The organism is Fibrobacter sp. (assembly GCF_045112255.1).
Classification (GTDB): Bacteria; Fibrobacterota; Fibrobacteria; order Fibrobacterales; family Fibrobacteraceae; genus Fibrobacter.
In genome coordinates this window covers 1-82610 of record NZ_JBGUHR010000043.1, presented here as the reverse complement: position 1 = coordinate 82610, position 82610 = coordinate 1, and the positions used below count along the sequence as shown (strand labels likewise).

Here is an 82610-nt window from a genome sequence, read left to right as displayed (position 1 = left end):
TCTTGTCGAACTCGCCGTAAGTACCGAAGTAGGCGGGATACGCCTTCTTGATGTGGAACACCACGGAATCGCGCACGTCTTCTGGCCTTGCCACGTCAATCTTGTCGAGTTCCTCTATCGCGAACTTGATGAAGTCCTTGTCGGGCATGCGCCACATGTCGTCGCCCTCGGTAGCGAAGTACTCTAGGCCAATCCACACCTTCTCGGGGTCGGCCACCAGGTAGGGGCTCCAGTTGTTAAAGATCTGGATGCGGCCGAGCTTCACGTCGGATTCCTGCACGTAGATCCAGTTGTCGGCCACGAACTTGAGCTTGCTTTCGGGAGTGCCGGGCTTCGCCGGATTCTTGATGAGCAGCTTGTCCAGGAGCAGGCCCACGGTGATGAAGTCACGGTACACGAGGCCATCGGCGACGCGCTTGACCTCGGCGGGCACGGGAGTCTTCTCGTTGTCCATCGCAGAGATCAGTTCCTTGACCGGCATGGTGCTGAGGAAGTAGTCGCAGGGGACCTTTTCGCGCAAGACAACGCCCGTAGAATCCATGCTCTCGACGACAGCGCTCTCGATGCGCATGCCATCGGCAGAACGGTTCACGCCCACGACCTTCGCATTCATGTTGATTTCACCGCCAAGTTCCTGCACCTTCTCGGCGACAGTTTCCCAGAGCTGGCCCGGGCCGAATTTCGGGTAGAGGAACTGCCCGATAAGGCTCGTCTCGGTATCCTTCTGGCGGATGTCCGCACCGTTCGCGGCACCAGCCTCGGCCTTCTTCTTGCCTGCAAAAATCTGCTTGAGCGCATGGATCACCGTCTTGGTAATCGACAATCCCTTGATGCGCTGTCCGCCCCAGTCGGGGCTGATCTTGCTGCACGGCACTCCCCACACCTTCTCGGTATAGTCGCGGAAGAACGTGCGGTAAAGCTCCACGCCAAAGCGGTTGATCATGAAATCTTCAAGACTATTTTCCTTGCGTGCAGGCAGCAACTGCACCTTGAGATAGCTGAGGCCGATTTTCATCATGCGCCAGAGTCCGAGATTGCGGATCGTGTCGCCATTCAGGCTCACCGGATAATCAAACAACTTGCGCAAGAAAAGGATTCGGGAAAGGCGGCTGCGGCAAAGCATCACGTAGTCCGTCAGCTCAGGATCAGGCCCCCCTTCTACAAGAGGAACCGTACGGCCAATCGCTATATCATCCTTGCTTGCAGATCCTTGCAGCGGGAGAATCCCCTGCCACCAGTCCATTACTGTATCGCTCTTGCTAAAAAAGCGGTGGCCACCAATATCCATTCGGTTGCCGTTGTATCGTGCCGTCCGCGAAATACCGCCAACAACATCTTCCGCTTCAAAAATCACAGGTTTCACATCTGTCGTACGCAAAAGTTCAAGCGCCGCAGTCAAACCCGCAGGGCCAGCACCAGCAATTACAGCAATTTTCGTAAAATTACGTTCTGTCATTATTTTATCCTTCCTACAATCCTAAAACTTTTAAACGGCTTTCCGTTCTCGAAAAAGCACCATCTTTCGGACTCCAAAATTCCACATCAAAACCAAGATGGCTGCTACAATTTTCGATTTCATCTCATTTGCATCCAGCATCCCCACCATCAAGAGCATCAGCAATTCATTGATTCCAACTCCAATAATTCCAACTATCGCAAATACACCAAATTCAACAGTTTTTCGGTCTTCAAGAACACGTTTGCATTCCGAAAAGACCCAAGCCACGCTCATGACGTAATTGATGATAAGCCCAGCAACCAGTCCAACCAAATTCGCAACCAAGTAATGCCAATTAAACTCGTAAAGGCAAAAAGCATATAGCAAGAAATCGACCACAAAGGCAAACCCGCCTGTCACCAAGTATCGCACGAACTGTCCAATCAAGGACGAACGTGGCATTTTTTTCCAGAGTTGTTCAATAAATGTTTCGTTTTGCATGGGTGCAATAATAACAATTGTTCTAAAACAAAGTTTTTATGTCTCATTTAAAAAGCTGCAATACAGTACTTTCATCAATCAACAAAGCAAGATCTTAATTATTCAGGCTCAATTTTTTAGAGCACCGCTCTCGTTCATGTTTATTTTTATTTACACATAAAGCAAACAACAATCTCAAACAAGTTCTTACATGTAAAGTATCATTTTACACAAATAATCAAAGCGTTTAAGATAATTTGTTGTTAAATTTATAAGCACAGCAGAACAACATGAAACCATTCAGACTTTTGCATCAAAAGAGGCAAAAACAACCAAGTCTTTAAATTCAGTCAAAAATGTCCCAGGACATTGATTAAAAAACAACTTACAAACTCCACACTCAATGCCAGGACATTCCGTCTTGGCATTTCTGTTGATATACGCGGAAATAATTAAACGGCTTCATGATTTTCACGGGAAAAGTCTATATTTTCACAAGTTACCTTCACAAAGATCCGCTATGAAGCCTAAAAGAATTGAATACATCGATGTCGCAAAATTTTTAGCCATGATCTTGGTCGTATTCGCGCATGGGACCAAAGAAAGCAACCTTGTCGCGTTTGCATTCGCGTTCCACCTGCCAGTGTTCTTCATCCTGAACGGAATGACGCTGAGGATTGAAAATCAAAAATTTGGCGATTTTCTCACGACCAAGCTTAGGCGTTACATCATCCCGATGTTCGGGCTTGGAATTTTGTGCGTCCTAGCGGATCTGTTCGTCAAATGGCTTCTGAACAACCCCATCCCGGATCATTTTCTGCTTATCGGCATCGCAAATGTCATCAATCAAATTCGATTGTTCGCCATCTGGTTCTTGCCGGCATTGTTTTTCACGGATATCATACTGTTCGGCTTTCACCGTTTAGCCAAGGGCAGGCTTTGGCTCATGGGAGTCTTGTCGCTATTACTTCTTGGCATCGGAATCATCTTCAACCAGTTTCACAACGTTCCTTTAGTCTGGAATTTTGACGCAGCACTCTTCGGGACAATTTTCACTTACATTGGCTTTGCGTTCCACCACCAAAAACTTTCGGGACTGTACAATTTCTTGACAAAGGTGCGGTTGCGGGCTCTTATCATGGGCATAGCCTTACTGACGGCGACTTACTTTATCAGTCAGTACAGTTATGAGTTAAACCACAAGCATCTCGAAATGTTCCATCGCGTGTACGTTCCATATTACATCACGCTTCCCAACGCAATTATCGGTTCTTTAGGATTTATCCTCATCTGCCGAGGAATCACAAATCCGATTTTGGCAAAACCGGTCGAGATGAACCTCGCGCTTCTGGCATTCCATCAAATACTCGCATTCCCCATCTTTAGGGTCAAGATATGTCCAGAATGGTGGGCAAGCGTTAGCAAGCTGCCCGCAAACGACCTGAAATACACTCTGTTCACCAGCGCGTTGACTCTGTTCTCTATAGCGCTGATCGCAGTCATTTACCTTGCAATAAAGTACTCCCCGCTAAGCGCCATTGTAAACCAGCCATTAGCGGGGTTCTACCGCAGAAACGCTAGCGGTAAAGAGCTTCCACGAGCTTAATCATATCGGCGTGGTCGCTTGCGGCCATCATCTCGCGGATGCTGTGCATGCTGAGCATGGGTTCGCCAATATCGACCGTCGGAATCCCGAGACTTGCAGAAACCGTCGGGCCGACCGTTGAACCGCATGGCATGTCGTTTCGCATGATGAACACCTGCAATGGGATTTTCGCCTTTTCACAAAGCAAGCGGAGCTGCGCAGAACTCATCAAATCGCTTGCATAACGTTTTTGTGAGTTTGTCTTAAGTACAATTCCCTTACCCAACAGAGGCGCGTGATTCGGTTCGTGTTTTTCCACGTAATTCGGATGCTCAGCATGCGCCATGTCAATGGAGAGGGCGATACTAGACGAAAGACGAGAGGCGAGAGACGAGTGTGACTCGTCATTCTGAGCGGAGCGGAGCGAAGTCGAAGAATCCAATACGCTCTTCAAGAAGTTGCTCGCGGCACCTTCGCGCGTGGTAGAGCCGACCTCTTCGTTATTGAAGAAGCATGCGACAAGGCAATCGCTTTCTGCCGACTTTGCACCAACAATCGCTTCAGCAATCGCATGGCAGCTGCTCAAGTTATCGAGCCTTCCCGAATAAATCCATTCGTCGTTAAAGCCGCCGCGATTTGCAGGCTGAGCATCAAATAATTGCACGTCAAAATCAATCAGGCGCGCTCCTTCCGGGAGTTCCTTTTCAAGAGCCTTCACAAACAAGTTCTTGCGATTTCCAGATGCGTTACTTTCCAAGGCGCCCGACCATAATGCATTAAAATCGATCTGCGGATTGACCTTGAGGCCGTCCTGGTTCACGCCACGGTTCAAGTGGACTGCCAACTGCGGAATCCTGAAAAGTTTATCACCGCAGAACAGTTTCGTCTTGAGCGTATTCGACTCGTCCGCATCTACGTACGCAAGCGCCCCCGCATAACCAAGGTCACGGTCAAGCCAGCTCGTGTAAAGCGGAGAACCGTAAACCTCCGTATGGAGCGTACACACGCCCGCATTCACGACATCTGGATTCGGGGAAATCTTGAGCGTCGGGAAGTCCGTATGCGCAAGTGCAATCCTAAATCGAGACGAATCGTTCCACGTCTTCGGCGTACGGAACGCAATCACAGAAGCTTCGCGGCACACGAAATAGGCTTTTGCAGGCTCAAGATTCACGCCCAGCTCAATTTCTGTAAAGGAATTGGCCTTAAAAAACGACTTCAAAGCGTCTACAGTATGGTACGGCGTCACGGCAGTATTCAAAAATTCAAAAAAATCCATATTTCCTCGAAAAAAAACAATTAAATTCAATTTGACAATATAATCTATTTATATTTCACGAAAGCAATGGCATTTCAAAAGATAAAACAGATTAACTGGATGGAGATGTCCGGCCTTTTGGTCGGCGTTATTAGCACTGTCGCCATCATGATTTTTTCGCTGGTGCTTTACCACTATCTTTACGACAAGACCAACGGTATCATCAAGGACGAGTACAAGCTTTACAGTACATTCGAAAAGGCGCTGGGCCTTAAAAAAGGAACGAACGTACAAATTAGCGGTGTCGATGTCGGACGAGTAACCAACGTGTCCATCAAGCAAGACGCTACGGGAGCCATATCCGATAGCGCACTAATGGAATTTACCATCGAGAAGAAATACCAGAACCTCATCACCGACAGCGCAAAAGCATTTGCCATCCGAGACCAGAACCTGATTTCGGCCCGCGTCATCAACATCGATATCAAAAAAAATAGAGGCCGCGTACTAGAAGACAGAGACACATTATCGGCAGGCAAGGCACAGGATATCGAAACCGTCATTGAAACGGCAAACGAGCTTTTGGGCCGCGTGAACCGCCTCGTGGACGCCGCCGACGAACTCGTGACAATGGCTCTTGATACAGGCACAACCATGGGTGCATTGTTCGGCTCCCGCGCCCTTTACGACAACCTGAACCGACAGCTTTACCGACTTGACGAAATCACGTACCTCGGCAAGAACGTGCTGAAGAAGACATCATTCCTGCTTGATACGATGAAGACCAACGTTCCGACGCTCATTAGCCGCGCAAACGAAGTCACAAACAACGTAGGCAATCTGCTCGAAGACTTCAAGCCGCTGCCGGGCCAGGTCACCTCGCTTTTGAACTCCATGGATTCTACCGTCGGACGAGTCGATAATCTTGTCACCGATTTCGGTACAGTCACGACCGGCCTGCAAGACTTCATGAACACGACAGAAAACACATTGCAGAGCGCTGACGACTTGATTAACGGCATGTCCAAGATGTGGCTTTTCAGAAGCAATATTCCAAAGCATGATTCCGTTCCCTTTGTCGTGGAGACTCTATGGTAACGAAATCTTTGAAAATCGCCCTTTGCATAGCGCTTAGCGGAATTTCCGCATTTGCCTCAGAATCGGCAACGCTCGCCGCCCGCGCACAGAAGTCGTTGAAGGCAGGCAAATTCGCCAAAGGGTACTCGCAGCTGGAACGTGCCCTTGTCGCAAGCCGCAAAGAAGCGGACGTACGATCCGAAGGCCGCATATTCATCGCCATGGGGCAAGTCCGCACCATGAGCCTGGACTTCGAACTTGCAGATTCATTGCTGTATTACGTACAAGCCGAAGATTTGGACCGTTCGACAAAAATCATGCTCGTGAAGGCGAAGGCCGCCTTAAAAAACGCAACCGAAAAGTACAGCGAAGCTGTTTCGCTTTGCGAGAGCGTTAGTGAAGATGAACTGGACAGACTCGACGACGAGCTGCAAGGTTCGTTCTATTCGGAATGCGCCATCGCCTACGCAGGTGTGCGCAACGAAAAGAAGGCCAAACAGGCCCTCAAGATGGTCGACAAACGCCTTGATGACGACACGGGAATCTACTACTGGACCGATGCCCGCCTGACCGACATGCTGAACCTGGGCGATGCAGACAAGATCTACCTCAAGGCGGAAAAAGAATCCGTCAAATCGAATACGCCCTACACAACAGCAAATATTCTCTACCACCGCGGCAAATACTTAAGCAAGTCCAACCCATCTGAATCACGCAAGCTGCTCGACCGCTGCAAAACAGCATTCGAGCTGATGGGATTGCCCAAGAATTCCAAAAGGTGCGGGGAATAATTTCTCGTCATCTTGAAGCTGGAAATCCACGAATAAAAGTCATCCTCGACCGTCAGGGAGGGGATCCATTATTTTTAATTACAAGATTTGACTGAACCCTTCGCGGAATTTATCCCGGACTCTGTTCCGGGACTCAGTGTGACGAATAAGCCGTTGTATCAGCTGCGGCAGTGGAGTCCGCAGGAGCAGGTTCTTCGACTTTTTTCATGGCGAGAAGGCGGTTGTAAACGACAACCGGCGGGATGCGGCCTTCAAGCATGCCATCGACAAGGTATTTGACTTTTTGATAATTTTCGTCCTTGTCGTAATTGGCAATCAAGCCCTTGTAACCGAGGAGCTTGAGGATTTTCGCATAAAAGCTTGCACGGAATTTCTTGAAACGTGGCTGCATCACGTCATTCAAAATTGTTTCAAGCGCAGTCTCGGTCTGCATGGAATCAAGTTCAAAGCTGCGGTAAATCGTGCGAACGTGATCGGGAATCGTTGTATCCGGGCTATCGAAATACTTGCGCATCACGTTGGCGGCTTCGGTCTTGTTGGGGAACGGGCCACGTGCGAGGCGGAGTGCAAAATAAAGCGAAAGGCGCCAGTTCTCGGGATAAACGCGAGTCGCACGGCGAAGTACAGAAAAATCAGAAGTGTCGGGAGCATCTACGGGAGTCACGCCACCGACAAAATAATACGGCGTGTAGAATAGCGAATCCAGGCTCGTCGAGAGTTCGGCGACGTGACCGAGATACGCATATTCCTTGCCGGTGAGGTAGCTTTCACCAAGTTCGGTGAGGCCCTTGATCCAGAAGAGTCCCGCTACCGATGCGTCATGCCCTGCAGCTACATAGCGAACAGACGAAGCCTTCGGCAAGAAGGACTCGTCAAAGTTCGTGCCAGGCAACGGCTTTGCGTAATGAAACGCAACCGCGATCACCGCAACGGCAACTATGAAGCTAAGGATATAACGCATAAATTAATTCGGAAAGCGGAATTCGGAGTTCGGAATTAGAAGATTCAATTCCTAATTCCGACTTCCTAATTCATAATTAAATTTGGCAGGCCTCTGCGAGCTTTTCGAGTGCATCGACGCAATCGTTCGCGTAGTTTGCCGGCGTATCGTTACGCTGCCATGCAAAGTTAAGGCCACTGCTCGAGTTGAGCACATGGAACTTGCGCTTGCCGCCACCGTTTTGGATAGCCTTGAGAACCGTCTTGGCATCGCCGCCCTGACCGCCCGGTACGCCCGGAATGGACACGCCCGGAATAAGGAACGGGATTTCGTACTTTTTCTCTTGAGACATGTAACGCGTGATGTTTTCGAGTTCGCCCGGATTGGTCGCACCGACAACAGCACCGAGGTAACCCTTGCCTGCGTCCCATTCCACAATCTTGTCTGCAACGGAGTAGAAAGCTTCTGCGGCGTCGCGAATCGGCAGATCCTGGAAGTCGTGAGCACCCTTGTTGCTTGTGCGGAGGAGAACGTAAGCACCGTTTTCGCTCTGTTCGCGAATGAACGGACCGACGGAATCGGCACCCATCCACGGAGAGACGGTCACGGCATCTGCACGGTAAACATCGTAAGCGGCGTTCGCGTAGGCGGCACTGGACTTGCCAATGTCACCGCGCTTTGCATCCAAGATAACCGGGATGCCTGCGCTTCTGTAATCGGCAATGAGCTGCTGCAAAACGAGCATCGACTGCACGCTCACGCATTCGTAATAAGCGCTGTTCGGCTTTACGACGGCGGGCTGCACATTACGCTTGAGGCAGCATTCCAGAATGTCGGAATAGAAGCGCTTGATGCGGTCTTCGGGAGTGCCTTCGAGCGGGATAAGCTTGAGCACAGGGTCCATGCCCATGCACACCGGGTTGCCGCACTTTGCAATACGCTGTTCAAGGCGATCGTAAAAGCACGTCATTACTTCAATTCCTCCTGAATCTGGGCGGCTTCGTAAGAGAGAATGCCGTGTGCGACAGCCACATTCAGAGATTCAAGTTCACTGCTCATCGGGATCTTCACCGTTTCGTCGGCGAGTTCGATGAAGTACGGGTTCGTGCCAGCACCTTCGTTACCCACGAGGAATGCCATCTTGCGGAGCTTGTGCGGAGCGATTTCGCGGAGGGACTGCTTAGCGTGCAAATCCGTTGCGATGATGGTATAGCCCTTGCTGCGCAAGAAGTTGATCTGGTCCACGAGATCCACGTCAAATTCAAACGGAACGCGGAGGAACGTACCCGAGGAACCGCGCACAACCTTCGGGTTGAACGGGCTCACGGTACCACGACCGAGAATCATGCCCGAAGAATTGAAACCGAGGCTCGTGCGGAAGAGCGTACCAAGGTTACCCGGATCCTGCACGGCGTCCACAAGCGTAAGTACGCTGCGGCTTGTTTCATAGACCGGCTTCTTGCTTGCGATGTTGCAGTAAGCGATAATGCCCTGCGTCGTCATCGTCGAAGAGAGGCGCTTCATCTGGTCTTCAGTAAGAGTGTGGAGCGTAATTTCAGCTTCGTTAATAGCTTCGATGAGTTCTTCGTTTTCGAAGCCTTCGACAACGTAAACAGAAATCACGAGTTCGCGGTGGTGCTTCACGAGTTCTTCGACAACGTGAACGCCTTCGCCAAGGAACTTGCCTTCGCGTTCGCGACCCTTTTCGGTCGTGCAAGCGATGAGGCGCTTGAACCACGGCGGTGTAGAGCCAGCATCTTCAACGGCTTCAATCTGAGCGGCGCGAGCTTCGAGTGCGGCTTCGTCCAAGTTCTCGTCAACGGCTTCCTTCTGTTCCGGACGCTGGCGGTAGACCGGGGCGTTCATAGCACCGCGCGGTCCGCGGTTGAACGGCTTGTCGCCAAAGCGGCGCGGACGACGGTCACGGTCAAAGCGGCCACCACGGCGTTCTTCACGGTTGAACGGACGGCCTTCGCGGTTTTCATCGCGGTTGTCGCGGTCGAAACGGCGTTCACCACGATCAAAGCGGCGGTCGCCGCGGTCACGGTCAAAACGACGGTCGCCACGATCCCCACGGAACGAGGGCTTGTCGCCAAAGGAACCGCGTTCGTCGTCGTTACGACGAGGGCGGCGTTCAGGAGCTTCACTGACTCCGAATTTACGATCCAGCGTGATTCTTACAGTACGCTTCGGTTTGTTTTCTTCTTCACTCATAGTTTTTCCATCAACTGTTTGGCGACGGATTCCCCGTCAATTTCTAAGATCTTGTAGAGAGCCTTGATTTCTCCCTGTTCAACGAATCTGTCCGGAAGACCAAACCGGTACAGCTTCTTGTCCGTATAGCCGAGATCGGACAAAAGTTCCGCAATGGCTGAACCATAGCCACCCACCTTCGTATTGTCTTCGAGCGTCACAATGACATTGTGGCTGTCAAACAGCGAACGGTAGCATTCCTGGTCGAGCGGCTTAATAAAACGGGCATCCACAAGCGTCGGGTTGTATCCGTTTTCACGAAGCACGGCGGCTGTTTTCTTGAGTTCATTTGTCATGAAGCCGGCGCCCAGAAGGAGTATGCCGGAGCCCTTCTCAAGAATCTTGGGGCTTTTATAGTCGAACGGTCCTTCCGAGGGGACGAGTTCTGCAGCAAGTGCAGTGCCTCTCGGGTAGCGGATTGCCACGACACCTTCCATATCGATCGCGGCAGTCAACATGTCGCGCAGTTCATTTTCGTTGGAGGGTGCCAAAATGGTCATTCCGGGAACAGTCCGCAAGAACGACAAGTCAAAGGCGCCATGATGCGTCGGACCGTCTGCACCGACAAGGCCGGCACGGTCGAGCACAAGCACCACATGCAAGTTCTGGAGTGCAATGTCGTGGATAATCTGGTCGTAGGCGCGCTGCATGAACGACGAGTAAATTGCGACCACAGGCACAACGCCATCGCAAGCCATGCCCGCCGCAAACGTCACGGCATGCTCTTCGGCAATGCCCACGTCAATCACGCGGTCCGGGAGTTCCTTCGCAACGATATCCATGCCGCAGCCCGTAGGCATTGCAGCCGTGATACCCATGATGCGCTTATCCTTGCGGGCAAGCTGCAAAAGCGTATTGCCAAACACGCTCGTAAGAGACGGGTTCGGATTGCCCGGAGCAAGCGGAAGCCCGCTTTCAGGGTCGAACGCCCCGCAACCGTGATACTTAGTCGGATTCTTTTCGGCAGCGTCAAAACCGCGGCCCTTTTCGGTCAGCACGTGAACAAGGCACGGGCCCTGCTGCTGCTTGACGCGTTCAAGAATCATCACAAGCTCATCGATGTCGTGACCATCAATCGGACCAAAGTAGCGGATGCCGAGGTCTTCAAAGAAGCGACCAGGCTTCACGGCGTTCTTCGCCGCATTCTCGACCTGCAAGAAGAGATCACGGAAACGAGAACCCAGAATGCCCGGCAAACGATTCATCAGGCGATCCAGGTCGGTACGCATCTTGTTGTAAACCGGGTCCGAAATCACGCGGTTCAGGTACTTGCTAAAGCCGCCGATATTCGGTGCGATACTCATCTTGTTATCGTTCAAGATGATGGTCATGTTCTGCTTGGAGGCGCCAACGTTATTGATCGCCTCGTAAGCCATACCGCCCGTCATGGAGCCATCCCCAATGACAGCGACCACGTTGTTTTTGCGGTTGAAATGGTCGCGGGCAACGGCAAAGCCAAGAGCCGCAGAAATAGACGTCGTGGCGTGGCCCGCCCCGAAGCAGTCGTAAACGCTTTCGTTCCTCTTGAGGAATCCGGAAATGCCTCCCTGCTGGCGCAAGGTATCGAATCGGTCATAGCGGCCGGTCAATAGCTTGTGCACGTACGCCTGGTGCCCCACGTCCCACACGATCTTGTCGTCAGGTGCGTTGAACACGTAGTGCAGCGCAAGAGTCAGTTCAACAACGCCAAGGCTCGATGCCAAGTGACCACCGTGCTTAGCCACTTGACCAATGATGGTCTCGCGGATCTGCGTAGCGAGGTGGTTCAGTTCCTCGACGGAACAGTGCTTCAAGTCCTGAGGCGACTTAACGTCTTTCAGTTCCATTTATTTCACTCGCGTGATGATGTATGCCGCTATAGAACGGAGGATGGAGGTATCACACTTGAGGCCATCCAGAGCCTTGATGGATTCCTCGTAGAGTTCCCTAGCGCGTTCCCTAGACTTTTCCAGTCCGACGATGGACGGGTAAGTAGCCTTGCCCTTTTCGATGTCAGAACCGGCGTCCTTGCCAAGCTCTTCGGTCGTAGAGACAATGTCCAGAATGTCATCCACAATCTGGAAGGCAAGCCCGATGGAGCGGCCATAGCTGCGGATGATTTCCATATCCTTTTCGCTTGCATCTGCAAGCATAGCACCCACGAGGAGGGCCGCTTCGATGAGGGCTGCCGTCTTGTGGTAGTGAATGTAATCGACAATTTCGAGATCGACCGTCTTGCCTTCGCATTCGATGTCGGTCATTTCGCCACCGATCATGCCGTAAGTGCCAAGCAAGTGAGCAAGGACTTCGATCGCCTTTGCGTTACCGGTCTTGCCCATCATCTCGAAGGCGTGGATGCAGAGGGCGTCGCCAGCCATCACGGCTGTAGCTTCGCCAAACTTCTTGTGGCTCGTGAGCTTTCCACGACGGTAGTCGTCGTTATCGACACACGGAAGGTCATCGTGGATAAGGCTGAACGTGTGGAGCATTTCGAGAGCGCTCGTTGCAAGCCAAATCTTGTCTCCCTTGCCGCCAAACATGTCGAACGTGGCCTTTGCAAGTCCCGGGCGCAAGCGCTTGCCGCCTGCAAACATGGAATAACGCATAGCCTCGTGCAAACGGCACGGACGGTCCTTTACTGGGGGGAGATGTTCATCAAACTTCGCCTCGGCATCCTTTGCGATGCGGGCGAGATATTCCTGAGCAATTTTTGCTTCTGATTCAATAGACTGCATGTGCACAAAGATACTTAATTCGAGGCGCACATAAAAGGGCTAATTTTTAGAAAAGAGCGCCATAGAGCACTATATCGTCCAGATAGAATTCTGTTCCATTTCTTACGAAGAAATGCAGCTGGCGGACATCGTCCTTGAGCGTATTCCATGCGATATAGCAGTTGCTTACATCCTGGGCGGTATAGCACAGGTCATCGAATTTCACGACGTAATGCGTCCACTTTTGCGAATTCAGGTCCTTCCATTCCGAGGCAGCCTTGAGCGAAAGCCCTGCGACTTCGGATTCACGGGTCCAGTTTTCAAGAGACACGCGAATCTGGCCCGAACCCTTGGCATCGAACGCAATGGAATCAAGCGTAGAGAGATTCCAGCCTTCATCGCGGAGGAACATGCCCGTCACGACCCAAGCGTAATAATTGTTCGAACCAATCAAGCTGTACTTGCCGTGGAACACTTTGGACTTGCGGTCCTTATCAGTTTCAAAGGACTTAGAGACAACCTTGGAACCAATGGAATCCACGCTAAAGTACCAGTTTGCAGTATCCTTTTCAAAATTCTGCAACACCATGGAGGGGTAGTCAAAGTCGGCAGAACCCTTTGAAGGAGCAATGCGCTTTGTTACATACAAGCTATCTTTAGTCGTAACAACATAGATATCGAGCGAATCGTTCGTCGGGAGCGTCGGGAGCGTAAACGTCCCTTCTTCGTTCGTCTTCGTCAAGACGTCGAGACCATAGACACCCACCCATGCATACTTTTCGCCAGCATGGAGCGTCACACGGCTCATGTAGTTCGCCGTTTCCTGGAGCTTGACCGTATCAAGCGCTGCAATCTGCTTTGCAGTAAGCACCTTAGAATAGGCAGCCCCCGACTGCATCACAGTGAGACGGTAATCGCCAGACTTCAAGGAATCAATGACAAAGAGGCCATCCTTGTCGGCATAAGCATCCGCTTCAGCAATGACGTTACTCACATGCAGAGAATCGACACGAGAATCCGCCTTGCGGATTGCAAGCGATGCAAACGGAACAACCTTGCCATCTGCCACAGCCACAAACTTAACCTTCCCGGCGTACGGATCCGGCTTTTCCGGCTGGAGATCAATCATTTCCGTTTCATTCGGCTTGAGCTTTATAGACAAGTTATCATAAACTGTATTGTCGTCACCGCGCAAGAAGTACACTTGCAACGAGTCGTTCGACGGCAGCTGCGAGAGCATAAAGTGTCCCGTCGAATCCGAGCGCACGAGCACGTCCATGCCACGCACACCGACCCAGACAAAGTCACAATCCTTCGGCATGTCAGCCAAGCCGCCAAGTACCGCAGTCGGCTCCAACTTCAAAGAATCTAAGTCCGCATCGTCATCCGAGGAATAAAGTCCAGTATAGGCAGAACCGCCATATACAATCGTCAAGCGGTAATCGCCCTTTGGCGCTTCAAATTCAAAATATCCATTAGCATCGGCATAGAAATCGGCGTTAACAATTTCATTTGTCGCACTGTCAACGGATGTCGTGTGGTCCACATTTCGAATAGCAATTCTTGCATACGAAGCCACACGGCCATCGCCAATGTAGGCGAATCCGCAAATGCCGTTCGTCGTCTCGCTGCCAGGGCCTCCCGTGCAGCTCCAAAGCATAAGAGCTGAAAATATGCAGGCTAGCCATTTCATTTTGACTTCTCCTGCAACTTCTTGATAAACGCCAACGGGAACAGCTGGACGTTGAGCTGGAATACCGTATCGTCACCCGCGCCATCCTGCGACATGCGCAGCAAGTCCGAACGGAACTCCTTGATTTTTTCGCGGATGAGCTGGATGTCGTTCATGTTGAACGTCATGGTGACGGTGCTAATGTCGCGGAGAGGAGGCGCATGTCTTTCAAGCGATTCACCCGCTAGGCGAATCGTCTCCTTCTGGAATGTCCGAACCGCTTCGGATCTCCAGTTGCCACCTGTACTCACAAACATGTCATTCACTTTCCAGTACCCGTCTTTACCCTCAGAGATCATATTCAGGTCATGCAAAAGCTTAATGGCATCCTTAGCCTGCTCAACCGTAATAGCCGGAGTGCAGCTTTCGGCAAGACCCTCATAATCATCTTTAAAATTACAAATACCGATTACAGAACGGATAGCGTTGTAGTACCAATGACGGTAAAATTCAAGCTCTTTTTTGGCAAGACGCTTCAAAGGGATGCCCTTTAGCGCCTGCATCTTTTCATAATGGTTCAAAGCTTCCTGGTCGCTCTTGGCGCGACCGAAATAAACAAGCTCCGACCAGTAGGCGGCTTCCTTTTCATCCAGCTCGAAGAATTCCGCCATCGGCTTGATGAAGTTCACGGCAAGGTGGATCTTGCCCTGAGAAATGCGAAGAAGGTTTCCTGGATCTGCACCGAGTTTCATTGCCATGTATCGCCAGGATATGACGGTCTTACGCTTCTTGAAATCTTCAAAAGCATCCCTAATCCATTCGCGATAATCAGTGTATTCAAATATCGGCTTCACAGAAAATCCTTACGTCAGACGGTTCCTCGCGCACTATGCGAATAACATATTAAACCCAATCCTCATTCCTTCACAAGACAGTGCGGGCGGTCTGAACCACTATAAAGATATCTATATACAGTTCAATAGGTTAGGGCAATCCGCTATCGTTCGTTGTGGAATTTTACAACGGATGCCGAACCATCAGTGCAAGTCGTCTGCCAGGAACATTCGGGTAAATCGCTAAAGCGCGTGTCGCCACAGAGGCCATTAAACACGAGAGCGCCCTTTTCATCTAGCTGGTAAAAGACTTCGTAAGAGATTTCGACGAGCTTGGAGGCAAGCACCACTGGATCGCGCATGACCTTCGACGTGATGTCAATCACACACTTGTCCTTATGTTCCGACGATTCTGCGGCTTCGTCTACAGGATTCCAATGGAGCTGGATCTGCTTGAAGCTATCCTCTTCCGGATGCTTGGAACAGGAGACAAGCCACAAGACCGAAGATACAAGAATAAGGCAAACGCGAACCATCGACGCCCCTAATGGCTACGCCTGAACGTCGCGACCGTCACGCGGTTTCGCCCGTTTTCCTTCGAAGAATAGAGAGCCTTGTCGGCACGGGCAATGAGGGACTTCGGGTCTTCACCCGGGACCATTTCGGTCACACCAAAGGAGCAAGTTACCTGCTGCTGCGTGATAAGCGTCGAAGCCTCGATCGCCTTGCGCAACTTCTCGGCGAGGAACGCCGCGTTCTGGATGCTAGTGTCATCGCTCAGGATTACAAATTCTTCGCCGCCCCAGCGCACGAGCGAGTCCGTATTGCGGATCATGCCCTGCACAAGCTTTGCGAGGTTCACGAGGACTTCGTCACCGACAAGATGTCCGTAAGTGTCGTTCACGTTCTTGAAATGGTCGATGTCGAAAATCATGAACGAGACAGGAGTTCCCGTACGGTTCAGCTTTTCCTGTTCACGGAGAAGCACACCGCTAAAGCCCGCACGGTTCAGGCAACCGGTCAGCGGATCTTCCTTGCTGGACTTTTCGTATTCGCTCTTTTCAATTTCGAGAGCGCGGAGGTTCCTCTTCAGCTCTTCCTGCTTCTTCCTATTGATAGCGCGTTCGCGGCTGTAGTCAAAGAACCTAATAATCAAGATGATAAGGAACGTGACAAACCAGAGAGCGACAAGCGTCGTCACGAGGTCCACCTGCGAAATCTTCTTGCCTTTAAAGCGAAGGCCCCTGATTTCCCAGCCGCCATAGCCAAGCGGAGCGTTCGTACCCGTCTGGATTTCAATAAGCGGGATGTTCGAAAGATCTACACGAGCCTTATGGACATTGATTTCGTTCTGGGAGACCCACCAGCCCGCCACACGGAATTCCTGCGGAACAAACACGGCCGGATACGGTTCCTTCGTCGGGGTAAATTCAATCTCGTTGAACTTGAGGGACGTTTCGTCGTTCTTGCGGTAAAGAGACTTGTCGTAACCGCGCATGTAAAGACGGATTGAGCCTTCATTGCGCGGCTTCAGCCACACGAAAACGCTATCGTAATTGGAGAGGTCGCGGCCCATGGTCTTGCCGTCACCAAGATAAATCTTGATCCCCACATACGGGTAGGCATAGCCTTCGCGGAGTTCATACTCGATAATGACGGAGCTATCGGTACGGGTCATCGAAATTGCCGAGGTTCCACCGTCAACGGAATCTGCACTCGCAACCACGTAGGGATACTCGCCGAGATTTATCTCCATGACATCGTCTAAGAAATGCCTATACGCAAACATGGCCACGGCAGTAATCACCAGAAGCACAATAATCAGGAAATTCATCCTGAAAAGGGCATAAACTTTTCTCATAACCTTTGAAGACATAATCACATATCCATTTTAGGCATCAGCTCGTTTCAAATATACAAAAAAGGTTTTTAATGACAGAGAATTATCTCGAAAGCCATCGTCCAAGCCGAGCTATTATGGGTCTCAAAGTGTTAGCGAGTTCTTCCTGGGAATGGGTGTCAGGGTGGCCGTGCAGGCCGACATTCGACGTAAGTACATGTTTGTATTCCAAGTCTTTGTGTCCAGCTGCAATTTGGTCATCGTAAATTGACTTTATGGTCGGGGCAAGGTCATCGTTGGGCCAGACTTTCGTGGAAACAAGCAGGAATTTTACACCGGGGTGTGCCTTGCGGAGCTTATCGAGCAATTTAGCATATGCTTTCTTGAATTTTCCTTTATCTGCATACGGCGGATTCCCCTGAAAATCGTTAATTCCTTCAAAAATCACGACAACCTGCGGGTGGAACTTTTCAAAATTCCATCGTTCCGGCTTCGGATACGAGGTCACAGACCCCATGACCGTGTAATCATAGAGGCGTTCGTACGTCCATTCGGGTACCATATTGTCGTAGTTGCGCACAAGACCGCGTCCGCTGAAGGCATTCACCTGGTAGTCGGCATTGAAACCGCTTGCGAGGAGATAGGCATAGCTCTTGGAGGCGTTCGTCTTGTCGTACTCGGGGGCGTCCTCGGCGGAGGAACCTTCGCAGCCATAGCCCGCGGTAAAGGAATCGCCGATGAACTCGATGCGGCGACTGGACATCTTGGGGGCTTCGCCAAATTCACCTTCGACGGAGATGCCGTAGAACTTGATTTCGGGAACGCCGCTTTCGCTAATCTTGATGAAGCGGTACTTATGGAAATTGCCATCGTCCTCTACCTTGATCGCGCGTTCTTCCTTGGAATCGACTTCGAACTGTTCAACGGGCTTGCCGTCGCGGTCTAGGCGCCAGCGGGAATGACCTTCGACTGTGAACGTAATCTTTGAAGCCTTGGCATTAAACGTGATGGATGCGGCGGGTGCACTCGCGCGACTAACGCCGTTATCATGAGCCCAGCGGCCGTTAAACAGAAGGTTTTCCATAGAAGAGGATGCTCCGAAAGAGTACGCGGCAAGCGCACTCAGCAAAAGGAAAATGCGGACGAGATTCATTGAGGGAATGATAGAAAATAAAAGGAGATGCCGGCTCAGAGGCCGGCATGACAACTCTCCAAAACGGGGATGACAAAATACAATGCGAAATGTCGCGAGAATCGCTATGCCTGGGGGGCGGAAGCTTTCTTGCTCAGGACCTTGATTTCCTGAATAAACGAAAGGTCGAGCGAGAACTTCTCTTCCTTGCCACTTTCCTGGATTTCGACCATCGACGGGGATTTCGCGAGGTGGAGCGCATGCACGTAGAACATCTTTTCTTCGAGCTTTGCGTTTCGCTTGGACTTGTCCATGATCTTCGCAGCAAGCGGAGTGCCCACGGTCTTTGCGTAACGGAGGACCTTCACGAGGTCGAACGTGCTCAGCTTCTGGTAAACGCTACCGTACTTGGTAGAATCCATCGTCGCCTGGGCAGAGGCTTCGTCAGCTTCATCGCGCAGCTCGTAGTCAATCTTCTTTGCTTCGGGCCATGCAATCGAGAATTCAGCCTTCCATTCTTCCTGGGCGGCTGGTGTACGATTTTCGGTCGATTCGCCAGCATACGGGAAGAAGCCGTAGTTCTCGAGGATTTCGAAAGCACGGGATTCCAGTTCCGGATTCAAGATGAAGCCGTAACCCGGGATGTATTCTTCGGTGCAATCCATGAACTGCGGGAAGCGAGAAAGTTCGCTAAGGACTTCCTTGCTTTCGACCTTGAGGAGTCGAGCCGTGCGCACCTTGGCGCCGTAGAACGAGGCATTCCATTCGGCAAGTGTCGAGGAGACGTTCTCAGGCGGCTTGAGCCAGTTACGGAGATTTTCGACTTCGGATTCGGGGAAGCCGCTCTTGAGGCCAGCGACATACGTTTCTTTTTCGAGCGTGAAGCAGAGGAACGTTTCGTCGTTCTTGACCTTCGCAAGGCATGCGAGGGAGTAGAGCACACGCGGGGCCATGCCGGTCGAGACGACCAAGTCAAAGTTCGGGAGCGCGGTGAGGTTCGCTTCGGGAATCGAGGCGATAGAAGTATCGAGCCAGTCCTTGCCGGACTTGCTAACGACTACGGACGTTACCTTGCCCTGAGCCATGCGGAAATCGACAAGGCCCAAAATCCAGAGTTCGCAAAGCGGGCGCGGCAAAAATTCCCACGGCAACACCTTGTTCTTTTCTTGCAGGCGGTAAGACGGATCCATCACCCAGAAAAGCTGTGCGGCGTCAGCAGCGGAGAGACCCTCGCCAATGCCAGAAAGCAGGCGGGCGCAAAGGTCGCGGTCGCCATGGAAGCGTTCCTTGATCCACCAGGAAATTACGTCTTGATGGAGGCGGAAACCGTTCTTGTGGATAAAGTCAATCGCAGATGCGGACGGGAGCAAGAAGGTGTTTTCGCGTTCGAGCCAGCCATTCTGCACGAGGAAGCTGAAAATGAGCGAGATTTCCTGTTCGCAAGCCTTTTCAGATGCGTGGCGGGAAGCGGTAAACACTTCGGCGCAGATCTGGCGGCCACGGCGATGGAGCGTTCCGTTCGTGTTGATACGGAGCTGCTTCTTTTTGGCGTTCGCGAGCACGACACAAACATGCCAGTCCAAGAGGTTCTGGTAAGAAATCAGCGGAGAAACCGTGTCGATTTCACCTTCGGGCTTGATGTCAAAACAACCGATAAAATCGCTAAAGCCCATGTAAATCGGTGTGCCACCCACAAAGGAGCGGTAAAGCACGTATTCGCGGCACATCGTGAGGAGGAACGTCTGGAGTTCGCGGTTCTTGCTTACAGGAACCGTCAGTCGAAGTTCATTAAACGCAAGGCCCCTGGAGCCGCTATTGTAAATCAAGTTCAGGCAGCGGCGCTGCCACAATTCCATCTTGGAAAAGAGTCCTGCAACGCGTTCCTTGTCGGAATAGTAAGAGAGCGTTTCGGACTGGATGAGAGCATTATTCAAAAGGCCCTTTTTGCCGAACGCCTTAGCATGGGCGTTACGAAGCAAGGGCTTGGACATTCCATCAAAAAAAGCACTTAAATCAAACATTATGCACCTTAAAGCAGGGTGCCAAATATAATAAAAATCACGCGGTTAGTTAAGGGGCTACTCACGTGAACAGGTATGAGAAATGTGGAATTAGGCTTTGTCTAGAACGAAATGTCTGTCTTTTGTGTGCAGACGGAGCTATTTGTATAACTAAAAGGACCCATTACATACCTTGAAACGTCCATCTCCAATGGGCAGTCTTTACACCATTCTTTTTTTTCTACATAAAAGAACATCTTTACTTCTTTATTCAATCCATTCAGAACTATAAGAGAGTCGGTAACTGAAATTTCATATGAAGTTCCCCATTGCGAATGTTTTCCCTCAAAATCTTTCGATATATTCAGGCTGTCGTAGCGCATTTGGGTATAATATTTAGAATTGCAGAAGGATACCTGAAATACATTATTTTCCTTCAGATATATATCTGGTTTGACTATGCATTTCCCATCAGAATCACACAGCTTCGCATCGGACGGGTTCTGTAATGAATAAGACGCGGTGTCAGGCTTGCCTGTTAACAATGAAGTACATCGTTTATCCGTTTTAGCGTACCTATGCCATTCTGACTCAGGTATGTTTTGAGATACTAACCATCCCATTTTAGATACTAGATCTGAACAAGCGTCTGATGTAGTTTGCATGTCGGCTGTAGATCCATCAATAAAAATGACTTTATTTACAAAATACCGGTAGCCGTGATTTGGAACGGGACTACCATTTTCGCGATTAGAACAACCGACAAGGATTAAAAGAAGAGATATTATAAAGAAATATTTTGACATGATTCTAATACCCGTATGCATTTTGGGAAACTACATTGGCCAGCCGGCAGCCTTTATTTCTTTTGTTTCATAATTATATTGGTAAATCGGGCCACCATCGGTATGGATTTCAAATATCATATCGCAGCTTTGGTTGTTTTTCGATCTGCAATAATGATGGTAAATTTCATCATCTTGTACAATATCTCTAGTAAAAGAACTATAACTATAGCTAATATCGTTTACCCAATAAGGTCCCACTTCCGTGGGTTCTGAAGATGGCCGGGCAGTTCCAACCGTTCCCCCGCCAGCCCATTTTCCGTCAAAGACATCAAGGATTTCTTTGTAAATTAAGGAATCTAAACATGGGGTGCCAATTTTCTGGTTGTTACCACCCTTTATCTCGCAATAATCAAAGAAATTGTACTCCAAGCAAAATACACCTTCTGCCTGCATTTGCCTACAAAATTGTTCTGTCTCTTTATGGGATCTACATGAATCAGTCATGCATTCGCTAGAAGAATGTATTGCACATCCGGTGAAGAAAACTGCAAATATAAAGAAAGATAATATCTTCATTAGTACCCCAAATTTTCATAATATTTTAACATTCTGGATTTGTTGTTTTTTAACAGCGAGTATAATAACAAATATATTCCTTAGTACGGAAAATAATACTTAGAATGAATAGGCAATGGAGCATTCTCAACACGGTAATATTCCAAGTAACGTTCATTTTGACCCGTTTCATCATAGACTTTCACATATTTATCATTTTCATCATAATAAGTCCAACTATCTACAAACTTGTCAAGAGGGGGATAACGTTGCTCTTCTATTGAACCTTTCTGCAAATCAATTCTATACGATTCTATATAATGTTTCTCATTCTCTATCCAAAAAAAGCCCTCTTTACATTTGACTTCATCATCTGAACGGCATATATGCTTTGAGATTATAGCATCTGAAATTATGTCATACATCCAATATGGTCCAGAACTTATCATCAGCAATTTTCCACCTTTAACCGAAGATACATGTTTGTCAATAAGAGCTTTCGTTTCTGGTTCCAAATGACACGGAATTGAACGTCCGCCTTCTTGCCAGCACAATTCATACGGTATATCACCTGAATCTAATTTTCCCCATCCACGGGCTTCAGCAATGTAGTCAACCAGCATTTTTCTCGAGAAAACTGATTCAAATGTTGTATCTAGAAAAACATCATATAGTTGCATTAAATGAATGCTGTCTGTCAGTTTTTTAGACACCTGGATTTCGGCAAAAAGATAGCTGCATTTCACACTGTCAGCCGATGCGCAGTAAGACTCCATCGTGCCATCGTTTCTGACTCTAACGCCACTATTCCTTGGTGTAATCCTGAAGATGAGTGGAGTTGTATCGGGAAGGCTAGCAAGACCCTTATTGTAATACAAATATTTGTAGTCTTCAACATGCGATGCATAATATAGCGACTGTACTGATATCTTCAAGCCCGTCACCGAATCATAGGAATACACTTTTTCTTTGATTCGCGATATATATGCAGAATCCAAATCACACGGATGACGAAAAATTATGTCGTCATCTTTTTCTTCACAGAAAGCATAAGTTATCAGCTTTTGCTTTTCGTTTCTAAAAAGGTACTCGCTCTCATTCGCTTCTTTTACATCGTCAAAGAGTTTCTCAGTCCAAGTCTTTCGTACCCATTCGTGGGAGACGCATGACGATAGAACTAAAAGCAAACATCCAAACCAAAAGAACATTCTAGTACAAAATACCATAATTCCATCCACTAATCTGTTTTTCCCTCAACTCCTTACCCCAATAATTGCTAAACCAATGACTTAATAACCTGTCGCGAACAAGAGCTTCGAACCAGCGAAATCAATGTACCCAAAGGTTCATCTTGATTATTTTCCATCCCGAAGAATCCTTTGTAATTTCATATGAACTTCCATGAGAAACAAACCCTTTATCTATATTGGTAGTCATTACTTTTAATGTATCACAGCCATTCCTTTTATTATTGGACAATCTCATCTACTACAGTTGTATCCATAATGCAATGATATTTTACATCTTTGTAAAGACACATCTCATAGCGATAACATTCTCCACGGGCATCATATAAAGATTCAACTTTAGGCTTATCGCGGTTTTCATTCAAGCTACATCTCAACAAGAGTAAAGACAACAAACTAATATAGAGCATCAAAGGGCGCATCATAAAAATTCCAACAGCGAATAAAATTTGTGAGGCATCAAATAATTGGCAACGGGAACATTCTCTAACTTTATAATCGTTATTACGGAATATACAAAAAATTCGTTTGTTCCGATACAAAAAGGAGATGCCCGCACGGTGGCGGGCATGACAATGCTGAGAGAATGGAGATGGCGACCCCGTCCCCATTCGCGGATCATGACCACGTAAGAGCTAAAGCTCTAAGTGGTCAAAGAGAACAAGTCCGGGGTGACAACGTCGCAGGTTACTTCACAAAGCGTTCGATGTCGGAGACGGAGCCTGCGATGCGCTGTTTGAAGTTCCAAATGCGGGAGAAGGTCTTGCCGTAGCGTTCGAGGATAATGCGGTTATCCAAGATAAGGACCTTGCCAGAATCGGAATCGGAGCGCAAGAGGCGACCCATGCCCTGACGGAGTTCGATGTAAGCTTCCGGGATAAAGTAATCCTTGAAGAAGTTCTTGTTCGCAGCCTTCATCTCGTTCGTGAGGCCGGCGACAAGCGGATCGCTCGGATTCGGGAACGGTAGCTTCGTGATGACGAGCAGCTTGAGCGCATCACCCGGGAAGTCCACGCCTTCCCAGAGGCTCTGGCAACCGAGCAAGCAAGCGCCACGTTCCTTGCGGAACATCGCGACAAGGCCATCGAGCGAGCCATCAACATGCTGGCAGAGCAAAAGCTTGTTGCGTTCGGCAAATGCCGGGGCAAGAGCGGCCTGGGCCTTCATCATTGTTGCAACACTCGTGAAGAGCACCATCGTGTTTTCTTCGACATTCGGGAGCACCTTCAAAAGCGTATCGTTCAAGGCATCGCCAAATTCCGGAGCCGAAGGCTTCGGGAGGAACTTTGCGACCATCACGGAACGGCGATCGTTCACATCGGACTGTTCCGTATAAACGCGCACGAACGGCTGCTTGCCCAAGCGCAGATTGTCCATGCCCATCTTCTGCAAGAAGTACGTGAGGTCGGCCTGCACAGAAAGCGTTGCCGACGTAAACGTTGCAGACTTGATCCACGGATAGAACTTTTCTCTCCAGACATTGCCGGAGTGGAGCGGGAGCGCATGCAGCTTGATGGTATGCGGGTTGAACGGTTCTTCCATGTAGAAGACCCAATCACTGCGGCCCGCCTTTGTGACAAATTCAAAGTCCGAAATGAAGTGGCTGATTTCGGTCATGCGGCTATCAAGATCGCTCACGACTCCCTTGAGGCCATCCATGTTCGCAGTCGCTGCAATGAGCTTTTCGGCAAAGCCACGTGCATTGTTGTACTGTTCGAGGAACGTCGCCGGGTCGGCTTCGTATTCCGCGAGAATACTGTTCGTGTACGTAAAGCCGCTGCGGCCATTCTTCTGCTTGGCAAGCTTCTTGCCGATCTTCATGAAGAAGCGGTGCAGAGCCTTTTCGGCTTCGCCCAAGGCTTCGGAAAGCTTGTCGCAGAGTTCATGGAGTTCCGGCTGTTCTGCCGGGATGCGGCTTGCAATTTCTGCAATGAGGCCATCGCCACCCGCCTTGGAAGGTTCAAGCGTCTTCGCGATGTTTCTGAATCCGAAGAACGAGATGGAGCGGCCAAACACCTGGTTGCTGATTTCGGGCAGGCGGTGCGCTTCGTCAAACACGATGTGTTCATAAGACGGGAGCAATGCAAAGTCGAGCTGCAAGTCCGAAAGGAAAAGCGAATGGTTCACAAGCACCATGTTTGCATTCATGGCCTTGCGCTTTGCGATGAGCGCCGGGCAGTTTTCGTGATGCGAGTGGTTTTCGCCGCTGCAGCAAGAGGCGCTGCAAGAAAGCTTGGACCAAAGCACACGATTGCGGCTCTGGCTAAAGGAATTGCATTCGTTGATGTCGCCCGTCTCGGTCGTGAGCACCCACGGAATCAAAGCCATGAAGGAATCGCGTTCTTCAGCGGAGAGGAGCGTTTGCGGGTGCATCAGCAGTTCTTCGAACTTGCGGAGGCAAAGGTAGTTGTCGCGGCCCTTCAAAATCGCCGGACGAAGTTCGCCATTGTAGATCTTCGCGATCTGCGGGATCGCTTCTGTCCAGAGCTGTTCCTGCAAGGTGCGCGTTGCCGTACTGATGAGCACACGTTCACCCGTGATAGCCTTGTTTGCGGCAGTGATGAGGTAAGACAGCGTCTTTCCAGAACCGGTCGGAGCTTCGAGCACACAGAGGCCGCCCTTGTACATGTTGCGTTCCATGACCGAGGCAAAATCCTGCTGATTGTGGCGCGGCTTGTAATCATCGACGACAAACGAGATGAATCCGCCTTCCTTGAAGAACTCGCTTACGCGCGGAGCCTTGGACTTGGGCAAAGCTTCTACGGCAGGAGCTGCGGGCAACTTGTACTTCGGAGGAGAGAGCTTTTCGACTTTCGAAGTGAAAAGAGTCTCGTAGCCGGAACCCTTGGCCACCTTGGAAAGGGCATCGTAGATCCACGGGTCCATCGTAGAGATCTTTTCGAGAGCCTTCACGAACAAGCGTCCGCAGGCATCGGCATCGGGCAAGGCGCGGTGGGCGCGGCTACGTTCAATGTCCAATTCCTGCACGAGCGTATCGAGGCGGTGGTTCGGCACATCCTGGAAAGCAATACGCGAGAGCGTGAGCGAATCCCAGAACACATGGGAATCGTAAGAAATCCCGACCTTCGTAAAGGTCTGCTTCAAAAACTTGGAATCAAAAACAGCGTTGTGCGCGACAATCGGGAGGTCTCCGACGAAAGAGCAAATCTGGCCTGCAATCGTCGCAAAATCCGAAGCGTTTTCCAGGTCGGCCTTGTTAATTCCAGTAAGTGTCTCGATAAAGGGGCGGAGTTCCGCAGAAGACGGCTTCACTAGGAAATCGAGATTTTCCTTCGGTTCGCCATTTTCAAAGCGAACGAGTGCGACCTCGATTATTTCATCCTTTTCGAAATCGAGACCTGTCGTTTCCAAATCAAGCGCTACAAATGCTGGAATCTTTACCATCTTAATCCATCCTTTAAGGCAATGCCGGAAGGTTCGGCATCAGTTGTTCTAAATCGTTTGGGCCACTCTTGATCTTTAACGTATCAATCGGGGTTCGCCAAGCTGAGCCAAACCTGAAGGGATTCAAAGACCCGCCACTTGGCAAATCTGTCCCTTCGTCAGCATAATAATAGTCAATAATGTAACCGCCCTCAAGGAGGTCGTTAAAAGAAAACACCCCATAAGGGGAACACTTCGCGTATTCGAACTTTCCAGTTTCTACAGATTTTAGACGAACTAGCGCACCGGACTTCGCACCAGGAATCTTACCCACAAGCGAAGCTAACTTTAACTTGGATACAGTTTCAAACTGGAGCTTATTTTCGTACTTTGTTTTAATTACGGTATCACGGACGCCATTGCTATCGGCCTTAGCCAGTGTCGTATCAGTATATCCACGCAACAAGTTGAACTTAGAATCCGTCGGCCAGGGTTCTCCACGGACAACGACAAAGCGAACAGGGTCCAGTTTTTTCACGGGTACCTGAGTCGTATCTTTACCTTCTACGATAAAGAACATATCCTTCAAGGAATCGAGGACAGGCTTGTTGTAAATCACAATCAGCGAGTCATCTGGGAACGCATTTTTCGCCTTGCCCATGACCTTCACAGACTGGATCTTTGGAGCAAGCGTATCCGCCGCCATTTCTTTCCATTCAATTTCCGCATAATTCCTGGCAGAATCAAGCACTCTAGACAAAGAGTCCTTGCCATTGCGGCAGACAAATTTATATAGCACATCATCTTTCGGCTTCGGTTCAAAATAGAACCTTGGAGCGCTTTCTGTACCAAGATACACAAGCTGCGGATAAAGCGTATCGGCAGACGATGAAGCCAAATAACAGTTTGACGTATCCGCAAAAGCAGAATCGAAATAGACATGGCGCGAGAACTTTGCCTCAAGAACATTCGCAAACGGCTGCGAAACCGATTCCAGCTCCACATGCGAAGTGTCCAGGTCTGCAAGCGGAATCCAGAGCGTGTCCTGAGTCGTTTCCGAGAGAGCCAAGTCCGAAATCCAGACGCCAGCAAGTTCCGACGACGGTTCAATCTTGTGGTTGCCATTTCCATCGACAAAAGCGACAACACGGTAACGCCCAGCCTTAAGTCCCGTAAACGAGAAGTTTCCAATACTATCCGCAGCCGTGAGGTAAAGCGGTTCTTCCTTTGTAAGCATCGGCAAGGAATCCAGGACCTTCGTGACCGTGTCGCGGTACTTTTCGAGATAGCGCTTAGACTCACGCTCCGGCCCCATCAAATAAAGCCCTACGCTCGGATAAGATTTTTTGCGGACAAGGGAATCGCCAACCATCACACGTCCATGCAGCGTGAGCGAATCGATTATAGCACCTGTCGAGAACACGACCTGGAAGGGCTTTGCAAGAGCGTTTCCGCGCAAATCCTTGATGCCTCCCGCAAAAGTCACCGTATAAGTCGTACCCGTATCGAGTTCCGCGCGCGAATAAACTTCGAGCGTCTTTCCGTGAACCTCATACCTCAACTTCTTTTCAATCGGAGGCGAAATCGTAATGGCGCCACGCGGAATTGACGCATTGATCCATTCGTCAAATTCCAGTTTCACATAAAGTTCATTCGGATGATTCGCAGTCTTTGGCGCCGGAGACACTCCAGCCACACGCGGCGGGAGCTTGTCTTCAGGACCGCCTGTCGGAGCCACCTGCGTTGCGCAAGCAGCGATCATCAGGCATGACGCCAAGAAATATGCCACACTCGAAAATTTCATTTACTTAATCAGATCAATAATTTTGCCAATGCGGGTATAACGGATACGGAACGGAATACGCCACCATGTGAGCGGGTTTCCGAGAGCAAACTTACCATCATCATTTTCAAACGAGAAATAGATGACAAAAGCCTTGGCGCGGATGTTGCGGAGCGAGACCAGCCCCCAATAACGGCTATCGGCGGAATTGTCACGGTTGTCGCCCATCATGAAGAACTGCGGGTACTTCACGACATAGCGGTCAATCTTTTCGGAACCAAGGTAAAGGCTGCGCTTGATTTCAAAATGGTTCTTTTCAGGCACTTCAGCAGAATCTACAGATTCCGTAGCCGGAGCAACCGCATTTAAACGGTTCACATTGCCTTCGAGATCCTGAAGAATCGAGCCTTCAAAAGACACGTAGCTTACCGGGCGCGTAAAGCCGCTATTCAACTGCGGATCGCGCGGATCAAGCATCGGCAAGAAACCAATCTTTGCTAGTTCCCTGAAATAGCTGAACGGCATTGCACCGGACAACGTATCGCCAAGCGTAAGGCGCTGCTGGATCATGGTCTGGTTTCTGGAAAGCATCGCATTCAATAAGAGGCCACGATCATTTTCCACCGGGAACCTGAAATCTGTGAAAATGTAATTATTGTTCTCACGGCCATCGCGCAACAGGGACAGTTCCAGGTTCACAGAGGAATCCGGATTTTCCTGGGCCACAAGTGAACGCAGCCACCAGAGTTTTACCATCGGGAGAGAATCGACATACAGCGTATCGCCCGCGGAAGGCACCACGAACTCTTCGACTTCGTCTCGCGGGGAAAGCGTACGCACACTCGCCGTCCACTTTCCAAAAGCCGGGAGCAAGTCCTGGCGTTTGCCGTTCAGGAAAAGCTTGCCGCCATGCACGGCAACAGTATCGCCACTCACGGCCACACAGCGCTTGATGTAATCCTTCGGGCCATCGGCGTAATGCACAATATGCGGCTGGCCGTTTTCAGGAGCGTGGTCCCAGTAATAATTCCCGAGCATGAGCGCATTGAACAAGTGCGTGTAGCGCTTGGGATTGTTGTCAGGGTATTCAGGTTCGCCCGGATAGCGGAAAATGACGACATCGCCGTGTTTCGGCTCTGCATATCCCGGGAATTTCTGATTCGAGAACGGGATCGGTGAACCGTAAGTGAACTTGAGGCCAAGCAAGAAGTCGCCGGTCTTGAGAGAATCCTCCATCGAGCCGCTCGGAATCTGGAACGCCTGAATGACGTACTGGATAACGATCAGCGCAAGGAAAACAGGGACAACAATTTCACGCGTAAAAGATTTAAGAAATGTCTTTGCAGACTTTTTCTGAGGTGTCGGTTCCATCAAAACTCCAAATTACAGACTCTTAACAGTCTTAACAAAATTACGGCTCACGGCAATCTGCGTCCTGTTCTTGTCGCGAAGCACAACACAGAGATGCCCACTATCCGTCTTCCGGATTTCAGAGATATAGTCAATAGCGACGAGATGCGCACGGTGAACGCGGACAAACTGGCGCGGATCAAGACGCTTTTCCAGCTCCACAAGGGTAAGGTCAATCACGTACTGCGACGTGGTCGTGTAAGCCGTCGTGTACTTTTCCTCGCTCTGGAAACGGATCACCTCGTCCATATTGATAAGCAAGATACGGTCCGATTGCTTCACCTGCAAACGCTGCATGTAAAGCCCGCTCACGCTCATCATTTCCTTGAACTTTTCCCAGGAGAAATCGGCAGGAACGCCCTGTCCACTTTCAAGAGGCATGCGCTTGCGCAGCTTTGCCATAGTCGCCTGCAAGCGTTCCGGGTCGATCGGCTTCAAGAGGTAATCAACGACATTTTCCTCGTAAGCGCGGAGAGCAAAGTTGTCGTACGCCGTTGTAAACACAATCAGCGGAATATCGTCTTCATTGAGCGTCTTCAGAACTTCAAACGCATCCATGTCCGGCATCTGGATGTCCAGAAAAACGACATCGGGATCGAGTTCGTGGATTTTATCGATCGTCTGCGTTCCAGAGGACGCTTCGCCCAAAATTTCTATTTCGCCCGAATACGCTTCGAGCAAGGAGCGCATGCGTACACGATCTAACGGTTCATCATCGGCAATTAGGGCTGTAAACATATACTCTCACTTACTTTTTGATCTTTTTATAAAAACGAACCATCACAGCTTTCATACCATCCGCATCGCGGAAAACATCACCCTGTTTCATATAGGCCAGGTTGCCGACCTTGTCGCGCTTAAATGCCCAATGGACCTTTTTATCGGAAAGATCCATTTTCACAATGCTATCGGCATATACAAATGTTCCGCGAAGCGTATCGACTTGGGCAGTTCCCTTCAAAGTCGTTTGCACGGCCAAAACCGTTCCATCGTTAAACAAATCCATATCCACAACGCGACGGTCACAGTCATCACAGGGCATCTGGCCCGAATAAAAGCCATAAACATCCGCAGGTATTTCTACGGGGGGCAAATCAGGAAGCGGCTCTGATTTCTGTTCAGAGCAGCCCACAAAAAATCCGCAAAGCATTGCAGTCAGCGCATAGGCATACTTCATGCGCTATAATCTAAAAATTTTCAAGAAAGGCTAACGGGCGTGAACTTTAAAAACCGGTAGAATAGACCAGTCTAAACCCAACCGTCACCTTGGACTGGGCAGGAGCCAGCTTTTCGCGTTCTTTCGGAGCCAACGCCGTTACCTTGTCCGACCAGCCGCCACCGCGAACTATGCGGTATTCGCCTGTTTTAGGGCCTGCGTAGTTGTCGCTCTCTTTTTTCGGATAATCGCCATACCAGTCATTTACCCATTCGGCGACATTTCCAGCCATATCATAAAGCCCATAGGCGTTAGGCGTTTTTTGAGCCACCTCATCAGGACCGGAATTTTGTCCGTAATAGGCGTACTTGGAAGCCACATCCTTGTCCCAGTAATAGGTTGTAGTCGTTTTGCCACGGGCCGCAATTTCCCATTCATTTTCAGTCGGAAGCCTCATGGACGCCACGGAATACCTGATGCTCAGATCCTTCAAAACAGAATCAGCGGTAATGGACTTGTAGACATAAGCCGTATCAAGCCCGGCAAGTTTCGAAATTTCATTGCAGAAAAGCGCCGCACGATACCAATTCACATCAGAAACGGCCCTTTCGTCACCGACCTTTGACTGCTTGGGCACTCCACCCATGACAAATTCATAAACCTTTTGCGTAACCTCGGTCGTTGCTATGCTGAACGAATTTACACCAAATGAATTTACGCCACGAGTAATCGTCGACTTGGGAATTTTCACCCAGTCAAACAAGCCGAAAATCGTAGGGTCGATATCTGGAGCCTTGACGCTCGAAGATGATTTTGAATCCGAGCTAGACTTGCTACCACTATCTGTGTCTATGGGAAACACCTGCTTCCCTTCAACAGCGTCACCGCTGGCCGTACATGCCACAAACGTCATGAATGCAAACGGCATGCAAAGCGATATCAGATGTTTCAAACGCATAACTAGCTCCATGTTCAAGAATTAACGGACAACGCCCACGCGATAAAGCTTCTGCTTCGTCTTGCCACTTTCGAACTTGACTTTAAGCCTTGCCGTATAAACGTCACTGCCGAGACTGCGCAGATCCAGATTAGCCTGGTTCTTGCCAGCAATGCCATCCGGGATGTTCGTCTTGAACACGCACAAGCCAGTGATATCGTACAGTTCAAGCTTAATCGATTGCGGTTTCGCGCCAAGTTCCATGCGGACCTTCGCATCGCCACCACGCACCGGGTTCGGGAAAATGAAGAAGTCCTTGATTTCGTCCTTTGCCTTTACCGCATCGACGTCGGGAAGCTTGGATGCATCGAAGAATCCAGTGCGTTCGTTGCCGCCCGCCGGGAGCGCCCATGCAGCCGCAGCCTTTTCAGCACCGTCAGATGCCTTGTCCAGGCGGTACGCCGTTACATTATTTCTGTGGAACGCATAGATTTCAGGACCTTTGGATTCCTTGACACCATCAGCAACAAAGATACTCATCGGTATGTTCTGTTGCAGGGAATCCGTCATTTCAAAGCTGCCAGCCGCAATCGGGAAGCGCTCAGAAATGCGCTTGCCCTTGCCCGTGTACGCATAAACAAGCCCATCGCTCGACGGCACGAGAATCTCAGGAATCTTATCGCCCGAGACATCGACAAGCAACGGATCGCTATGGAATGCAGCAACAGGGGTACCACGGTTGATCGTCACCGGGAATCCGTCTACAGGAATGCCAAAACGGTCGAGCGCGTAAACGAGATTGTCGCCGAGGAACACGATTTCAGGATAGCCGTCATCATTGATATCGCCAAGAGCGATGCCGGAGAGTTCATCCTTGAGGCCACTCTTGCCGGCAGAACCGCGCCTATAGACGTATGTCCATGCAACAGGCTGTTCGCCACCTTCGCCAAGCGTGACACTTGCAACCGTCCCGCGGCTGCCAAGCACAACCGCTTCGACCGTTCCATCGCGGTCCAGGTCCGTACAGGCAACACGGAACACTTCGCCTTTCGCAGCCTTCACCTGCGCCGTGCCCGCCTTATGATTGCTAAAGCTTGGCTTCACTTCAGGCTTATTCTCAAGCGTAAACTTGCGCATGAAGATTTTGTCATCTTCACCGACAACAACGCCATAGAAATCTTTCTTGTCCACCTTGCAAAGAGCCAAATCCTGCGGATGCAAGCCCTCTGTCGATGTAAACGAGCGCGACATGTCATCGGCCAGATTCACCGTCCAGAATCCCGAATCCGAAGCAAAGAAGAGATGAGAATTTGCAACAACCGGGCCAGCCTCAACGGACTTGATGGCCGGAGCGCCCGAAACAGACTTCTTCAGATTCATCACATCCGACATCGGGACGCCGGCATTGAACGAGGTTCGTACAAGCTTGTCCTTATGCAACGAATATACGCGTTCTCCATCGCCCGCGATCCCGACGAGCGGACCATATCCAGCCCCCACGCGATACAGCGGGATTTCCCGTTTTGCACTGTTTCTCGAAAGAGTCTTTTGCGTCACCACCGTATCTGCCGTGAAGAGCGTATCGCCAAGAGCGTTCATCGCCTGGAGCGTTCCGTCTTCGGAAGCAAACACAATCGCCTTGCCCGTCTTGTCGTCTTCGTAATTGACAAACACTGCACCGCGCACCGCATTTACAAGCCCGACATTTTTCGGGAACTTCGATTTCTCGATGCTGCCGTCATCGATGCTGATCGTCACGCGAATTATGGGAGCCGCAAAATTCAGGACGCTATCGCCCATGAATGCATTCGCCGTCTTTTCGACACGAGCCTTCTTCGGAACCTCCACAGAAATCTTGATACCTGTATAACCGCCTTGCGTTGTCGCCGTATTGGCATAGCCATCCGGGGAGATCGTCGTCACCGTATCCGTAGGCTTCTTCGTTTTCGAATAGCGCACATGCGGAAGCAAGTCCGAACCGCTACCGAAATCGTAGGCATCCTCGCCAATCGCGTTCTTGAAGGTCTTACCAATGCTCAGGACCCCGTCGGATTCCACAAGCGAAAGCCCATACTGATGATCACGAAGGTCTTCACCCAGCCAGAGGTTTGCAGCCCCAGCTGGCAACGATTCGCGCAAGAACCAGTCATTCACCTTCCACACGGCAATTCCGCTTGCAGGGAGTGCGGCATCAAAATTGCTCACGCCAAGCACAAGGCCCTTCGCCTTTTTCTTGTTCGGTACGCATTTGCCCTTTGTGCAAACGCTATCCTCAAAAACCGTATTCAAACTATCGACAAGAATAGAGCGCAAATCCGTCGTATCGTTGTTCTGCTCCGCTTTGCCGAGATAGACCTCCACATTGCCATCCTTATCCCAGGAACGCTGACGGTTTTCTATCAGGATGTATTCACTAGCGCTCAAGGCGACCTTCACGATTTCAGTCCCAAGGCCGCTACCCGCAGCCGCAATGTCCACCGTCACCGGATGGCCCGCCGTGGGACGCACTTCCTTGACCTGCGACCAACCCATATAAGCGCGTTCCCATGCCGCAGGAAGCACCGGGAAGAACCCGTTGCCCGCATTGTAACCCGCAAAGTCCATCATATCGAAATAACCCAAACGGGATATTCCCTTGACGGCATCATACGTATTGGGCATGCCGATTTCGCGGCCAATCTGGTTCACCACGATACCGTTGATACCCCAGTTGAGTCCATCCTGAGATGCCGTTTCGCTCACGACCATAACCGTCCGGAGCGTGTCAATAGAGGCTCCCTTCAGCACAAGCCCATTGTCTACAGAATCTTTTGCGATGACAACTCCCGGAAGCGTATCCTGCAAGAAGGACCAGAAAGCCCTGGAAATATAGGCGTCAAACATGTCACCAGGAGTATTGGCCCCCTTCGTCCCCATGCTGCCACCATCAAGAAGGCTGCTTGCGCCCGCATGGGCAATCATAAACGCACGCTTTGTATTCGGGTTTTTCGAAAGCGGAACCTTAAACGGAGATTTACCAGAGTTATGGGCAGCCATTACAGCATCGTACACAAAACGCAAGTAGTCGCGGCTGCGGGCCTCGTCAAACTCAGCCGTCTTTTCACCTTTCAACTTCTGGGTACGGTTGTAGTCAATCATCGGCTTTTCAAGCTCGTAGGCCGTCCCCTCCTCAGGGAAGATCGTCGAACGGATGACAAGCTCACCACCGCTTGCCGCCTGATAATAGGAGTTTGCAAAATCTAGATGCTTTCTCCAATAATGCTTACTCCCTCGGCTACCGGAAGGATCCAGATTGTATGTGGCCGTATCGGTGTCAAAAGGCCCCGTACCCGTCGTAAGCGAGTTGTCAGGAGACTCCTTTTTAAACTGCACACGCAGCACAAAAACTTCAAGCGTATCCACCGCATGCGCGAATGACGCAAAACAGAGGATCCCCAAAAACAATGCGAAAAACTTGGCATTTAACTTCATGATTATAATTTACTAAAATAGAACTTAAAACTTAGAACTTAGAACTTAGTTTTTTAGAGTTTATGGTCAACTTAGTAGTAGGAAGTAGGACAACTGCGTAAGGCGAGTGAAGCGCCTATGCTTGCATAGGCATTTCCGAGCCTAGCAGTTGGTACTTGAGCGAAGCGAAAGTACAAGTAGGAAGTAAAAAAGAGTAGGAAATTGGAAGGAAAAAAATTATTGGTTACTAGTTATTAGTCATTAGTCAATAGTTATTGCCCGCCGATGCGTTGGTAGCTTCTGGGGATATTGAGGCGCCAAGTTCCCGAGCCAAATGACTTGCCACGGGATACACGCCTAACACGCAGTTCGAGGAATGCTTCCGATTCACGGACAAACAAAATATTCGAGGGCGTCTTCACTCCAGAGAATTCTTTGTACTCTTCAATGTTCAACCTTTCTGTTTTGCCATCACGGCCAAGCGTTTCAAGCCAGAGAATTTCCCCATTTTTTTCGGCATAGATGTAATGGCGAGTCATAACATCACGAGCTTCGTGAATTTTTATAACAGCGGAATCAGAACTCACGGAATCGTGCACAGAAATTTCTTCGAGACCTTCGGGCAGCACCTTCCCGTCAAAAAGCCCTGCCACCTGATGAATATGCACCAGCGGGAGCGACGGATCATTAAAGAGTCCAACCATGTATCCCGCGCCTTCCATGAACATTTTCTCCGTCGGGAAAACCATCTGCCAGCCAGATTCGAGCCACAGAAGCGAGGCAACGCCTATGCCGAGAGAACCCGTGAGTTCCATACGATAGCGCTTATTCGGAACAGAAAAGAGGACTGCGTCCAGGTCGTGAGACTTTCCATCGGGCGAATGGATGGTAAGCGAAAAAATAGCCTTCAGGCTGTCTGCTGGGGCCGGATCCTTTAATGTAACCGGAGTTGTAGCCGGCTTTCCGCCGGTACAGCCCGTCAAAAAGAATGCGAGACAAAGAAGTAAAAGAAGTCCCCGCCATAAGGCGCCGTACTTAGCCACGGTCATAAGAACCTACTTCTTTTTGCCAAAGAACTTCAGGGCGGCAGGGTGCTTCGGGTTCAGCTTCAACAGCTTCCTGTAAGACTTCTTGGCTTCCTTTTTGAGACCAAGAGCTTCCTGGATGGCCGCCATATGTTCCCAGAACACATCATCACGGCTCATCTTCTTATTGTCGATCAACTGCATCGCCTGGTAAGCCTCGTCAAAGCGGCCCAAGCGGTACAGGCCCCAAGCCTTGGAATCCAGGTAGGCGTCTTTCGCTTCGCCGTCCTTTTCAATAACAAGGGCATCGAGTACTAGCTTGTAGCCCTTCTCGACTTCTGCTACCGAACGGTTGATTTCTATAAGCGAATAGCCGTAATAATTCAGCATCGAGGCAAACTCATGCGGAGAAAAATCCTTCTGCTTCAGCAAGAAATCGAAATGGCGGAAAGATTCATCGTAGCGTTTGAGGCGTTCCAGATTCATGGCCATGGAAAGGCGCACCCGGTTATAGGAGGAATCCTTTGCAAAGAACGTTTCAAGCATGACCTCGGCCCTGCTGCGATTATCGAGGGCACGGGCTTTCTTTGCAGAATCTGCGCGAACGTCCTTTTCGAAATCTAGAGCTTCACCGATGAGCGCCCTCGAATAAATGTCGAGCACCTGCAAATACTTGATCTGCGCTTCATTTTGCAGCTGGACCAGATTCGAAGAATCGACAACACCCGGAAGGGGTTTCCACGTTTCCCAGAATTTCATGAGGGAATCGAGCAAGGGGAAAGCCTTGTCGTACTTGTCGGCAAGCGCATACACAGAAGCAAGCAGCATTCGCGTATCTCCGTTCGATACGGAATCGGACTTTTCGGCGTACTTGATCGCTTCGGCATAATTCTGTTCGCTCGCAAAAATGTTCACAAGCCCAAGGTAAGCGCGGTTTGCATATTTCGGCTGGCCCTGCAACTTATCGACAGACTGCAGCAAATGCACCTTTGCACTATCGCGCATGTCGATGTCATATTCGTACTGGCCCATGAAGCAAAGTACCGCAGGAGTTTTTACACCGTCTTCGTAATACTTCTTTCGCGCAAACGCATAAGCACTGTCTCCCGGCAATGACGAAAGCACCATGATCGTCATTTCTTCGTCTTCGGGTTTTGCACTCGTGAGCGTATCTACGATGGCTCTCGCTTCCTTGAAACGCTTCATGGCCATGAGGCCGCGAACTTTTTGCAAAAGCATCTGCTTGTCGCCAGTCGCTTCATGGGCCTTGCCAAAAAGATCTACAACAGCGGAGTCCTTCCCCATATCCAAGAGGAGCGAAAGCTGGCGCTGGAACAATGTAGAGATGTAATTGACCTTCGGCAAAAGAATATCATAAACGCGGACAAGTTCCTTTTCATCACGGGCCGCTTCGAGGAAGAGGCTGTAATCATAAAGGAGTGCCATGTCCTGATAGCGCGAGGAATCCAGCCCCATCACAAAATACTTGCGGCTCGAATCCGCTTCGCCCGCCTTCACGTAAAGCCGAGCGAGCAACGCATACTGCGCAGCCGTGCGCTTGCCCTTGAGCCGAGAAGCCTTCTTCGCTTCGACGAGAGCCAAAGAATCTTCGCCGGCGATCACCAGGCGTTCTGCAACGCCAAAGCCTAAGTAACGGCTCGTCGGATCGGCCTTGTAGGCCTGCTTCCAGAAGAAATCAGCCTGACGCTGGTCGCCACGCATTTCCATGTTCTTTGCTAAAAAGAAAAATTCATGGGCCGCTTCAAGGTCCACTTCGACCTTGGGCGTTTCTTTCTTGGATTCAACGACCTTCTGGATAAGAGCAGAATCCGATGCTGTCAAAGTCTTGGGGCTTGCTTCAGCCTTTTTTGCAGGTGCAGAAGAACAAGCGCACAGAGCCGCCATTCCCAAAGAAAGCATCCACGAAAAAAAGACTCGACGCATCAAAAGCTCCCGAAACAGTTCTAGTCAGCAATAATAAAGTTTACGCGCGAACCCGGTTTCAGATAGTCGCCGTACTTCGGAGACGTTTCGATAACGGAACCAGGACGTGCGCCATCTTCACTCTTCTGACGCTTAATGGAACCCACTTTAAAACCAAGCCTATCCATTTGCGGATAAACTTCGTCCATCAGGATGCCTTCAAAATTGGGGAGCAGAATTCTACCGGTCGTAGCGCCAGCCGAAATCACGACCTTCACCGTATCGCCAACGCGGACCGTATCCCCAGCAAGCGGGATCGTACGGATCACGGCACCACGCGGGATGCTCTGATGAGCGCCCTGGACAGTGCCACCGTTGACAAGTCCTGCACGGGCAAGCGAAATATCAGCCTGCTTTTGGCTCTTGCCGCGCAAATCCGGAATAACAACCTTGCGCAGCCCAAGGCTCTTCGTGAGTCTCACGGTACGGCCAATCTTTGCCGTGCGTCCAGCCTTCGGCATCTGCACAAGCACCATGCCCGCAGGCACCTGGGAGCTGTAGCGGCCTTCGCTGACCCATTCGACCTTAAAACCGGCCTCGGTCAGTGCCGTTTCCGCAGCCTTTTCCGAAAGACCTTCGAGATTCGGCACCTTGCCCGTACTGGCGAAAGCCCCTGCAAATGCAGGCATCAAAAGCTTATCGACCATAAAGACAAGCGCAATGACAACAACAATCCAAATGACGAAAGCCTTGAAAATGGCGGTCTGTCTAACCTTGTTCCAAAGCGACTTTATTTTATTCATAACAAATTCTTGGGTTTAGCCCTTAGTAGCTTTTTCTTGAAGCGCATCTTCGTCAAAGATGACGATATCCTTGCCGGTCATAGCGATTGCATTCGCCCTCACCAGCATGGAACAAATACGGCTCACCGTTTCACGGGTCGTTCCAGACATATCGGCAAGCTGCTGCTGCGTCGGACGATTGTGAATAACAGTCACCATGTTTCCGTTATCTGTATGGATACGGACACCACGTTCCTGCATCAAATTCAAAAGCGTTCCCGCCACTCGGCCAGACACAGACATTGTAGACAAGGAACCAATCTGCTTATTTGCCTTGCGAAGCCTCTTGCAAAGTTCGCTCATGAGAGCCATTGCAATTTCAGGAGTCTTGCGGATGAGGCTGAGGAACGATTCACGGTGGATGACGAGCAACTTCGCATCGGTCACCGTACGGACGGAGGCGGATCGGGGTTCGCCGTCAATCAGCGACATTTCCCCGAAAAAGTCCCCGCGTTCAAGGAAAGACAAAATAGTTTCACGACCATCGATGCCAGTCATATAGACTTGCACGGACCCGGATGCAATCAAGTACAAAGCCTGTACCGAATCGTCTCCTTCCAGGACCACAGTCTCATCACGATTGTAGTTCTTGACGATCACCAGATTAGCAATCATCCCCAACTGTTCTTCGTTTAATTCCGAGAAGAGTTCAACGCCCTTCAACAAATCGACTGTGGATGTATCCATTTTATCTTCCCCTTTTCTTTATTTAGTCGAGATCAACGATGATACTCTGGTCGCGCTTGGCACCGATAGAAATCATACCGATCTTCACGCCAACAAGTTCGGCCATGCGGTCGAGATACTTGCGAGCGTTAGCCGGCAATTCTTCGAGCTTGCGGCACTTGGTGGTATCGCACTTCCAGCCCGGCATTTCTTCGTAAACCGGCACACAACGTCCGACCTTGGAAAGCTGGTTCGGGAAGTTTTCGATCTTTTCGCCATCGCATTCGTAGTGAGTGCAGATCTTGATCGTGTCGAACGTATCGAGCACGTCGAGCTTCGTGATGGCGAGGTGAGTAAGACCGTTCACCATGGCAGCCTTGCGGACCACCGGAGCGTCGAACCAACCGCAGCGGCGGTTACGACCGGTCGTTGCACCATATTCGTTACCGATCTTGCGGAGCGTGTCGCCCGTTTCGTCCAAAAGTTCGGTCGGGAACGGACCGTTACCCACGCGGGTCGTGTAAGCCTTGACGACACCGACAACCTGGTCGATAGCCGTGGGGCCAATGCCTGCACCGCAGCTTGCGTAACCGGCAACCGTGTTGCTGGAGGTCACGAACGGGTAGGTACCCTGGTCCACGTCGAGGATAGTGCCCTGAGCACCTTCGAACACGAGGCGCTTGCCTTCCTTGACTGCCTTGTAGAGCATTTCGCTCACGTCGGCGACGAACGGCTTGATCTTCTGGCCGAGTTCGAGGTAGTCCTTGATGACCACTTCCGGATCGATTTCAGGAACGTCGTACATCACCTTGAATTCTTCGTTGTGAACCTTGGCCATGGCTTCGACACGCGGACGGAGTTCGCGTTCGTCCATGAGGTCGCCCACGCGCACGCCAATGCGGTTCACCTTGTCGCTATAGCACGGACCGATACCGCGACCCGTAGTACCGATAGCAGCCTTGCCAGCCTTCTTTTCCTTGGCCTTGTCCAAGGTGGAGTGGTACGGGAGCACGACGTGTGCGTTGTTAGCGATGAACAAGCGACCTTCCGGGTTGATGCCCTTCGTGTGGAGGTCTGCAATTTCGTTCAGAGTCTGGATCGGATCGAGCACGACGCCGTTACCGATGACGCAAATCTTGTCCGGGTGCATAATGCCCGAGGGAATCAAGTGGAAGACGAACTTCTTGTCGCCCACTTCCACGGTATGGCCGGCGTTAGCGCCGCCCTGGAAACGCACGATGATATCTGCATCGAGCGTTAAGAAATCAACAACCTTGGCTTTTCCTTCGTCGCCCCACTGGGAGCCGATAACAACACGATTTGCCATAATTCCTTCGTTTTAATTCTTTGACAATCGAAACGGTTGCCCCAAGGTACCTCCCTGGAGCCCTTTTTCGCCATAAAGATAGTAAGTATGTTTTTTAGGGAAAAAGAGCTTCGCTATAAAAACGCAAAAAAAGTGTGCAAAACGAGTGTCGCAGAACCTTGGCCGACGCTTAGAGTCTTACTACTTTTTACATATGCCAGAAATTAGAACGCTCATCAAAAAACTTGCACCGCTTCTCGAAGAGGATTCGGACGTTTTCCGCGAACTTTCAACATTTTTCGGCGATGGCGCCAAAATCGAAATGCATCGAGATGACCTTTCCAAGTTCCTTCAGGACAACAGGACTTTTGAAGTCGTGCGCGTAAGCGGCAAGAGTTACAAGGACTGCGTCTACGAGCTTGTGGACAACTACCCCGAAATGATGGACGCGATTGGCATGTTGCGCTATTACAAGGCTCCCGCCGGGAAAATCAAATGGGAAGAGGTCGAAGCCGCCGAAATCGCAATGGGGAACGAACTCACGACAAACGCCTACGGGTGGGCACCCGACGCCTGGACGATTTTTGAATCCAGCGAGACCGAGCACAGCCTTGTCGCCATCGTCGCGCTAGATTCGCTGCTTTAATACTGTATAAGGCGAAGCCCTCCCGGAACCCCGGAACTTGTCCGGGGCAAGCTCAGTCCGGGATGACAAAGCGCAATCAGCTATTGACCAATGACTAATGACCAATAACTAGTGCTGTATAAACTTGAAGAAGGTAACGCCTGGCACTTTGCGGGTCTGCAAGTATTCTGCAAGCGGGACTTCCACAACCTGTTTCTTTTGCGATGAAGCGTGGCGCAGCACCGGCTTTTGTCCCGGATAATAAATTACAAATCCCGTGTGCGTGAGGTCAATATTTTCTGACGATCCGACAATTCCCATGCCAAGAACCTTCATCGCGCCCTTGTACGTCTTATTCGCCATTTCAACAGCCTTTTCCAGCGGCACATAGCGGACCTTGACCGGCGTTTCCTTGCCCGTGTATTTGACATTGTGACTCTTGAAGAACTCTTTCTTGGGCATCGTGCGGGTAACAGAAACTTCGCCTTCCATCGGGATGACTTTCGCATACTTGCCTTCGCCGACCCAATCGTCAAGCAGGTAATGCTTTCGCGTAAGGTAGCTTACCTTGCCGCCCTTGTAGCGAAGCCGCTGCAACTGCCTGTACAGAGACTTTTCACTTTTCGACATCGCAAGTGCGACAACTTGCTCCAGGTACGTCACGCAATCCACGGAGTCCAGATAAACTAACGGTTTATCTTCAACCGGGTCCAAATGGCCCTCGCCCATCGGGCCAAGCTTATATGGCGTTCCCAAGAGCATTTTCGAGAAGTGGTCCAGACGCTTGTTGAGGCCGGAAACGCCCTGAGCATCAAGCCACAGCGTCTTCATCTTTAAAAGAGAGTTGTAATTGTTGTTCGTGTAGCCAATAAGGCGCATCCAAAGCGTATCGAGGACATCCTTGCTCTTGCAATCCGGATTGGTATTTGTGCCGTTCAAGTACATCGCCGCCGTCAGCGTGTCGCCATCCATCGTATAGATATAGCCCACCAGCGCATGGACTTCTGCAATGTAGCCCGTCTTGAACCGAGTAAGCCACGGGGCTTCCAAATTCATCATGCGCTTCGCACCAGAGCCAACGCCAGGACTTGCAAAACTATTGATGTAATATTCGCCATTTGGATGGCGCGCCATCTTCGCAAGCATTTTCGTAACCGTGGAGGGTTTCACCTTGTTCTCGGGAGAAAGGCCGCTGCCATCCCAGACATCAAAATCTGTCGGATTGAGGTTCATCTCCAAAAGGAACTTGCGTTCGGCCTTACGGCCTCCTTCGACACTGCCTTCACCCGAAATCTGCGCACCAAGATTTCTCAAAAGCGTTTCGGCATGGAAATTCTGGCTACGCTGATTGATCTCATCGAGAAAGCTCAAGAGCGGCGCCGCCGAGAACGAGAACTTCCCGAGTTCCGTTTCTGATCCGACAGAATTGCTTTCTTTAAATACGATCCCGCGATTCTTGAGCGCATACATGAAAGCGGCCCTAAAGTATCCAATCGGATTGCGGATCGGAAGCACCATGCTTGCAGAATCGACATCTTCGCCAATCGTTCCGCCAAGGGTAATCACGGACTTTACAGGGTCAATTCCATAGACCCACTTTTTCTTATGCCCCTTTACCGTCTTCAAGTTATTGATAACTTTAACGTATCCGACATCGGGCTGTATCGACACGACGGCCGTATCACCGCGAAAATACCCCGGCCAAAAACGAATCGTCACACAGTTATCGTTGAATCCAAGCGGGCCGATTTCGGCACCATACCAGGAATCATAAAAATTCCGGCGCCAGTTTTCGGCTTTCCACGGTCCCGTATAATAGCTCGTGTCCAGATCAATACGGCCGACAATGGTATCGATCCCCATCGCACGTACGGAATCCACCATCGCATTCAGCATGTAAAACGGATCGTCGTAATATCTCGCCGAAAAGTTCGGATCGCCTTCGCCACGAATTTTAAGGGAACCCGTAAGCGTATTCTTTTCAATATCACCAAGAACAGTAACTTCTGTTTTGGGTTCATAGTCCAGCGGCAAAAAATGGATAGCGGCTGCAGTCGTCAAAGTCTTGAGCGTACTTGCCGGAGTGAACATTTCATCACCATTCACATTCCCTATTTCTTTGCCCATTTTAACAGAACGGACAGACATTCCAAAAGTCGTCCCCGGCAAAAGCGAATCGACATAGCTTTTATACGAAGCAACGTTCACGTGCGCAAAAAGAGGTGCTGCAAGAAACGGCAACAATACGGCTTTAAACAACTTATTCATAAGCGAGAACTACTTTTTCCTTCTTCTATAGCACACAACAATCACGCAAAGCACCAAAACGCCTGCGCCCAGAACAGCGAGCAAGTACTTCGAAGAAACCAGCTTGTACTTAAATTCGTCAACAGAAGGCAGTTCGTAACGTCCAATAATATTTGCGGAGTTTTTCGGATAAATTTCCTTATAATCATACAAGAAGAACTGCTGTGCCCAATGCATCCGTTCCGAGCTATCCAAAGTATCCGGGAAATCCAGCACCTTGTTGATTTTGGCATTAGCGTCGCAAACTATCTTGGCAAGTATTGCACTGCGGCGTTTCTTGTTCTTTGTATTCACAAACAAAGTTCCCATGCCATTCGACAAGTCAATCAGGATCTTTTCGACCTCGCCCCATTCCGGGATATTCGGGAAGCTGCGGCTATGTTCCAGGCCCGCAACAATCTTGGAATAGCGCGAGTCGCGGTTCCAGATGTGGAGAATACTCCTATCCGCAGGCAAGAATCCGACTTGACGCGAGAACGCATCGATGTTGTCGGCACGGAGCATGTAGGCAAGCAACTGCTCGGCAAGGGCATACTTGGAAGAATCCTTCTTGTTGCCAAGAGCCAGATGGCTCCCGCCCATGAACGAGAATTTGCCATGCGGTCCAGAAGGGAGTTCCAGGACCTTAATGCCGTCTTTCGCGATTGCAGAATTGGCAAGGCCACCGGCCTCTTCCGAATATTCCAGCTGCTTGATCAGTTCCGACGTTCCATAGTGGATCACGCGTTCCGAGCGCACAAAGCCATCGGCATTATCCGAAGAGTTTTCGAACAAGCTATGAGGCGCCATTTGCGCATCGCCCATAATTTTTGCATAAAGCGCAAGACCGACAAGCGTATTCGAGTCTAGAAGCGCACTGCGGTATCCCTTGCCCGACGGCACCACAAAATCGCCACCGTGACTCCAGACAAAAGGCGCCATGCACTGCTGCCCCGCCCAGTCATCCTTGCCCGGGAGCGCAAACGGAGTCACCTTGACTCCAGATTCATTTTTCAAATCGGAACTTGCGATTGTTTTCAGCACTCCCAAGAACTGCGAGTACGAGTCCATATCGGCATCTTCAAAGCCCAGTTCCCGCCAAAGGCGCTCGTTTACAAAGAATCCGCGGACATCGATAAACCACGGCACGGCATACATCTCAGGGCGGCCCGAAATATGCGCACTGCGAAGGCCCTCGCCCAAGAATCTCGCCGAATCAATTTGCGGCATCAAGTAATCGACCGGACGAATATGCCCAGCCGCAGCAAAATGCGGGACCCACGTTGAACCCAGCTGAATGACATCCGGGGCTACCTCATTCGAATCCGCAAAAGTCTGCGCGATCCTGTTAAAAGCCTCGCCCCAGGTCAAGGACGTCAGCTTTACGGGAATCCCCGTCTCGCGATAAAACTTTTTCACAAGACGAATCATCGCGTTCTTCGATCCAAGGCCGTTATCCATAACCCAAATCGACAGCGTGTCAGAAGCAGCGGCTTCAGTAGCAAAGGCGCCAAGCACAAGGCAGATGCATAAAGCAAGCCGTGCAAAACCTGTGACAACTATCTTTTGGGCTAGATTTATCATTGAGCGAGCCTTCCGAAATCTTCAAAGAAATGGGGATAAGTCTTGTTCACGCAAGCAGGGTCAAGAATCTTCATGGGCACTCCACCGAGCGAAACGAGACTGAAGCACATCGCCATGCGGTGGTCATTGTAAGTCTCGATCGTCGCCGACTGCAACTGTTCTGGCGGCTCGATCGTAATCGTATCCATGTCGGCGATCACGCGGGCGCCCACCTTCTGCAGTTCCGCAGAGATAGCCGCAATGCGGTCCGTTTCCTTCACGCGCCAGCTGCCAATGCCACGAATCGTGGTCGTACCCTTTGCAAAAAGCGCAAGCACAGAAACCGTCATGGCCGCATCCGGGATGTCGTTCAGGTTCATGTCGAGGCCCTTCAGTTCGCAACCGCGGCCATCGCATTCAATCCAGTCCGGACCGATTTCAATCTTTGCGCCCATCTTCTCGAGGACCTTCGCAAAGCCGACATCGCCCTGATGGCTCTCTTTACCGACACCGAGCACACGCACCTTGCCCTTGGCAATCGCGGCAGCGGCAAGCGGATAGCTTGCAGAACTGGCATCGCCTTCGACAAAGAATTCACCGGGGGACTTGTAGCAGCCCTGCGGTACGTAGAAATCCGTAAGACCGTCATGGTGCACGTCAACACCGAATCGCTTCATCACGTCGAGCGTGAGTTCGATGTACGGCGCAGAAATCAGTTCGCCTTCCACATGGATATGGAGCGGAGACTTGCAGTACGGGGCGCAAATCAGGAGCGCCGTGAGGTACTGGCTCGAAATATTCCCGCGAACACTCACATCGCCGCCCTTGAGGCCATCGGCCTTGATGCGGACCGGCGGGTAGCCTTCGGATTCCAGATACTTGATATCGGCATCCAGCGTACGGAGTGCATCGACCAAGTCGCGGATCGGGCGTTCGCTCATGCGTTCTTCGCCACGCAAGATAAACTTGCCCCAGCCAAGCGAGAGTGCCGCCGTCAAGGAGCGCATTGCAGTACCCGCGTTCCCGAGGAAAAGCTCAATAGACGGGCTTGGGCCGTCAAACGGGCCACCATGCCCTACGACAACGGCATCCTTGTAATCATCCTTAAAATCAATTTTCACGCCTAGACGCTGCAAAGCCTCACCCATATAGCGGGTATCATCACTTTTAAGCAAATTCTTAAGGTGCGTCGTACCTTCGGCAAGCGCAGAAATCAAAAAAACACGATTCGTGATGCTCTTTGACCCAGGCAGGCAAAGAGACCCCTCAAAAGAATGGTAAGCAGGAAGCTGAATAAAACTAGGGCGAAATTGGAACTCGTTCATACGATAAAAATTATACATTATTATCACATACAGTTTTTTTCGGGAATGTTCAAAGCGGCTCGAAAAGGACACAACCACGTGAGGAACAACATGGAACCGGAAGTCACTACCAAAAATTTTGAAGTGCGATTCTCGGATTGCGACCACCACAGCCGACTCAAACTTTCAAACCTCTTCTTGTTCATGGAAGAAACCGCCATCGCCGATGCCGAACAGAACGGTTTTGGCATCTGGAAGATGATGAGGGCTGGCTACACCACGGTCATCACGCGACTGAAAATCCGAATGCACCACCACCCGGTCTGGGGCGAAAAGCTTTCCATCTCGACATGGGCAAAGGACATTATTAAGGACAAAGTCTGTCTTAAGGATTATTCCATCCTCGATGCGCAGGGGCATTCCATCGCGCAGGCAACCTCATCGTGGCTCCTGGTGAACATGAAGACCGGCAAGGCCGAAAACCCGGCCAACGCACCGTACCCGATTCCGCTCATTCCGGGCAAGAACGCGCTCCCCGAGATGATGGATATTTTGGACCCGCAGGTGGACCCGCAAATCGTGGCGACTGAAATCGCAAAGTACAGTGACTTGGACATGAACAAGCACGTAAACCACTGCCGCTATGTGGACTGGGTGACAAATTCGCTCGATCCGCAGGAACTCAAGAGCCGCAGGGTCCGTTCGATACAGATAAACTACATTTCACAGATTCCGCTTGGCGGCAAGGTAAACATTGTGCGGTTCAAGAACACGAACCATCACGCGTACATTTTCGGGATGAACGCCGACGACATGACCCAATGCCATTTCCAGGCAAGAATTGGATTTGCGGATTAGAACTTAGTCGGAAGTAGACAGTAAGAAGTAGGAAGGAAATGTAATTGGAAATGCCCCGTGTCATCCTCGATTGCGTCATCCTGAGCGGAATGCCGTAAGGCATGAAGTGAAGGATCCAGGGCTTTTTTAATTAAGTCACCGATTTCAAAATTTTTTCTTCGACCTCGAAGGCGCTTGGTTTGTCTTTAGGCGTAAGGCGCCGGCCAGTGCCATAAAGGTGCTGCATCATTTCCAGAAGCGTGTATTCGCGGTCAAAATAGCCGATGTCAGGATTCGGGCAAATGGTAACCGGTTCGCGAACGCGAGCTTGCTGCGAGCCGCGAGCGACGGCGACACATTCCGGCTGGTAATGGAGCGACGGGCTTTTCTCGCGGATTTCTTCACGGCCGGCATTCCCGAGGAATCGGCAGATGCATTCTCGCGAAAGCGTGACGCGGCGAAGCTTGTCGTATTTTTTGTGAATTGAAGCTATAGCCTCTTGAACGCCTGCATGCTTGGCACTAGCGCAATATGAACTGTATGAATTCTCCTTCGGAGAATGACCAAAGCCATAATTTTCGTCTTTAGAAATATTCTCTTTCGGAGGATGACAGAGCGATTGAAGTTCTTCTTGTTCAAGCTTGTCGATTTCGGCCAGGCGATGCATCACGTACTCACGGGATGCCATGCAAACGGGATGGTCAAAGCCGGGGATATTTTGGCAAAGGTAATGCTGACGGCACGGGAATCCGGGTTTCAATTCTGGACTTCCAGACTTTTCGGATTCTGGAGCGAAATATTCCTGAATTTTCTGCTCACAGATTCTTGCCGCCGTCGATGTTTGCAGATTTACAAACGGGATGCCGAGAGGCGATGCATGACTGATGCAAACATCTTCGGGCTTTGCGCCCACAAGCAATCGTCGCGTTTCCTTATCGACGCTGGTCGCCTGCGGCACAAGCAAAAACGGAGTACCCACTCCCACGCCATCAACCCCGAGCGACAAGACTTGAGCAATGTCTTCGGGGGCGCAAAGCCCGCCCTGCGCGGTAATCCGCGCAGGCGACGGCGGCGGGAGAATTCCTTGCACCGGAGCAGTCGCGGCACTCGAAACAGAACTGCTCGCAGCAATCGATGCAGATGCATTTGCAGCATTGTTCCCTGCGATACAAGATGCTGCAAACTTCGCTATCATCGAGCGCGTGGTCTCAAAAAGTTCTTTGCGTTTTTCAACAAATTCTCGGACAACATCAAGCAGCAACTTCTTGGATTCAAAGAACGCATGACCGCCGCAGTTCACACCAGATTCGATGCGGTATTCGTAAACCTCCAAACCCTTCTTTGCCAAATAGCGGCCCTGAATGAGCGCCGAGCGGTAATCCGAGACTTTCAGGATAATCTTCTTTTTCGGAGATCTTGCACCCGTCCTGTAAAAGTCCTTGCACTTTGCAATTTCTTCGAAGACGGACAAATTCACGCCCGCACTGAGCACAAGCGCGCCCGATACTTTCGAAGCGGCAAAGCCGCGAACAGCATCGAAAGCAGCCTCTTCGTGATTGAGTCCGACCATGATGTTCGCCTGAATTTCGCCTGGTTCCATCTTTTCGGTAAGTGCAGCCTCGGCTGCAATACGGGCAAGCCCCGTCTTTGCAAAAATGCCATCGTATTCTACGCGGAGCCTAGAATCCAGCGGGAGCATCAGAAAATAAAGGTCCTTGTCGCTACCGCCATCAAAGCGGCAAGCACAAAGACGCGTAAACTTGCGCTCTACTTCGTCCGCCACAAAATCCAGATACGAACGGATGCGGCCAATGCGGGTTGTCTGCGGAGAACCCAAATCAAGGCCCAAGCGCTCCGCGTAAGCCATGCGGTATTCTTCAAGGAGTCCATCGTCCACAAGCGAAATTACCGACGTGATTCCCAAATGCGCTACACGAATCGGCGTGTCCGCCGTATAGCAAATACCCATCACCGGGATGTGAATCTTGTGAACCATAACCCTCGAAAACCTCGCGAATACCCAAAATGCGAAACAAATTGCAATATAAAAAATAACTGGATCCTTCAGTCACTTCGTTCCTTCAGGATGACGACTGCGAAATGACATGTTCCTTCAGGATGACGAGATGGTGATTCCGCATCGGGGTGCGGAATGACATGTCCCTTCAGGATGACGGACTCCCGTCATTTCTAGTGCAAAATGCCCATGCTGGGCGAGAGTTCAAAGCGGATGGAGCCTTGCAAATCGGTGCGGTAAAGTTTCGTAGAATCGCCAAGCACCAAGTTCAATTTGCGCACAACAGATGGCGCGGGATGCCCGTAGCGATTCCCCTGTCCCACACTCACGAACGCGTACTTGGGCGACACCTGCGACAAGAAGCCTAGCGTATTGCTCCCGGCCGAACCATGATGCGCCACCTGCAAAAGTTCCGCCGAAAGCGTCGGGTTCATCTCGAGCAAATGGCGCTCGCCCACGGAATCCAGGTCGCCCGTCAAAAGCAGCTTGCTCGCTCCAAACTTCCCGAGCAAAACCACACTCGCACGATTCTCGCCCACGCGCAAATAGCTCGCCGGCCACAGCACTTCAAAGCGCGGGCATTCCCCGTCAGCAGAGCCATTAACCCCACCCCCAAAACTTACGTTCCCGCCTCGCAATAGCGTATCCACCGGCGTTCCAAGCGCTCTCGCCACCCGCAACACACTATCGCGAAAGAACGCACCCGCCGTATCCGGCCCCACGTACAGCTGCCGCACAAAAACACCCCGCCCCGCAAGCTCCAGAAAGCCACCAATATGGTCCCGATGGTTATGGCTCAGCACCACCCACTCTAGCGTATCGATCCCGCGCGCCAAAAGCGAATCCACCACGCCGACCGAATCGGGCCCGAAATCGTACATCGCATAGCGCCCATCATATTCGAGAAGCACCGCAAGCCCCTGCCCCACGTCTATCGCCGTCGCATGCATCGACGTTTCTCCCTCGGCCGACCCGCTCACGTACATGCAGCCGCTCATCACCGCCGCGACAACCAGAATCCAAAAAAGCTTCATAAGACTCCTTTTTTAATTGTTCCGTTTATATAACACGCTTTTTTTCGCGAATTTGACCCTAAACACCCCTCACAAAAGCGAAAATTTTTACAAAAACACCATTTTTTACTATCTTTACTACTAATTGAGGTCTCTATGCAATTACCTAAGTACAAAAAGAAGAAACGCATCAAGCTCAAAGTCTGCCAGGAACCCGGCTGCGGCCGCGAATTCTGGGGTCACCCGATCGCGAAGTACTGCGAACTGCACCGCGACATCAAGCAGCGCCAAAAGCAAAAGAAGGATATCGAGAACATCGAGTCCAAAAACATCATCTTCCGCCACAACTACACGGAAGCCATGGACCTGGAATTCAAGTGCTGCCTCGAAGGCTGCAACAACACATTCACGATCCGCATGTTCCCGAAGCAGTACGTCTACCCGCGCTTCTGCATGGAACACAGAAACGACTTCAAGCGTGCAAATTTCCTCCGAATCATGCAGAAAAAGTAGTCGCAGCGCACTAAAAACAAATTTTTTGGAAAAAAGTTGTTGCCATCCCTTGAAATTTGGGATGGCTTTTTTATATTTGGTCTCGCTACATGGTGGATGTAGCTCAATTGGTTAGAGTCCCAGATTGTGATTCTGGATGTTGCCGGTTCGAGTCCGGTCATCCACCCGAAAAAGACCTTGCGAAAGCAAGGTCTTTTTTCATTCCGCGATCAACCGTACGCAGGATTTCCGCCTACACATTTTGTGAGTCATAAACGACTCGTAAGTAAAAAGATCCCGCTATTTTTCATAGCGGGACCTACTCCTAGACACCTTCCAACTCCTAAATAAGGAGTTCAAAGCAAGGGCTTATTTTTTATTCTTCACGCAGCGGACGCTTTGTCCGTAATTTTTGGAATTTTGATACAAATAGAACTTGGTGTAAATGTTGTTTATATTCGAATACCGGGCATAACTCTCGCTATATTCGGTTGAGCCCCAATAATAAACGTCTGAACCCACCTTTTCCCAGCTAGTAGCAGAGATTCTTCTTCCAGTCGGGAGCGCCGAGAATCCATAGGCATCTTGACCATTGTTGTTAGCAGTTCCGGCATAATTCCATCCGGTCAGCGCCTTGAGCGAATCGCCCGACACGCCCGCGTTCCCCAATGCGACACTCAGCTTGCCCCATTCATCAATCGACGGCAGATGCCATCCGTCAGGGCAAATTCCCTGTATCTGGCGATCAAGCCCGCAAGTTCTGCCAGAACCGCAATTCAACGGGTCCAGAGTATCGGAGGCCAGCGCAACCGAGTCAATCGCCGCCGCCCAAGTGTAATAGCGGCCACCGACATTGCAATTTTTCTCTTCACCATTATAGCACCAGTTTCGACCCTTCAAGCTCGGCGTCTTCACGCTATCGGCGTAGTTCAGGTTTTCCGCCATCCACACTTCCGAATAATCATGAGCCGCCACGTCAATTTTCACGACCTTGTACACTTGCTTGTCACGAGAATCCACAATGGAATCGTACTTGATATTCGGATTCAGGCGCAATTCCTTGGGCACGTCCCAGCTCCAGCCTGTAGAGACTCCAGAACTACTAGACTTCGCTTCAACGACACTTGAACTTGAAGAAGATTTTATCGCGGCAGTCGAAGCATCCCCCTTAATGCAACGGACGCTTTGTCCATAAGTCTTTTCACCATGATATATATAGAACTTTGTATAAATGTTGTTTATATTCGAATACTGACCTTCATAAGCGTCCAGTTCGTCGGAACTCCAATAATAAACATCCGTGCCAACCTTGCCCCAACTAGTTGCAGAGAGTCTTCTTCCAGTCGGGAGTGCTGCAAAACCGTAATCATCCGTACCATTATTATCATCAGTCCCAGCATAGTCCCATCCCGTCAAAGCCTTGAGATGACTGCCAGACACAATAGCATTCCCCAAAGCCACACTCAACAGACCCCATTCATAGATTGTCGGCAAATGCCAGCCGTCAGGGCAAATTCCCTGCACACCACGATTGAGTCCACAAGTCTTGCCATAACCGCAATTCAGCGGCGCCTTCGGATCATTTGCCAAAGCGACAGAGTCAATTGCGGCAGACCAGCTGTAATAACGGCCACCGACCTTGCAATTTTTTTCTTCACCATTATAGCACCAGTTTCTACCCTTCAAGCTCGGCGTCTTGACGCTATCGGCGTAGTTCAGGTTTTCTGCCATCCACACCTGTGAATATTTTTGTTCCTTCACTTCAATCTTCACGATTTTATACACTTGCTTGTCGCGCGGGTCAATCATCGTGTCGTATTTGACATTCGGATTAAAGCGCAATCCCTTGGGCACGTCCCAGCTCCATCCGGAAGGAACTTCAGCTTCCACTCTGGCCGTCGATTCCCCCTTCAAGCAACGAACCGACATTCCATCATTCTTTTCGTGGACGAGCTGACGCGCATTATCGTAATCGTAGAACATGTTCACGTATTTCGCGCTATCGTTACCGTTCTTTACAGAACTCCAGAAATTCGCATGATCGCCCTCGTAGTTGTAGTAGACTTTTTTGCCGTATCTGATGCCGGCGGGCAACGCAGCGAAGCCAAAATCATCCGTGCCGTCGCCATCATTTCTCCAACCACTAGCAGACTTCAGTTTCTTGCCCGCTATAGATTCCTCGCCGACCGCAGCAAACAACGTTTCAAATTCTTCTATTGTCGGCAGGTGCCAGCCGTCAGGGCACGCACTATTCGCAGCAGCCCATGAGTAAAGGCGACCATACTTTGTACAATATTTAGCGGAATCATTATAGCAGTAACTGCTGTCCATTTCGAAGTTCAGGTTTTCCGCCATCCAAACCTGGTTACCAATTTTCACGATTCTATAAACCTTGCCATCGCGGGAATCCTTCATTGTAGAATCGGTCCTGTACATTTCTACGACCTTTTCAAATTCAGGAATTTCATCGGAGCCGCTCCATTTTTCAAGGTTTTTCCGGATCGTTTCGTATTTGCCATCGGACTTTGCAGAATCAGCCCAATCCGCCATTTCCTTTTTCACCTTTTCGTCGTTCCATTCACCAGTCTTTTCAATAGACGAAGCGATGTCATCCATACGGTCTGTGAGCTTTTCAGCATCCAAATCCGATTGCAGCAGCACCGTTGTCGCAAGGAGCGTTGCGTTTCCGTCGCCCTTTTCATAGATGCTCATGCCCTCAAACGATTCAAAACGGTCCATCACACCGAGCGATGCCAGAATTTCCTTCTCGGCCTGCATTTTCGCATCGTCAAAGGACATCTTTTCTTTGGAAACAAGCTTCATCACGCGCTCGTATTCCAGTTCCGTGAGCACGTTGATGTTCACGTTCTTGCGGTCCTTCAAATCCGTAATCGCATGGAGCGTCAACTTATCCGAAGACTTCTCGCCGGTAATTTCATTGAGGTAGTAGCCGGACACTTCGAACAAAGCGCAAGATGCCGAGAGATTCACGTCATCAACGTCAAAGTCGCCCTTATTGCTCTTGACCTTCCCCGAGAATTTCTCTTCCGTGAACTTCATCGTCTTGCAGTCAACGCCCTGCACCGTCACCGCAGAACCCTTGACAAACGGCCCCTTTTGCGCCAAGCCTGCCACATCCAAATCCTTGATGGCAAGGCCAGCATCTTCCGTGACACCGCCCGCAACTTTATCATCCAGGCAAGCGCTAAGAAGCCCTGCCGAAACAATTGTCATCAAAAAAGCAATTGATTTACTTATGAGTTTATTCACTTTACTTTCTCCTTTTTAAACCTTTCTTTTCCCAACACCTTCACCCGGAACCAAGCTTGCCGAATCATCGCCGAGACGTTCACTCAGCGGGAACAACTGCAAATTCAGGCGGTACACCTGATCCGTCTCATCGTCTTCACTCGCAATCGCCACAATGCGGCGGCGAAAATCCGCAATTTCCTTCCTGATCTTTTCGTAAGCACGGCGCGTAAGCCCCATGGTAAGCCCCGACATGTCACGTTCCGAAAGCGGCAAGTCCAAAGCCTTCACCGCAAATTCCCCCATCTGACGCTGCATATCGCGGGCCGCTACAGGCGCTACATCGACCGACCCCATCGATAACGACTTGTCCGTCTGTTCGTAGTTTCCGCTCTTGTCCTTCTTCAAGAGCTTTGCGCGCACCAAGAAATCAAGCGTCTCGGAAACCTCCGCCGCAGAAACCTGCGGCTTGCACTTACGAGCCATTTCAAGAGGCTTTGCACCCGGCATGTGCGGGGCAATCTCGCGCAGCACCGGATTCTTCCAGGACTTGAAATAATCAAATTCCTCGTTCCCGAGTACACGCACCTTGTGGGCATGCGCGAGTGCACAACGCTCCTCGAACGCGGCACGTCTCGCCTTGTCATCTTTCGCATGCGCATACGAAACCATCAATACAAAGTACGTCTGCTCGAACCCGGCAAGCCCCATCGCCGCAGCAACGGAACCCGCCGCCCCAACACTCAGATTCTTTTTGCCCTCGCAAACGTACTTCAAATACACCGCCGACGAAAAACCCGCATCGCGGGCAAACTCGCGCCACGTAAAAGCCGAGTTGCGTTTGCGTTCATCGTAGTAGTCTTGGATGAACTTGCGGTAATCTGTGTATTCTACAATCTCCTTCATGTGCACAAATATAGTCATTTCCGCCATTTTTGGAATACAAAAATGGCGTTTTTAATCAAATTTTACCATTTTTGCAAAATTCTCGCAAATTTTAGCAACTTAGAATACAAAACCTGTGTTCCAGGAATACAAAAGAAAGACCTATTGACGTTCCAATTAACTTTTGGTATATTACCATAAGTAAGTTACTAAAAGTTAATTGAGGTTATCATGGAAAATCCGTTCTCTCTAGAGCCTTACACAAAAAAAGAGCATTTTTGCGATCGAGAGCAAGAACTAAAGGATATCGTTTCCTTTTTAACCAACGGTTCGAACGTCACATTAATTTCTCCTCGACGTTACGGCAAGACGGGTCTCATTTTCAGGACATTCGAGGACCTCAAGGAAAAGCATTACACATGCATTTACGCCGACATTTTTTCGGCACAGAGCCTAGATGACTTTATCAAAATTTTGTCCGAAGCCATCGTTAGTTCCATCGCGAACGAATCCCTGATAAAAAAATTCTTCATCGCGCTTAAGAACGTTCGACCGCTTCTTAGTTATGATTCCATATCAGGCAGTCCTCAAGTCACATTTACCTTCCAACTAGACGAACAAAAAAAACTGACTTTAAAATCCATTTTCGACTTTCTTGAAAAACAAGAAAAGCAAATCATCCTCGCCATTGACGAATTCCAACAAATTAGGGAATTTAAAGAAAACAACATCGAGGCTTTACTGCGAACATACATTCAGCAAATGCATCATGTGAAATTTATTTTCTGCGGCAGCAAAAAGCATTTGATGTCAGACATGTTCACCAACGCAAAGAAGCCCTTTTACGAAAGTTCCAGAACAATCTATATCGACCGTATCAATTCAGAAAAATACAAGGAATTTATCACGGATCTATTTCAAAAAGCCGGAAAAATCATTAACGAAGACGCCGTTGATTTTATTTTAGAATGGACAAAGCGCCACACCTATTACACACAATTTGTATGCAACAGAGTATTTGCAGAGTCTTCAAAAAATATCACATTAGAAGATGTCAAAAGAACTATATCCAGCATTTTACGATTTGAAATTCCAAACTTCATTGAACGTCGCAACCTGATTACCGACAAGCAATGGAAATACCTTATAGCCGTCGCCAAGGAAGGTTCTGTAAAGCAACCAACAGCAAGCGCATTCTTGATGAAATACGGCATAGGAAGTAGCGCCACCGCTAAAAAGATTCTTTCAACGCTTGTCGAAAAAGAGCTACTGCTAGAACAAAGCGATTTAAACGGGAAAACTTACAGCGTCTATAATGTATTTATGTCCCGCTGGATGGAAACACTTTAAGCTCAAAGGCCTCGCTAGTTTCCTAGCGAGGTCTTCTTCACTTTTCCTTTCAACGCGACTTTATTCAGATCTTCCTTTGCGTTCCGGCTTCTGCTTATAGTAAACATAGACATCTACGGTATAGCCATACTTAAACGTATACGTCACTCCAAAATACGGATAACCGACAGTTCCTACTTCGGCGCGAAGCATAAACCTCGCGGCAGGCGTTTCCATTTCGTAAAAATAGCGGACGACAACCGAATCACTCATATTAGAATTCCGACCCAACGAATCCGACTTCACAAATGTAAAGCCATTATCGGGCAAGACTTCCAGAAGCGGCTTCAGCGCCTCCTCAGCTTTTTTTTCTTTTGACAGATCTGGAAGGAATTGGTACATCTGCGAGCTTGTCGAATCGACATTCCGGCGGAACTGCCAGCTAATCATAAGAGAATCATCATCATAATCCGCCCGAACCTTCGTCGAGGAGTAATCTTCCATAAAAGCAAGCTCTTCCGGGAAATCCCTAAAGAAGCGCAACGAGCTATAATCGGTCGTCGGCATTTCCTCGAAGCCATCTTTCAGCACCACGACCTTCACCTTGAAGAAATAGCTGGAGCCATACATAATGCCCAACCCCAATTCTTTCGTAATGGAAATCTTGTAGACAACGTTTTCTTTTTTCAACGAATAGACATACGACAGCGTATCGCACCTCACGTTATCCAAGGAATCATTATTTATGGTGCCTTCAAAAGCGAATCCACGCGTCCCCATCAGATTTACCAACGCACTTGCGATGGAATCTCGTCTTTCACGGTCGTTAACCAGTCGTCCCGGGGAGATGAGGAACCACACTTCCTGCTTGCCTTCACCAAAGCTTCTGTAGCCGTCGAACGAATATGTCGAATCGAAGAAGTCTAGTTCCACAGGAAGAGGCGGAATCGTATCTTCAGGTTCACTCGAAGATGAGCTGACAAACGGATCATAAATAGAACTCGACGACCTTTCGCCAAAACTGCTGGTCCCTCCACTCCAAGACGAAGAGCTGGACTGAGGTTCCTCCCCCGGTATAACCCACCGTCCTTTTTCGCACACGAAGTATTCGTTGTACAGTTTGCTCAGCTTGTTCACATTACGCTTGGTTTCGTTTTCACGTTTTGCGTTGCAAACACCGAGACCGTAATTATCCCACCAGAAGTTCGTCACGTACTTTTCGAATGACGGCACGGAATCCGCATATTTCCAGCTCTCAACATTTTTGCGCACATTCGCAAGAGTTCCCTTGAGATCTACATCGCAAGCCCAATCCGCAATTGCGGTTTTGGTATCGACATCATCCCAGCTGCCACCTTCCGCAAGTGCAATGCTGAATTCGCCCATGCGTTCGGTAAGCCCAGCCACATCGACATCACTTTGCATCAACACGCTCACGGCAAGGAGCGCCGCGTTGCCATCGCCCGACTCGAAGATGTTCAGGTCTTCGGGATTCCCAAAATTGCCCTCAATGCCGAACGCCGCAAGGATTTCTTCGTCCGCCTGAGCCTTCGCATCTGCAATCGATTTTTTCTTCTCGGTCACCAAATACTTCACACGTTCGTATTCCAAATGCGTGAGCAAGTTGATATTCACCGTTTTGCGGTCGCTCAAATCTGTAAGTGCACGAAGCGTCACCGTTCCCGAAGACTTCTTGCCAGAGATTTCATCGCGATAATAACCGTTAGCTTCAAGAATCGCGTACTGCGATTGCAAATTGATATCCTTGATGGCGAAGTCGCCCTTGTCGCTCTTGATAGTTCCCTTGAAACTCTTGCCGGTTTGCTTGAGCGTGATGCCGTCCAATTCCTGCACGGTCACCGCAGAACCCGTGACAAACGGTCCCTTCTGCGTCACGCCCGCGATGTCACGATCCTTGATCGCAACGACGCCTGCATCACCCGAAGCGCCACCAGCAACGTTATCGGAACACGCCCAGAACATGGCGCTCACAGCAAGCAACCCAAAGAAATTACACCACTTAAAAATTGAATTTTTTCCCGTGAACATAAGCTACTCTTCCTTTCCCTAAACTCAGTCCTTGACGCAACGGACGGGGAAACCCATATTTTTGTATCCTCCGTGTATACCAAGATTGCCTCCCGCTTTCGACATGGAGAATGCCGCAACAAGTTCGAACGGTTCGTTATTTTTGAGGAAAAACTCGTCTGAATTCCAATAGTCATCCGTTGTAGTCCACATATACCCATACTCACCATCATCGTCATAGTACCCGCTACTTCTCTTGCGACCTGTAGGGCGGAACGAAAAACCATAAAGATCCACTTCATCTATACAACCTGAATATTCAGATATGAGCATATCTCCCGCGACATCTACTCCACCAACAGCATCTAATAATTCTATCACTTCATCACGAGTCGGCACATGCCAGCCAGCCGGGCAAACTCCACGTACAGGGAATGTCGGAGAACAAACAACACCGTAACCGCAGCCTTTACCATTATCGCTCCATGTCGCAGCACTATCCATGACCGCGCTCCATAGATACAGACGACCATCCTCTTCACAATTATCGGGATCATTCTCGTAACAGAAACTGGTCGAATCCAAACTATCCGTAGGTTGCAAGGATGCATAATTCAAGTTTTCAACCATCCACGTCTGGGCGCCGATTTTCAACGTCTTGTACGTTTGACCGTCGCGTTCATCAATCAAGGTTTCATATTCGCAATAATCCGAATTTCCCCTTTTACAGGCCGTCGCAATCTTAACACTGCTGCTAGAAGTCTCAGAGCTACTGGAACTACTTCCTACGGAACCATTATTCAGTAGACAACGAACCGAACGCATACTGTAGCTCTTATCACTTAAGCCTATACTCGCTCCCTTACTGTCGTAGTTCATGCCCATTGCGTACACATCAATACTATCGCGCTCGGCAGAACTCCAAAAATCAGTAACATTACCAATGAAACCATAATCGTCGTTCCATCGCCCCGCAGGGAGCGCAGTAAAACCAAAGGCATCCGTGCCTCTTCCCGTTCTGTACCAATCCGTCCGAGCCTTAAGATGCACACCTGCAACAATTGGACCACCCGCTTCCATGATCAGCGCACTCCATTCAGTATTACTGGGCAGGTGCCAGCCGCTCGGGCAAACACCCTGGGCAGGCAAAGTCTGCGAGCAAGTCACTCCATAACCACAGCCTGTCTTTATGGAATCCATAGCCGCAGCCCAAGTGTATAAGCGACCATACTTGGCACAGCTATCTGCGGAATTTTTGTAACAGACGCTATTCTCCACTTCGTAATTCAAATTCTCCGCCATCCATACCTGACCGCCGATTTTAACGGTTCTGTAAGTCTGGCCATCGCGCAAATCCTTCAGCGTATTTGCTGAAGCATCGTATTCACTGCCGGCATCTACCTTAACAGAACCGCTGGATGCCGGAACTGTTCCGTCATCACGTTTGACGCAGCGGACAGAGTACCCAAAGTCCTTAGCGGCATAACTCCTGAAGCCTACGTAGACGTCGTCATAATCCAAGTACATCGCATACGCGCAGCCGTTACCGGTCTCCGGAACGCCCTCGGTACCGCACTCCGTAGAACCCCAGAAACTCGTAGTGTAGTCCACGCCGTAGTAACCCGTGTTGCTGAAGCCAGCAGCCAACGCCGAGAACCCGAATGCGTCAGTGCCGTTGCCGCTTTCACCATCATCGTCATTCCAGCCGCTGGCAGACTTCAGTTTAGAGCCAGCACCTTCTTCGCCACCTACAGCCTTGATTAAAGCCACAAAATCATCTTCACTGGGCAAATACCATCCATCGGGGCAAACACCACGAATATTCCCAGATGGCAGATTACATTCCTTTCCTAGCCCGCATTCATCCTCCGACTTGCCCACCGCCGTGGCCCAGGTGTACAACCGGCCATACTTTTCGCAATACTCTGCACTATCATTGTAGCAAGAACTGGACGCTGTTTCGTAGTTCAGGTTTTCCGCCATCCACACCTGATCACCGATTTTCACGGTCCTGTAAGTCTGGCCGTCGCGCAAGTCCTTCAGCGTATTTGCAGTTGCGTCGTATTCACTGCCCAGTGTGACAGAATCACCGAAAGTTTCGATATATTTCTCGAAATCAGGCACTTCATCGGCATAACCCCAACTTTCGACATTCTTGCGAATCGAATCAAGAGTACCGTCAGCCATAGCGGCAACTCGCCACTTTTCAATTGCAGCCTTTGCAGAAGAATCATTCCACTTGCCAGTTTCTGCAAACGAATCTGTAAATTTTTCAAGGCGTTTCTCGATTCCGGCCACATCCGTTTCCGCCTGCAACAGCACACTCACAGCAAGCAGAGCCGCGTTCCCGTCACCCTTTCCGAAAATGTTCAAATCTTCGAAACTATCAAAGTTGCCCGCGATACCGAAAGCAGCAAGCACTTCCTTTTCGGCCTGTTTTTTTGCATCTGCGAAATTCATTTTCTTTTCAGTCACGAGATAAATCACGCGCTCATATTCCAGCTCGGTAATCACATTGACGTTCACGCTCTTACGGTCCTTCAAATCGGTCAGCGCATGGAGCGTAATTTCACCCGACGACATCTTGCCGGTCATTTCGCTGCGGTACTTTCCCGTCGCCTCAAACACAGCGCACGACGACTTGAGCGAAACATCTTCCACAGTAAAGTCGCCCTTGTCACTCTTGACATCGCCTTCAAAATGTTCGTCCGAAAGCTTCATCGACTTGCAATCGATTCCAAGCACGGTCACCGCAGAACCTTTTACGAACGGCCCCTTCTGCGACACGCCTGCCACATCCAAGTTCTTGATGGCGTAAACGCCCGCATCACCCGATGCGCCGCCCGCAACATCATCGGAACAAGCCGCCATAAAGACAGTCGCCATGGCAATCGACAATGCACCTGCAAAGCCGTTCCAAAATCCTTTATACATATTCCATCTCATTTTCTCTCTTCCTTATTTAAATCCGTTTCATTTTTATTCAAGCGTTCGCTTAGCGGAAACAACTGCACGTTCAAGCGATAAACCTGCTCCGTTTCATCTTCCTCTGTTGCAATCGCCACCACGCGGCGGTAATAATCTTCCGTCTCTTTTTTGATGCGCTCGTAAGCACGACGCGTAAGGCCAAGCGTATAGCCCGACATCATTCGCTCAGAAAGAGGCAAATCCAGCGACTGAATTGCGAACTCTCCCATCTGGCGCTGCAAATCGCGGGCAGCCAAAGGCACCGCCTCCACAGGTGCCATCCTGATGGCCTTATCCGTTTGCTGGTAGTTTCCGTCTTTGTCCTTTTTCAAAAGTTTCGCTTTTACCAAGAAGTCAAGCGTCTCGGAAACTTCCGTTGCCGAAATCTTCTGCTTGCAAGCACGTGCTATTTCGAGAGGCTTTGCGCCGGGCATGTGCGGAGCCAATTCTCGGATTACGGAATTTTTCCACGATTTAAAATAATTGAACTCTTCATCCCCCAAAACACGCATCTTGTGGGCCTGCGCTAAAGCACAACGTTCCTCAAAAGCAGCGCGCTTCGTCTTGTCATCTTTCGCATGGGCATACGAGACCATCAGGACAAAGTAAGTCAGTTCAAATCCGGCAAGGTCCATGGCGCTTGCGACAGAACCCGCAGAACCGACACTCAAATTTTTCTTTCCCTCGCAAACATACTTCAAATAGACATCCGACGCAAAACCCGCCTTCTGCGCAAACATATGCCAAGAAAATGCCGAAGTGCGTTTGCGCTCGTCATAGTAGTCCTGGATGTACTTGCGATAATCCGTATATTCAACGATTTCCTTCATGAGTACAAATATACCTTTTTCAGCGCATTCAGAACATGAAATTTGCGTTTTTCGTCAAATTTTACCAACTTTGCAGCAATTTTAAAATTTTAAGCATTTTAGAACATGGAATGCATGTTCTGAGAACATGAAAAAAAAATCCCCCGGCGCATTGCCGAGGGAATTTAATGGCGATCCCGGAACGGAGTCCGGGATGACACTGTAAGCGAATGACTTACGAAAGACGGCTGATCATATAACCAGCGCAAACTGCCGTACCAATCACACCAGAGACGTTCGGGCCCATAGCGTGCATGAGGAGGAAGTTCTGCGGGTCATACTTGGCACCTTCAACCTGAGAAACACGGGCAGCCATCGGCACAGCGGAAACGCCTGCGGAACCGATAAGCGGGTTCACCGGGTTCTTCGGAGAGCACTTGTTCATGATCTTTGCGAGGAGCAAACCGCCGAAAGTGGAGAAGCCAAAGGCAACCACACCCATAGCGATGATCATGAGAGTCTGCGGCTTGAGGAAGATGTCAGCAGACATCGTGAGACCCACGGACGTGCCGAGGAAAATCGTCACAATGTTCATGAGTTCGTTCGAAGAAGTCTTCACGAGGCGTTCAACGACACCAGCTTCCTTGAAGATGTTGCCCATCATAAGCATGATGATAAGGGCAGAGGCATCCGGCACGACGAGCACGCAAACGATCATCACCATCACGGCAAACACGATGCGTTCGGCCTTGGAAACCTGGCGGAGAGCCTTCATGCGAATCTTGCGTTCAGCGTCGTTCGTCATAGCGCGCATGATAGGCGGCTGGATGAGCGGCACGAGAGCCATGTAGGTGTAAGCGGCAACGGCGATGGGGCCGATGAGGTGCTTAGCAAGCTTGTTCGCAGTGAAGATGGACGTCGGACCGTCAGCACCACCGATGATACCGATGGAAGCTGCTTCGCCGAGCGTAAAGCCACCGAGAGCGACAGCTGCAAACATGGTCATGAACACGCCAAACTGTGCGCCACCACCGAGGATGAGCGTACGCGGATTAGCGATAAGCGGTCCAAAGTCCGTCATGGCACCCACGCCCAAGAAGATGATGGGCGGGAAGAGTTCCAGATGGATACCCTGGCTGATGTAGTAGTAGAGACCGCCAGTCGGGCTGAACATACCTTCGATGCTCCAGCCACCGTCGTAGAACGCGACGGACGGGATGTTCACCGCAAGTGCACCGATAGCAATCGGCAAGAGCAGAAGCGGTTCGTATTTTTTGACAATCGCAAGGAACATCAACACGAAGCTCACGATCCACATGATTACCATCGGAACGGTAATCTGCGCGAATCCTGTGCTCGAGGCGAAGTCCGCGACTGAGTTAATAATTCCACTCATTGACTTTTACCTCATTAGGCAATGGTCATCAAGACCTGGCCATCAGTAACGGTGTCGGTTTCCTTGACGGAGATAGAGGTAACCTTGCCTGCGCACGGAGCGACGACCGGGTTTTCCATCTTGAGGGCTTCGATAACAGCCACTTCCTGGTTGGCAGCAACAGTGTCACCAACAGCAACCTTGAGCTTGAACACAGAGCCAGCGAGCGGGCTCTTGACTTCGGTGCCACCAGCGACGGCCGGAGCGGCTGCCGGAGCAGCAGGAGCCGGTGCCGGAGCGGCAACCGGAGCAGCAGGAGCTGCAGCAACTGCGGAATCAAGAACTTCTACTTCGACGTCGTAGGTCTTGCCTTCGAAACTGATACGGACTGTTTTCTTCATTTTTATTTTTCCTGGCTTAAAAGCCTGTTAAGTTTTTAAAAGTTGAACCTTACTTGACGATCGTCCAAGCAGGGGAGTTAATGTTTCTGTAAGCGGTCACGCGGCAAGGCTGACCAAGAGCCTGCGTTGCAGCAGCGGTAGCAATCACGAGGAACTGTTCGTTTGTCAGTCCCGGATGTTCTTCGAGGGCGGCGACGGCGGCAATGCCGAGGAACGCCTGGAGCTGCTTGTTGGTGAATCCCGGATGGATGCTCTTTGCATTCGGATCCCAGTCGCAGTGTGCCGGAGCACGAACCGCAGGAGCCGGAGCGGCAGCAGCGGCAGCGGCCGGAGCAGCCTTCTTAGCAGGAGCCGGAGCCTTGACCTTGTCCAAACCAAGCTTTTTCATGATTGCGCTCATGATCGTGCAGAGGACGAGGAGGCCAATGATCACAGACATCACGACGATGAGGCCTGTTGCCTGGAATTCGACGAGCTTGCCAAGGGTGAACTTCTGGACTTCACCATGGCACTTGCCACCTTCCATCTTGCCCTGGCAGTATTCGCTACCGAGCTTTGCCTTAGCAATCGGGAGCACTGCCGTACCGTTGGCATTTTCGACGGAATCGCGAATATCGCGGGCACGAACGGACTGTTCGTATGTCTTATAAAGAATGGAATAGCCACCACCGTGAGTTTCCACAATTTGGAAAACAGTAGATTCATCCATCCACTTGAGCTGTTCCTTGAGCGGAGCGGCAATGGAGTCCGGCATCAGAGCGATCTGCTCGTCAAAACGGCCAACCTTTGCAGCCTGGGAAGCAGCAGGTTGAGCTACGATTTCAGACGCAAAGGCAGCGGAAACCGTCGTCATTGCGGCAAAGACCATAGCTTTCTTTAGTGTATCATTCATATCGGAATGCGTCCATGTTTAATTAAGTGAACTGTTTGATAAAAATCAACGCGCGTGAATATAGCAATTTTAGTGGTGGATAGACGAAAGACGAGAGACGAGAGACGAGAGATTTCCCTCATCTTTCTCTAGTCTCTCGTCTGTAGGACCAGAGGTCCGTTCTTTCGTCTAATCACATCGTCATCGTGCCGGAAGTTAGGCCCTTCACAGGCACATAGCGGAGCGAGCCGTCAGTACCCATGATAATTGCCACACCGGCAAGGTAATTGATCCACTGCTTTGTGTCAAAATAGCGCAGATTCACCTTTCCGTCCGTGCAGAACACCGTAAGCGGAACGACAAGCATGTCATGGGAAATCCACACGGCGACCTTATTGACCTTTTCAAAGCGCGGCTTCACGACGTCGGTTATAAATTCTTCGCCACGGGACTTCAGCGGATAGAACGCATCCATATAAATTCCTTTGTACGCATAGGCCGATGTAACCACCCAGCCACCGCCATCGGAATTCTTGTAGCTTTCGAACTTTGCTTCGTCCTTTTCAAACCAGGCACCATCCAAATCCGGAATCGTATCGCTCACAAGGCTTGTAAATCCCGCACCGGCCGCCACATTTTCGCAGGTCTCGTAGCTACGCGTGTAAGTCGAGTTTGCAAAGTATATACTTTCGCCCTTGAACTTTTCGCCCACAGTTTGCGACTGCTTCTTTCCGTTACTCGTCAAGTGCCCGCTCTTACCAGTATCATCCGTACGCTCCGCATGGCGCAAGATAAAGATGACCTTTTCACCGGCTGCAACAGTCTTCAATACATCGCCAACATCTTCAAATTCAAGAATTTCGCCCGGCTCGGGCTCACGCCAGGTCTTTTTGCCCTGGTCGTAAATGTAAGACTTATCCTGGTTGACTTTTCCGCTCTTGATTTGTCCATCGTAATCGCCAGCGCCCAAGCCATACGTATCTTTTTCAAGGTCCGTCGCCACACGCCAGTTCTTAGTGGTCCTGTCGCAGATAAAACGGATCTTCGGGCCATCCGGCTGTTCATAGTAAGAGACAAAGTATTCGCTCTGGCTGTTACCCACATGCTTCACCTGGCCTGCATTCATCGTGCCGCAAGTCTCAAAGCCGTGAGTCTTTGTCCAGAAATTGCGAACATGCTTTTCAAAATCCGGCACCTTGCCAAGGTTCCAGCCTTCCATGTTCCTGCGGATTTTTTCAAGGCCACCTTCAGCATCGAGCATCAAAAGCTTATCGGCAAGTTTCGCCTTCGATGAATTATCGCCCCAGTTGCCATCGCCACGGATATCATCGGCCACGAAATTTGCAAACTTGAGCATATCGCTTACCGAGCCATAGCTCTGCACCATCACAGAAACCGCCAAAAGCGCCGCACTGTAATCGTCCGAGCCGAACAAGCTAATATCTTCTGCGGACTTGCTCGACGCTGTAGTCTGTCCACCGCGATTCCAGCCACCAAAACCGCCATACCCTCCACCACCAGAACCGCCAAGGCTAATCCCGAAAGACGAAAGCACGTCGGTCAAGGCGCGACCGCTCTGGCTCCCGATAGGCTGATTATTGCCGGAATCTTCGACAAGCTTCCTCACACGCGGAGCAGCCATATGCGTCAGCATGTTCACATTGAACGAATCGCGCTTAGACAAGTCCACAACAGCATTAAGCTTTATCAGGGACGAGGAAACCCCGCCACTCAGCTCATCCACGTAAAAGCCATTTGCCTCGACTCTCACATACGGCGAAACAAGATTGACATTTGCAAAATTAAACGAGCCATCCGTAGTGACAATGCATGTTTCATGCGACCTGTCAGAATCGGCCAAGCGCTTTACGCTATCCAGCTCAACAATCTTTACCGAAGTTCCGTAACGGAACGGTCCCTTTTCGGCAAAGCCCGATATCGCAACTCCCGCTCTACGGAAGTCAGCGGCCTCGTCTTCCGTTTCCTCAGCAGCTTCAGCAGGAACAAGAACACCATCGTGACATGTGAATGTCCCGGTTATAGTCGTATCGATAATGGGATTCTGGACTTCCGAAGTATCCTTGCCGGACCCTTTACTACTAGAGCTTCGGCGATGGTGTTCCCTTTGCGAAGAACCGTTCAGCGAAGAAGAGCTACTCTTATTATCTTTGCGCGGATTTTCACTAGAAAGGCTATCCTTCGAATCAGAACTTTCTATTTCGGATACATCACCGCATTCATCGCCTTCACACGGCACAGAGCCATAACGGACAGAATCACACGCTGTCCACAGCAAAAACGACAATACAATTATCCAAACCCGCATAAATTGAATATTAGTAATTTCTAGTTCGCGTACCCAGACTTGAGACCGCGAATAGCGACATAACGGCGGTTTCCGTCCTTGTCGATGATGATAGCGACACCAGCCAGGTAGTTGATCCACTTGCCGTTATTTTCGTACTTCTTGAGTTCTACCTGCAAATTAGAGCAGTAGGCTACAAGGGGTACCATCAGCTTGTCATGTGAACTCAAAAGAACGAACTTTTCTGTCGGGTACTTCTTGACAAGCACATCTTCGATGAGTTCCACCGAGCGTTCCGCAAGATTATAGTATGCGGCATCGGCACCCGTCGAATAAGCCCCCGTGTAAGCATACTTGGAAGTCACTTCCCAGCCGCCACCGCATTCATTTTTCGCCTTTTCGACCGCCTCGTTATTCTTGGCATACCAGTCATCGTTTAGCTGCGGGATCGTATCGCGCTTGTCGTAAGACTGCCCACGACCTTTCGCAATCGATTCCACGGTCTGGTGCGCGCGCAAAAATTCCGAAGCGCCCAGGACAAAGTCTTCCTTGAACTTCTTGAGTCGAGCGCCAACCTCTTCAGACTGCTTTTTACCGTTGTCCGTGAGCGTCCCGCCCTTACTCGTATCGTCACCGCGTTCTGCATGGCGCAGCACAAAGATAACGCGCTCGTCATCCTTGATGCTTTCGTAGACATCCTGGATATCCACAAATTCCTTTGCATCGGAGTTCAGGACAAAATAACGGTCCTTTTCAACAGCGGTCGCCTTGCGCCACTTTTTTGAGGTTCCGTCATACGTAAAGAACTCTCCAGAGAATGTACCACGGCGAACTTCGCCATCCTTTCCTGGAGTCGTTTCGCCCATGAAGTCCTTCAAGCTATCCGGAATAGACGTCCAGCCGGACTTTTCATCACAGACAAATCTTTCACTGGACTTCGAGACATCGCTATAATTCGCTGCGTAAAACTTACTCGCCTTGTTTTTCACAAAGAAAATTTCACCAGCGGATTCCGCATCGCACTTCGGGAATTCCAATTCCGCCAAGTAAAAGTTCCTGACGAACTTTTCAAATTCAGCAGCCTTGCTCCACTTCTTTTCAAGAGCCTTACGGACCGATGCGTAGCCGTCTTCCAGGTCGTTCGACAAAGCCCAATCTGCAATTGCGATTTTTGCATCAGAATCGTCCCACGTTCCATCCTTGCGGACATCAGCAGCAACCGCCTTGAAGGACTTCGCAAAATCGCCGTTAGCCCCCGCCTGCAACAGGAGCGTTGACGCCAAGAGCGCCGCACCAGACTCGTTGAGATCAGAAACATGTATCAGTTCGCTCGCATCAAAGTCAGCGGCGTCCAAATGGAACATGCCCCATACATCTTCCGCAGCCTTTTCCTTCGCTTTTTCAAACGAGACTTTCCGCATCCCGCCCAAAAGGCCAAGGGTCCGTTCGGCCTCGAGCGTCGTAAGCAAGTTCAAATTGAACACCTCGCCCGAAGTCGCATCACTCAAAGTCGAAAGCGTAATTGAAGCAGACTTGCCATCGACAATATTTTCGACTTTACCATCTACTGAAAGGATCACATAAGGTTGCGGCAAGTCTATTTTGTCTATTCCGTACGTTCCATCCTTGCCGACTTTGCCCGAAAATACGTTCTTCGTTTCCTTGTACGAATTTGCCGTATCCAGCTGCACCATTTTGACTTTAGCAGTACTTGCAAACCCATCCAAGGCAATAGAACCCGACACGGATCCATTGACAAGCACATAAACGATATCTTGACCGTCAAGGGGATCAACCTCTTTCAGGCTGCTAGAAGACGAGACCTTGCCTTTAGAGCTACTCGACGAGGATCTACTGGGAGTCTTCGAACTTGATGAAGATTGCAAGCTATCGATCTTGCCAGACGAGCTGGAATCTTCCTTCAAATCATCTTTCTGTCCGCTGACGGGATCGTCACCGCAAGCGAAAAGGAGTGCAGCAAGTAACGCGGAACAAGAAACCTTGAACCCAAAATTCCAACCCTTAGAACTCTTTTGAGAAAAAATCCCCATAGAAGTTGCCCCTTACCATCAAGTTTTTTTTCAAAAACACCCCGTATCTAAAATATAACTATTGCGCAATTTGCGCAATAGCTAACAGGAATAAATTATCGCAAACAAGGGCTTAAAAAAGGTCAAAAATATAGATGTAAGGGTTACAGCATCTTGCCGGTTTCAAGGAAGCGGGTATGCATCTCGAACGCGCGGGAAAGCGCAAGCGGCAAGTGGACGCCCTTTGCATGCTTGAGACCGTACTCCAGAACATCCGTGAGCGCATCGCGGTAGTCCGGGTGGGCGCAGTTCTTGATAATCAGGCGGGCGCGTTCTTCGACCGGCAAACCGCGAAGGTCCGCAAGTCCCTGCTCCGTCACAAAGATCTGCGTATCGTGATCGGTGTGGTCCACATGGCTCACGTAAGGCACAATGCTCGAAATCGCACCGCCCTTCGCCACAGACGGCGTGAGGAAAAATCCGAGAGCGCAATGGCGAGCAAAGTCAGCCGAGCCGCCGATGCCGTTCATCATCGCCGAACCGCACACAAGCGAACTGTTCACGTTGCCAAAGATATCCGCTTCCAGAGCCGTGTTCATGGAAATCACGCCCAGGCGGCGAATCACATCCGGGCTGTTGCTCACTTCCTGCTGGCGGATAATGAAATGCTTTTTCCATTCCGCACTGTTTTCAACAAATTCTTTCTGCGCCGCCTGAGAAAGCGTGAGTGCCGTTCCAGACGCGATACCGAGCTTGCCCTTTTTCAAAAGCGGGAGCACCGCTTCCTGAATCACTTCAGTAAACAAATCAATTTGCCCCAGGCGGTCATCGTCTGCCATCGCGCAAAGCACCGCATTTGCGACCTTGCCCACGCCACTCTGATACGCAAGCCCCTTCGGAAGCCTGCCGTGCGATTCTTCAAACCGGATAAAGTCCAGGATGCGTTCACCGATGTTTTTAGAGACTTCATCTGGTTCCACAAACGGAGTCACTTCGTCGTACGCTTCATTCTCGACAATCGCAATGACCTTGTTCGGGTCAATCTGTACAAATTCACCACCAACGCGGTCACCGGCGCTGTAAATTGCAAGCGGCCTTGCATGCGGCGGAAGTTCCGGAAGGGCGTTATCGTGCATGCCGATACAGCTATCGCCCAGGCGAGTGTTCAATTCCAGAATGATCTTCGGCGCCATTTCCAGGTAGCAGACGGAGTTACCGCCCGAAGTCGAAAGGCAAACGCGACCATCCGGCAAAATCGCAGAAACTTCAATAATCGCAACCGTCGGCGCAGGGACAGCCCCAGTACGCACAAGATAACCCATCTTGCCCAAATGCGCGTCAATGTAGCGGATGCTTCCATCGTTAATCGCCTTGCGCAAACTCGGATTGGACTGGTATGGCATGCGAAGTTTCAGAGCCTTCGCGCGGGCAAGAGCGCCATCGCAGCTGTCGCCTGTCGAGGCGCCCGCAAACAAAGTCACTTTAAATTCCTGACCCGCTTCGTGCAATTTTTCAGCACGTGCTGCAATCGCCAAGGGAACCGCTTTGGGGTATCCTGCCAAAGTAAATCCGGAAACCCCGAGAACATCGCCATTACGAATCATATCTGCAGCGCTGGCAGCACTGCATTTCTTAGTTGTAATCCAGGTCATATCGTAGCAAAAATAGTATTTTTACCGCCGTGAAACATTTTATCAAATACAACGCCATCGGTGTAATGAACACCTTGATCACCCTTGCCGCCGTCTGGATATTGCACCAGGTCCTGGACTGGAATCTGGAACTTTCGAACTTTCTTGGTTTCGTTGCCGGCGGCCTCAACAGCTACATCATGAACCGCATTTGGAACTTCAAGAGCACCAACAAGAAGCGCACGGAAGTCGTACGGTTTATCATCGTTTTCCTCTGCTCTTACGGCATAAACCTGCTTGTTCTGGAAGGTTCCGCCCACGTGCTCACGAACGCTTCCTGGTGCGAGGGCTTTACCGCCTTCATCTCCAGATTCATGAAGCCAACCTACTTCGCGAACATCATCGCAAACGTCGTCTACGTGCTCGTAAGCTTTACGCTCTACAAGAAATGGGTGTTTAAAAAGTAGGCAGTAGGCAGTGGTTAGGGAAAGTTTTCCTGGAGCTGTCATTCTCGACCGAAGGGAGGGAAACCATTATTTCTTGTTTCTGCATTAGCGACGGGATCAAAAAAATCATTCTATAATGGTATAATGGCGCACGGAGTAACCGTGCGCTTTTTCGTTGTTCAATTTATGTTAGACTTTCTTCACATACAAAAAGGGCGCCCTTGCGGACGCCCCTTTTTAGTTCTCAGTTAAGATCGAAGATTACTTTTCGAACGGAACGAGTTCAACACGGCGGTTGAGCTTGCGGCCCTTCTTAGTCTTGTTATCTGCGATCGGCTTGTCAGAACCGTAACCGACTGCGCGGAGACGTTCGCTGTCAATGCCCTTCTTGACGAGGTACTTGACAACAGCCTGTGCACGCTGTTCGGAGATCTTCTTGTTCTTTTCTTCCTTACCAGTGTCATCCGTGTGACCCTGGACTTCGAGGTTGACAGCCGGGAGCTTCTTGAGCAACTTAGCGATATTGTTCAAGGTCTTGTTGCTGCTTGCGGTGAGCTTAGCAGAACCGGTCTTGAACTGGATACCCTTCTTGAGCTTGTCGAGGTCCTGGTTCTTGTTCGGGCAGCCGTTCTTGTCAACTGCAACGCCAACGAGGGTGTTCGGGCACTTGTCGAGGTGATCGGCAACGCCATCCTTGTCGGAGTCAACCGGGCAACCAACTTCGTCAACAGAGACGCCAGCCGGAGTATTCGGGCACTTGTCGAGAGCATCAACGATGCCGTCGCTATCGCCGTCCGGGCTGCAGCCATCAGCGTTAACCGGGAGACCAGCAGCAGTGTTCGGGCACTTGTCGAGGTAGTCAGCAACGCCGTCGTTATCAGCGTCAACCGGGCAACCCTTAGCGTCAACAGCAACACCAGCCGGAGTATTCGGGCACTGATCGAGGTAGTCAGCAACGCCGTCCTTGTCAGAATCGATCGGGCAGCCGTTAGCATCGATAGTAGCACCAGCAGCAGTGTTCGGGCACTTGTCGAGGTAATCAGCAACGCCATCCTTATCAGAGTCAACCGGGCAACCAGCAGCGTCAACAACTACGCCAGCCGGAGTTTCAGCGCACTGGTCGATACCATCAGCAACACCGTCATTGTCGGAGTCAACCGGGCAGCCAGCAGCGTCAACAACAGCACCTGCCGGAGTTTCAGCGCACTGGTCGAGACCGTCGAAGACACCGTCATTGTCGCCGTCAATCGGGCAGCCGTTAGCGTCAACAACAGCACCTGCCGGAGTAGCGGCGCACTGGTCAACATTGTTTGCTACGCCATCGTTATCTTCGTCAGCACCACGGACGTTACCGAAGCGCCAAGTAAGAGCGGCGGTACCAGCATAACGCGGAGTCGGGGTGTAGCCGTAAACGATCTTGTTACCATGCTTGTCACCGTAGTGGAGCTGGTAAGATTCAGCAGCGTGCATTTCGTCCTTGTACTTCCAAGTGAAGTTGGAGAGAGCACGGATACCCACATCGAGACCGAGGGCGATGTCGATGTTTGCCGGGAGGTGGAAACGGAAGCCCGGAGTAAGAGTGAACGGATCATAACCCGGATCACGCGGATATTCACCCTTTTCTACACGGAATTCACCGTTGGCTTCAACGAAGAAGTCCATCCAGTCAGTCGGGAGGACATTGATGCCACCACCGTAGACCAACGTGTTGGAACCACGGCCAACAGTACCGACGAAACCGACGTTACCGTTGAAGCGGAGCGGAGCGCCAACCTTCTGGAGGTCGAGAGTGAGGATCAATTCACCACCAAAAGCCATGCCATTGAGGGTGTACGGGTGAGTCTGTTCGCCCTTAGCGTTCAAGTACCAAGCGTGACGCGGACGTACGCCAACGGACTTGTCGCCAGTCGGGAAGTAGAACTGAGCAGCGATAGCAGCATTGAAGATGCCATCAGTTGCTTCATCGAGCGGAAGCTTTGCCTTTGCCCAGAGTTCGAGGTCACCACGGCTAGCCTTCCACATGTCGCCTTCACCGACCTTGTGTGCGTTAGCATGGTCGTAGTAAAGCGGGAGGGCAAGACCGATATCCATGAAGTCCGTCACGCCAGCTGCAAAGTTGATATTTGCAGTCAAGCTACCAACGTTGTCATGGAAGCTGTCCTTGTTGCCAGCCTTGCTGAAATGGCCACCGCGAGTGAGGGACCAAGAGTCATAAGAAGCCTGGCCACCGAAACCGGCAGCAAAGCCACCCTGACCGAGGGTTTGGGCTGTTTTCTGGTTGAGACCATCGGCTCCGCCCATCAGACCGGACTGCGCGAACGCGAAGCTACCGGCCAAGAGAGACATTGCGACTATTTTTTTCATCTATTCTCCTTGTTATTGGTTAATATTTCTTGTGATAGCCATAGTAGCCGTAGCTACCATAGCCGGACCCCGCATGACGCTCGCACTTGTTGAAGACGAAAGCCTTCTGCAACGGTGTTTCCGTACTGCGGTCAAAAGTATTCAAGGCATCTTGGATGCTTTCAATGGTATGAGCTGCATGCTTCAAAACACACAACAGATAGTCCGCATGCTTTTCGACAAGCAATGCGTCACTGCACTGGAATACCGGAGGAGTATCCAGAACAATCAAGTCATACTTATCCCTGAATGCATCAAGGAAAGCGCTAAATCTAGAACTGGTCAAAAGTCCACCCGGATTCACGACACGGGCGCCTGCACCTAGGACATGGAAATTGTCCATCACCTTGACAACATAGTCGTCGCCATAGTTTTCTTCTTCAAGCATTTCGCACAGGCCCTTCTGGCTATGCTTGAACAGGTGACCACGACGAAGGTCCATATCGACCAGCAAAACTTTCTTGCCCGACATGGCAAAGGACGCAGCAAGGTTTGTAGACACAAAGGACTTACCGACACCCTGCACAAGGCCGGACACCATCAAAACCTTCTTGCCATCCGAGAAGACAGAAAATTCAAGAGCCGTACGGAGAGCGCGGATGCCTTCTGCAAACGGATCGTCCGGGTTAGTGGCAACGCAAGGCTTATATACATCGTTCAATGTCTTACCGTCAAGCATAGGAAGCTTGCCGTAAACGCCCACGCCTGTAGCCTGCTCCACTTCGCTGCTGCTGCAAACACCGTTCGAGAGCAAGCGACGGATATAGACAATAAAGCAGCCCAGAAGCAGAAATGCACCCATAACCCCAAGGAAGATAAGCTTCCTGTTGGGCTTATTCGGCTTAAGCGGTTCATAAGCCTGGTCCACAATGCGGACATTGCCAACTTCACCGGCCTGGACAACTCGCAACTGCTGGATATTGTTCAGCAAGTTCGTGTAAAGCTTGTTGTTGACTTCAACTTCTTCCTGCAACGAAAGCACTTCCTGCTGCAAGACCGGCAAGCTAGATGCGGAACGCTGCTGTCTGGCAAGTTCGCGACGCAGTCTGGCCTGCTGTTCTTCAATCGTACGGACCGTCGGGTGTTCCGCGCGGAACAGGCGAAGAACTTCCTGCTTTTTCTGTTCCAGCTCAATGATGCGCTGCTGGAGAGTCACGTCCTTTTCAAGGTGCAAACGAGTTTCGCCCGAAAGGTCAATAGTTCCCTTTGCATTGCGGAACGAGGTCAACTTCTGTTCAGCAGAATCGAGCTTGGCCTTAACGCCCGGCAACTGCTCTTCAAGGAACATCAAAGTCTTCTTGGCTTCGGCACTGCGCATTTCGATATTCTGCTTCAGATATGTATTAGCGACAGTGTTCAAAATAGCAGCAACTCGATCCGCGTAACGGTTTTCAAGAGACACTCTGATAATGCCAGAACTCTTACCTTCTTCCGAAATGCTCAGACCCTTGAGAAGATTCCCGGCAGCAACCTGCGGATGCACGGCAGTGAGCAAGAAAGTCTGACCAACGGTTGCGGTCAGGTTCTTGACACAAATGGCTAAAGTATCACCAGCAAAAGGCTTACGGTAAGTTTCACCGACCTTGCCGGACAGTACGACCTCGCCCTCTAGTCCGATTACTTCGTATGCACTGGAATCGGCTGTGACGCGGGCCACAAGTTCACCCTTTGCTTCTTCGAACGCACGCGGAATAACAAGAAGTTCAAGATCCATGCGGCCTTCGCGATGCATAAGACGATCAAGCTTATTGAGCGGAACAGCAGAATAGCACAGTCTCTCGTCCTGGACGACCTGGTCCAGAATGACACGGCTCTTGATGAGTTCCATTTCGGCAGCGGAAGGCGTCGAGACGTCAAACAGCGCACCCATTTCACCAAGAGCAAGGCCCTGCTTATTTCCCTTAACATTTACCTGGAGAAGAATGTCGCTCTTAAAGGACGGGCGAATCCACATCGCGACAAGACAGCCAAAAATAACGCCAAAGAACAAGAAAACAAGCAAGAACTTCCACTTGCTTTTTAGATACACAATTATCTCAAGAATATCGATCTCGCCATCAGCTGACGCATTCGACATATTCTGAGTCATTTTCTCATTCATCAAAATCTCCAAGGGCACATGAACCAACCACCTGCTGTGGTCCAATTCGGAATATAAAATAAAAAAAAAATTATTGTTTATACATTGAAACATAACAATCATCTGATTTTTTGATGTTTTTCCTGCTTTTCGCTCTGCAAAGGTCGAAAAACCATATTTATTCGATGTAAAAGCAACCAATTCAACAGGTTAGAGCATCCAAAGAGGCAAATAAAAGGTCTTTATGCAATCCGCTTCACCGATTCTTTCTGTACAAAATTTGCGCCGTGATTTTAAAATGGGCGACGAGACCGTCCATGCTCTCCGGGGGGTAAGTTTCGACATCTACCCAGGGGAATTCGTAACGATCATGGGAACATCCGGTTCCGGCAAGTCCACCATGCTGAACATTCTGGGGTGCATGGATCGACCGACTTCTGGACACTATATATTGGACGGACAGCATACAGAAACGCTGAAACGCGACGCGCTCGCCCGCATCCGGAGCCAGAAGCTCGGGTTCGTTTTCCAGAGCTACAACCTGCTCAGCCGCACAACGGCCATCGAAAACGTGGAACTCCCGTTACTGTACAACTCCAAAGTTTCAGCCGAAGAACGCCACCATCGCGCCATCGAAGCCTTAAAGATGGTCGGGCTCGAAAGCCGCATGAACCATTTGCCGAACCAGCTCTCGGGCGGCCAGCAGCAACGCGTAGCCATCGCCCGCGCGCTCGTGAACGACCCCGTGATTATTCTCGCCGACGAAGCGACCGGCAACCTCGACACCCGCACCAGCTACGAAATCATGATGATTTTTCAGGAGCTACACCGACAGGGCAAGACAATCGCCTTCGTGACGCACGAACCCGACATCGCCACGTTCAGCGGGCGCACTATCACACTTCGTGACGGTTTACTGAAAAAAGATGTCATCAACGAAAAAGTGCAAGATGCAAAAGTCGCATTCGAGATGCTCCCGCCACCAGAAACATTTGACTAATTCGGAAGTCGGAATTATGAATTAGGAATTAAATCTTGATCATTATTCCGCTTTCCAATTAAAACATCATTCCTAACTCCGAAATCCTAATTCCGAATTGCCTTATGAATCCGTTTACATTAGCTAAGATTGCACTCCGCGCGCTGCTCCGCAACCGCATGCGCACATTCCTCTCGGTGCTCGGCATCGTCATCGGCGTTGCAGCCGTCATCACCATGGTCGCCATGGGCGAAGGCTCCAAGAAATCCATCAAGGAACAGATGACTGCGATGGGCACAAACGCCATCACCATCATGCCAAACCAGAGCCGCCGAGGCGGCGTCCAGACAGAATCGGCCGAAGCCCTTGAAGAAGAAGACGTCATCGCCATCCGCGAAAACGCGACATACATCAACGGCGTATCGCCAATGGTCTCCGTCGGCGGGCAGGCTATAGTCGGAAACAATAACTCCCCCACAACGCTTTCCGGTGTCTCGGCAGACTACCTCAAGATCCGCAACTACGAAATCCAGGACGGCGTGATGTTCGACGACGAAGCGGACCGCATGGCAAAAGTCTGCGTCATCGGGCAGACCGTCGTGAAAAACCTCTTCCCGGATACAGACCCGATTGGAAAAACAATCCGCTACAAGAGCATCCCACTCAAGGTCATCGGTACGCTCAAGGCTAAAGGCTCCGGCGATTTCGGGCAGGACCAGGACGACGTGATATTCACGCCGTACCAGACCGTAATGAGGCGCTTCTCCGCAACGACGAACATCCGGCAGATTTACGCAAACTCCATCGGCGAAGGCTACGCCGCAAAAGCCACCGAAGAAATCATGACCATCCTGAAGGAACGCCGCAACTGGACAAAACCGACCGACCCGTTCCGCGTGTTCACGCAAGAAGAAATGATCCAAATGGTCACAAGTACATCCGACATGCTCTCGCTCGTGCTCACCGCCATCGCTGGAATTAGTTTGTTTGTTGGCGGTATCGGCATCATGAACATCATGTACGTGTCCGTCACGGAACGCACCAAGGAAATCGGGCTTCGCATGGCCATCGGCGCCCGCGGCCGCGACATCCTTTTGCAGTTCCTCTTTGAATCCGTGATTATCAGCCTGCTCGGCGGCGCGATAGGGATTGCGCTCGGCATTGCCGCCTCCGAAACGGTAAAGATTGCGATGAACTGGCCCATGAGCGTTTCCGTCACAAGCGTCATCGTGAGCTTTGGCGTGTGCTTTGCGACAGGCGTGTTCTTCGGATGGTACCCGGCCCGCAAGGCAAGCAGGCTCGACCCGATCGAAGCGCTGAGATTCGAGTAGGTTACATTCTCTGTAAATAAAAAAACAACACTTTTTTATTTTCTTTCGTCTCTCGTCTTTCGTCTATAAACTATTTTAAAGTCATGAATTTTCTTGAATTTTTACAACCGATGCCGGTCGTGGGCATTCTCCGCGACATTCCTCAGGGCGCCGAAGAAGCGTGCGTGAACGCGTCTGCAAAGTGCGGACTCAAGGCGATTGAGGTCACGATGAACACCGCAGCAGCAACCGAAATTATCGCAAAGCTCAAGTCCATTGCAAAGCCGCTTGGAATCAAGGTCGGCGCAGGTACAGTCCGTCACGGGAGCGATGTGGAAAAAGCGATTTCTGCAGGTGCCGAATTCATCGTCACGCCGAACACACGTCACGAAGTCATCCGTCTTTCGAATACGGCGGGCATCCCGATCATCCCGGGTGCACTCACGCCGACCGAAGTGCAGAAGGCTTACGATCTCGGCGCAACCGCCATCAAGATTTTCCCGGTGAACTGCGTGGGCGGCCCGGAATACATCAAGGCTTTGCGCGGACCGTTCCGCGACATCCCGCTGATGGCATGCGGTGGCGTGAACGCAGAGAACGCCGCAAGCTACCTGAAGGCAAGCGCAAACTTGCTTTCATTCGGCGGAAGCATCTTCAATGCGGACCTCATGAAGGCTGGCGACTGGGCGACCATCGAAGCAAGGATGCAGAAACTGCTCGATGCTGTCAAAGCTGCAATTGCGTAAGGGAAAGCCGCGGAAATTTCCGCGGCATTTTTTAGATTCTTCGAGAAATTATGGATCCTCCTAACGGAGGATGACCGAAGCTACAGCTCTCGCCTTATGAGATTGCCACTCCCGCTTCGAGGATGACCGAAGCTACAGCGCAGCCGTATTAACAACGTTCGGCGCGCATCTTGCGTTTGCATTCGTACATGGAAGAGTCCGCACTGCGGAGCATCTCGTCCATGTCCTTGTAGTCTTCGGTGGAACTTGCCGTGCCATAAGCAAAGCAAACCGTCTGGTCTACAATCGTAAGCGACTTCACCGCCTCCTGCATTCTCTCGGCACAGACGAACGCGCCCTTCAGATCGGTGTCCGGGCAGATGACCAGGAACTCGTCGCCACCCATGCGGAACAGCATATCCGATTCGCGGAGCAGCTTGTTGCAAGCGTTCACGACAGAACGGAGCAGCAAGTCTCCAGCCAAATGCCCATGCTGATCGTTGACCTTTTTAAGACCGTTCAAGTCAAAATAAACTATTGAGAAATTCGTGCCATAGCGCTTGCTGCGCGCGAACAGTTCACGCAAAGAGCAAATCGCATGCCTGCGGTTGTAGGCGCCTGTCAGATCGTCCGTCAAGGAGATCTCGCGCAAGTTGCGAAGCGAACGCGTCAGGCGCAGATGCACAGCAATTCTTGCAAGCAAAATATCCGGCGCAGAATTTTTGCAGACAAAATCAGAAGCCCCCGACTGGAATCCCTGCGTTACGCTCGCCTCGTTCTCCTGATTCGTGAGGAATATAATCGGCAGGTCATCTAGCGGGAACTGCTTGCGTATATTCAGGCAAACGTCGTAGCCGTTCATTCCCGGCATGTTGACATCAAGCAGAACAAGCTCCACGGGATTGTCGTTCAAGTACTCCAAAGCCTCGGCACCGGATTTGCAGCCAATAACATCGTACCCAACTGCTTTCAGAACATCCGAGTCTCTTTTCAATTCAACATCATCATCGTCGACGATAAGAATTTTTTCCTCTACCATTTTGTTCTCCTTACCATCCCTACACTCATTCCAACAGCTATAAAATAAAATTACTCGAGGAACTCTATCGGCGGCGCAGATTCAACGAGCCTCATTTGAGCGGCCAATTTGAAAAACAACATCAGCGACTGTTTGCGTTCGTCGGTGAATCGGTAATCGAGTACGCTAAAGTAGTCTTCGACGAGGGGGCGCGGCAACTTCACCGGATACTTCGCAAGCCATACGTCCAGAGCCTGCGACGGATTTTTGCGGAACTCGCGGATGCTCGTTTCCAGGCGCGCCATGTAGTCGTCAAGAACAGGCCGCAGGCGAGCCGAGAGCGCCTCCTTCGAAATAAGCCATGCACCAAATACAAAAGGTAATCCTTGCCATTCCTGCCAGAGAGTTCCCAAGTCATAGCAATACGCAAAGCGGTGGCGTTCATTTTCTTCAAGCGCCAGGTCGCCAATCAAAAGGCACGCATCATCGGTCAATTCAGCCGCAAGCCCCGGCACATATTCGGGCGAAAGCCCATAGCGGTTTTCAAGGAGGATTCTCAATAACGTAACAGACGTCTTGCTTTGCGAAGTCATGCGGATGTTCTTGCCCGAAAGTTCACCGATCGGGTAACGCGAAAACAGCTTGACCGACCGCACCTCGAAAGAGCACGACGTGCAGAGCGACGGCGACAGCACAAAGGCGCCCGGCTTTTGCGCAAACGTAATCGAAGACGCCGGGGAAAGGTGGATCGAGCCGTCCTTGAGGCCTGCACTATGGGCACTCGGCGGACCATCGACAAAGGCCACCTCGGGAAATTCATTTTCGCGCCCGACAGAATTGAAGAAAAACGGCGCACAGACCAAAAAAGGGATTCGACCAACACGGAGAGTCATGTAAAAAAGTTAAATTTTTACGAGTGGCGAAATTGTATGCCACATCAAAACAAACCGATTAATTTAAAAGTTAATGGCTAAAGAATAATGGCTGTATTTCACGTGAAGAAGACCTCGCTCGGCGACGACCAGACCAGTCTGGTTTTCAAGGGCAAGATTGTAGAAGGCCCCATCAGCAAGGGTATGACCATCGAAATTCCTGTAACGCAGGAAGCTGTCATCAAAATGAAAATTTACGACGTCGTCCAGTTCGACAAGCAAAAGGACGAAGACAAGAAGGTGGGCCTGGTTGTAGATTTTTATAACCTTCCCGACGATATGGAAGTCATCATGGACTTGAATATCGCCGACGAAGATTTGAACATCGTAAACGAATAACCTATTCATTCAAACAGGCGGCTTAGGCCGCCAAAGTATGGGATACACGCATGAATAAAGAAAGATTGCGCGGAGTGAATTTGGGCGGATGGTTCAGTCAGGTTGACTGCATCGAAGAAAAGGATCCTGTCGGTTTTCCGGGGGTCGTAGGTCACATCAAGACGTTCCTTGGAACAAGCGATTTCAAGCGCATCCACGATGCGGGGTTCAACCACGTTCGCTTGCCGGTGGACTACTTTAATTTATTTAAAGGCGACGACCTCAAGCCGGATGAAGAAATCTTTGCGCTCCTGGACAAGGCGCTCAAGGACATCCAGGATGCAGATCTGGACGTGATTCTCGACCTTCACAAGTGCCCGGGTCACGATTTCCACCTCGCCAGCAACCACGAACAAGCTTTCTTTGCCGATGCGAACGCCCGCAAGGACACGCGCAAGATCTGGGCATTCATGGCCGAACGCTACAGCTCCATGCCGCGCGTGATGATGGAACTTTTGAATGAACCGGCCGCAAGCGATTCCAAGGTTTGGGATAAAGTCAAGGACGAAATCTTCTGGGAAATCCGCAAACACGCCCCGAAGAACACCATTGTCGTAGGCGCCAACAAGTGGAACAGCGCCAGGGAATTCGAATTCTTGACACCGCTCGATGACGACAACGCCATCTACAGCTTCCATACCTACACGCCAGTGACGTTTACGCACCAGGGCGCTGCCTGGATCGACGATCCGTTCTTCAAGATTGAACGCCCGTGGCCAGGCGATTACGCCGCCCCCGAAGTTGGCGGCACAACACGTTTGAACGTGGAATACGGCAGATGGGACAAGGCCCAGTTGCAGGCAAGCATCCAGAACGCCCTCGATTTCCGCGCCAAGTACGACTTGCCGGTAAGCTGCAACGAGTTCGGCGTTTACGTACAAGTTCCCCGCAAATATCAGCTTGCCTGGATGCGCGACTTCCTCGACATCCTCCGCGACGCCGACGTGGGTTACAGCTACTGGAACTACAAGAATCTGGACTTCGGTCTCGTTTCAAAAGGCGAATCGCTGCACAACGATTTGCCGCAGTACAACAACCCCGAACGCCTCGACACTGAACTCATGGAAATGATCGCGAAAGGCTAGAGACATCTTCGTCACCTTGAGACACGTTAGGGGCGAAAGGTCCAGTTAAATCTCGTGATTAATAAACTGCAAGACATAATTACAATAAAGGCGGACGAAAGTCCGCTTTTTATTATTCCACATTAAAGATTTTCATCGGCAAAAGATGTCTTTGTTTTGCTTTTAGAACTTCAAGAGTAACTGTACTTTCGCCTTGAGGTGCTTTTGACTTTATCGTCACCTTCTTAATCGTTCCCGGTAATGAGCAAGAATTATCGCAATACTCGAATTCGCTCACAGCCCCCATTCCATTCACGGCAGCATTCATTTTCATCACACGTTTGTTTTTCTGCGAATAGTAAAGCGTCGGCTTAGCCGGATCCTTGGGCGTCAATTTCCAAAGATTTCCTTCAGCAATAGGATTGTTGTAATCCTCAGGAGAACCCATCTGCTTGTTGATATTGGCAAGATTCTGCGCAGGCATATTCTGTGCCGGCAGTTTCTTTCCAGTCTTCAAGTCCGTCACCTTCATTCGACCATCGTTCTGCACCATTTCCATCTGCATCATGCTCGACTTGATTGTGGTAATGGATTTCGATTCCCCCGCAGTAAGCAAAGCCACGTTTACCACCTGCGAAGGCATGCCGGGAAGCGTTACCGTAGTACGTATATGCATTTCACATGTATCAGGGAAAGCCGCCTTCTTTTTGGACTATGCAGGAGTTTAATAAGAGGGTAGCGTAACTACTATATTCATTGCACATCCCCAAAAGGTAAAGCAATGGCAAAAATCA

The 82610-nt window shown here is 50.3% G+C and carries 63 protein-coding genes and 1 tRNA gene; 14 read left to right on the top strand and 50 right to left on the bottom strand.

The genetic code is table 11. The annotated features are described in order from the left end of the window. Positions 1 to 1456 (bottom strand): NAD(P)/FAD-dependent oxidoreductase (locus tag ACJMM9_RS05940; RefSeq protein WP_405324688.1); only part of this gene is annotated, 1456 nt, incomplete at its 3' end. A 30-nt stretch (positions 1457 to 1486) separates the two neighbouring features. After that, positions 1487 to 1939 (bottom strand): GtrA family protein, encoded by a 453-nt coding sequence (locus ACJMM9_RS05935; protein ID WP_405324686.1) that lies wholly within the window; start codon positions 1937 to 1939, stop codon positions 1487 to 1489. 499 nt (positions 1940 to 2438) lie between these two features. On the opposite strand from ACJMM9_RS05935, the gene ACJMM9_RS05930 reads away from it, so the two are divergent. Beyond that, complete coding sequence (locus ACJMM9_RS05930) at positions 2439 to 3524, top strand: acyltransferase family protein (protein WP_405324684.1); 1086 nt, start codon at positions 2439 to 2441, stop codon at positions 3522 to 3524. On the opposite strand, the gene ACJMM9_RS05925 is transcribed toward ACJMM9_RS05930, so the two are convergent. Next, positions 3496 to 4782, bottom strand: a complete 1287-nt coding sequence (locus ACJMM9_RS05925) for a M18 family aminopeptidase (RefSeq protein ID WP_405324682.1) — start codon at positions 4780 to 4782, stop codon at positions 3496 to 3498. The genes ACJMM9_RS05930 and ACJMM9_RS05925 overlap by 29 nt on opposite strands. 66 nt (positions 4783 to 4848) lie before the next feature. Between ACJMM9_RS05925 and ACJMM9_RS05920 the strand changes: the two genes are divergently transcribed. Both ACJMM9_RS05920 and ACJMM9_RS05915 read left to right on the top strand, forming a co-directional pair. Beyond that, positions 4849 to 5859 (top strand): MlaD family protein, encoded by a 1011-nt coding sequence (locus tag ACJMM9_RS05920; protein WP_405324680.1) that lies wholly within the window; start codon positions 4849 to 4851, stop codon positions 5857 to 5859. After that, on the top strand, positions 5853 to 6629 hold the full coding sequence (locus ACJMM9_RS05915; protein WP_405324678.1) for a hypothetical protein: 777 nt from the start codon (positions 5853 to 5855) through the stop codon (positions 6627 to 6629). The genes ACJMM9_RS05920 and ACJMM9_RS05915 overlap by 7 nt, the downstream gene beginning before the upstream one ends. Positions 6630 to 6762: 133 nt before the next feature. Here the strand turns inward: ACJMM9_RS05915 and ACJMM9_RS05910 are convergent, their stop codons facing one another. The 26 genes from ACJMM9_RS05910 to ACJMM9_RS05785 all read right to left on the bottom strand — a co-directional run bounded on the left by ACJMM9_RS05910 (position 6763) and on the right by ACJMM9_RS05785 (position 40485). Further along, complete coding sequence (locus tag ACJMM9_RS05910; RefSeq protein WP_405324676.1) at positions 6763 to 7590, bottom strand: hypothetical protein; 828 nt, start codon at positions 7588 to 7590, stop codon at positions 6763 to 6765. Between the two features lie 76 nt (positions 7591 to 7666). Beyond that, positions 7667 to 8539, bottom strand: a complete 873-nt coding sequence (gene pyrF, locus ACJMM9_RS05905) for an orotidine-5'-phosphate decarboxylase (protein ID WP_405324674.1) — start codon at positions 8537 to 8539, stop codon at positions 7667 to 7669. Beyond that, entirely contained in the window at positions 8539 to 9783 is a 1245-nt protein-coding gene (locus ACJMM9_RS05900) for a TrmH family RNA methyltransferase (RefSeq protein WP_405324672.1), read from the bottom strand. Before ACJMM9_RS05900 ends, pyrF begins: the two co-directional genes overlap by 1 nt. After that, positions 9780 to 11648: a 1-deoxy-D-xylulose-5-phosphate synthase gene (gene dxs, locus ACJMM9_RS05895; RefSeq protein ID WP_405324670.1), complete on the bottom strand. Its 1869-nt coding sequence runs from the start codon at positions 11646 to 11648 to the stop codon at positions 9780 to 9782. Before dxs ends, ACJMM9_RS05900 begins: the two co-directional genes overlap by 4 nt. Continuing rightward, on the bottom strand, positions 11649 to 12536 hold the full coding sequence (locus tag ACJMM9_RS05890) for a polyprenyl synthetase family protein (RefSeq protein WP_405324668.1): 888 nt from the start codon (positions 12534 to 12536) through the stop codon (positions 11649 to 11651). A 46-nt stretch (positions 12537 to 12582) separates the two neighbouring features. Next, positions 12583 to 14208, bottom strand: a complete 1626-nt coding sequence (locus tag ACJMM9_RS05885; RefSeq protein ID WP_405324667.1) for a carboxypeptidase-like regulatory domain-containing protein — start codon at positions 14206 to 14208, stop codon at positions 12583 to 12585. After that, a complete protein-coding gene (locus ACJMM9_RS05880) occupies positions 14205 to 15041 on the bottom strand; it encodes a TIGR02147 family protein (RefSeq protein WP_088641290.1) in 837 nt (278 codons plus the stop codon). The genes ACJMM9_RS05885 and ACJMM9_RS05880 overlap by 4 nt, the downstream gene beginning before the upstream one ends. 143 nt (positions 15042 to 15184) lie before the next feature. After that, on the bottom strand, positions 15185 to 15556 hold the full coding sequence (locus ACJMM9_RS05875) for a hypothetical protein (RefSeq protein WP_405324665.1): 372 nt from the start codon (positions 15554 to 15556) through the stop codon (positions 15185 to 15187). An 8-nt stretch (positions 15557 to 15564) separates the two neighbouring features. Next, entirely contained in the window at positions 15565 to 16854 is a 1290-nt protein-coding gene (locus tag ACJMM9_RS05870) for a GGDEF domain-containing protein (protein WP_303733216.1), read from the bottom strand. A 109-nt stretch (positions 16855 to 16963) separates the two neighbouring features. Then, complete coding sequence (locus tag ACJMM9_RS05865) at positions 16964 to 18013, bottom strand: GDSL-type esterase/lipase family protein (protein WP_405324662.1); 1050 nt, start codon at positions 18011 to 18013, stop codon at positions 16964 to 16966. Positions 18014 to 18117: 104 nt separating this feature from the next. Continuing rightward, positions 18118 to 20013 carry a hypothetical protein gene (locus ACJMM9_RS05860; protein WP_405324660.1) on the bottom strand — a complete coding sequence of 632 codons (1896 nt, stop codon included), beginning with the start codon at positions 20011 to 20013 and terminating at the stop codon, positions 18118 to 18120. A 101-nt stretch (positions 20014 to 20114) separates the two neighbouring features. Continuing rightward, the gene (locus ACJMM9_RS05855; RefSeq protein WP_405324659.1) at positions 20115 to 20819 is read right to left on the bottom strand and encodes a hypothetical protein; all 705 of its coding nucleotides are present in this window, start codon (positions 20817 to 20819) and stop codon (positions 20115 to 20117) included. Between the two features lie 9 nt (positions 20820 to 20828). Beyond that, entirely contained in the window at positions 20829 to 21356 is a 528-nt protein-coding gene (locus tag ACJMM9_RS05850; protein WP_405324657.1) for a hypothetical protein, read from the bottom strand. Positions 21357 to 21436: 80 nt separating this feature from the next. Then, complete coding sequence (locus ACJMM9_RS05845) at positions 21437 to 22561, bottom strand: hypothetical protein (protein ID WP_405324655.1); 1125 nt, start codon at positions 22559 to 22561, stop codon at positions 21437 to 21439. 708 nt (positions 22562 to 23269) lie between these two features. Further along, on the bottom strand, positions 23270 to 25987 hold the full coding sequence (locus ACJMM9_RS05840) for a helicase C-terminal domain-containing protein (protein WP_405324653.1): 2718 nt from the start codon (positions 25985 to 25987) through the stop codon (positions 23270 to 23272). A 13-nt stretch (positions 25988 to 26000) separates the two neighbouring features. Next, positions 26001 to 27770 carry an Ig-like domain-containing domain gene (locus ACJMM9_RS05835; RefSeq protein WP_405324652.1) on the bottom strand — a complete coding sequence of 590 codons (1770 nt, stop codon included), beginning with the start codon at positions 27768 to 27770 and terminating at the stop codon, positions 26001 to 26003. Beyond that, a complete protein-coding gene (gene lepB, locus ACJMM9_RS05830) occupies positions 27771 to 29120 on the bottom strand; it encodes a signal peptidase I (RefSeq protein ID WP_405324650.1) in 1350 nt (449 codons plus the stop codon). A gap of 12 nt (positions 29121 to 29132) precedes the next feature. Next, positions 29133 to 29897: a LytR/AlgR family response regulator transcription factor gene (locus ACJMM9_RS05825; RefSeq protein WP_405324649.1), complete on the bottom strand. Its 765-nt coding sequence runs from the start codon at positions 29895 to 29897 to the stop codon at positions 29133 to 29135. Between the two features lie 10 nt (positions 29898 to 29907). After that, entirely contained in the window at positions 29908 to 30336 is a 429-nt protein-coding gene (locus ACJMM9_RS05820) for a copper resistance protein NlpE N-terminal domain-containing protein (RefSeq protein WP_405324647.1), read from the bottom strand. A 46-nt stretch (positions 30337 to 30382) separates the two neighbouring features. Beyond that, positions 30383 to 31273, bottom strand: a complete 891-nt coding sequence (locus ACJMM9_RS05815) for a formylglycine-generating enzyme family protein (RefSeq protein ID WP_405324645.1) — start codon at positions 31271 to 31273, stop codon at positions 30383 to 30385. Positions 31274 to 31294: 21 nt separating this feature from the next. Next, on the bottom strand, positions 31295 to 34723 hold the full coding sequence (locus ACJMM9_RS05810; RefSeq protein ID WP_405324644.1) for a hypothetical protein: 3429 nt from the start codon (positions 34721 to 34723) through the stop codon (positions 31295 to 31297). A 251-nt stretch (positions 34724 to 34974) separates the two neighbouring features. Further along, positions 34975 to 35751, bottom strand: a complete 777-nt coding sequence (locus ACJMM9_RS05805; protein WP_405324642.1) for a hypothetical protein — start codon at positions 35749 to 35751, stop codon at positions 34975 to 34977. Positions 35752 to 35757: 6 nt separating this feature from the next. After that, the gene (locus ACJMM9_RS05800; RefSeq protein ID WP_405324640.1) at positions 35758 to 37671 is read right to left on the bottom strand and encodes a hypothetical protein; all 1914 of its coding nucleotides are present in this window, start codon (positions 37669 to 37671) and stop codon (positions 35758 to 35760) included. A 20-nt stretch (positions 37672 to 37691) separates the two neighbouring features. Beyond that, positions 37692 to 38453, bottom strand: a complete 762-nt coding sequence (locus ACJMM9_RS05795; RefSeq protein WP_405324639.1) for a PASTA domain-containing protein — start codon at positions 38451 to 38453, stop codon at positions 37692 to 37694. A 15-nt stretch (positions 38454 to 38468) separates the two neighbouring features. Beyond that, positions 38469 to 39179 (bottom strand): Crp/Fnr family transcriptional regulator, encoded by a 711-nt coding sequence (locus ACJMM9_RS05790; protein WP_405324637.1) that lies wholly within the window; start codon positions 39177 to 39179, stop codon positions 38469 to 38471. A gap of 22 nt (positions 39180 to 39201) precedes the next feature. Beyond that, entirely contained in the window at positions 39202 to 40485 is a 1284-nt protein-coding gene (locus ACJMM9_RS05785) for an adenylosuccinate synthase (protein ID WP_405324635.1), read from the bottom strand. Between the two features lie 193 nt (positions 40486 to 40678). Between ACJMM9_RS05785 and ACJMM9_RS05780 the strand changes: the two genes are divergently transcribed. Further along, complete coding sequence (locus ACJMM9_RS05780) at positions 40679 to 41110, top strand: hypothetical protein (protein ID WP_405324633.1); 432 nt, start codon at positions 40679 to 40681, stop codon at positions 41108 to 41110. A gap of 108 nt (positions 41111 to 41218) precedes the next feature. On the opposite strand, the gene dacB is transcribed toward ACJMM9_RS05780, so the two are convergent. From dacB to aroA, 3 genes are read right to left on the bottom strand one after another with little or no spacing between them, the layout of a single operon-like run. Continuing rightward, positions 41219 to 43357, bottom strand: coding sequence for a D-alanyl-D-alanine carboxypeptidase/D-alanyl-D-alanine-endopeptidase (gene dacB / locus ACJMM9_RS05775; protein WP_405324631.1), 2139 nt, complete (start codon positions 43355 to 43357; stop codon positions 41219 to 41221). Between the two features lie 9 nt (positions 43358 to 43366). Beyond that, positions 43367 to 44959, bottom strand: a complete 1593-nt coding sequence (locus tag ACJMM9_RS05770; RefSeq protein ID WP_405324629.1) for an extracellular solute-binding protein — start codon at positions 44957 to 44959, stop codon at positions 43367 to 43369. Continuing rightward, entirely contained in the window at positions 44956 to 46263 is a 1308-nt protein-coding gene (gene aroA / locus ACJMM9_RS05765; RefSeq protein WP_405324692.1) for a 3-phosphoshikimate 1-carboxyvinyltransferase, read from the bottom strand. The genes ACJMM9_RS05770 and aroA overlap by 4 nt, the downstream gene beginning before the upstream one ends. Positions 46264 to 46353: 90 nt before the next feature. Between aroA and ACJMM9_RS05760 the strand changes: the two genes are divergently transcribed. Then, a complete protein-coding gene (locus ACJMM9_RS05760) occupies positions 46354 to 47100 on the top strand; it encodes an acyl-[acyl-carrier-protein] thioesterase (protein WP_405324627.1) in 747 nt (248 codons plus the stop codon). A gap of 130 nt (positions 47101 to 47230) precedes the next feature. Here the strand turns inward: ACJMM9_RS05760 and ACJMM9_RS05755 are convergent, their stop codons facing one another. After that, positions 47231 to 49075, bottom strand: coding sequence for a hypothetical protein (locus ACJMM9_RS05755; RefSeq protein WP_405324626.1), 1845 nt, complete (start codon positions 49073 to 49075; stop codon positions 47231 to 47233). Between the two features lie 194 nt (positions 49076 to 49269). Continuing rightward, a complete protein-coding gene (locus ACJMM9_RS05750; protein ID WP_405324690.1) occupies positions 49270 to 50046 on the bottom strand; it encodes a ComEC/Rec2 family competence protein in 777 nt (258 codons plus the stop codon). Between the two features lie 219 nt (positions 50047 to 50265). Between ACJMM9_RS05750 and ACJMM9_RS05745 the strand changes: the two genes are divergently transcribed. Together ACJMM9_RS05745 and ACJMM9_RS05740 are read left to right on the top strand one after the other, a co-directional pair. Beyond that, on the top strand, positions 50266 to 50622 hold the full coding sequence (locus ACJMM9_RS05745) for a hypothetical protein (RefSeq protein ID WP_014546294.1): 357 nt from the start codon (positions 50266 to 50268) through the stop codon (positions 50620 to 50622). Positions 50623 to 50714: 92 nt separating this feature from the next. Then, a tRNA-His gene (locus tag ACJMM9_RS05740) sits at positions 50715 to 50788 on the top strand. A 182-nt stretch (positions 50789 to 50970) separates the two neighbouring features. Here ACJMM9_RS05740 and ACJMM9_RS05735 read toward each other — a convergent pair. Then, positions 50971 to 53871 (bottom strand): fibrobacter succinogenes major paralogous domain-containing protein, encoded by a 2901-nt coding sequence (locus ACJMM9_RS05735; RefSeq protein WP_405324624.1) that lies wholly within the window; start codon positions 53869 to 53871, stop codon positions 50971 to 50973. A gap of 15 nt (positions 53872 to 53886) precedes the next feature. Beyond that, positions 53887 to 54774 (bottom strand): TIGR02147 family protein, encoded by an 888-nt coding sequence (locus ACJMM9_RS05730; protein ID WP_405324623.1) that lies wholly within the window; start codon positions 54772 to 54774, stop codon positions 53887 to 53889. A gap of 192 nt (positions 54775 to 54966) precedes the next feature. Here ACJMM9_RS05730 and ACJMM9_RS05725 point away from each other — a divergent pair, with 192 nt between their 5' ends. After that, entirely contained in the window at positions 54967 to 56085 is a 1119-nt protein-coding gene (locus ACJMM9_RS05725; RefSeq protein WP_405324621.1) for an ATP-binding protein, read from the top strand. 60 nt (positions 56086 to 56145) lie between these two features. Here the strand turns inward: ACJMM9_RS05725 and ACJMM9_RS05720 are convergent, their stop codons facing one another. The 9 genes from ACJMM9_RS05720 to ACJMM9_RS05680 form a co-directional block, all read right to left on the bottom strand. Beyond that, positions 56146 to 58113: a hypothetical protein gene (locus ACJMM9_RS05720; protein WP_405324619.1), complete on the bottom strand. Its 1968-nt coding sequence runs from the start codon at positions 58111 to 58113 to the stop codon at positions 56146 to 56148. Positions 58114 to 58137: 24 nt separating this feature from the next. Further along, a complete protein-coding gene (locus tag ACJMM9_RS05715; RefSeq protein ID WP_405324617.1) occupies positions 58138 to 61026 on the bottom strand; it encodes an FISUMP domain-containing protein in 2889 nt (962 codons plus the stop codon). Positions 61027 to 61034: 8 nt separating this feature from the next. Next, a complete protein-coding gene (locus ACJMM9_RS05710) occupies positions 61035 to 61889 on the bottom strand; it encodes a TIGR02147 family protein (RefSeq protein ID WP_405324615.1) in 855 nt (284 codons plus the stop codon). 214 nt (positions 61890 to 62103) lie between these two features. Beyond that, entirely contained in the window at positions 62104 to 63264 is a 1161-nt protein-coding gene (locus ACJMM9_RS05705; protein ID WP_014546278.1) for a sodium ion-translocating decarboxylase subunit beta, read from the bottom strand. Between the two features lie 14 nt (positions 63265 to 63278). Next, positions 63279 to 63644, bottom strand: a complete 366-nt coding sequence (locus ACJMM9_RS05700; RefSeq protein WP_088641258.1) for an acetyl-CoA carboxylase biotin carboxyl carrier protein subunit — start codon at positions 63642 to 63644, stop codon at positions 63279 to 63281. Positions 63645 to 63693: 49 nt separating this feature from the next. After that, entirely contained in the window at positions 63694 to 64536 is an 843-nt protein-coding gene (locus ACJMM9_RS05695; RefSeq protein WP_405324613.1) for a hypothetical protein, read from the bottom strand. 172 nt (positions 64537 to 64708) lie between these two features. After that, entirely contained in the window at positions 64709 to 66820 is a 2112-nt protein-coding gene (locus ACJMM9_RS05690; RefSeq protein ID WP_405324611.1) for a histidine phosphatase family protein, read from the bottom strand. Positions 66821 to 66861: 41 nt separating this feature from the next. Further along, entirely contained in the window at positions 66862 to 68871 is a 2010-nt protein-coding gene (locus tag ACJMM9_RS05685; protein WP_405324609.1) for a histidine phosphatase family protein, read from the bottom strand. A gap of 143 nt (positions 68872 to 69014) precedes the next feature. After that, on the bottom strand, positions 69015 to 70502 hold the full coding sequence (locus ACJMM9_RS05680) for an acetyl-CoA hydrolase/transferase C-terminal domain-containing protein (protein ID WP_088641254.1): 1488 nt from the start codon (positions 70500 to 70502) through the stop codon (positions 69015 to 69017). 29 nt (positions 70503 to 70531) lie between these two features. Here ACJMM9_RS05680 and ACJMM9_RS05675 point away from each other — a divergent pair, with 29 nt between their 5' ends. Beyond that, a complete protein-coding gene (locus tag ACJMM9_RS05675; protein ID WP_405324607.1) occupies positions 70532 to 70948 on the top strand; it encodes a GtrA family protein in 417 nt (138 codons plus the stop codon). A 240-nt stretch (positions 70949 to 71188) separates the two neighbouring features. On the opposite strand, the gene ACJMM9_RS05670 is transcribed toward ACJMM9_RS05675, so the two are convergent. Both ACJMM9_RS05670 and ACJMM9_RS05665 read right to left on the bottom strand, forming a co-directional pair. Beyond that, a complete protein-coding gene (locus ACJMM9_RS05670; protein WP_405324605.1) occupies positions 71189 to 73291 on the bottom strand; it encodes an OmpA family protein in 2103 nt (700 codons plus the stop codon). A gap of 19 nt (positions 73292 to 73310) precedes the next feature. Continuing rightward, positions 73311 to 75431, bottom strand: a complete 2121-nt coding sequence (locus ACJMM9_RS05665) for a polysaccharide biosynthesis tyrosine autokinase (protein WP_405324603.1) — start codon at positions 75429 to 75431, stop codon at positions 73311 to 73313. Between the two features lie 223 nt (positions 75432 to 75654). On the opposite strand from ACJMM9_RS05665, the gene ACJMM9_RS05660 reads away from it, so the two are divergent. From ACJMM9_RS05660 to ACJMM9_RS05650, 3 genes are all read left to right on the top strand, one after another. After that, positions 75655 to 76410, top strand: a complete 756-nt coding sequence (locus tag ACJMM9_RS05660) for an ABC transporter ATP-binding protein (protein WP_405324601.1) — start codon at positions 75655 to 75657, stop codon at positions 76408 to 76410. A gap of 104 nt (positions 76411 to 76514) precedes the next feature. After that, positions 76515 to 77720 (top strand): ABC transporter permease, encoded by a 1206-nt coding sequence (locus tag ACJMM9_RS05655; protein ID WP_173468670.1) that lies wholly within the window; start codon positions 76515 to 76517, stop codon positions 77718 to 77720. 83 nt (positions 77721 to 77803) lie between these two features. Further along, positions 77804 to 78445, top strand: coding sequence for a bifunctional 4-hydroxy-2-oxoglutarate aldolase/2-dehydro-3-deoxy-phosphogluconate aldolase (locus ACJMM9_RS05650; protein WP_405324599.1), 642 nt, complete (start codon positions 77804 to 77806; stop codon positions 78443 to 78445). A 148-nt stretch (positions 78446 to 78593) separates the two neighbouring features. Here the strand turns inward: ACJMM9_RS05650 and ACJMM9_RS05645 are convergent, their stop codons facing one another. After that, the gene (locus ACJMM9_RS05645) at positions 78594 to 79463 is read right to left on the bottom strand and encodes a diguanylate cyclase (RefSeq protein ID WP_405324597.1); all 870 of its coding nucleotides are present in this window, start codon (positions 79461 to 79463) and stop codon (positions 78594 to 78596) included. Positions 79464 to 79513: 50 nt separating this feature from the next. Further along, the gene (locus tag ACJMM9_RS05640) at positions 79514 to 80335 is read right to left on the bottom strand and encodes a menaquinone biosynthetic enzyme MqnA/MqnD family protein (RefSeq protein WP_405324595.1); all 822 of its coding nucleotides are present in this window, start codon (positions 80333 to 80335) and stop codon (positions 79514 to 79516) included. A gap of 87 nt (positions 80336 to 80422) precedes the next feature. Here ACJMM9_RS05640 and ACJMM9_RS05635 point away from each other — a divergent pair, with 87 nt between their 5' ends. Continuing rightward, complete coding sequence (locus ACJMM9_RS05635) at positions 80423 to 80713, top strand: hypothetical protein (protein WP_088641245.1); 291 nt, start codon at positions 80423 to 80425, stop codon at positions 80711 to 80713. Between the two features lie 50 nt (positions 80714 to 80763). Then, positions 80764 to 81837, top strand: coding sequence for a glycoside hydrolase family 5 protein (locus ACJMM9_RS05630; protein ID WP_405324593.1), 1074 nt, complete (start codon positions 80764 to 80766; stop codon positions 81835 to 81837). 112 nt (positions 81838 to 81949) lie between these two features. Here the strand turns inward: ACJMM9_RS05630 and ACJMM9_RS05625 are convergent, their stop codons facing one another. Further along, positions 81950 to 82492, bottom strand: coding sequence for a hypothetical protein (locus tag ACJMM9_RS05625; RefSeq protein WP_405324591.1), 543 nt, complete (start codon positions 82490 to 82492; stop codon positions 81950 to 81952). Positions 82493 to 82610: the final 118 nt, after the last annotated feature.

Excerpts from the sequence above, each read along its gene's own strand:
- ACJMM9_RS05935 (WP_405324686.1), bottom strand. The coding sequence starts at position 1,939 with ATGCAAAACGAAACATTTATTGAACAACTCTGGAAAAAAATGCCACGT.
- ACJMM9_RS05930 (WP_405324684.1), top strand. The coding sequence starts at position 2,439 with ATGAAGCCTAAAAGAATTGAATACATCGATGTCGCAAAATTTTTAGCC.
- ACJMM9_RS05925 (WP_405324682.1), bottom strand. The coding sequence starts at position 4,782 with ATGGATTTTTTTGAATTTTTGAATACTGCCGTGACGCCGTACCATACT.
- ACJMM9_RS05920 (WP_405324680.1), top strand. The coding sequence starts at position 4,849 with ATGGCATTTCAAAAGATAAAACAGATTAACTGGATGGAGATGTCCGGC.
- ACJMM9_RS05915 (WP_405324678.1), top strand. The coding sequence starts at position 5,853 with ATGGTAACGAAATCTTTGAAAATCGCCCTTTGCATAGCGCTTAGCGGA.
- ACJMM9_RS05910 (WP_405324676.1), bottom strand. The coding sequence starts at position 7,590 with ATGCGTTATATCCTTAGCTTCATAGTTGCCGTTGCGGTGATCGCGGTT.
- pyrF (WP_405324674.1), bottom strand. The coding sequence starts at position 8,539 with ATGACGTGCTTTTACGATCGCCTTGAACAGCGTATTGCAAAGTGCGGC.
- ACJMM9_RS05900 (WP_405324672.1), bottom strand. The coding sequence starts at position 9,783 with ATGAGTGAAGAAGAAAACAAACCGAAGCGTACTGTAAGAATCACGCTG.
- dxs (WP_405324670.1), bottom strand. The coding sequence starts at position 11,648 with ATGGAACTGAAAGACGTTAAGTCGCCTCAGGACTTGAAGCACTGTTCC.
- ACJMM9_RS05890 (WP_405324668.1), bottom strand. The coding sequence starts at position 12,536 with ATGCAGTCTATTGAATCAGAAGCAAAAATTGCTCAGGAATATCTCGCC.
- ACJMM9_RS05885 (WP_405324667.1), bottom strand. The coding sequence starts at position 14,208 with ATGAAATGGCTAGCCTGCATATTTTCAGCTCTTATGCTTTGGAGCTGC.
- ACJMM9_RS05875 (WP_405324665.1), bottom strand. The coding sequence starts at position 15,556 with ATGGTTCGCGTTTGCCTTATTCTTGTATCTTCGGTCTTGTGGCTTGTC.
- ACJMM9_RS05870 (WP_303733216.1), bottom strand. The coding sequence starts at position 16,854 with ATGAATTTCCTGATTATTGTGCTTCTGGTGATTACTGCCGTGGCCATG.
- ACJMM9_RS05865 (WP_405324662.1), bottom strand. The coding sequence starts at position 18,013 with ATGAATCTCGTCCGCATTTTCCTTTTGCTGAGTGCGCTTGCCGCGTAC.
- ACJMM9_RS05860 (WP_405324660.1), bottom strand. The coding sequence starts at position 20,013 with ATGTTTGATTTAAGTGCTTTTTTTGATGGAATGTCCAAGCCCTTGCTT.
- ACJMM9_RS05855 (WP_405324659.1), bottom strand. The coding sequence starts at position 20,819 with ATGCATACGGGTATTAGAATCATGTCAAAATATTTCTTTATAATATCT.
- ACJMM9_RS05850 (WP_405324657.1), bottom strand. The coding sequence starts at position 21,356 with ATGAAGATATTATCTTTCTTTATATTTGCAGTTTTCTTCACCGGATGT.
- ACJMM9_RS05845 (WP_405324655.1), bottom strand. The coding sequence starts at position 22,561 with ATGGTATTTTGTACTAGAATGTTCTTTTGGTTTGGATGTTTGCTTTTA.
- ACJMM9_RS05840 (WP_405324653.1), bottom strand. The coding sequence starts at position 25,987 with ATGGTAAAGATTCCAGCATTTGTAGCGCTTGATTTGGAAACGACAGGT.
- ACJMM9_RS05835 (WP_405324652.1), bottom strand. The coding sequence starts at position 27,770 with ATGAAATTTTCGAGTGTGGCATATTTCTTGGCGTCATGCCTGATGATC.
- lepB (WP_405324650.1), bottom strand. The coding sequence starts at position 29,120 with ATGGAACCGACACCTCAGAAAAAGTCTGCAAAGACATTTCTTAAATCT.
- ACJMM9_RS05825 (WP_405324649.1), bottom strand. The coding sequence starts at position 29,897 with ATGTTTACAGCCCTAATTGCCGATGATGAACCGTTAGATCGTGTACGC.
- ACJMM9_RS05820 (WP_405324647.1), bottom strand. The coding sequence starts at position 30,336 with ATGAAGTATGCCTATGCGCTGACTGCAATGCTTTGCGGATTTTTTGTG.
- ACJMM9_RS05815 (WP_405324645.1), bottom strand. The coding sequence starts at position 31,273 with ATGCGTTTGAAACATCTGATATCGCTTTGCATGCCGTTTGCATTCATG.
- ACJMM9_RS05810 (WP_405324644.1), bottom strand. The coding sequence starts at position 34,723 with ATGAAGTTAAATGCCAAGTTTTTCGCATTGTTTTTGGGGATCCTCTGT.
- ACJMM9_RS05805 (WP_405324642.1), bottom strand. The coding sequence starts at position 35,751 with ATGACCGTGGCTAAGTACGGCGCCTTATGGCGGGGACTTCTTTTACTT.
- ACJMM9_RS05800 (WP_405324640.1), bottom strand. The coding sequence starts at position 37,671 with ATGCGTCGAGTCTTTTTTTCGTGGATGCTTTCTTTGGGAATGGCGGCT.
- ACJMM9_RS05795 (WP_405324639.1), bottom strand. The coding sequence starts at position 38,453 with ATGAATAAAATAAAGTCGCTTTGGAACAAGGTTAGACAGACCGCCATT.
- ACJMM9_RS05790 (WP_405324637.1), bottom strand. The coding sequence starts at position 39,179 with ATGGATACATCCACAGTCGATTTGTTGAAGGGCGTTGAACTCTTCTCG.
- ACJMM9_RS05785 (WP_405324635.1), bottom strand. The coding sequence starts at position 40,485 with ATGGCAAATCGTGTTGTTATCGGCTCCCAGTGGGGCGACGAAGGAAAA.
- ACJMM9_RS05780 (WP_405324633.1), top strand. The coding sequence starts at position 40,679 with ATGCCAGAAATTAGAACGCTCATCAAAAAACTTGCACCGCTTCTCGAA.
- dacB (WP_405324631.1), bottom strand. The coding sequence starts at position 43,357 with ATGAATAAGTTGTTTAAAGCCGTATTGTTGCCGTTTCTTGCAGCACCT.
- ACJMM9_RS05770 (WP_405324629.1), bottom strand. The coding sequence starts at position 44,959 with ATGATAAATCTAGCCCAAAAGATAGTTGTCACAGGTTTTGCACGGCTT.
- aroA (WP_405324692.1), bottom strand. The coding sequence starts at position 46,263 with ATGAACGAGTTCCAATTTCGCCCTAGTTTTATTCAGCTTCCTGCTTAC.
- ACJMM9_RS05760 (WP_405324627.1), top strand. The coding sequence starts at position 46,354 with ATGGAACCGGAAGTCACTACCAAAAATTTTGAAGTGCGATTCTCGGAT.
- ACJMM9_RS05755 (WP_405324626.1), bottom strand. The coding sequence starts at position 49,075 with ATGGTTCACAAGATTCACATCCCGGTGATGGGTATTTGCTATACGGCG.
- ACJMM9_RS05750 (WP_405324690.1), bottom strand. The coding sequence starts at position 50,046 with ATGCATGCGACGGCGATAGACGTGGGGCAGGGGCTTGCGGTGCTTCTC.
- ACJMM9_RS05745 (WP_014546294.1), top strand. The coding sequence starts at position 50,266 with ATGCAATTACCTAAGTACAAAAAGAAGAAACGCATCAAGCTCAAAGTC.
- ACJMM9_RS05730 (WP_405324623.1), bottom strand. The coding sequence starts at position 54,774 with ATGACTATATTTGTGCACATGAAGGAGATTGTAGAATACACAGATTAC.
- ACJMM9_RS05725 (WP_405324621.1), top strand. The coding sequence starts at position 54,967 with ATGGAAAATCCGTTCTCTCTAGAGCCTTACACAAAAAAAGAGCATTTT.
- ACJMM9_RS05720 (WP_405324619.1), bottom strand. The coding sequence starts at position 58,113 with ATGTTCACGGGAAAAAATTCAATTTTTAAGTGGTGTAATTTCTTTGGG.
- ACJMM9_RS05715 (WP_405324617.1), bottom strand. The coding sequence starts at position 61,026 with ATGTATAAAGGATTTTGGAACGGCTTTGCAGGTGCATTGTCGATTGCC.
- ACJMM9_RS05710 (WP_405324615.1), bottom strand. The coding sequence starts at position 61,889 with ATGAAGGAAATCGTTGAATATACGGATTATCGCAAGTACATCCAGGAC.
- ACJMM9_RS05705 (WP_014546278.1), bottom strand. The coding sequence starts at position 63,264 with ATGAGTGGAATTATTAACTCAGTCGCGGACTTCGCCTCGAGCACAGGA.
- ACJMM9_RS05700 (WP_088641258.1), bottom strand. The coding sequence starts at position 63,644 with ATGAAGAAAACAGTCCGTATCAGTTTCGAAGGCAAGACCTACGACGTC.
- ACJMM9_RS05695 (WP_405324613.1), bottom strand. The coding sequence starts at position 64,536 with ATGAATGATACACTAAAGAAAGCTATGGTCTTTGCCGCAATGACGACG.
- ACJMM9_RS05685 (WP_405324609.1), bottom strand. The coding sequence starts at position 68,871 with ATGGGGATTTTTTCTCAAAAGAGTTCTAAGGGTTGGAATTTTGGGTTC.
- ACJMM9_RS05680 (WP_088641254.1), bottom strand. The coding sequence starts at position 70,502 with ATGACCTGGATTACAACTAAGAAATGCAGTGCTGCCAGCGCTGCAGAT.
- ACJMM9_RS05670 (WP_405324605.1), bottom strand. The coding sequence starts at position 73,291 with ATGAAAAAAATAGTCGCAATGTCTCTCTTGGCCGGTAGCTTCGCGTTC.
- ACJMM9_RS05665 (WP_405324603.1), bottom strand. The coding sequence starts at position 75,431 with ATGAATGAGAAAATGACTCAGAATATGTCGAATGCGTCAGCTGATGGC.
- ACJMM9_RS05660 (WP_405324601.1), top strand. The coding sequence starts at position 75,655 with ATGCAATCCGCTTCACCGATTCTTTCTGTACAAAATTTGCGCCGTGAT.
- ACJMM9_RS05655 (WP_173468670.1), top strand. The coding sequence starts at position 76,515 with ATGAATCCGTTTACATTAGCTAAGATTGCACTCCGCGCGCTGCTCCGC.
- ACJMM9_RS05650 (WP_405324599.1), top strand. The coding sequence starts at position 77,804 with ATGAATTTTCTTGAATTTTTACAACCGATGCCGGTCGTGGGCATTCTC.
- ACJMM9_RS05645 (WP_405324597.1), bottom strand. The coding sequence starts at position 79,463 with ATGGTAGAGGAAAAAATTCTTATCGTCGACGATGATGATGTTGAATTG.
- ACJMM9_RS05640 (WP_405324595.1), bottom strand. The coding sequence starts at position 80,335 with ATGACTCTCCGTGTTGGTCGAATCCCTTTTTTGGTCTGTGCGCCGTTT.
- ACJMM9_RS05635 (WP_088641245.1), top strand. The coding sequence starts at position 80,423 with ATGGCTGTATTTCACGTGAAGAAGACCTCGCTCGGCGACGACCAGACC.
- ACJMM9_RS05630 (WP_405324593.1), top strand. The coding sequence starts at position 80,764 with ATGAATAAAGAAAGATTGCGCGGAGTGAATTTGGGCGGATGGTTCAGT.
- ACJMM9_RS05625 (WP_405324591.1), bottom strand. The coding sequence starts at position 82,492 with ATGCATATACGTACTACGGTAACGCTTCCCGGCATGCCTTCGCAGGTG.